This is a genomic window from Streptomyces sp. NPDC000348, from assembly GCF_042898795.1.
In the GTDB taxonomy this organism is placed as follows: domain Bacteria; phylum Actinomycetota; class Actinomycetes; order Streptomycetales; family Streptomycetaceae; genus Streptomyces.
The window spans coordinates 114,009-228,518 of the sequence record NZ_JBIAZD010000012.1 but is presented as its reverse complement, the minus strand read 5'-3'; the positions used below and the strand labels follow the sequence as shown (position 1 = coordinate 228,518).

The 114,510-nt window shown below is 72.6% G+C and carries 98 protein-coding genes, 1 pseudogene and 1 riboswitch (2 of these 100 running past the window's edge); of the genes and pseudogenes, 67 read left to right on the top strand and 32 right to left on the bottom strand.

The features are described 5' to 3' along the window. The 8 genes from ACFY3N_RS24155 to ACFY3N_RS24120 form a co-directional block, all read left to right on the top strand. Positions 1–1,112: the 3' portion of a DNA translocase FtsK gene (locus ACFY3N_RS24155; RefSeq protein ID WP_390818780.1), read on the top strand. It extends 1,636 nt beyond the left edge of the window; the window shows 1,112 of its 2,748 coding nt (coding positions 1,637–2,748); the start codon falls outside the window, past its left edge; the stop codon is at positions 1,110–1,112. A 252-nt stretch (positions 1,113–1,364) separates the two neighbouring features. Further along, the gene (locus ACFY3N_RS24150) at positions 1,365–2,201 is read left to right on the top strand and encodes a helix-turn-helix domain-containing protein (RefSeq protein WP_390818779.1); all 837 of its coding nucleotides are present in this window, start codon (positions 1,365–1,367) and stop codon (positions 2,199–2,201) included. A gap of 93 nt (positions 2,202–2,294) precedes the next feature. Continuing rightward, entirely contained in the window at positions 2,295–3,770 is a 1,476-nt protein-coding gene (gene rimO / locus ACFY3N_RS24145) for a 30S ribosomal protein S12 methylthiotransferase RimO (RefSeq protein WP_390818778.1), read from the top strand. Continuing rightward, entirely contained in the window at positions 3,767–4,648 is an 882-nt protein-coding gene (gene pgsA / locus ACFY3N_RS24140) for a CDP-diacylglycerol--glycerol-3-phosphate 3-phosphatidyltransferase (protein WP_390818777.1), read from the top strand. The genes rimO and pgsA overlap by 4 nt, the downstream gene beginning before the upstream one ends. Then, positions 4,645–5,190, top strand: a complete 546-nt coding sequence (locus ACFY3N_RS24135) for a CinA family protein (RefSeq protein ID WP_390818776.1) — start codon at positions 4,645–4,647, stop codon at positions 5,188–5,190. Before pgsA ends, ACFY3N_RS24135 begins: the two co-directional genes overlap by 4 nt. Positions 5,191–5,299: 109 nt before the next feature. After that, on the top strand, positions 5,300–5,680 hold the full coding sequence (locus ACFY3N_RS24130; RefSeq protein WP_003993396.1) for a helix-turn-helix domain-containing protein: 381 nt from the start codon (positions 5,300–5,302) through the stop codon (positions 5,678–5,680). A gap of 194 nt (positions 5,681–5,874) precedes the next feature. After that, the gene (locus ACFY3N_RS24125) at positions 5,875–6,345 is read left to right on the top strand and encodes a Dps family protein (protein WP_390818775.1); all 471 of its coding nucleotides are present in this window, start codon (positions 5,875–5,877) and stop codon (positions 6,343–6,345) included. A gap of 126 nt (positions 6,346–6,471) precedes the next feature. Further along, positions 6,472–6,747 (top strand): hypothetical protein, encoded by a 276-nt coding sequence (locus tag ACFY3N_RS24120; RefSeq protein ID WP_390818774.1) that lies wholly within the window; start codon positions 6,472–6,474, stop codon positions 6,745–6,747. On the opposite strand, the gene ACFY3N_RS24115 is transcribed toward ACFY3N_RS24120, so the two are convergent. Continuing rightward, positions 6,715–7,545 (bottom strand): Fpg/Nei family DNA glycosylase, encoded by an 831-nt coding sequence (locus ACFY3N_RS24115; protein ID WP_390818773.1) that lies wholly within the window; start codon positions 7,543–7,545, stop codon positions 6,715–6,717. The genes ACFY3N_RS24120 and ACFY3N_RS24115 overlap by 33 nt on opposite strands. Before the next feature lie 61 nt (positions 7,546–7,606). Next, complete coding sequence (locus ACFY3N_RS24110; RefSeq protein WP_390818772.1) at positions 7,607–12,469, bottom strand: ATP-dependent helicase; 4,863 nt, start codon at positions 12,467–12,469, stop codon at positions 7,607–7,609. Between the two features lie 213 nt (positions 12,470–12,682). Here ACFY3N_RS24110 and ACFY3N_RS24105 point away from each other — a divergent pair, with 213 nt between their 5' ends. The 6 genes from ACFY3N_RS24105 (at position 12,683) to recX (ending at position 17,483) form a co-directional block, all read left to right on the top strand. Beyond that, the gene (locus tag ACFY3N_RS24105; RefSeq protein WP_390818771.1) at positions 12,683–13,432 is read left to right on the top strand and encodes an AzlC family ABC transporter permease; all 750 of its coding nucleotides are present in this window, start codon (positions 12,683–12,685) and stop codon (positions 13,430–13,432) included. Then, positions 13,429–13,737, top strand: coding sequence for an AzlD domain-containing protein (locus ACFY3N_RS24100; protein ID WP_390818770.1), 309 nt, complete (start codon positions 13,429–13,431; stop codon positions 13,735–13,737). The genes ACFY3N_RS24105 and ACFY3N_RS24100 overlap by 4 nt, the downstream gene beginning before the upstream one ends. A 67-nt stretch (positions 13,738–13,804) precedes the next feature. Beyond that, positions 13,805–13,999 carry a DUF3046 domain-containing protein gene (locus ACFY3N_RS24095; protein WP_390818769.1) on the top strand — a complete coding sequence of 65 codons (195 nt, stop codon included), beginning with the start codon at positions 13,805–13,807 and terminating at the stop codon, positions 13,997–13,999. Positions 14,000–14,057: 58 nt separating this feature from the next. Then, positions 14,058–15,317, top strand: a complete 1,260-nt coding sequence (locus ACFY3N_RS24090; RefSeq protein WP_390818768.1) for an AI-2E family transporter — start codon at positions 14,058–14,060, stop codon at positions 15,315–15,317. A 240-nt stretch (positions 15,318–15,557) separates the two neighbouring features. Continuing rightward, positions 15,558–16,676 (top strand): recombinase RecA, encoded by a 1,119-nt coding sequence (gene recA / locus ACFY3N_RS24085; RefSeq protein ID WP_390818767.1) that lies wholly within the window; start codon positions 15,558–15,560, stop codon positions 16,674–16,676. Between the two features lie 3 nt (positions 16,677–16,679). Continuing rightward, entirely contained in the window at positions 16,680–17,483 is an 804-nt protein-coding gene (recX, locus tag ACFY3N_RS24080; RefSeq protein WP_390818766.1) for a recombination regulator RecX, read from the top strand. A 41-nt stretch (positions 17,484–17,524) separates the two neighbouring features. On the opposite strand, the gene ACFY3N_RS24075 is transcribed toward recX, so the two are convergent. From ACFY3N_RS24075 to ACFY3N_RS24040, 8 genes are all read right to left on the bottom strand, one after another. Then, positions 17,525–17,947: a rhodanese-like domain-containing protein gene (locus ACFY3N_RS24075; RefSeq protein ID WP_390818765.1), complete on the bottom strand. Its 423-nt coding sequence runs from the start codon at positions 17,945–17,947 to the stop codon at positions 17,525–17,527. Further along, a complete protein-coding gene (locus tag ACFY3N_RS24070) occupies positions 17,944–18,471 on the bottom strand; it encodes a cysteine dioxygenase (RefSeq protein WP_390818764.1) in 528 nt (175 codons plus the stop codon). Before ACFY3N_RS24070 ends, ACFY3N_RS24075 begins: the two co-directional genes overlap by 4 nt. An 86-nt stretch (positions 18,472–18,557) precedes the next feature. Further along, positions 18,558–18,629: a putative leader peptide gene (locus ACFY3N_RS24065; RefSeq protein WP_309544753.1), complete on the bottom strand. Its 72-nt coding sequence runs from the start codon at positions 18,627–18,629 to the stop codon at positions 18,558–18,560. Between the two features lie 101 nt (positions 18,630–18,730). Beyond that, positions 18,731–20,344: an FAD-dependent monooxygenase gene (locus tag ACFY3N_RS24060; protein ID WP_390818763.1), complete on the bottom strand. Its 1,614-nt coding sequence runs from the start codon at positions 20,342–20,344 to the stop codon at positions 18,731–18,733. 294 nt (positions 20,345–20,638) lie between these two features. Next, entirely contained in the window at positions 20,639–21,547 is a 909-nt protein-coding gene (locus tag ACFY3N_RS24055) for an amino acid ABC transporter permease (RefSeq protein ID WP_390818762.1), read from the bottom strand. Next, positions 21,544–22,212, bottom strand: a complete 669-nt coding sequence (locus ACFY3N_RS24050) for an amino acid ABC transporter permease (protein ID WP_390818761.1) — start codon at positions 22,210–22,212, stop codon at positions 21,544–21,546. The genes ACFY3N_RS24055 and ACFY3N_RS24050 overlap by 4 nt, the downstream gene beginning before the upstream one ends. Positions 22,213–22,296: 84 nt before the next feature. After that, positions 22,297–23,139, bottom strand: a complete 843-nt coding sequence (locus tag ACFY3N_RS24045; protein WP_390818760.1) for a glutamate ABC transporter substrate-binding protein — start codon at positions 23,137–23,139, stop codon at positions 22,297–22,299. A gap of 82 nt (positions 23,140–23,221) precedes the next feature. Further along, on the bottom strand, positions 23,222–23,998 hold the full coding sequence (locus ACFY3N_RS24040; protein ID WP_390818759.1) for an amino acid ABC transporter ATP-binding protein: 777 nt from the start codon (positions 23,996–23,998) through the stop codon (positions 23,222–23,224). 286 nt (positions 23,999–24,284) lie between these two features. Between ACFY3N_RS24040 and ACFY3N_RS24035 the strand changes: the two genes are divergently transcribed. Next, entirely contained in the window at positions 24,285–24,971 is a 687-nt protein-coding gene (locus ACFY3N_RS24035; RefSeq protein WP_390818758.1) for a response regulator transcription factor, read from the top strand. 9 nt (positions 24,972–24,980) lie between these two features. Further along, positions 24,981–26,414, top strand: coding sequence for a sensor histidine kinase (locus ACFY3N_RS24030; RefSeq protein ID WP_390818757.1), 1,434 nt, complete (start codon positions 24,981–24,983; stop codon positions 26,412–26,414). On the opposite strand, the gene ACFY3N_RS24025 is transcribed toward ACFY3N_RS24030, so the two are convergent. Next, positions 26,393–27,388 carry a TAXI family TRAP transporter solute-binding subunit gene (locus tag ACFY3N_RS24025; protein WP_390818756.1) on the bottom strand — a complete coding sequence of 332 codons (996 nt, stop codon included), beginning with the start codon at positions 27,386–27,388 and terminating at the stop codon, positions 26,393–26,395. The two genes, ACFY3N_RS24030 and ACFY3N_RS24025, sit on opposite strands and share 22 nt — an antisense overlap. 85 nt (positions 27,389–27,473) lie before the next feature. On the opposite strand from ACFY3N_RS24025, the gene ACFY3N_RS24020 reads away from it, so the two are divergent. The 3 genes from ACFY3N_RS24020 (at position 27,474) to ACFY3N_RS24010 (ending at position 30,391) form a co-directional block, all read left to right on the top strand. Next, the gene (locus ACFY3N_RS24020) at positions 27,474–27,881 is read left to right on the top strand and encodes a MazG nucleotide pyrophosphohydrolase domain-containing protein (RefSeq protein WP_390818755.1); all 408 of its coding nucleotides are present in this window, start codon (positions 27,474–27,476) and stop codon (positions 27,879–27,881) included. A gap of 162 nt (positions 27,882–28,043) precedes the next feature. Next, a complete protein-coding gene (gene miaB / locus ACFY3N_RS24015; protein WP_390818754.1) occupies positions 28,044–29,561 on the top strand; it encodes a tRNA (N6-isopentenyl adenosine(37)-C2)-methylthiotransferase MiaB in 1,518 nt (505 codons plus the stop codon). Positions 29,562–29,674: 113 nt separating this feature from the next. Continuing rightward, positions 29,675–30,391: a class III extradiol dioxygenase subunit B-like domain-containing protein gene (locus ACFY3N_RS24010; protein WP_390818753.1), complete on the top strand. Its 717-nt coding sequence runs from the start codon at positions 29,675–29,677 to the stop codon at positions 30,389–30,391. A gap of 76 nt (positions 30,392–30,467) precedes the next feature. Here the strand turns inward: ACFY3N_RS24010 and ACFY3N_RS24005 are convergent, their stop codons facing one another. Next, positions 30,468–30,734: an antitoxin gene (locus ACFY3N_RS24005; protein ID WP_390818752.1), complete on the bottom strand. Its 267-nt coding sequence runs from the start codon at positions 30,732–30,734 to the stop codon at positions 30,468–30,470. Positions 30,735–30,757: 23 nt separating this feature from the next. Then, positions 30,758–31,027 carry a hypothetical protein gene (locus tag ACFY3N_RS24000; RefSeq protein WP_390818751.1) on the bottom strand — a complete coding sequence of 90 codons (270 nt, stop codon included), beginning with the start codon at positions 31,025–31,027 and terminating at the stop codon, positions 30,758–30,760. A 182-nt stretch (positions 31,028–31,209) separates the two neighbouring features. Between ACFY3N_RS24000 and miaA the strand changes: the two genes are divergently transcribed. From miaA to hflX, 6 genes are all read left to right on the top strand, one after another. Beyond that, positions 31,210–32,148 carry a tRNA (adenosine(37)-N6)-dimethylallyltransferase MiaA gene (gene miaA / locus ACFY3N_RS23995; protein WP_390818750.1) on the top strand — a complete coding sequence of 313 codons (939 nt, stop codon included), beginning with the start codon at positions 31,210–31,212 and terminating at the stop codon, positions 32,146–32,148. Between the two features lie 108 nt (positions 32,149–32,256). After that, positions 32,257–32,763, top strand: coding sequence for a hypothetical protein (locus tag ACFY3N_RS23990; protein WP_390818791.1), 507 nt, complete (start codon positions 32,257–32,259; stop codon positions 32,761–32,763). Positions 32,764–32,830: 67 nt separating this feature from the next. Beyond that, positions 32,831–33,700 (top strand): diaminopimelate epimerase, encoded by an 870-nt coding sequence (dapF, locus tag ACFY3N_RS23985; protein ID WP_390818749.1) that lies wholly within the window; start codon positions 32,831–32,833, stop codon positions 33,698–33,700. A gap of 298 nt (positions 33,701–33,998) precedes the next feature. After that, positions 33,999–36,161: a RelA/SpoT family protein gene (locus tag ACFY3N_RS23980; protein WP_390818748.1), complete on the top strand. Its 2,163-nt coding sequence runs from the start codon at positions 33,999–34,001 to the stop codon at positions 36,159–36,161. A gap of 100 nt (positions 36,162–36,261) precedes the next feature. Next, the gene (locus tag ACFY3N_RS23975; protein ID WP_390818747.1) at positions 36,262–37,809 is read left to right on the top strand and encodes a M1 family metallopeptidase; all 1,548 of its coding nucleotides are present in this window, start codon (positions 36,262–36,264) and stop codon (positions 37,807–37,809) included. Positions 37,810–37,968: 159 nt separating this feature from the next. Further along, on the top strand, positions 37,969–39,462 hold the full coding sequence (gene hflX, locus ACFY3N_RS23970; protein ID WP_390818746.1) for a GTPase HflX: 1,494 nt from the start codon (positions 37,969–37,971) through the stop codon (positions 39,460–39,462). A 68-nt stretch (positions 39,463–39,530) separates the two neighbouring features. On the opposite strand, the gene ACFY3N_RS23965 is transcribed toward hflX, so the two are convergent. After that, positions 39,531–39,800 carry a hypothetical protein gene (locus tag ACFY3N_RS23965; RefSeq protein WP_390818745.1) on the bottom strand — a complete coding sequence of 90 codons (270 nt, stop codon included), beginning with the start codon at positions 39,798–39,800 and terminating at the stop codon, positions 39,531–39,533. Between the two features lie 162 nt (positions 39,801–39,962). Beyond that, entirely contained in the window at positions 39,963–41,180 is a 1,218-nt protein-coding gene (locus ACFY3N_RS23960) for a trypsin-like serine peptidase (RefSeq protein ID WP_390818744.1), read from the bottom strand. A gap of 504 nt (positions 41,181–41,684) precedes the next feature. Between ACFY3N_RS23960 and ACFY3N_RS23955 the strand changes: the two genes are divergently transcribed. The 3 genes from ACFY3N_RS23955 to ACFY3N_RS23945 all read left to right on the top strand — a co-directional run bounded on the left by ACFY3N_RS23955 (position 41,685) and on the right by ACFY3N_RS23945 (position 46,235). Beyond that, a complete protein-coding gene (locus ACFY3N_RS23955) occupies positions 41,685–43,532 on the top strand; it encodes an IucA/IucC family protein (protein WP_390818743.1) in 1,848 nt (615 codons plus the stop codon). Next, complete coding sequence (locus ACFY3N_RS23950) at positions 43,427–44,158, top strand: GNAT family N-acetyltransferase (RefSeq protein WP_390818790.1); 732 nt, start codon at positions 43,427–43,429, stop codon at positions 44,156–44,158. Before ACFY3N_RS23955 ends, ACFY3N_RS23950 begins: the two co-directional genes overlap by 106 nt. A gap of 64 nt (positions 44,159–44,222) precedes the next feature. Continuing rightward, complete coding sequence (locus ACFY3N_RS23945) at positions 44,223–46,235, top strand: ATP-dependent DNA helicase (RefSeq protein ID WP_390818742.1); 2,013 nt, start codon at positions 44,223–44,225, stop codon at positions 46,233–46,235. A 154-nt stretch (positions 46,236–46,389) separates the two neighbouring features. On the opposite strand, the gene lexA is transcribed toward ACFY3N_RS23945, so the two are convergent. After that, the gene (lexA, locus tag ACFY3N_RS23940) at positions 46,390–47,169 is read right to left on the bottom strand and encodes a transcriptional repressor LexA (RefSeq protein WP_030227721.1); all 780 of its coding nucleotides are present in this window, start codon (positions 47,167–47,169) and stop codon (positions 46,390–46,392) included. A 527-nt stretch (positions 47,170–47,696) separates the two neighbouring features. On the opposite strand from lexA, the gene nrdR reads away from it, so the two are divergent. Then, positions 47,697–48,260, top strand: coding sequence for a transcriptional regulator NrdR (nrdR, locus tag ACFY3N_RS23935; protein ID WP_390818741.1), 564 nt, complete (start codon positions 47,697–47,699; stop codon positions 48,258–48,260). Between the two features lie 164 nt (positions 48,261–48,424). After that, positions 48,425–51,319: a vitamin B12-dependent ribonucleotide reductase gene (locus tag ACFY3N_RS23930; protein ID WP_390818740.1), complete on the top strand. Its 2,895-nt coding sequence runs from the start codon at positions 48,425–48,427 to the stop codon at positions 51,317–51,319. 89 nt (positions 51,320–51,408) lie between these two features. Here ACFY3N_RS23930 and ACFY3N_RS23925 read toward each other — a convergent pair whose 3' ends face one another. After that, positions 51,409–51,942, bottom strand: a complete 534-nt coding sequence (locus ACFY3N_RS23925; protein ID WP_390818739.1) for a TerD family protein — start codon at positions 51,940–51,942, stop codon at positions 51,409–51,411. Positions 51,943–52,099: 157 nt separating this feature from the next. On the opposite strand from ACFY3N_RS23925, the gene ACFY3N_RS23920 reads away from it, so the two are divergent. The 3 genes from ACFY3N_RS23920 (at position 52,100) to ACFY3N_RS23910 (ending at position 54,423) form a co-directional block, all read left to right on the top strand. Continuing rightward, positions 52,100–52,705 carry a YdbC family protein gene (locus tag ACFY3N_RS23920; RefSeq protein WP_390818738.1) on the top strand — a complete coding sequence of 202 codons (606 nt, stop codon included), beginning with the start codon at positions 52,100–52,102 and terminating at the stop codon, positions 52,703–52,705. 118 nt (positions 52,706–52,823) lie between these two features. Beyond that, positions 52,824–53,483: a histidine phosphatase family protein gene (locus ACFY3N_RS23915; RefSeq protein WP_390818737.1), complete on the top strand. Its 660-nt coding sequence runs from the start codon at positions 52,824–52,826 to the stop codon at positions 53,481–53,483. 31 nt (positions 53,484–53,514) lie between these two features. Then, positions 53,515–54,423, top strand: coding sequence for an ADP-ribosylglycohydrolase family protein (locus ACFY3N_RS23910; RefSeq protein WP_390818736.1), 909 nt, complete (start codon positions 53,515–53,517; stop codon positions 54,421–54,423). A 297-nt stretch (positions 54,424–54,720) separates the two neighbouring features. On the opposite strand, the gene ACFY3N_RS23905 is transcribed toward ACFY3N_RS23910, so the two are convergent. Next, complete coding sequence (locus ACFY3N_RS23905) at positions 54,721–56,268, bottom strand: MFS transporter (protein WP_390818735.1); 1,548 nt, start codon at positions 56,266–56,268, stop codon at positions 54,721–54,723. A 182-nt stretch (positions 56,269–56,450) separates the two neighbouring features. Between ACFY3N_RS23905 and ACFY3N_RS23900 the strand changes: the two genes are divergently transcribed. From ACFY3N_RS23900 to ACFY3N_RS23890, 3 genes are all read left to right on the top strand, one after another. Further along, a complete protein-coding gene (locus ACFY3N_RS23900; RefSeq protein WP_390818734.1) occupies positions 56,451–57,074 on the top strand; it encodes a TetR/AcrR family transcriptional regulator in 624 nt (207 codons plus the stop codon). An 81-nt stretch (positions 57,075–57,155) separates the two neighbouring features. Next, entirely contained in the window at positions 57,156–57,857 is a 702-nt protein-coding gene (locus tag ACFY3N_RS23895; RefSeq protein ID WP_390818733.1) for a ribonuclease HII, read from the top strand. A 67-nt stretch (positions 57,858–57,924) separates the two neighbouring features. After that, positions 57,925–58,518: a hypothetical protein gene (locus tag ACFY3N_RS23890; protein WP_390818732.1), complete on the top strand. Its 594-nt coding sequence runs from the start codon at positions 57,925–57,927 to the stop codon at positions 58,516–58,518. A 210-nt stretch (positions 58,519–58,728) separates the two neighbouring features. Here ACFY3N_RS23890 and ACFY3N_RS23885 read toward each other — a convergent pair whose 3' ends face one another. Both ACFY3N_RS23885 and ACFY3N_RS23880 read right to left on the bottom strand, forming a co-directional pair. Continuing rightward, positions 58,729–59,343, bottom strand: a complete 615-nt coding sequence (locus tag ACFY3N_RS23885; RefSeq protein ID WP_390818731.1) for a hypothetical protein — start codon at positions 59,341–59,343, stop codon at positions 58,729–58,731. Between the two features lie 213 nt (positions 59,344–59,556). Continuing rightward, positions 59,557–61,722 carry a RecQ family ATP-dependent DNA helicase gene (locus ACFY3N_RS23880; RefSeq protein ID WP_390818730.1) on the bottom strand — a complete coding sequence of 722 codons (2,166 nt, stop codon included), beginning with the start codon at positions 61,720–61,722 and terminating at the stop codon, positions 59,557–59,559. A 139-nt stretch (positions 61,723–61,861) separates the two neighbouring features. Between ACFY3N_RS23880 and ACFY3N_RS23875 the strand changes: the two genes are divergently transcribed. The 6 genes from ACFY3N_RS23875 to ACFY3N_RS23850 all read left to right on the top strand — a co-directional run bounded on the left by ACFY3N_RS23875 (position 61,862) and on the right by ACFY3N_RS23850 (position 70,996). Beyond that, positions 61,862–63,520 carry a DUF4192 family protein gene (locus ACFY3N_RS23875; protein WP_390818729.1) on the top strand — a complete coding sequence of 553 codons (1,659 nt, stop codon included), beginning with the start codon at positions 61,862–61,864 and terminating at the stop codon, positions 63,518–63,520. Between the two features lie 638 nt (positions 63,521–64,158). Then, entirely contained in the window at positions 64,159–64,917 is a 759-nt protein-coding gene (locus tag ACFY3N_RS23870; RefSeq protein WP_390818728.1) for an NUDIX domain-containing protein, read from the top strand. Between the two features lie 121 nt (positions 64,918–65,038). Beyond that, on the top strand, positions 65,039–66,979 hold the full coding sequence (locus ACFY3N_RS23865; protein WP_390818727.1) for an ATP-binding cassette domain-containing protein: 1,941 nt from the start codon (positions 65,039–65,041) through the stop codon (positions 66,977–66,979). A 163-nt stretch (positions 66,980–67,142) separates the two neighbouring features. Next, positions 67,143–68,024 (top strand): FadR/GntR family transcriptional regulator, encoded by an 882-nt coding sequence (locus ACFY3N_RS23860; RefSeq protein WP_390818726.1) that lies wholly within the window; start codon positions 67,143–67,145, stop codon positions 68,022–68,024. A gap of 427 nt (positions 68,025–68,451) precedes the next feature. Beyond that, entirely contained in the window at positions 68,452–69,975 is a 1,524-nt protein-coding gene (locus ACFY3N_RS23855; RefSeq protein WP_390818725.1) for an RNA polymerase sigma factor, read from the top strand. Between the two features lie 154 nt (positions 69,976–70,129). Next, on the top strand, positions 70,130–70,996 hold the full coding sequence (locus ACFY3N_RS23850; RefSeq protein ID WP_390818724.1) for a S1 family peptidase: 867 nt from the start codon (positions 70,130–70,132) through the stop codon (positions 70,994–70,996). Positions 70,997–71,106: 110 nt separating this feature from the next. Here ACFY3N_RS23850 and ACFY3N_RS23845 read toward each other — a convergent pair whose 3' ends face one another. Beyond that, complete coding sequence (locus tag ACFY3N_RS23845; protein ID WP_390818723.1) at positions 71,107–71,337, bottom strand: hypothetical protein; 231 nt, start codon at positions 71,335–71,337, stop codon at positions 71,107–71,109. A gap of 440 nt (positions 71,338–71,777) precedes the next feature. Between ACFY3N_RS23845 and ACFY3N_RS23840 the strand changes: the two genes are divergently transcribed. The 3 genes from ACFY3N_RS23840 to ACFY3N_RS23830 all read left to right on the top strand — a co-directional run bounded on the left by ACFY3N_RS23840 (position 71,778) and on the right by ACFY3N_RS23830 (position 76,037). Continuing rightward, complete coding sequence (locus ACFY3N_RS23840) at positions 71,778–73,901, top strand: type IIA DNA topoisomerase subunit B (RefSeq protein ID WP_390818722.1); 2,124 nt, start codon at positions 71,778–71,780, stop codon at positions 73,899–73,901. Between the two features lie 97 nt (positions 73,902–73,998). Then, complete coding sequence (locus ACFY3N_RS23835; RefSeq protein ID WP_390818721.1) at positions 73,999–74,448, top strand: DUF485 domain-containing protein; 450 nt, start codon at positions 73,999–74,001, stop codon at positions 74,446–74,448. Then, entirely contained in the window at positions 74,445–76,037 is a 1,593-nt protein-coding gene (locus ACFY3N_RS23830) for a cation acetate symporter (RefSeq protein WP_390818720.1), read from the top strand. Before ACFY3N_RS23835 ends, ACFY3N_RS23830 begins: the two co-directional genes overlap by 4 nt. Positions 76,038–76,166: 129 nt before the next feature. Here the strand turns inward: ACFY3N_RS23830 and ACFY3N_RS23825 are convergent, their stop codons facing one another. The 3 genes from ACFY3N_RS23825 to ACFY3N_RS23815 all read right to left on the bottom strand — a co-directional run bounded on the left by ACFY3N_RS23825 (position 76,167) and on the right by ACFY3N_RS23815 (position 79,539). Next, a complete protein-coding gene (locus ACFY3N_RS23825; protein WP_390818719.1) occupies positions 76,167–76,847 on the bottom strand; it encodes a response regulator in 681 nt (226 codons plus the stop codon). Next, positions 76,844–78,517 (bottom strand): ATP-binding protein, encoded by a 1,674-nt coding sequence (locus tag ACFY3N_RS23820; RefSeq protein WP_390818718.1) that lies wholly within the window; start codon positions 78,515–78,517, stop codon positions 76,844–76,846. Before ACFY3N_RS23820 ends, ACFY3N_RS23825 begins: the two co-directional genes overlap by 4 nt. Before the next feature lie 77 nt (positions 78,518–78,594). Continuing rightward, a complete protein-coding gene (locus tag ACFY3N_RS23815) occupies positions 78,595–79,539 on the bottom strand; it encodes a sucrase ferredoxin (protein WP_390818717.1) in 945 nt (314 codons plus the stop codon). A 354-nt stretch (positions 79,540–79,893) separates the two neighbouring features. Between ACFY3N_RS23815 and ACFY3N_RS23810 the strand changes: the two genes are divergently transcribed. Then, positions 79,894–80,133, top strand: coding sequence for a hypothetical protein (locus tag ACFY3N_RS23810; RefSeq protein WP_390818716.1), 240 nt, complete (start codon positions 79,894–79,896; stop codon positions 80,131–80,133). Positions 80,134–80,191: 58 nt separating this feature from the next. Here the strand turns inward: ACFY3N_RS23810 and ACFY3N_RS23805 are convergent, their stop codons facing one another. Then, the gene (locus ACFY3N_RS23805; protein WP_390818715.1) at positions 80,192–80,749 is read right to left on the bottom strand and encodes a DUF6082 family protein; all 558 of its coding nucleotides are present in this window, start codon (positions 80,747–80,749) and stop codon (positions 80,192–80,194) included. Between the two features lie 319 nt (positions 80,750–81,068). On the opposite strand from ACFY3N_RS23805, the gene ACFY3N_RS23800 reads away from it, so the two are divergent. Next, positions 81,069–82,124 (top strand): CobW family GTP-binding protein, encoded by a 1,056-nt coding sequence (locus ACFY3N_RS23800; protein WP_390818714.1) that lies wholly within the window; start codon positions 81,069–81,071, stop codon positions 82,122–82,124. Here ACFY3N_RS23800 and ACFY3N_RS23795 read toward each other — a convergent pair. Further along, entirely contained in the window at positions 82,121–84,577 is a 2,457-nt protein-coding gene (locus ACFY3N_RS23795; RefSeq protein WP_390818713.1) for a DNA topoisomerase (ATP-hydrolyzing) subunit A, read from the bottom strand. The two genes, ACFY3N_RS23800 and ACFY3N_RS23795, sit on opposite strands and share 4 nt — an antisense overlap. Positions 84,578–85,312: 735 nt before the next feature. On the opposite strand from ACFY3N_RS23795, the gene ACFY3N_RS23790 reads away from it, so the two are divergent. The 4 genes from ACFY3N_RS23790 (at position 85,313) to ACFY3N_RS23775 (ending at position 90,104) form a co-directional block, all read left to right on the top strand. Next, entirely contained in the window at positions 85,313–86,686 is a 1,374-nt protein-coding gene (locus tag ACFY3N_RS23790; protein ID WP_390818712.1) for a M16 family metallopeptidase, read from the top strand. After that, entirely contained in the window at positions 86,683–88,071 is a 1,389-nt protein-coding gene (locus tag ACFY3N_RS23785) for a M16 family metallopeptidase (protein WP_390818711.1), read from the top strand. The genes ACFY3N_RS23790 and ACFY3N_RS23785 overlap by 4 nt, the downstream gene beginning before the upstream one ends. Before the next feature lie 197 nt (positions 88,072–88,268). After that, a riboswitch (cyclic di-AMP (ydaO/yuaA leader) is annotated at positions 88,269–88,433 on the top strand. A 12-nt stretch (positions 88,434–88,445) separates the two neighbouring features. Next, positions 88,446–89,219, top strand: a complete 774-nt coding sequence (locus ACFY3N_RS23780) for a M23 family metallopeptidase (protein WP_390818710.1) — start codon at positions 88,446–88,448, stop codon at positions 89,217–89,219. Between the two features lie 189 nt (positions 89,220–89,408). Then, the gene (locus ACFY3N_RS23775; protein ID WP_390818709.1) at positions 89,409–90,104 is read left to right on the top strand and encodes a GntR family transcriptional regulator; all 696 of its coding nucleotides are present in this window, start codon (positions 89,409–89,411) and stop codon (positions 90,102–90,104) included. A gap of 150 nt (positions 90,105–90,254) precedes the next feature. Here ACFY3N_RS23775 and ACFY3N_RS23770 read toward each other — a convergent pair whose 3' ends face one another. Continuing rightward, entirely contained in the window at positions 90,255–90,536 is a 282-nt protein-coding gene (locus ACFY3N_RS23770; protein ID WP_390818708.1) for an HPr family phosphocarrier protein, read from the bottom strand. Positions 90,537–90,713: 177 nt separating this feature from the next. Here ACFY3N_RS23770 and ACFY3N_RS23765 point away from each other — a divergent pair, with 177 nt between their 5' ends. The 5 genes from ACFY3N_RS23765 (at position 90,714) to ACFY3N_RS23745 (ending at position 98,385) form a co-directional block, all read left to right on the top strand. Then, positions 90,714–93,644 carry a GNAT family N-acetyltransferase gene (locus ACFY3N_RS23765; protein WP_390818707.1) on the top strand — a complete coding sequence of 977 codons (2,931 nt, stop codon included), beginning with the start codon at positions 90,714–90,716 and terminating at the stop codon, positions 93,642–93,644. A gap of 60 nt (positions 93,645–93,704) precedes the next feature. Continuing rightward, positions 93,705–94,301, top strand: a complete 597-nt coding sequence (locus ACFY3N_RS23760; protein WP_390818789.1) for a DUF5998 family protein — start codon at positions 93,705–93,707, stop codon at positions 94,299–94,301. Then, on the top strand, positions 94,301–95,749 hold the full coding sequence (locus ACFY3N_RS23755) for an alkaline phosphatase family protein (protein ID WP_390818706.1): 1,449 nt from the start codon (positions 94,301–94,303) through the stop codon (positions 95,747–95,749). Before ACFY3N_RS23760 ends, ACFY3N_RS23755 begins: the two co-directional genes overlap by 1 nt. Positions 95,750–95,790: 41 nt before the next feature. Next, positions 95,791–96,441, top strand: a complete 651-nt coding sequence (locus ACFY3N_RS23750) for a thymidine kinase (protein WP_390818705.1) — start codon at positions 95,791–95,793, stop codon at positions 96,439–96,441. 267 nt (positions 96,442–96,708) lie between these two features. After that, positions 96,709–98,385 carry an SWIM zinc finger domain-containing protein gene (locus ACFY3N_RS23745; protein WP_390818704.1) on the top strand — a complete coding sequence of 559 codons (1,677 nt, stop codon included), beginning with the start codon at positions 96,709–96,711 and terminating at the stop codon, positions 98,383–98,385. A gap of 204 nt (positions 98,386–98,589) precedes the next feature. Here ACFY3N_RS23745 and ACFY3N_RS23740 read toward each other — a convergent pair whose 3' ends face one another. Beyond that, on the bottom strand, positions 98,590–98,976 hold the full coding sequence (locus tag ACFY3N_RS23740) for a hypothetical protein (RefSeq protein ID WP_390818703.1): 387 nt from the start codon (positions 98,974–98,976) through the stop codon (positions 98,590–98,592). Here ACFY3N_RS23740 and ACFY3N_RS23735 point away from each other — a divergent pair. The 7 genes and pseudogenes from ACFY3N_RS23735 to ACFY3N_RS23705 form a co-directional block, all read left to right on the top strand. After that, positions 98,861–100,018 (top strand): annotated as a pseudogene (locus ACFY3N_RS23735) (DUF4132 domain-containing protein); the annotation flags it as partial. The gene ACFY3N_RS23740 and the pseudogene ACFY3N_RS23735 sit on opposite strands and share 116 nt — an antisense overlap. Positions 100,019–100,080: 62 nt before the next feature. After that, positions 100,081–100,749 (top strand): DUF4132 domain-containing protein, encoded by a 669-nt coding sequence (locus ACFY3N_RS23730; protein WP_390818702.1) that lies wholly within the window; start codon positions 100,081–100,083, stop codon positions 100,747–100,749. A 3-nt stretch (positions 100,750–100,752) separates the two neighbouring features. Beyond that, positions 100,753–100,974, top strand: coding sequence for a hypothetical protein (locus ACFY3N_RS23725; RefSeq protein ID WP_390818701.1), 222 nt, complete (start codon positions 100,753–100,755; stop codon positions 100,972–100,974). A 344-nt stretch (positions 100,975–101,318) separates the two neighbouring features. Further along, the gene (locus ACFY3N_RS23720; protein ID WP_390818700.1) at positions 101,319–102,455 is read left to right on the top strand and encodes a gala protein; all 1,137 of its coding nucleotides are present in this window, start codon (positions 101,319–101,321) and stop codon (positions 102,453–102,455) included. 83 nt (positions 102,456–102,538) lie between these two features. After that, complete coding sequence (locus tag ACFY3N_RS23715) at positions 102,539–104,344, top strand: ankyrin repeat domain-containing protein (protein ID WP_390818699.1); 1,806 nt, start codon at positions 102,539–102,541, stop codon at positions 104,342–104,344. Then, entirely contained in the window at positions 104,341–105,546 is a 1,206-nt protein-coding gene (locus tag ACFY3N_RS23710) for an AAA family ATPase (RefSeq protein ID WP_390818698.1), read from the top strand. The genes ACFY3N_RS23715 and ACFY3N_RS23710 overlap by 4 nt, the downstream gene beginning before the upstream one ends. Positions 105,547–105,556: 10 nt before the next feature. After that, positions 105,557–106,741 (top strand): VWA-like domain-containing protein, encoded by a 1,185-nt coding sequence (locus tag ACFY3N_RS23705; protein ID WP_390818697.1) that lies wholly within the window; start codon positions 105,557–105,559, stop codon positions 106,739–106,741. A gap of 163 nt (positions 106,742–106,904) precedes the next feature. Here ACFY3N_RS23705 and ACFY3N_RS23700 read toward each other — a convergent pair whose 3' ends face one another. Further along, entirely contained in the window at positions 106,905–107,573 is a 669-nt protein-coding gene (locus ACFY3N_RS23700; protein ID WP_390818696.1) for a TetR/AcrR family transcriptional regulator, read from the bottom strand. A 58-nt stretch (positions 107,574–107,631) separates the two neighbouring features. Between ACFY3N_RS23700 and ACFY3N_RS23695 the strand changes: the two genes are divergently transcribed. Beyond that, positions 107,632–109,080 carry an MFS transporter gene (locus ACFY3N_RS23695; protein WP_390818695.1) on the top strand — a complete coding sequence of 483 codons (1,449 nt, stop codon included), beginning with the start codon at positions 107,632–107,634 and terminating at the stop codon, positions 109,078–109,080. Further along, the gene (locus ACFY3N_RS23690; RefSeq protein ID WP_390818694.1) at positions 109,077–109,472 is read left to right on the top strand and encodes a cupin; all 396 of its coding nucleotides are present in this window, start codon (positions 109,077–109,079) and stop codon (positions 109,470–109,472) included. The genes ACFY3N_RS23695 and ACFY3N_RS23690 overlap by 4 nt, the downstream gene beginning before the upstream one ends. 311 nt (positions 109,473–109,783) lie before the next feature. Here the strand turns inward: ACFY3N_RS23690 and ACFY3N_RS23685 are convergent, their stop codons facing one another. Both ACFY3N_RS23685 and ACFY3N_RS23680 read right to left on the bottom strand, forming a co-directional pair. Then, positions 109,784–110,395, bottom strand: a complete 612-nt coding sequence (locus tag ACFY3N_RS23685) for a DUF6879 family protein (RefSeq protein ID WP_390818693.1) — start codon at positions 110,393–110,395, stop codon at positions 109,784–109,786. Then, a complete protein-coding gene (locus tag ACFY3N_RS23680; RefSeq protein ID WP_390818692.1) occupies positions 110,388–110,657 on the bottom strand; it encodes a hypothetical protein in 270 nt (89 codons plus the stop codon). Before ACFY3N_RS23680 ends, ACFY3N_RS23685 begins: the two co-directional genes overlap by 8 nt. A gap of 499 nt (positions 110,658–111,156) precedes the next feature. Between ACFY3N_RS23680 and ACFY3N_RS23675 the strand changes: the two genes are divergently transcribed. Then, a complete protein-coding gene (locus ACFY3N_RS23675) occupies positions 111,157–113,301 on the top strand; it encodes a tetratricopeptide repeat protein (protein ID WP_390818691.1) in 2,145 nt (714 codons plus the stop codon). Positions 113,302–113,372: 71 nt separating this feature from the next. Here the strand turns inward: ACFY3N_RS23675 and ACFY3N_RS23670 are convergent, their stop codons facing one another. Continuing rightward, on the bottom strand, positions 113,373–114,176 hold the full coding sequence (locus tag ACFY3N_RS23670; RefSeq protein WP_390818690.1) for a VOC family protein: 804 nt from the start codon (positions 114,174–114,176) through the stop codon (positions 113,373–113,375). A 321-nt stretch (positions 114,177–114,497) separates the two neighbouring features. Here ACFY3N_RS23670 and ACFY3N_RS23665 point away from each other — a divergent pair, with 321 nt between their 5' ends. Continuing rightward, positions 114,498–114,510: the start of a sulfurtransferase gene (locus ACFY3N_RS23665; RefSeq protein WP_390818689.1), read on the top strand. The gene runs 839 nt beyond the window's last position; only the first 13 of its 852 coding nucleotides appear in the window; it begins with the start codon at positions 114,498–114,500; its stop codon lies beyond the right edge, outside the window.

Below are 114,510 nucleotides of genomic sequence, written 5' to 3'. Positions count from 1 at the left end.
CCGAGGACGACGACCCGATGCTGGTCGCCTTCGGCAAGGACGTCGAGGGCGGCTACGTCATGGACTCGCTGGCGAAGATGCCGCACATGCTGGTCGCCGGCGCCACCGGCTCCGGAAAGTCGTCCTGCATCAACTGCCTGATCACCTCGATCATGATGCGGGCGACCCCGGAGGACGTCCGGATGATCCTGGTCGACCCCAAGCGCGTGGAGCTGACGGCGTACGAGGGCATCCCGCACCTGATCACGCCGATCATCACCAACCCCAAGCGGGCCGCCGAGGCGCTGCAGTGGGTCGTGCGCGAGATGGACCTGCGCTACGACGACCTCGCGGCCTACGGCTACCGGCACATCGACGACTTCAACCGCGCGGTGCGCGAGGGCAAGGCCAAGCCGCCCGAGGGCAGCGAGCGGGAGCTGCAGCCGTACCCGTACCTGCTGGTGATCGTCGACGAGCTGGCCGATCTGATGATGGTCGCCCCGCGCGACGTCGAGGACGCCATCGTGCGCATCACGCAGCTCGCGCGGGCGGCCGGCATCCACCTGGTGCTCGCCACGCAGCGGCCGTCCGTCGACGTGGTCACCGGTCTGATCAAGGCGAACGTGCCGTCCCGGCTGGCGTTCGCCACGTCCTCGCTCGCGGACTCGCGGGTCATCCTCGACCAGCCCGGCGCCGAGAAGCTGATCGGCAAGGGCGACGGGCTGTTCCTGCCGATGGGCGCGAACAAACCGACCCGTCTGCAGGGCGCGTTCGTGACCGAGGAGGAGGTCGCGGCCGTCGTCCGGCACTGCAAGGAGCAGATGGCGCCCGTCTTCCGGGACGACGTCACCGTCGGGAGCAAGCAGAAGAAGGAGATCGACGAGGACATCGGCGACGACCTGGACCTGCTGTGCCAGGCCGCCGAGCTGGTCGTCTCCACCCAGTTCGGGTCGACGTCCATGCTCCAGCGCAAGCTGCGCGTCGGCTTCGCCAAGGCGGGCCGGCTGATGGACCTCATGGAGTCGAGGAACATCGTCGGACCGAGCGAGGGTTCGAAGGCGCGTGACGTTCTTGTGAAACCTGATGAGCTGGATGGCGTGCTCGCGCTGATCCGGGGGGAGTCTGAAGGGTAGGCGAACGGGAGGCGGTCGTCGCCTCCGGGCACCCGGGTGGTCGATCGTGACCCACCCGTGAGCGATCATTGGGCAACCGTTTCCCCTCGGTGTACGTCACACCGGGGGAAGCGACAAACTGCAGGCCCACCATCGGGATGTCGGGCCATTCCGATGGCGGACAAAGACCGACCGCCCGGTTGCCCCACCCTCTCGTACCCCTCCTAGACTGAACCTCCAGCACAGGCGGCTACACGCTCGAAAGGCGCCCCCGTGTCCAACGGCAACTCCCCTGAAGACGAGCGTCCGTTCGAAGACGTTTCCGAGGAAGTCCGCCCTTCCGTCTCCGTCGGCCGGGCGCTGCAGCAGGCGCGCATCGCCGCCGGGCTCACCGTCGACGACGTCAGTACCGCCACCCGGGTCCGTATCGCCATCGTGCATGCCATCGAGGCGGACGACTTCGCCCCCTGCGGCGGCGACGTCTACGCGCGCGGGCACATCCGGACCCTGGCCAAGGCCGTGGACCTCGACCCGGCCCCGCTGATCGCCCAGTACGAGGCCGAGCACGGCGGCGGCCGTCCGGCCCCGACGCCGGCCGCCCCGCTGTTCGAGGCGGAACGCATCCGCCCGGAGCGGCGCGGACCCAACTGGACCGCGGCCATGGTCGCCGCGATCGTCGTCGTGATCGGCTTCGTCGGTTTCACGATGGTCAAGGGCGACGACGGCGGCAAGGCGAACGTCGCCGAGGGCACCGAGCCCCCCGAGCCGGCCTCGCCCACCCCCACGTCCGAGAAGCCCGCCGCACCCGAGCCGGAACCGTCGGACAGCGCCATCGCCGCCGCGCCGCAGGACAAGGTGACGGTCCAGGTCAGCGCCCCCGACGGACGCAGCTGGATCTCCGCCAAGGACCACAACGGCCGGCTGCTGTTCGACGGACTGCTCAAGCAGGGCGAGTCCAAGACCTTCCAGGACAGCACCAAGGTCAACCTGGTCCTCGGTGACGCCGGCGCGATCGACCTGTTCGTGAACGGCAAGAAGATCGAGGACGACTGGCAGCCGGGCGCCGTCGAGCGCCTGACCTACACCAAGGGCGACCCGCAGGCGGGATGAGCCGGCGCAAGGGACGCTTCGACGACGGGGTTGGCCGTGATCGGCCAACCCCGTCGACGTGGGGCCTCAGCGGGACGAAGTAGTCTTGAGCCCATGCCTGAACGCCGTACCGTCGCACTCGTCACCCTTGGCTGCGCCCGTAACGAGGTGGACTCGGAGGAGCTCGCAGGCCGTTTGGAGGCGGACGGCTGGCAGCTCGTGGAGGACGCCGAGGAAGCGGACGTCGCCGTCGTCAACACCTGTGGCTTCGTCGAGGCCGCCAAGAAGGACTCCGTCGACGCCCTCCTGGAGGCCAACGACCTCAAGGGGCACGGGAGAACCCAGGCCGTCGTGGCGGTGGGCTGCATGGCCGAGCGGTACGGGAAGGAACTCGCCGAGGCCCTTCCCGAGGCCGACGGCGTGCTCGGCTTCGACGACTACGCCGACATCTCCGACCGCCTCCAGACCATCCTGAACGGTGGCATCCACGCCTCCCACACCCCGCGCGACCGGCGCAAGCTGCTGCCGATCAGCCCGGCCGAGCGGCAGGACTCCGCCGCCGCCGTCGCCCTACCGGGACACGGCCCGGTGGACCTGCCGGAGGGCCTCGCCCCGGCGTCCGGCCCCCGCGCGCCGCTGCGCCGCCGGCTGGACGGCTCCCCGGTCGCCTCGGTGAAGCTCGCCTCCGGCTGCGACCGGCGCTGCTCCTTCTGCGCCATCCCGTCGTTCCGCGGCTCCTTCATCTCCCGCCGCCCCAGCGACGTGCTGAACGAGACGCGGTGGCTGGCCGAACAGGGCGTGAAGGAGGTCATGCTGGTCTCCGAGAACAACACCTCCTACGGCAAGGACCTCGGCGACATCCGCCTGCTGGAGTCCCTGCTGCCCGAGCTGGCGGAGGTCGACGGCCTCGAGCGGGTCCGCGTCAGCTACCTCCAGCCGGCCGAGATGCGGCCCGGCCTGATCGATGTGCTGGCCTCCACCCCGAAGGTCGCCCCCTACTTCGACCTGTCCTTCCAGCACTCCGCGCCCGACGTGCTGCGCGCGATGCGCCGCTTCGGCGACACCGACCGGTTCCTGGAGCTGCTCGACACGATCCGGAGCAAGGCGCCCCAGGCCGGTGTGCGTTCCAACTTCATCGTCGGCTTCCCCGGCGAGTCCGAGGCCGACCTCGCCGAACTGGAGCGGTTCCTGAACCACGCGCGGCTGGACGCCATCGGTGTCTTCGGCTACTCCGACGAGGAGGGCACCGAGGCGGCGACGTACGACCGCAAGCTGGACGAGGAGGTCGTCGCCGAGCGGCTGGCCCGCGTCTCCCGGCTGGCCGAGGAACTGGTCTCGCAGCGCGCCGAGGAGCGGGTCGGCGAGACCGTGCACGTGCTGGTGGAGTCCGTCGACGAGGCCGAGGGCGTGTACGGCCGGGCGGCGCACCAGGCTCCCGAGACGGACGGGCAGGTGCTGCTCACGAGCGGCGAGGGTCTGGACGTCGGCCGTATGGTCGAGGCGAAGGTGGTCGGCACGGAGGGTGTCGACCTGGTGGCCGAGCCGCTGTTCCAGGGTTCGCCCGCGTGCAGTGAGGAGGCGGGCAGATGACGGGTGTCCCGGCACCGGCGGCGGGAGGCCCCTCCGGCGCGGGGAGGACGGCGGGCGCCGCATCCGCAGGCATGCCGGCGTCCGGCCGCGCGGTCGCGCGGGAGGCGCGGGGCACGGCTCCGGGACCGTCCGGCGGCGCACCGCGGCGCGGCGCGTCCGGCAGTGGCCCGGGCGGCGCCCGGGGGCACGGCGACGAGGCGGCGCCGGCCACCGCGCCCCGCGACGGCGTCGACGCCGGGGACGGCACCAGGCCCGCGCGCGGCGCGAAGATCGCGGCGGCGGCCGTCAACCAGGCCAGCGTCTGGAACATCGCCAACCTGCTGACCATGCTCCGGCTGCTCCTGGTGCCGGCGTTCGTCATGCTGATGCTCGCCGACGGCGGTTACGACCCGGCGTGGCGGTCGTTCGCCTGGGCGGCCTTCGCCATTGCCATGATCACCGACCTGTTCGACGGCCATCTGGCGCGCACGTACAACCTCGTCACCGACTTCGGGAAGATCGCCGACCCCATCGCCGACAAGGCGATCATGGGAGCGGCGCTGATCTGCCTCTCCTCGTTGGGCGATCTGCCGTGGTGGGTCACCGGAGTCATCCTCGGCCGTGAACTCGGCATTACCCTGCTGCGTTTCCTGGTCATCCGCTACGGCGTGATCCCGGCCAGCCGAGGGGGCAAGCTCAAGACCCTCACCCAGGGCATCGCCGTCGGTATGTACGTACTGGCGCTGACGGGGTGGCTGGCCACACTGCGGTGGTGGGTGATGGCTGCGGCGGTCGTGCTGACCGTGGCGACCGGACTCGACTATGTGAAACAGGCCATTGTGCTGCGCAGGCGGGGAATCGCCGAGCGCAAGGCGGCGTTGGAGGAGACGGAAGCGTGAGTTCCGAGGCCACCGAAGTGGTGCGACTACTCACCGTGAACGGCGGAACGCTCGCCGTCGCCGAGTCGCTGACCGGTGGCCTGGTGGCGGCGGAGATCACCTCGGTCCCCGGGGCGTCCAAGGTCTTCCGGGGTTCGGTGACGGCGTACGCCACCGAACTCAAGCAGCGGCTGCTCGGTGTGGACGCCACCCTGCTGGCCCAGCGCGGAGCGGTGGATCCGCAGGTGGCGGCTCAGATGGCGGCCGGTGTCCGCAAGGCGCTCGGCGCCGACTGGGGCATCGCCACCACCGGCGTCGCCGGTCCGGAGCCTCAGGACGGCCAGGCCGTCGGCACGGTCTTCGTGGCCGTGGACGGCCCCTCGGGGACGGGAACGGGTTCTGCCCGCGGCGGAAAAGTGGGGCATCTGCGGTTGAACGGCGACCGCGCGGAAATTCGTATGGAGAGTGTACGGAGCGTACTCGCACTGCTTCTGACGGAGCTTGCGGGCGAACAGACCGGGAATGAGCGGGCACAGGATACGGAACGGAACGGGGGGTTTTGATGTTTGCAGCCCTGAGTGAACACGACATCGCTCCCCGCACGGCCGCGGCGCAAGGCGGTACGGTGGGGCGAGAAGGATGCGGCTACGCGGTCCGAGGAGGGAGCCACCGATGATTCTGCTCCGTCGCCTGCTGGGTGACGTGCTGCGTCGGCAGCGCCAACGCCAGGGCCGTACTCTGCGCGAAGTCTCCTCGTCCGCCCGAGTCTCACTCGGCTATCTCTCCGAGGTGGAGCGGGGGCAGAAGGAGGCTTCCTCCGAGCTGCTCTCCGCCATCTGCGACGCGCTGGACGTACGGATGTCCGAGCTCATGCGGGAAGTGAGCGACGAGCTCGCTCTCGCCGAACTGGCCCAGTCTGCTGCAGCGACCCCCAGCGAGCCCGTGCCCACGCCGGTTCGTCCGATGCTGGGTTCCGTTTCGGTGACCGGTGTGCCACCGGAACGGGTGACCATCAAGGCGCCCGCCGAGGCGGTGGACGTCGTCGCCGCGTGAGCGTGGTGTTCCGTGCACGCGCGGTGTGCTGAAGGTGTGAGAGGCCCCGGTGGGGGCCCTTCCGGGAGATCCGGAGGGGTGCCGCCGGGGTTTTCGCATGCGTGGGGGCCTTCCCTTCCCCCGTGCGTTTGCCGGTGCGGCGCATGGCGGTCATCGTGGAGGGACGAGGCGGGGGGCCAGCCACGGAGGTGCGGATGTACGTCGTGAAGAGCCCGTTGTCCGACGCGAACCTGAAGACCGTGTCCGAGGCGCTGCAGGGCGCCCTGGTCGACCTGGTGGATCTCGCCCTGGTGGCCAAACAGATCCACTGGAACGTGGTCGGGCCGCGCTTCCGCTCCGTGCACCTCCAGCTCGACGAGGTCGTGACCCTGGCGCGTACGCACTCCGACACCGTGGCGGAGCGCGCCGCGGCCCTGGGGGTCTCGCCCGACGGGCGTGCCGCGACGGTGGCCGTCGGCAGCGGCATCGGGGTGACGCCCGAGGGCTGGGTCGACGACACGGCCGCGGTGGGCGCGCTCGTGGAGGCCCTGGGCGCGGTGATCGCCCGCATGCGGGAGCGGGTCACGGCGACCGACGAACCGGACCCGGTGAGCCAGGACATCCTGATCACGATCACCGCGGACCTGGAGAAGCAGCACTGGATGTTCCAGGCCGAGAACGGATGACGTGGCCCCCGGGGGCCGTCGCGCCGTCGCGCAGTGGCCCGAGGGCCGCCATGCGCCCGTGTGCCCTCGGTGCGCCCTGCGCGCGGGGGCGAGCGGTCTCATGGCGTCGGCACGGGGGTGGGGGCCGTGACGACGGGGCGGGCGCTGCGCCGGGGGGCCGTTCTGGGGTTCGGGGCGCTGTGGTGGTGGGCGGTGGCGCGACTGCTGCTGGTGCCCGACGCCGGGGTGGTGGAAGGGGCGGTCGCGGCCGGCGGGTGGGGGCTCAGCCTGCTGCCGGTGCACTGCGTGCCCAAGGCGCGGGCGGAGGGAGCGCTCGCGGCGGGGCGGTGGCGGCGGGTCCTGCGGTCGGGCCGACGGGGCCGTGCGCGATCAGCGGGGGGTTCGGGGGAGACCGCCGGGTGACCGCGCGGGGGCCGGGCCCGGCTGGCAGACGGGGCACCAGTAGGTGGGGCGCTCACGGGAGCCGTCGCCCTGGTCGGCGAGGCGGACGGGGGTGCGGCAGCGCAGGCAGGGGCGGCGGGCGCGGCCGTACACGAACAGGTCCTGGCCGCGGCGGCCCGTGGTGTTGCGGACCGGGCGCTCGCGGTTGGACTCCAGCAGTCTCCTGGCGAGCTCCGGCAGCTTCACGGACCGGTCGGCGGGCAGCTCGCCCACGGGGAGCCAGGGGGTGACACCGAGCAGGAAACAGAGCTCGCTCTTGAAGACGTTGCCGATGCCGGCGAGGTTGCGCTGGTCCAGCAGGGCCTCCCCGAGGGGGCGGGCCGGGTCCTTCAGGAGGTTGGCCAGCGCCAGGCCGGGGTCCCAGTCCGGGCCGAGGAGGTCGGGGCCGAGATGGCCGACCGCGCGGTCCTCGTCGGTGGTGCGCATCAGTTCCAGGACGGGGAGCCGGTAGCCGACGGCCGTGCGGTCGGCATTGCCGAGGACGGCGCGGATCTGGTGGGCGGGGCCGCCGTTCCAGCGCTGCCCGGGCGCGTACACCCGCCAGGAGCCGTCCATCCTCAGGTGCGAGTGCAGCGTCAGGCCGCCTTCGACGCGGGTCAGCAGGTGCTTGCCGCGCGGGGTGACGTCCAGCACGGTGCGGCCGGTGAGGTCGGCCGTGGCGAACCTCGGCACCCGGAGGTCGCTGCGGGTCAGCACCTTGCCGGCCAGGGCGTCGTGCAGGCGCCGCGCCGCCTGCCAGACCGTGTCTCCTTCGGGCATGCGTCAAGGGTGGCATGTCGGAGGACTCGGCGGGCGTGGGCGGGCGTGGGCCGGAGTCGGGTCAGGCGCGCAGGCGCAGGCCCCTGGGCGTGGCGACGAAGCCGGCGGTCTCCAGGAGGGCGCCCAGCGGGGACGTCAGTGCCGAGGCGCCGTTGACGCGCTCCACCGTGACCGTGCCGAGGGAGCCCGCGCGGGCGGCCGCGGCGAGGGCCTCGGCGGCGGCCGGGAGACGCGGGTCGTCGGCGGGTTCGCCGCCGGGGTCGGCGGGCCAGGCCAGCAGCGTCTTGCCTCCGCGCTCCATGTAGAGCGTCAGCTCGCCGTCCACCAGCACCACCAGGGAGCCCGCCTTGCGGCCGGGTTTGTGCCCGGCACCGGCCGGCGGCTCGGGCCAGCCCAGGGCGGCACCGTAGGCGTTCGCCGGGTCGGCGGCGGCCAGCACCACGGCGCGCTGCGCGCCGGTACGGCGGCCGGCGAAGGGGTCGTACGCGGGACGCCCGCCGTTCTGCCGGGGCGGGGAGGACCGCGGGGCCAGGTCGTGCGGGGAGACGTAGTCGCCCGGGACGGGACGGGGGTACGGCGGGCCGTCCGGGCCGGGGAGGCCGTCGTGACCCGGCGCGCTCCCGAAGGGGCCGGGTCCGCCGCCGAAGGGGTCGGGTGCGCCCGGCGCCGGGAGGCCGTCGTCGCGCTCACGGGCGTTGGCCGCCGCGCGGAGGCGGTCCACGGCCCCGTCCATCGCGAACTGGGCGGCGCCCAGCCCCTCCACCACATAGCCGCGACGCGCCCGACCCGTCTCCTCGAAGGCGGACAGAACGCGGTACACCGCCGAGAAACCGCCCTCGACGCCCTCCGCGGAGACGGCGCCCCGGGTCACCACACCGTGCCGGTCGAGCAGGGTGCGGGCCAGCGCGTGGGCGCGGACCGTGGCATCGGCGTCCGCGTCCGGGAGCAGGGACCAGCGGCCCGCGACGGTCGGCGGGCCGGTGCGGGAGGCGCTGCGGGCGGCCGCCGTGAGCGAGCCGTAGCGCCCGCGCGGGACGGAGCGCTTCGCGCGGTGGGCCGTGGCGCCCGCGGTACGGCCCGAGCCCAGCAGGGAGCGCATGGGGGCGAGTGTGTCGTTGGTCAGCCGCCCCGACCAGGCGAGGTCCCACAGGGCGTCGGCCAGCTGGGGATCGGTGGCCTCGGGATGGCCGGCGGCGCGGACCCGGTCGGCGATCTGGCGGAAGAACAGGCCGTAGCCGCCGGAGAGTGCGTCCAGGACGGACCGGTGGAGGGCGGTCGGTTCCAGGGGGTGCGGCGGCGGAAGCAGCATCGGGGCCGCGTCCGCGAGGTAGAGGGAGACCCAGCCGTCCTTCCCGGGCAGCGAACCGGCGCCCGCCCACACCACCTCCCCGGCGGCCGTCAGCTCGTCCAGCATCGCCGGGACGTAGTCCGTCACCCGGGACGGCAGGACCAGCTTCTCCAGGGCGGACGCGGGCACCGAGGAGCCCTGCAACTGCTCGACGGCGCGCACCAGGCCGTCGATGCCCCGCAGGGAGTGCCCCTTGCCGATGTGCTGCCACTGGGGGAGGAACTGGGCGAGCGCGGGCGGCGGCACCGGCTCCAGCTCGTGCCGCAGCGCGGCCAAGGAGCGGCGGCGCAGCCGGCGCAGTACGGCCGCGTCGCACCACTCCTGCCCGATCCCGGCCGGGTGGAACTCGCCCTGGACGACCCTGCCCGCCGCCGAGAGCCGCTGCAGGGCGCCCTCGGTGACCGCCACCCCCAGACCGAAGCGGGCCGCCGCCGTCGCCGACGTGAACGGGCCGTGAGTGCGCGCGTACCGCGCGAGGAGATCGCCGAGGGGGTCCTTGACGGGTTCGGTGAACGCCTCCGGCACGCCGACCGGCAGGGCCGTGCCCAGCGCGTCGCGCAGTCGGCCGGCGTCCTCGATCGCCGCCCAGTGGTCGGCGCCGGCCACCCGTACCCGGATGGCGCGCCGCGCGGAGGCGAGCTCCCGCGCCCACTGCGGCTCGGCGCCCCGCTCGGCGAGTTCGGTGTCGGTGAGCGGGCCCAGCAGCCGCAGCAGGTCGGCCACGCCCTCCGTGTCCTTGACCCGCCGGTCCTCGGTGAGCCACTGCAGCTCGCGCTCCAGCTCGGTCAGCACCTCGGCGTCGAGCAGTTCGCGCAGCTCCGCCCGGCCGAGGAGCTCGGCCAGCAGCCGCGAGTCCAGCGACAGGGCGGCGGCGCGGCGCTCGGCGAGCGGGGAGTCGCCCTCGTACAGGAACTGGGCGACGTATCCGAAGAGGAGGGAGCGGGCGAAGGGGGACGGCTCGGGGGTGGTGACCTCGACCAGGCGCACCCTGCGGGCCTCCAGGTCGCCCATCAGCTCGACGAGTCCGGGCACGTCGAAGACGTCCTGGAGGCACTCGCGGACGGCCTCGAGGACGATCGGGAACGAGCCGAACTCGCCGGCCACCTGGAGCAGTTGCGAGGCGCGCTGACGCTGCTGCCACAGCGGCGTGCGCCGGCCGGGGGTGCGGCGCGGCAGCAGCAGCGCGCGGGCGGCGCACTCGCGGAACCGGGACGCGAACAGCGCCGAGCCGCCCACCTGGTCGGTGACGACCTGGTCGACCTCGCCCTTGTCGAAGACGACGTCGGCCGCGCCCACGGGCGCCCGGTCCGCGTCGTACTCCGTGTCGGCCCTCGTCGGCTCCTGGTCGAGGAGGTCGAAGCCCATCAGACCGGCGTCCGGCAGGCGCAGCACGATGCCGTCGTCGGCGTGCATCACCTGGGCGTCCATGCCGTACCGCTCGGAGAGGCGGGCGCCGAGCGCGAGCGCCCACGGTGCGTGCACCTGGGCGCCGAACGGGGAGTGCACCACGATCCGCCAGTCGCCCAGTTCGTCGCGGAAGCGCTCCACGACGATCGTGCGGTCGTCGGGGACGTGGCCGCAGGCCTCGCGCTGTTCGCGGAGGTAGGACAGGACGTTGTCCGCGGCCCACGCGTCGAGTCCCGCCGCAAGGAGCCGCAGCCGGGCGTCGTCCTCGGAGAGCGAGCCCACTTCGCGCAGGAAGGCGCCCACCGCGCGGCCGAGCTCCAGCGGGCGGCCCAGCTGGTCGCCCTTCCAGAACGGCAGCCGGCCCGGCACGCCCGGCGCGGGGGAGACCAGCACCCGGTCGCGCGTGATGTCCTCGATGCGCCAGGAACTGGTGCCGAGCGTGAAGACGTCGCCCACGCGGGACTCGTAGACCATCTCCTCGTCCAGCTCGCCGACCCGTCCGCCGCCCTTCTTGGGGTCGGCGCCCGCCAGGAACACCCCGAAGAGGCCACGGTCGGGGATCGTGCCCCCGGAGGTGACGGCCAGGCGCTGGGCGCCGGGGCGGCCGGTGATCTCGCCCGTGATCCGGTCCCACACCACGCGCGGGCGCAGCTCCGCGAACGCGTCGGACGGATAGCGGCCGGCGAGCATGTCCAGGACGCCCGTGAAGGCGGACTCGGGCAGGGAGGCGAAGGGCGCCGCGCGGCGGACCACGGCGAGCAGGTCGTCGAGCCGCCAGGTGTCCATGGCCGTCATGGCGACGAGCTGCTGGGCCAGGACGTCGAGGGGGTTGGCGGGGACCTTCAGGGACTCGATCGCCCCGGTGCGCATCCGCTCGGTGACCACGGCCGCCTGCACCAGGTCGCCCCGGTACTTTGGGAACACCACGCCCGTGGAGACCGCGCCGACCTGGTGCCCCGCGCGGCCGACGCGCTGGAGCCCGGAGGCGACGGACGGCGGCGACTCGACCTGGACCACCAGGTCGACGGCTCCCATGTCGATGCCCAGCTCCAGGCTGGAGGTGGCGACCACCGCGGGCAGCCGGCCCGCCTTGAGGTCCTCCTCGACCAGGGCGCGCTGCTCCTTGGACACCGAACCGTGGTGGGCACGCGCGATGACCACGGGCGCGCCCCGGGCGGCCCCGGAACCGCCCATCAGCTCGGCGGGGGAGTGGTGCTCGTCCAGGGGCTCGCCGGTGGCCCGCTCGTGGGCGATCTCGTTGAGCCGGTTGCACAGCCGCTCCGCGAGGCGGCGGGAGTTCGCGAACACGATCGTCGAGCGGTGCGCCTGCACCAGGTCGGTGATCCGCTCCTCGACGTGCGGCCAGATCGACGGGCGCTCGGCGCCCTCCGAGCCGTCGGCGACCGGGGAGCCGCCCAGCTCGCCCAGGTCCTCGACCGGTACCACCACGGACAGGTCGAACTCCTTGCCCGACTCCGGCTGGACGATCTCCACCTTCCGGCGTGGGGAGAGGAACCGGGCGACCTCGTCCACCGGACGCACCGTGGCCGAGAGGCCGATACGGCGGGCCGGGCGGGGCAGCAGCTCGTCCAGCCGCTCCAGGGAGAGCGCGAGATGCGCGCCGCGCTTGGTGCCGGCGACCGCGTGCACCTCGTCCAGAATCACCGTCTCCACGCCCGTCAGCGCGTCGCGCGTGGCGGACGTCAGCATCAGGAACAGGGACTCGGGCGTGGTGATCAGGATGTCCGGCGGCCGGGTGGCCAGAGCGCGGCGCTCGGCGGGCGGGGTGTCGCCGGAGCGGATGCCCACCTTCACCTCGGGCTCGGGCAGCCCCAGGCGCACGGACTCCTGGCGGATTCCGGTCAGCGGGCTGCGGAGGTTGCGCTCGACGTCGACGGCCAGGGCCTTCAGCGGCGAGACGTACAGGACGCGGCAGCGCTTCCCGGGATCGGCGGGCGGCGGCGCCGAGGCCAGCTGGTCCAGGGCCGCGAGGAAGGCGGCCAGGGTCTTCCCGGAACCGGTGGGGGCGACCACCAGCACGTCCGAGCCCTCCCCGATGGCCCGCCACGCGCCGGCCTGGGCGGCGGTGGGCGCGGGGAACGCCCCCGTGAACCAGCCGCGGGTCGCGGGGGAGAAGCCGTCCAGGGCTCGGTGCGGATCGCTGACCATGCGTCCATCGTGCACCCGGCCACTGACAACCGGGCCGAGCCGGGGGACGGGGCGGGGCCGTCGGAGGCGGCTGTCGTGGCCGGGGTCACCGGCCGGCCGCACCCGGACCGGCGCTTCGGCCGGATCGTCGGCGTGCCCCTCCCGGGGGCGTACCGGCGCGGGCGCGAGGACGTGGCGAGACGCGCGCGGCGGTCCGCCCGTACCATCCGGGGCGTGGCAGTGGAACAGACAGAAGCGCTCGCAGACATACGGGACGACGGAGGAGGAAAGCCGGACGGTGCCGTCGTACGGGACGCCCTCGGCGTCGGGATCGCCGTCGGACTCTCCGGGTTCGCCTTCGGCGTGACCTCGGCGGGCAGCGGGCTCACCCTGCTCCAGACCTGTGCGCTCAGCCTCCTGGTGTTCACCGGCGCCTCCCAGTTCGCGCTGGTGGGGGCGTTGGCGGCGGGTGGAGGGCCGTTCACGGCCGCCGCGGGCGCCTTCTTCCTGGGGGTGCGCAACGCCTTCTACGGGCTGCGGCTGTCGCAGCTGCTCGCGCTGCCCCGCGCGGTGCGGCCGTTCGCCGCCCAGTGGGTGATCGACGAGACGGCCGCCGTCTCGCTCGCCCAGCCCGGCCGGCGCGGCGCGCGCATCGGGTTCCTGGTGACCGGGCTCAGCCTGTACCTCCTGTGGAACCTCACCACCCTGCTCGGCGCCCTGGGCGCCGAGGCCATCGGGGACACCGACGCGTGGGGGCTGGACGCGGCCGGTCCCGCGGTTTTCCTGGCGCTCCTCGCGCCGATGCTGCGCACCGGCGCCGAGCGGACCGTCGCCGGGCTCGCCGTTCTGCTGGGGCTGGGCCTGCTGCCCGTGCTGCCGGCCGGCGTGCCGGTCCTGGTGGCCGCGCTGGCGGCACCGGCCGTCCTGTGGGCGCAGGGCCGGAAGAGCGCCCCGCGCGGTGACGCGGCGGAGGGGGACCGGTGAACATCTGGATCGCGATCGGTGTGACCGCCCTCGGCTGCTACGCCGTCAAGCTCGCGGGGCTGCTGGTGCCCGCCGGGGCTCTCGAACGGCCCCTCGTCCGGCGTCTCGCCGCGCTCCTTCCGGTCGCCCTGCTCGCCGCGCTGACCGCCCAGCAGACCTTCTCCGACGGCCGGGTCCTGGTCTTCGACGCACGGGCGGCCGGTCTGACGGCCGCCGCCGTGGCGCTGATCCTGCGCGCCCCGTTCCTGCTCGTCGTCGGAGCGGCCGTCGTGGTGACGGCTGGGGTGCGCGCTCTGGGCGGGTGAGGCGGCGGGCGCGGTGCCGGCGGGCGGCCCGGCTCGGGGCCACCTCCGCGGGCGGGATACTGGGCGCATGCGGTTGACGGTTTTCTGGGAGCGGATGGCGGAGCACTTCGGTGCGGGTTACGCCGACACCTTCGCGCGCGACCATGTCATGTCCGAGCTCGGCGGGCGCACCGTGCACGAGGCGCTGGCGGCCGGCTGGAACGCCAAGGACGTCTGGCAGGTGGTCTGCGCCGTCATGGGCGTCCCCGCGGAAAAGCGCTGATCGTCACAGAGACCGCAGGGGGCGCACGACTGCCGTCTGCGTGGGCGAGACTTGGTCCGTGGCATCCACTGACGAGACCGGGCGGGCAGCCCGGCACCCCAACACGCCCGGCGCGCCGCCGCCCGCCGGGCCTCCGGCGGCCCCCATATCCGGGCCGGGCGCCCGCATGCCGCGCTGGCTGCCGCGCGCCATGGTGCTCGCCCTCGCGCTGTTCGCCGTGTTCCAGCTGGGCAGCTGGGCCTTCCACCAGCTCATCGGCCTGCTGATCAACATCCTCATCGCGTTCTTCCTGGCGCTCGCCGTCGAGCCCGCGGTGAGCTGGATGGCCGCGCGCGGGGTGCGCCGGGGCCTGGGCACCTTCCTCGTCTTCCTGGGCGTGCTGATCGCGGCGGCGGGCTTCGTCACACTGCTCGGGTCCATGCTGGCGGGGCAGATCATCAAGATCGTCGAGGACTTCCCGGACTACCTCGACTCCGTGATCAACTGGATCAACGCGCACTTCCACACCGAGCTGCGGCGCGTGGACATCCAGGAGGGCCTGCTGCGCTCCGACTGGCTGCGCAACTACGTCCAGAACAGCGCCACCGGTGTCCTGGACGTCTCCGCGCAGGTCCTCGGCGGTCTCTTCCAGCTGCTGACCGTCGGTCTGTTCTCGTTCTACTTCGCCGCCGACGGGCCGCGGCTGCGGCGCACCGTCTGCTCCCTGCTGCCGCCCGCCCGGCAGGCCGAGGTGCTGCGCGCGTGGGAGATCGCCGTGAACAAGACGGGCGGCTACCTCTACTCGCGCGGACTGATGGCACTGGCCTCCGGCCTGGCCCACTACGTCCTGCTGGAGTTCCTCGAGGTGCCCTACGCGCCCGTCCTCGCCGTGTGGGTGGGCCTGGTGTCGCAGTTCATCCCCACCATCGGCACCTATCTCGCGGGCGCCCTGCCCATGCTGATCGCCTTCACGGTCGACCCCTGGTACGCGCTGTGGGTGCTCGTCTTCGTGGTGATCTACCAGCAGTTCGAGAACTACGTGCTGCAGCCCAAGCTGACCTCCAAGACCGTCGACATCCACCCGGCGGTCGCCTTCGGCTCGGTCGTCGCGGGCACCGCCCTGCTCGGCGCCGTGGGCGCGCTGATCGCCATCCCCGCCATCGCCACCCTCCAGGCGTTCCTGGGCGCGTACGTGCGGCGGTACGACGTCACGGACGACCCCCGTGTGCTCGGGCACCGCGGCCCCGGCGGGCCGGGCGCCCTCGCCCGCGTCCGTCATCTGTGGGCCCGCCGACCGGACGCGGCGCGGCCCCGCGGCGGGGACGCCGGAGCCTCCTGAGGGCGGGCGCCCCGCGCGGCGCGCAGGGCGCCGGTGCCGCGTGGTGCGCTTGACATGAAAATCGAACATCCATTCTCATGGAAGCGCCGGTGAGGCTCAACGACAGGTGTTATGTCCTGATTTGGCGAGGGATGTACCCGCGTTATCCACAGGCCGGAGATGCGTCGGGGCGCGTTGTCAGTGGCAGGCGTTAGCGTTTTTGACGTGAAGCGAACGACTCAAGCAAATCGGGTGGAACCCATGGCAGGAACCGACCGCGAGAAGGCGCTCGACGCCGCGCTCGCACAGATTGAACGGCAATTCGGCAAGGGCGCGGTCATGCGCATGGGTGACCGGACGAACGAGCCCATCGAGGTCATCCCGACCGGGTCGACCGCGCTCGACGTGGCCCTCGGCGTCGGCGGCCTGCCGCGCGGCCGTGTGGTGGAGATCTACGGACCGGAGTCCTCCGGCAAGACGACCCTGACCCTGCACGCCGTGGCGAACGCGCAGAAGGCCGGCGGCCAGGTCGCCTTCGTGGACGCGGAGCACGCCCTCGACCCCGAGTACGCGAAGAAGCTCGGCGTCGACATCGACAACCTGATCCTGTCCCAGCCGGACAACGGCGAGCAGGCCCTGGAGATCGTGGACATGCTGGTCCGCTCCGGCGCCCTCGACCTCATCGTCATCGACTCCGTCGCCGCGCTCGTCCCGCGTGCGGAGATCGAGGGCGAGATGGGCGACAGCCACGTGGGTCTGCAGGCCCGACTGATGAGCCAGGCCCTGCGGAAGATCACCAGCGCCCTCAACCAGTCCAAGACCACCGCGATCTTCATCAACCAGCTCCGCGAGAAGATCGGCGTGATGTTCGGCTCCCCGGAGACCACGACCGGTGGCCGCGCGCTGAAGTTCTACGCCTCGGTGCGTATCGACATCCGCCGCATCGAGACCCTGAAGGACGGCACCGAGGCGGTCGGCAACCGCACCCGCTGCAAGGTCGTCAAGAACAAGGTGGCGCCGCCCTTCAAGCAGGCCGAGTTCGACATCCTCTACGGCCAGGGCATCAGCCGCGAGGGCGGTCTGATCGACATGGGCGTGGAGCACGGCTTCGTCCGCAAGGCCGGCGCCTGGTACACGTACGAGGGCGACCAGCTCGGCCAGGGCAAGGAGAACGCCCGCAACTTCCTGAAGGACAACCCCGACCTCGCCAACGAGATCGAGAAGAAGATCCTGACGAAGCTGGGCGTCGGCGTACGGCCCGAGGAGGCCGCCGCCGAGCCGGGCGCGGACGCCACGGGCACCGCTCCGGCCGAGCCGGCCGCGGTACCGGCCCCGGCTGCCAAGGCCACCAAGTCCAAGGCCGCGGCGGCCAAGAGCTGACCCGTGACGCGACGAACCGACTGGGCCGAGTACGAGTTCGCCGCCTCCGGTGCCCCACGGGGGAGGGGCACCGGGGGTGGCGACGGCTCAGCCGCGGACGGTGACGCGGCGTACGACGACACCACCGGCGGAGGCGGCCCCAGCGACGGGGGCGGCCCCCGCGACGGGGGTGGGGCACGGGCGGGCGGCTCGCGTGACGGCGGGCCGCGCGGTGGACGCGGGCGCAGACGCCGGACCTTCGGCGAGGCGGCCGCGGAGGACGGGGGCGCCTCCTCCTCGTCGAGGGCCGAACGGGAGGAACCTCCGGCGGACCCGGTCGAGCGGGCGCGGGCGATCTGTCTGCGCCTGCTCACCGGCACCCCGCGCACCCGGAAACAGCTCGCCGACGCCCTCCGCAAGCGGGAGATCCCGGACGAGGCCGCCGAGGAGGTGCTGTCCCGGTTCGAAGAGGTCGGACTGATCGACGACAGCGCCTTCGCGGACGCCTGGGTGGAGTCCCGGCACCACGGCCGGGGGCTCGCCCGCCGCGCGCTCGCCCGGGAGCTGCGCACCAAGGGGGTCGACCCCACACTGATCGACGAGGCCGTCTCCCGGCTCGACTCCGAGCAGGAGGAGGCCACCGCCCGGGAGCTGGTCGCCCGCAAGCTGCGGGCCACCCGCGGACTCGACCGCGACAAGCGGCTCCGCCGCCTCGCCGGCATGCTGGCCCGCAAGGGCTACCCCGAGGGCCTCGCCCTGCGCGTCGTCCGGCAGGCGCTGGAGGAGGAGGGCGAGGACACCGAGTTCCTCGGTGACGAGGAGTTCTGAGACGGCGCGGAGCGCGGCACCGCCCGCTCCCCGCGCGACACCTACGCGGGCGGTGCGGGGACCACCGGCAGGCCCGCCGTCCGCCAGGCCTGGAAGCCGCCCACCAGATCCGTGGCCCGGTGGAGGCCCAGGCGGTGGAGGGACTCCGCGGCGAGGCTGGAGGCATAGCCCTCGTTGCAGACCACCACGACACGCAGGTCGTGGCTCGTGGCTTCCGGGAGGCGGTGGCTGCCCCGCGGGTCCAGGCGCCACTCCAGTTCGTTGCGTTCGACGACCAGGGCCCCGGGAATGAGCCCGTCCCGTTCCCGCAGCGCGGCGTAGCGGATGTCCACCAGCACCGCCCCACCGGTCCGTGCTGCCTCGTACGCGTCCCGGGGAGCGACGCGCTCGTAACCGGCGCGCACCCGCTCCAGCAGCTCGTCGATGCCCACGGTCCCGCCGGCCGGTTCGTTCGTCCCGCTCACTGCCAGTCCTCCGGGCGTTCGACCTGCTCCAGGCGGAGAACCGGGCCGCTGCGGCTGTAGCGGCGGATCCGCGGCAACGGCGGATGGTAGGCGTGCACGGAGATCGCGTGCCGGTCCGGGGACTCGTTGAGCACCTCATGGACGTGATGCCGCCCGAAGGCACGCCCCTGCCCCGCCCCCAGCCGCCGTTCCCGGTCCACGTCGTCCGTCAGTTCCAGGGTCTTCCAGCCGTCGGTGGGCAGCCGCGCGGCGAGCGAGTTCTCCTTCAGCTCGCCCGACGCGGTCATGAAGGCGCCGACGGAGTCGGCGTGGTCGTGCCAGCCGGTACCGGTGCCGGGGGGCCAGCCGATCAGCCAGGCCTCGCTGCCATCGGGCCCGTCGAGCCGCACCCAGGTACGGCCCTCGGGGTCGAGCGGAAGGGAGGCGATGAGGTCGGTGTCGGCGGCGATACGCCGTACGAAGTCGAGGAGGTCCGCCTGCGTGGGTGCGGAGACAGGAGCCGGAACGGGGGAGGAGACAGACATGTGCACCGTCCTGGAGAAGGTTCGCGGAGGCGCGCGGCCACGCGTACGGGACGGCGGGCGGCGCGCGGGGAAGGGGGAGACGCGAATCAGCAGGACGGGCGACACACGCAGCCCGCATAGCGGACGAGGTCCATGTGGACCCTCCGCCACAGGCGCACGCAGGTGTCGGTCACGAGCGGAGTACACCACGAGGCCGCACACCGGTTCAACTCGTCGTCACCCTGTGGACCACGGAATGACGACGACTGGGCCGGGACTCTCAGCGGGACCCGGCCCCCGCATCGGCCCTGGCCCCCGACTCCGCCGCGACGGACCCGCCGACCGCCGCTTCCGCCGCCGCGTACAGATCCGCCGGGCGGACTCCGCTCAGCGCCGTCACCAGGTGACCGTCGGGGCGTACAAGGAGCACGGTGTGGGCGGCCGCTCCCGGGTAGCTCTCGGCGACCAGCAGCTCGGCCCGGTGCGGCAGCGCCGAGACGGCCGCTGCCAGCCGGGGCATGATCCCGGCGGACATCCAGTGCCGGCGCTCCCACACCCCCGTACCGGGCGCGATCAGCACCACCAGCAGCGCGCCCCGCCCGAACCGGTCCCGCAGCCGGACGAAGGTGCCGTCCTCCGCCGTGACCCGTACGTCCGTCACCGCCGAACCGGGAGCCGTTCCGACGGGCGCCTCGCCCTCGAGGCGGCCGGGAACGAGCGGCGAGCCGGCGTACGTCCCCGGCGCGCCCAGCGCGCCCCGCCCCAGGTGACCGTCCATCAGCAGTGTGTCGTGCCCGCGCGCGGCCCCGGGGACGTAGGAGCGCAGTCCGCCGCCGCCGCGCACCAGCGGCAGCGCCTGGTCGGCGGCGCGCAGCCGGGCGGCGACGATCGCCCGTCGCTCGGTCTGGTAGCTGTCGAGCAGCGCCTCGTGCGGACCGTGGTGCCAGGCCAGCGCCAGCTTCCAGGCGAGGTTGTCGGCGTCGCGGAGCCCTTCCTCCAGCCCGTGCGTGCCCAGTGCGCCGAGCAGGTGGGCCGCGTCCCCGGCGAGGAACACCCGGTCGGCCCGCCAGCGCCGGGCCAGCCGGTGGTGGACGGTGTGCACCCCGGTGTCCAGCAGTTCGTACGGCGGGGTCGGGCCGCCTGTCCAGCCGGCCAGGGTCTCCCGGATCCGGTCCAGCAGCAGTTCGGGCGTGACCAGGTCCTTGCCCGGCGGCAGCAGCCAGTCCAGGCGCCACACCCCCTCCGGCAGCGGACGCGCGGTGATCTCCCCGGCCGAGGGGCCGGACGTGCGCCACGGCGGTGTCCGGTGCAGCAGCGCCTCGTCGTGCCAGGGGAGTTCGGTGCGCAGGGCGGCCACGGCGTGACGTTCCACCGCGGTGCGGCCGGGGAAGCGGATGTCCTGGAGCTTGCGCACGGTCGAGCGCGGACCGTCGCAGCCGACCAGGTAACTGCCGCGCCACCAGGTGCCCGTCGCGCCCCGGGTGTGGGCGGTGACGCCCGAGGGCTCCTGCTCCATGGTGTCCAGCCGGCTGTTCACGACGACCTTGACGAGCCGTTCGCCGGCGAGGGCCGCACGCAGGGCACCCGTCAGGACGTGCTGGGCGAGGTGCAGGGGGGCGGACTCGGTGTCGTCGAAGGCGACCTCCGCCGTCACCTGCTTGCGCCGCACGGACCGCCATCCGGCCCAACGGACACCGGCCTGCGCGAGCGGCATTCCGGTCAGCCGCTCCATGAGCGCGGTGGTCTCCTCGCGCAGGACGACGGTGCGCGCCGGACGGGGTTCGTCCTTGCCCGGTCCTTCGTCGAGGACCACGCACGGCACTTCCTGGCGTGCCAGCGCCAGCGCGAGCGTGAGCCCGACGGGCCCCGCTCCGACGATGATCACCGGGTCCACGGCGCGGCGCCCCCTGCTCGAAGTGACGTCCGAAGGGACATGGAGGAACAGGAAGATGGAGCAGGGTGCACGATCACAGAACGTATGCAACCTATTGCCGGTGCTTGCGTCAAGTGACCGAAGGCCAGTTGCGATCATGAAGCGTTCCGGGACCCGTCACATCGCTTGGCCGTTCGTCACGGGAGTCCGGCGAGCACCGTCCTTCCGCACCCCCGGGACCGGCCGGCGACGCGACGTGACCGTGGCCCGCCGGAACTCCGGCGGGCCACGGTCACGTCGTACGGCAGATGAGCGTTACTGGCCTGCGCCGGTCTTGTAGGTGCCGCCGACTTCCGCGGCGTTGAGGTCGGTGACTTCCTCTGCGCCCACGACCGCGCCTGTGCTCTTCTTACTGAGCCTGAGTCGTGCCTCCAGCCAGCTGGCAAAGCTGGTCAGCACGAAGTTGAGCGCGATGAAGATCACGGCCACGACGGTGAAACTGGCGATGGTGTTGGCGCCGTAGTAGGCGCTCATCGTGTTCGCGGAGGCGAGCAGCTCGGAGAAGGTGAGGACGGCGCCGCCGAGGGCGGTGTCCTTCACGATCACGACGAGCTGGCTGACGATGGCCGGCAGCATCGCGGTGACAGCCTGCGGCAGCAGGATCAGCCGCATGATCTGGCCCTTGCGTAGGCCGATCGCCATCGCGCTCTCGGCCTGGCCCTTGGGCAGCGCCAGGATGCCGGCCCGCACGATCTCCGCGAGTACCGACGCGTTGTACAGCACCAGTCCCGTGACGACCGCGTACAGCGGACGGTCGTCCGAGCTGACGTTGGTGTACTCGGAGAAGAGGGCGAGTCCGAAAATCATCAGGACCAGCACGGGGATGGACCGGAAGAACTCGACCACGAGCGAGGCCGGGACACGGACCCAGGCGTGGTCCGAGAGCCGGGCGATGCCCAGGACGGCACCGAGCGGCAGTGCAATGATCACCGCGAGAGCCGCAGCCTTCAGGGTGTTCTCCAGGCCCGGCCAGATGTACGTCGACCAGGCCTCGGTGCCGGTGAAGAACATTTCCCACTTGGCCCACTCGAGCTGGCCCTTGTCGGCGAGCGTGCCGATGACCCACCACAGCAGGGCTGCCAGAGCGACCAGGAAGAGAACCGTGAAGATGACGTTGCGCCGCTTGGCGCGGGGGCCCTGGGCGTCGTACAGAACGGAGCTCATCGCTTCACCGCCACCTTCTTGCCCACCCAGCCGAGGAACAGTCCGGTCGGCAGGGTCAGGACCACGAACACCAAGGCGACAACTGCGGAGATCAGCAACAGCTGTGCCTCGTTCTCGATCATCTCCTTCATCAGCAGCGCAGTCTCCGCGACACCGATGGCAGCGGCCACCGTGGTGTTCTTGATCAGCGCGATCAGTACGTTCGCCAGGGGAACGACGGAGGACCGGAACGCCTGGGGCAGCACCACGTTGCTCAGCACCTGGCCGAAGCTGAGACCGATCGCCCGGGCAGCCTCGGCCTGACCGACGGGCACCGTGTTGATACCGGACCGCAGCGCCTCGCACACGAAGGCCGAGGTGTAGAGGATCAGACCGAGGACAGCGAGCCGGAAGTTAATCGTCTCGAAGTCGCCCTCGGCACCGAGAGTGACCTGCAGGGTCTGGTTCAGGCCCAGTGACGCGAAGAGGATGATCACGGTCAGCGGGATGTTCCGCACGATGTTCACGTACGCGGTTCCGAAGCCGCGCATCAACGGGACGGGGCCGACGCGCATGGCCGCCAGTGCGGTGCCCCAAATCAGGGAGCCGACGGCCGAGAGCACAGCGAGCTGCACTGTCGTCCAGACGGCTCCCGCCAAGTCGTAATCCTGAAGAAAGTCGAACACAATCTCCCGCGCTTCTGCGTGTAGGGATGCCCGCCCCGGCTCGCCGCCCCTTCCGGAGAGCGGCGCGCCCGGTCAGGCCCAGCCTCAGCTCTTGATGTCGCCGATCTTCGGCGCCGGCTCGTTCTTGTAGTTGGCCGGACCGAAGTTGTCCTTGACCGCCTTGTCCCAAGCGCCGTCGGCAACCATGGCTTCGAGGGCGTCGTTGATCTTGGCCTTGAGGTCGCTGCCCTTCTTGACGCCGATGCCGTAGTTCTCGTTGGTCATCTTGAAGCCGCCCAGCTTGAACTTGCCCTTGAACTGCGACTGCGAGGCGTAACCGGCGAGGATCGAGTCGTCCGTGGTCAGCGCGTCGATGGCGCCGTTCTGGAGCCCGGTCAGGCAGGCGGAGTACGTCGGGTAGTTCTGCAGCTGTGCCTTGGGGGCCAGCTTGTCCTTGACGTTCTGCGCCGAGGTGGATCCGGTGACCGAGCAGAGCTTCGCGTCGTTCAGGTCCTCCGGCGACTTGATCTTGTCGTCGTCGGCGCGGAGCAACACGTCCTGGTGGGCGAGCAGGTAGGGGCCGGCGAAGTCGACCTTCTCCTGGCGCTCCGGAGTGATCGAGTAGGTGGCGGTGATGAAGTCGACATCACCTCGCTGCAGCATGGTCTCGCGGTCGGCGCTCTTCGACTCCTTCCACTCGATCTGGTCCTCGTTGTAGCCGAGCTTCTTCGCGACGTACGTGGCGACGTCCACGTCGAAGCCCGCATAGCCCTGCGGGGTCTTCTGGCCGAGACCCGGCTGGTCGAACTTGATACCGATGGTGATCTTGTCGCCGCCCCCGGACCCGGAGTCGCCGTTGTCGTTGCTGTCGTCGCCACCGCAGGCGGTCGCGGTCAGGGCGAGGGCGAACACGGCGGCCGAGGCGGCGGTGACCTTGCGGAGCTTCATGGTGCACATCCTTTGACTCTGGTGAAGTGATGCGGCCCGGGCGGTGTCCGGTGACGCAGGTCGTCGGGGCGCGGGCTGCGCCTCAGTGGTGAAGGATCTTCGACAGGAAGTCCTTGGCGCGGTCGCTGCGCGGGTTGCTGAAGAACTGGTCCGGCGAAGCCTGTTCGACGATGCGACCGTCTGCCATGAACACCACACGATTGGCCGCCGAACGGGCGAATCCCATCTCATGGGTGACGACGATCATGGTCATGCCGTCCCGGGCGAGCTGCTGCATGACCTCCAGCACCTCGTTGATCATCTCCGGGTCGAGAGCCGACGTCGGCTCGTCGAAGAGCATGACCTTGGGTTCCATCGCCAGGGCCCGGGCGATGGCGACACGCTGCTGCTGGCCACCGGAGAGCTGTGCGGGGTACTTCTCGGCCTGCGCGCCCACACCGACCCGGTCGAGCAGGGCACGGGCCCGCTCCTCGGCCGCCTTCTTGTCCTTCTTACGGACCTTGACCTGGCCCAGCGTCACGTTCTCGAGCACGGTCTTGTGCGCGAAGAGGTTGAAGGACTGGAAGACCATGCCCACGTCGGCCCGCAGCCGGGCGAGCTCCTTGCCCTCGTGGGGCAGGGCCTTGCCGTCGATGGTGATCGAACCGGAGTCGATCGTCTCCAGACGGTTGATGGTGCGGCACAGGGTGGACTTCCCGGACCCGGAGGGTCCGATGACCACGACGACTTCGCCGCGGGCGATCGTCAGGTCGATGTCCTGGAGTACGTGCAACGCGCCGAAGTGCTTGTTGACGCTCTTCAGGACGACCAGATCGCCGGTCGCGGCCACATCTTCCTTGGCCACCGATACTTCGGTCATCGCTCTCAGGCTCCGTCCTCCTCGGTTTCGGAGGACAGTAGTAACCCGTCAGACCTGCGTCATTACATCTGAGGGGAATCTGAGCATCACGATCCGATAGCAATCGGACACCTGTCGTAGCACTTGTGAGCAGGGGTGATTTCAGCCGGGTAACGGTACGAAAGAGCAACCGGAACCCCCTTGACGCCGTCCTCGTCCATCGGCGTCACTGCAAGGTGCACGCACGCGTGCGCGCGTTTTTTGTACACATGGAGAGCGTACGGCCGATGAACCGAAGGGGGCCCTGGTGAGACTGCTTCTCGTCGAGGACGACAACCACGTCGCCGCCGCCCTGTCGGCGGTCCTGGCGCGGCACGGGTTCGACGTCACCCACGCGCGCAGCGGCGAGGAGGCGCTCCAGGCGCTCGTCCCCGAGGGCAACGGCTTCGGTGTCGTCCTGCTCGACCTGGGGCTGCCCGACCAGGACGGCTACGAGGTCTGCGGCAAGATCCGCAAGCGCACCAGCACGCCGGTGATCATGGTCACCGCGCGGTCCGACGTGCGTTCGCGCATCCACGGCCTCAATCTCGGCGCCGACGACTACGTGGTCAAGCCGTACGACACGGGGGAGCTGCTCGCGCGGATCCACGCGGTCAGCCGGCGCACCGTCCACGAGGAGGCCATGGGCGCCGCGGAGACCGAGCTGCGGATCGGCCCGGTCCGCATCGAGCTGCCGACCCGCCAGGTCAGCGTCCACGGTGCGGTCGTCCCCCTGACCCGCAAGGAGTTCGATCTGCTCGCCCTGCTCGCCCAGCGGCCAGGAGTCGTCTTCCGCCGGGAACAGATCATCAGCGAGGTGTGGCGCACCAGCTGGGAGGGGACCGGGCGCACGCTGGAGGTGCACGTCGCCTCCCTGCGCGCCAAGCTCCGCATGCCCGCCCTCATCGAGACCGTGCGCGGCGTCGGCTACCGGCTCGTCGCGCCCGCCGCGTAGCGGGGCCTGGTGCACACGCGTCTGCTTCCGCTGCTCATCGTCCTGATGGCGGCCGTCCTGCTCGCCCTCGGCATCCCGCTGGCCGTCAGCCTGGCAGGCGCGGAGCAGCAGCGGGTCGTCGTCGACCGGATCGACGACACCGCGCGCTTCGCGGCCCTCGCCCAGTTCGTCACCGAACCCACCGACCCGGTCGGCACGGACATCAACGAGCGCCGCGAGACGCTCCGCAGCGAGCTCCGCAGCTACCACACGGTCTACGGCATCCGCGCGGGCGTCTTCTACCGCAACGACTCGCCCATGGCGCACGCGCCGGACGACTGGTTCCTGCCCCGCACGGGCGAGGTGCGCGACGCCTTCGAGGAGGCGTTGCTCAGCCGCCGCAGCCACGACCCCGAGCAGGTGTGGCCGTGGCAGCGGAGCAGCCTGGTGGTGGCCTCGCCGGTCATCCGGGACGGCGACGTCGTCGCGGTCGTGGTCACCGACTCGCCGACCGGACAGATGCGCTCCCGCATCCTCCGGGGCTGGCTGGTCATCGCCGCGGGCGAGGGGGCCGCGATGCTGCTCGCGGTCGGCGCGGCCCTGCGGCTGACCGGCTGGGTGCTCAAGCCCGTGCGCATCCTGGACGCCACCACCCACGACATCGCCACCGGACGGCTGAAGTCCCGGGTCGCGGCGGCCGGCGGACCGCCGGAGCTCAGACGGCTCGCCCGGTCGTTCAACGAGATGGCCGACAACGTCGAGAGCGTGCTGGAGCAGCAGCGCGCCTTCGTCGCCGACGCCTCGCACCAGCTGCGCAATCCGCTCTCGGCGCTGCTGCTGCGCATCGAGCTGCTCGCCCTGGAGCTGCCCGAGGACAACGAGGAGATCGCCTCCGTGCAGGCCGAGGGCAAGCGCCTGGCGCAGGTCCTGGACGACCTGCTCGACCTGGCGCTCGCCGAGCACAGCGAGGCCAACCTCCAGGTCGCCGACATCGGAGCCCTGGCCGCCGAACGCGTGGCGGCCTGGTCGCCCACCGCCGAGGCCAAGGGGGTCCGCCTCACCGGCACCTGTCCGCCGACCACCGCGTGGGCCGACCCCGTGGCGCTGTCCAGCGCCCTGGACGCGGTCATCGACAACGCGGTGAAGTTCACGCCCGAGGACGAGACCGTCGAGGTCACCGTCGCCTCCAACGGCGACATGTCCACCGTCGTCGTCACCGACAACGGTCCGGGTCTGACCGAGGAGGAGCTGACCCGCGTCGGCGACCGCTTCTGGCGCAGCGGCCGACACCAGAACATCAAGGGCTCGGGCCTGGGCCTGTCCATCTCCCGGGCGCTGCTCGCGGCGGGCGGCGGCTCGATCGCGTACGAGCGTCACGAGCCGCACGGGCTGCGGGTGACCGTGACGGTGCCGAGGAACGCCCCCGCGGGCGGGGCGACGGATCAGGGCTTGACGGACCGGTAGTACCGGCGGGCGCCCTCGTGCAGCCGCAGCGGGTCGGTGTAGATCGCGGTGCGTACGTCGACCAGCTGCGCGGAGTGGACGTGCGCGCCGATGCCGTCGCGGCTCTTGAGCACGATGCGGGTCAGCCACTCGGTGAGGCGGGGGTCGGCGTCCGCCCGGGTGATCAGGAGGTTGGACACCGCCATCGTCGGGACGGCCGAGCCGAGCTGGCTGCCCGGGTAGGCCGACTCCGGCATGTTGGTGGCGCGGTAGTAACGCGTGGCGCCGCCCTCCTCGTGCAGCTCGGAGACGAGGTCGGCGCCGATCGGCACGAACCGCAGCGCGGACTGCTCGGCGAGCGTCTTCAGGCCGTCCGTGGGCAGTCCGCCCGACCAGAAGAAGGCGTCCAGACCGCGTCCGAGCCGCTCCGGGCCGGTGTCGATGCCGTCGGGGGAGGGCCTGATGTCCGTCTCCGGGTCGATGCCGGCCGCCCGGAGCAGCCGGTCGGCGATGAGCCGGACGCCCGATTTGGGCGGTCCTATGGCGACCCGCTTGCCCCGCAGGTCCGCGACGGAGCGGATGCCCGAGTCGGGTGCGACGGCGAGCTGCACGTAGTCGTCGTACAGGCGCGCCACCCCGCGCAGCCGGTCGGCGCCCGGCCGGCCGCTCAGCCGGTACGTCTCCACCGCGTCGGCCGCGGCGATCGCGAAGTCGGCCTCCCCGGTGGCCACGCGCCGCACGTTCTCCTGCGATCCGGCACTCGTCTTCAGGTGTACGTCGAGGTCGGGCATGTGCTTGCCGAGAGAGCTGCGCAGGAGCACGCCGTACTTCTGGTAGACCCCCGCGTGGGTGCCCGTGCTCAGCGTGATCGCCCCGCCCGGCGGCTCCTCCTCCCAGGGCGCCAGCCACCACAGCAGGAGTCCGAGCACCACGACACCGGCGGTCGCGCCCCGCAGGGCCCGTCGCCTGCCGATCCGGGACAGCACATGGGACATGCGCGCGATCCTGCCAGCCGGGGTGCCCGCTGACCAGGGCGGAGCTCACAGCGGGTGCGCCGGCGGCGGCCGCTACAGTCGCGGCATGAGTTCTTCGCCCGCCGATCTGGTCCGTGACTTCCACCGTGCCTTCGGGCTGGACGTCCGGGACACACCGTCCGAGGTCGCGCCGGAGCTCGCCGCGCACCGCGGTGAGCTGCTCGCCGAGGAGGCTCAGGAGGTTGCCGAGGTGTCGGTGACGGGGCCGCTCGACCGGCTGGCGCACGAGCTGGCCGACGTGGTGTACGTCGCGTACGGGACGGCGCTGGTCCACGGGATCGACCTCGACGCGGTGATCGCCGAGATCCACCGTTCCAACATGACGAAGCTGGGGCCCGACGGGCAGGTCAGTCGTCGAGCCGACGGCAAGGTGCTCAAGGGGGAGCACTACGAGGCGCCGGACGTGCCGGCGGTGCTGCGGCGGCAGGGGTGGGTGCCGCGGGGGGAATCCTGAGCGGCGTCCCGTGCGTGTGTGCCGCCCGGGGCCCCGCCCCGCAGGAGCGCGAACCGCTCCGGCTCCCGGCCCCCTTCCGCATCCGGCCAGGCCAGGAAGTCGCCCGGCGGGAAGTCGTCCGCACGACGGAGGCTGTCCGCGGCACCGCCTACCCTTATGGGCATGAGCAGCATCGACCGGAGCCAGTCAGTGGGCGGTACGCGCACCTATGAAGTACGCACCTACGGGTGCCAGATGAACGTCCACGACTCCGAGCGATTGTCCGGGCTGCTGGAGGACGCGGGCTACGTCCGCGCCCCCGAGGGCTCCGACGGCGACGCGGACGTCGTCGTCTTCAACACCTGCGCCGTCCGGGAGAACGCCGACAACAAGCTGTACGGCAATCTCGGCCACCTCGCCCCGAAGAAGGCGAGCCGTCCCGGCATGCAGATCGCGGTCGGCGGCTGCCTCGCGCAGAAGGACCGCGACACCATCGTGAAGCGGGCGCCCTGGGTCGACGTCGTCTTCGGCACGCACAACATCGGCAAGCTGCCCGTCCTCCTGGAGCGCGCCCGCGTGCAGGAGGAGGCGCAGGTCGAGATCGCCGAGTCGCTGGAGGCGTTCCCCTCCACGCTGCCGACCCGGCGCGAGAGCGCCTACGCGGCCTGGGTCTCGATCTCCGTCGGCTGCAACAACACCTGTACCTTCTGCATCGTCCCCGCGCTGCGCGGCAAGGAGAAGGACCGCCGCCCCGGCGACATCCTCGCCGAGATCGAGGCCCTGGTCGCCGAGGGCGTCTCCGAGATCACCCTGCTCGGCCAGAACGTCAACGCGTACGGGTCCGACATCGGCGACCGCGAGGCGTTCAGCAAGCTGCTGCGCGCCTGCGGCACCATCGACGGCCTGGAGCGCGTCCGCTTCACCTCGCCGCACCCGCGCGACTTCACCGACGACGTCATCGCCGCCATGGCCGAGACGCCGAACGTCATGCCGCAGCTGCACATGCCCCTGCAGTCCGGCTCCGACCCGGTGCTGAAGGCGATGCGCCGCTCCTACCGTCAGGAGCGCTACCTCGGCATCATCGAGAAGGTCCGTGCCGCCATCCCGCACGCGGCGATCAGCACCGACATCATCGTGGGCTTCCCCGGGGAGACCGAGGAGGACTTCGAGCAGACCCTGCACGTCGTCCGCGAGGCCCGCTTCGCGCAGGCGTTCACCTTCCAGTACTCCAAGCGTCCCGGCACCCCGGCCGCCGAGATGGACGGCCAGATCCCCAAGAAGGTCGTCCAGGAGCGCTACGAGCGGCTGGTCGCCCTCCAGGAGGAGATCTCCTGGGAGGAGAACAAGAAGCAGGTCGGCCGCACCCTGGAGCTGATGGTCGCCGAGGGCGAGGGCCGCAAGGACGGCACCACCCACCGCCTCTCCGGCCGCGCCCCCGACAACCGCCTGGTGCACTTCACCAAGCCGGAGCAGGAGGTGCGTCCCGGCGACGTGGTCACCGTCGGGATCACCTACGCCGCCCCGCACCACCTCCTCGCCGAGGGCGCGGTGCTCGGCGTGCGCCGCACCCGAGCGGGGGACGCCTGGGAGAAGCGGAACGCCGAGAAGGCGGCGCGACCCGCGGGCGTGCTGCTCGGCCTGCCCAAGGTGGGCGTGCCCGAGCCGCTGCCGGTGGTCACCGGGGGCTGCGCCGTCGACTGACCGGACCGGTCCCGTGCCGCCCGCGGCGGTACCGCCGCGCGGAGCCCGTCCGGGTTCCGGACGGTCCGTGCGGCGGCGGTACCGCCGCGGGCCGCCGCAGTAGGCTGTCGATCATGCTTGTCGCCGCCGCAGTCTGCCCGTGCCCGCCGCTGCTCGTGCCGGAGATCGCCACAGGGGCCGCCCCCGAGCTGGACACCGCGCGGGCCGCGTGCACGGACGCGCTGGGCGTGCTCGCCGCCGCCCGGCCCGATCTGCTCGTGGTCGTCGGGCCGGGGAACGGTGCCGGGCCCGAGACCTACCCGGAGGGCGCCTCGGGATCCTTCCGGGGCTTCGGCGTCGGCCTGGACGTACGGCTGGGACCGGACAGGGGCGTGCCGGCCGGGCGGGAACTCCCGTACGGGCTGGCCGTGGGCGCCTGGCTGCTGGGCCGCACCGGATGGGCGGACGCCCCCGTGGAGGGCCTGGCCGTGGGGGATTCCCTCGCGGCCGAGCGGTGCGCCGAGGAGGGAGCGGCCGTCGCCGGCCGGGCGGAGCGGGTCGCGCTGCTGGTGATGGGCGACGCCAGCGCGTGCCGCACGCTCAAGGCGCCCGGCTACCTCGACGGTCGCGCGGCCCCCTTCGACGCGGAACTCGCGCGCGCGTTGGGCGCGGCCGACACCGGGGCCCTGCGTGCGCTGGACACCGGACTGGCGCGCGAGCTGAAGGTGTCCGGCCGGGCCCCCTGGCAGGTACTCGCCGGCGCGGCGGCCGGGAACCCGGACCTGGAGGGCACGCTGCTCTACGAGGACGCCCCCTACGGGGTCGGCTACCTCGTGGCCACCTGGGCGTAGGCGGCCACCGCCGGGAGAACGCGGCGGACGGCCGGGAGCCCTCGGTGTGCTCCGCGGCCGTCCGCCGGCGTGCCGCTCAGGAAGCGGGCGGCGACCCGGCCGGCGGCGTGGTCGTGCCGCCCGCGCCGGGGTCGTGCCGGTGCGCGAGTCGGTCCACGGCGCCCTTGGCCTTGCCCGTACCCGTCTGGATCCGGTCGCTGTACTTGCCCTTGGTCCGCTCGTCGACGGTTCGCGCGGCCCTGTCCAGGCCGTGCTGGATCCTGTCCTCGTGCTGGTGCGCGAGGTCGGAGACCTTGTCCTTGGCCGGGCCGAGCCTGGCCTTCAGATTGTCCAGGAGCCCCATGATGCACCTTCCCTCGCGGCCGTCTACGTGCGGGCGCCCTCACCGGTCTCGCTGCCGGCCGCCTCGGCGGACTGCTGCTTCGGGATCTCGACGGTGTCGGTGCCGGTGACCTCGTCGGCCTCCTTCTCCGCCGGCCCGGCGGCCTCCGGCGCCTCGGCCGGCCCCTTCGGCTCCGCGGCCCCGGCCGCACTCTCCGGGTCGGCCCCGGCGGCCGCTTCGCCGGACCGGGCCTCGGCGGTCCGCGTCTCCTCCGTGGCCTTCGACCTCCGAAAAAGCCGTGCAAAAACGCCCATATCCACTCCATACGTTACTCGTGCGGGCGAAATCCCGCGTTGCCCGGTGCGTCCGTTCGTGTGACCCGGGCCGCCGCCCCTGTGATCCGGCGGCAGGAACCTCGCAACGGGCAACGAACCGGCGGCCGTCGCGTCACGTAACCCGTTCGAGAGCCGGACGGAAGGTTTGCGAGACTGGATCGGTGAGCAGCGCACCCCTCGCCCCCCGCGTCATCGCCGTCGTCGGCCCCACTGCGGCCGGAAAGTCCGATCTGGGGGTATTCCTGGCCCAGCGGCTCGGCGGCGAAGTCGTCAACGCCGACTCCATGCAGCTCTACCGGGGGATGGACATCGGCACCGCCAAGCTGACGCCCGAGGAGCGCGGCGGCGTCCCGCACCACCTGCTCGACATCTGGGACGTCACCGTCACCGCGTCCGTCGCCGAGTACCAGCGGCTGGCCCGGGAGCGGATCGACGCGCTGCTCGCCGAGGGGCGCTGGCCCGTCCTCGTCGGCGGTTCCGGCCTCTACGTCCGCGGCGCCGTCGACAACCTGGAGTTCCCGGGCACCGACCCCGGGGTGAGGGCCCGTCTGGAGGAGGAGCTCACGCTGCGCGGCCCGGGGGCGCTGCACGCCCGCCTCGTCGTGGCGGACCCCGAGGCCGCGCGGGCGATCCTGCCGAGCAACGGCCGCCGCATCGTCCGCGCGCTCGAGGTCATCGAGATCACCGGAAGACCTTTCACGGCCAACCTCCCGGGGCACGACTCGGTCTACGACACCCTCCAGATCGGCGTCGACGTGGCCCGCCCCGAGCTGGACGAGCGGATCGCCCGCCGGGTCGACCGGATGTGGGATGCCGGCCTGGTGGAGGAAGTGCGCGCACTCCAGGCGCAGGGGTTGCGCCAGGGGCGTACGGCGTCGCGCGCGCTCGGCTACCAGCAGGTGCTCGCGGCGCTCGCCGGGGAGTGCACCCTGGAGGAGGCGCGGTCCGAGACGGTCCGTGCCACCAAGCGCTTCGCGCGCCGTCAGGATTCATGGTTCAGGCGCGATCCCCGGGTGCACTGGTTGAGTGGGGCCGCGGCGGACCTGACGGAACTTCCGCGGCTCGCGTTGTCGTTGGTCGAACGACCGGTTACAGCCTGATCACGTCATGGCATCGGGACGCCCAGGCCGTCATCCGGGCCTGTGACGCCGTGCCATCATCGAGCTTCGATCGACCAAGTGGAGTCCTAGTTGGGAGGGCGCGTGGCGATGGAGGCCGGCCCTCGTGACACCGCACACGGCACCGAACACCTCACCACCGAGCGGGGTGCACCGGAGCAGGAGACGACCGACCGCCTCAGTCCGGACGGACCGGACGAGACGCAGGGCGGCGTGACCGACGACGGCCCCGAGCCGGACGAGATGTTCGCGGGCGGTGACGAGGTCGAGGTCGAGCTGCGCCCGCAGCGCCGGCTGCGCATCTGGCAGCTCGCGCCCATCGTCGGGCTGGCCGCGCTCGGCTCCCTGATGTTCGCCTTCCCGCTCGCCTTCGACTTCGGCGACAGCGGCGCAGTGATCGCCATGCTGGGGCTGCTGATCTGCTCCTGCGCGGCCGGCTGGGGCATGATGGCCGCCCGCAGGGTGGGCTCCACCTGGCCGGGCCTGCCGCCCCGGGGCTCCGGGCGCAGACCCGACTGGCGGGTCGTGACCGCCTACGCCGTGATGGTCGCCGCGGTGGTGGCCCTGGCGGTCTGGCGGGTGGCGCGGCTCCGCTGACGCCTCCCCGCGCGTACCGGTCCACCGGCGGCGGCGTGCTGTCAGGGGCACCCCTTACGATCGAGGGATGAGCACGCGGATCGCCTTCCTCAAGGGGCACGGCACGGAGAACGACTTCGTGATCGTCCCGGACCCCGAGAACGCCATCGACCTGGCCCCGGCCGCCGTCGCCGCCCTGTGCGACCGCCGCGCGGGCATCGGCGGCGACGGACTGCTGCACGTGGTGCGGTCCGCGGCGCACCCCGAGGCGCGGGCCATGGCGGCGCGGGCCGAGTGGTTCATGGACTACCGCAACGGCGACGGCTCGATCGCGGAGATGTGCGGCAACGGAGTGCGGGTGTTCGCGCGCTACCTCCAGCGCGCCGGGCACGTGTCCGAGGGCGACATCGCGGTCGCCACGCGCGGGGGCGTGAAGACCGTGCACATCGCCAAGGACGGTGACATCACCGTCGGCATGGGCCGGGCGCTGCTCCCCGAGGGCGACGTCACCGTGAGCGTCGGCGGGCGCAGCTGGCCGGCGCGGAACGTGAACATGGGCAACCCGCACGCCGTGGCCTTCGTGGACGACCTCGCCCACGCGGGCGATCTCCTCACCCCGCCCCCGTTCGGCCCGGCATCCGCCTACCCGGACGGCGTGAACGTGGAGTTCGTCGCCGACCGCGGCCCGCGGCACGTGGCGCTGCGGGTGCACGAACGCGGATCCGGCGAGACCCGCTCCTGCGGCACGGGCGCGTGCGCGGTCGCCGTGGCCGCCGCCCGCCGCGACGGCGCCGACCCGAGCGTCACCGGCACCCCGGTGACGTACACCGTGGACGTGCCCGGCGGCACCCTCGTGATCACCGAACGGCCCGACGGCGAGATCGAGATGACCGGTCCGGCGGTGATCGTCGCCGAGGGCGTGATCGAGCCCGAGTGGCTGGAGAACGCCCTGCGCTGACCGGGGCGTCGGCTCGGTATGACAGCCTCCTGCCTGGCTGGCGGGCGCATCCGCAGGGCCGGAAGGGTGCTCGCCTTCAAGATCATGGAGAACCCCCGGCCCGGTGGCGTGAAAAAGCCCCTGGTCGACCTTCGCTCGAAGGGGTGATCCGTTTCACGCTCGGCCGGAGGCGGTCGGTCCGAGGGGGTCCGGCTCGGTAGCATCAAGCACCGGCCCGGACGGGGGGCGAACGCCGTTCCCTGAGCCCGAGTCCGCCCTGGGGCGCGTCGTCCGCCGGTCCACGCAGCCGGAGGTGCCCATGAACGCGGAGGCCGCGAATCCTGCGACCCCAGGCCCTGTGACATCTGGTCACGTCACGCCCGCGGGGTCGCGCAGGAAGGCCCGCCCCCGGCTCGACCTGCGCCGACTGGGCCGTGCCGCGCTGCTCGGCCCCGCCGCCCGCGACCGGCTCCCCGACGCCATCGGACACGTGGTCGACGCCCACCGCGCCCACCACCCCGACGCCGACCTCGAACCCCTGCGCCGCGCCTACCTCCTGGCCGAGTCCTCCCACCGCGGCCAGATGCGCAAGAGCGGTGAGCCGTACATCACGCACCCGCTCGCGGTGACCCTGATCCTCGCCGAACTCGGCGCCGAGACCACGACGTTGACCGCCTCCCTGCTCCACGACACCGTCGAGGACACGGAGGTGACGCTGGATCAGGTGGGCGAGCAGTTCGGCGAGGAGGTCCGCTATCTCGTCGACGGCGTCACCAAGCTGGAGAAGGTCGACTACGGCGCCGCCGCCGAGCCCGAGACCTTCCGCAAGATGCTCGTCGCCACCGGCAACGACGTCCGTGTGATGTCGATCAAACTCGCCGACCGGCTGCACAACATGCGCACCCTCGGCGTGATGCGCCCCGAGAAACAGGAACGCATCGCCAAGGTGACACGTGACGTCCTGATCCCGCTCGCCGAACGGCTCGGCGTCCAGGCGCTCAAGACGGAACTGGAGGACCTGGTCTTCGCGATCCTCCACCCCGAGGAGTACGAGCACACGCGCGAGCTGATCGTCCGCAACGCCGCCCGCGCGGACGACCCGCTCGCCGACGTCGCCGACGACGTGCGCAAGGTGCTCCGCGAGGCCGACATCACCGCCGAAGTCCTCATCCGTCCGCGCCACTTCGTCTCCGTGCACCGCGTGTCCCGCAGACGCGGGGCACTGCGCGGCGCCGACTTCGGCCGGCTGCTGGTGCTGGTGAACGAGGACGCCGACTGCTACGGCGTCCTGGGCGAGCTGCACACCTGCATGACGCCCGTGGTCTCGGAGTTCAAGGACTTCATCGCCGTACCGAAGTTCAACCTGTACCAGTCGCTGCACACCGCCGTGGCCGGTGCGGACGGACAGGTCGTCGAGGTCCTCATCCGCACCCACCAGATGCACAAGGTCGCCGAGGCCGGGGTCGTCGCCCTCGGCAACCCCTACGCCGCACCGCCGGAGGAGCAGTCCGCGAGCGACGGCGAACGCGTCGACCCCACCCGGCCCGGCTGGCTCTCCCGGCTGCTGGAATGGCAGCGGGCCGCGCCCGACCCCGACACCTTCTGGTCCACCCTGCGCGAGGACCTCGCCCAGGACCGTGAGATCACCGTCTTCCGCCCCGACGGGGGCACCCTGGGCCTGCCCGAGGGGGCGACCTGTGTGGACGCCGCCTACGCGCAGTACGGCGAGGACGCCCATGCCTGCATCGGGGCCCGGGTCAACGGCCGGCTGGCGACCCTGAGCACCGTCCTCAAGGACGGCGACACCGTTCAGTTGCTGATGGGCCAGGACGCGGCCTCCGAGCCCTCCCGGGAGTGGCTGGAGCACGCCCACACCCCCGCCGCGCGGATCGCCATCCAGCGGTGGCTGACCGCCCACCCCGCACCGGACGAGGCGCCCGGGACCGAACCGGAGGAGGTCGCCCGGCCGCTCGCCGACGACCCCGCGCCGTCACCGGCCCCGGCCGCTCCGGCCCCCGGCCGTCCCACCGCCGCCCAGGTCCTGGCCGACCGGGCCGGCGCGACCGTACGGCTCGCCGGCTGCTGTACGCCCGTACCGCCCGACGAGGTGACCGGCTTCGCCGTGCGCGGGGGAGCGGTCACCGTGCACCGGACCGGGTGCGCCGTGGTGGCGCGCATGAGGAGCGCGGGGCGCGCGGAGGTCGGCGTGCGCTGGGGGGAGGGCGCCGAGTGCCGGGTCACGCTGGTCGCGGAGTCCTTCGTCCGCCCGCATCTGCTCGCGGACCTCACCGAGGCCATGGCCCTCGAAGGCGCCGAGATCGTCTCCGCGACCGTCGAACCCCCGGACCGGCAGCAGGTGCGGCACACCTACACCGTGCAGCTGCCGGACGCCGCCCACCTGCCCGCCCTCATGCGCGCGATGCGCGAGGTGGCCGGCGTGTACGACGTGAGCCGGGCCCAGCCGCAGGCCCCCGGCGCCTGACCGGAGCGCGGAGCGTCCGAGCGGCGGTGTGATTACCCGATCGGGTGGGCCGGAAGCGCGCCGTCACCGCGGCACACGCGCGCGCTGATAGCCGTGGGGAATGCTGCTCATCCCCCACAGACGAACCCTCCGCACCGGGACCGGTCGCACACGTCACCGCCGGACGGCCACGGCGCTGCTCGCCTCCGCCGGCTCCGTCTGCCTGCTCGCCGCGAGCGCCCCCGCCGTCCCGCTCGGCATCGGTGACCGGCTCTTCCCGCACCTCGGCAACCCCGGATACGACGTGCTGGCGTACGACATCGCCCTCGACTACCCCGGCCGCAACGACCGGCCGCTCGAAGCCGTCACCACGATCGACGCCCGTCTCACCGCCGACCTGGACCGGATCAACCTCGACTTCGCGCACGGCACGGTCCGCTCCGTCGAGGTCGACGGCGGTCCGGCCGGCTTCACGGGTGCCGGAGAGGACCTGGTGATCACGCCCGAGGACGGCCTGGACGAGGGCGAGCGGACCAGGATCACCATCCGGCACACCAGCGACCCCGTGGCCGCCGAGGGCCGCGAGGGCGGCTGGGTGCGCACCGCGGACGGCCTCGCCATGGCCAACCAGGCCGACGCCGCCCACCTGGTGTTCCCGTGCAACGACCACCCCTCGGACAAGGCGCTGTTCACCTTCCGGATCACCGCCCCCGACGGCCACACGGCCGTCGCGAACGGGCTGCCCGCCGGCGTCGACCGCACGCGCGGGGCCGCCACCTGGACGTACCGGACCCGCCACCCCATGGCCACCGAACTCGCCCAGGTCTCCCTCGGCCGTTCCACCGTCCTGCGCCGCACCGGCCCGCACGGGCTGCCCCTGCGGGACGTCGTGCCCACCGCGCACCGCGCGGAGCTCGAACCGTGGACGGCGAAGACCCCCGCCCAGATCTCCTGGATGGAGGAGCGGGTGGGCCGCTACCCGTTCGAGACCTACGGCCTGCTCCTCGCCGACGCGTCCACCGGCTTCGCGCTGGAGACCCAGACCCTCTCCCTCTTCGAACGGGACCTGTTCACCGATCCGGCCCTCCCCGCCTGGTACGTCGAGTCGATCATGGTGCACGAGCTGGCCCACCAGTGGTTCGGCAACAGCGTCGGCCCCCGCACCTGGTCCGACCTGTGGCTCAACGAGGGCCACGCCACCTGGTACGAGGCGCTGTACGCCGAGGAGCGGGGCGGCAGAACCCTCGAGGCCCGGATGAAGGCCGCCTACGAGGCGTCCGACGGCTGGCGAGCGGCCGGCGGACCCCCCGCCGCGCCGAAGCCCCCGGAGCCGGGCCGGAAGATCGGCATCTTCCGGCCGAACGTCTACTCCGGCGCCGCGCTCGTCCTGTACGCCCTGCGCGAGGAGATCGGCCGCGCCGCCTTCGAGCGCCTGGAACGCGACTGGGTCACCCGCCACCGCAACGGAACCGCCTCCACCTCCGACTTCGTCCGGCTGGCGTCCCACGTCGCCGGACGCGACCTGACCGGCTTCCTGCGCCCCTGGCTGTACGGAGCCACGACCCCGCCGATGCCGGGCCACCCGGAATGGACGTCCGCGGCCCGGTCCGCGCCGCCCGCCCGGCGGCCGGTCGCCCCCGCGCATCGACCGGGCGGAAGCCGGGAATAACACGGTGACGAGACGAGCCGTACCGTGCGACCATCGTCAGGTCCGCACAGCACGGGAGCCGGGAATCTCCCGGACGTCCCGGACGTTGTGGACAGTGACGGAGGGTCCCGCGGACCGGCTCCGTCGCCGCAGAAGGTTCACCGACGACGTAAGGACCCAATGACCTCCTCTTCTTCCCCTTCCCAGGACACCAAGCGCCTCGCGCACACCCATCCCGAGGGTCTTCGGGCCGATGCCCTGATGGAAGAGGACGTCGCCTGGAGCCTCGACATCGACGGAGAGCGGGACGGCGACCAGTTCGACCGCTCCGAGCGCGCGGCCCTGCGCCGTGTCGCCGGCCTCTCCACCGAGCTCGAGGACGTCACCGAGGTCGAGTACCGGCAGCTCCGCCTGGAGCGGGTCGTGCTCGTCGGGGTGTGGACCTCGGGAACCGTGCAGGACGCGGAGAACTCCCTGGCGGAGCTCGCCGCCCTCGCGGAGACGGCGGGCGCCCTCGTGCTCGACGGCGTGATCCAGCGCCGCGACAAGCCCGACGCCGCCACCTACATCGGCTCCGGCAAGGCCGAGGAACTGCGCGACATCGTGCTCGACACGGGCGCGGACACCGTCATCTGCGACGGTGAGCTCAGCCCCGGCCAGCTCATCCACCTCGAGGACGTCGTCAAGGTCAAGGTCATCGACCGCACGGCCCTGATCCTCGACATCTTCGCCCAGCACGCCAAGTCCCGAGAGGGCAAGGCGCAGGTCGCGCTCGCGCAGATGCAGTACATGCTGCCGCGGCTGCGCGGCTGGGGTCAGTCGCTGTCCCGTCAGATGGGCGGCGGCAAGGGCGGCGGCCTCGCCACCCGTGGTCCCGGTGAGACCAAGATCGAGACGGACCGGCGTCGGATCCGCGAGAAGATGGCGAAGATGCGCCGGGAGATCGCGGAGATGAAGACCGGCCGCGAGATCAAGCGCCAGGAGCGCAAGCGCCACAAGGTGCCGTCCGTGGCCATCGCGGGCTACACCAACGCCGGCAAGTCCTCGCTGCTCAACCGCCTCACGGGCGCGGGCGTGCTGGTCGAGAACGCCCTGTTCGCGACCCTCGACCCGACCGTGCGCCGGGCCGAGACCCCGAGCGGGCGGCTGTACACACTGGCCGACACGGTCGGCTTCGTCCGGCACCTGCCGCACCACCTGGTCGAGGCGTTCCGCTCCACGATGGAGGAGGTCGGCGACGCCGACCTGATCCTGCACGTGGTGGACGGTTCGCACCCGGTCCCGGAGGAGCAGCTGGCCGCCGTGCGCGAGGTGATCAGGGACGTCGGCGCCACCGACGTACCCGAGATCGTGGTGATCAACAAGGCCGACGCGGCCGATCCGCTGACGCTCCAGCGGCTGCTGCGGGTGGAGAAGCGCTCCATCGCGGTCTCGGCCCGCACCGGCCGGGGCATCCCGGAGCTGCTGGCGCTGATCGACAGCGAGCTGCCCCGCCCGTCCGTGGAGATCGAGGCGCTCGTGCCCTACACCCACGGCAAGCTGGTCGCCCGCGCCCATGACGAGGGTGAGGTGATCTCCGAGGAGCACACCCCGGAGGGCACCCTGCTCAAGGTGCGGGTGCACGAGGAGCTGGCGGCGGAACTCACGCCGTACGTTCCCGCCCCGGCCGGCTGAGCCGCTCACGGCAGAGTGAAGGCCCGCCCCCTGCTCACGGCAGGGGGCGGGCCCTCGTCATGCGCGGATCACCGGCCGCCGTAGGTCTCGCTCATGTTCCGGTACAGCGCCTCGGCGTCCTCGCCGAGCCGTGGGCCCGCCGGCCAGGTGTTGTCCATCGGACCGATCGAGGTGTCGGACGGGATCTTCACCTCGCCGCCGTCGCCGTCGGCGGCCCGGGAGGCGGTGGCGCCGGGCTTGCCGTCCGCCTCGTCCCTTCCCGGAACCGCCGCAGGTGGTCGCGGTGAGCGCCGGGACGGCGACGAGTCCGGCGGCGGTGAGGACGGTGCGACGGCCACGCCCGAACGGCGCGGACGCAGGTGTGGACCCCATGGTGCGACGACCGCCGTGAAAGCGAACGGATGCGCCGCCGCGCGTGCGTGCTCGGCCCGGGCTCCGGCGCCGGGTGCCGTCACCCGTCCGGTCCCGCGCGCGGCGGCACGCGGGACCGGACGTGCCGGTCACCGGCCGGCGAACTTCTCGCTGACCGCGTCGTACACGCCCCTGGCCTCGTCGCCCAGCCGCGGACCGGCCAGCCAGCCCGACGTCACCGGGCCGATGGAGGTGTTGGACACCAGCGCCGGCTTCCCGTCCGAACCCGTCGCGACCCAGCCGCCGCCGGACGAACCGGCGGTCATGCTGCACCCGATGCGGTACATCGTCGGGTCCGACGCGCTGAGCGACAGCCGACCGGGCTCGTCCTGGCAGCGGTACAGCGTCTGGCCGTCGTACGGCGGGGCGGCCGGGTAACCGATCGCCGTGATCTCCTCCACCTCCGGCACCGCGGGAGCGCCGAAGTCCACCGGGAGGGCCGAACCGACCGTCTCCTCCAGCGACTTGCCGCCACTGCCCTTCTCCGGCGTCACATGGATGACCGCGAAGTCGTACGAGGCGCCGTCCCCGCCCGTGGAACCGCCCTGCTCGATCCACTGGTCCGAGGTCTGCGCCCAGTCGCCCCACCAGACGCCGTGCGGAGCGATCTCCTCCTTCGTGGCGGTCTCCAGCTCCTTCGCCGACCTGCCCGCATCGTTGTACGACGGCACGAAGGCGATGTTGCGGTACCAGCCGCCCTTCTTGCCCGCGTGCACACAATGGCCCGCCGTCCACACCATGTTGGACTTGCCCGGGTTGGCCGGGTCCTGCACCACCGTGGCCGAGCAGACCATCGTGCCCTCGGGCGAGTCGAAGAACACCTTGCCCGCCGTGGGGGCGTTGGCGTGGTACGACGGCGCGACGGCCTCCGCCCGCACCGGCTCCGGAGTCGGGTCCGTCACGCCCTGGTCACCGGAGATGTCGCTCTCGTCGACCTCCTGGTCCGGTTCCTCGGCGTCCCGCATGCGGTCCGGGTCCCACAGGTCCTCGATGATCGGGTTGATGAAGTCGTTGGCCTCGCGGAGCCAGTCGTCCTTGCTCCAGTCCTTCCAGGCGCCGTTCCTCCACTTGTCGACGTCGATCCCGTGCTCCTTGAGCCGGTCCTTGATGTCGTCCGGGATCTTGAGCTTGCCGTCGTCGGCAGCGGCCGTCGTGGAGCCCTCGGCGTCGGCGTCGGTGTCCCCCGAACCGCAGGCGGTGGCGGTGAGGGCGAGCGCCGAGGCGAGTGCGACAGCGGCCAGGACGGGGGAGGTCCGGCGTGCCCGCCCCCCTCGGCGAGCGGTGGACGACGGCCGTATGGATCGCATGATCTGACTCCCCCTGGAACGAACGGACTTGGTGCTTCGGCCGTGATCCCGCCCCGGCCCGCGCGGAGTTCGGGGGCGCTCCCACGGCCTTCGGGAACGGCACCACACACTATGCGCTCGCTGCGGGGGACGTCCGACGGAACGGCAACGGTTCGGCTACAAGCCGCCTGACCTGGCCGATCGTCCGGAGATACGCCGATGTGAGGGCGGTGGGAACCGGGTTGCCGGACCAGGGGGCCGGGGATCCCGGAGCGACCCGTTCCGAGGCCGGCGGTCCCCGGGTTGCCGGACCGGGGGGCCGGGGATCCCGGAGCGACCCGTAACCCGGTGGGTGGTCCACGGTTGGTAGCGGTGGGGGTCCGCCGCCCGCACGCGGACGCCCCCCACACACGGCGGCCCGCGACCGCCCGCGGGGAGCCCCGCCCTCCGGCCGCCGCCCCGTACGGACGGGCTGACGGCACGCAACCCCGCTCCCGTCACCGCACCATTTCCCGAGGACCCGCCTTGCACACGACCCCCGCACCGGCCGACCGCACGAACCCCGTGGTTCCCCACCAGGAGAGGACCCCGTCCCCCACCGAGTGGTCCGGAAGCACCGGCACGAGCCCCCTGGACCACCCCGACCCGCACCGGGCGGCCCAGGCGGCGGCCACGGAGAACCTCCTGCGCTGCTGGGTACGCGAGACCCGCCCGTCCGCTCCGGAGGGTGACACCCTGCGCCTCCCCCTGCCGGCCAGCGGCACGTCCCTGCTCGTCCCCGTTCTCCACTGGTCCCCGACCGGCTGGCACCGCTTCGGACCTCCCCGCCTGGCCGACGCCCCGGCCTCCGCCCCGCCGGCCGACGCCGGCCTGCTCGCCGCCCTCCTCGGCAGGGAGGACGCCGGCCTCCCGGAACCGGCACGTCCGCCGGCGGGCGACGGCACCGACCTGGTCGCGCGCGTCGCCGACTCCGTACGGCGTGTCACCGCCTTCCTCAGCGACCGGCGGGCGAACACGGCCGACCATCCCGACCTCTTCCTCGCCGCCGAGCAGTCCCTCGTCCTCGGCCATCCGCTGCACCCGGACCCGAAGAGCCGCGAGGGCCTCTCCGACGCCGAGGCCCAGCGGTACTCGCCCGAGGTGCGCGGCTGCTTCCCGCTGCACTGGATGGCTGTCGCCCCGTCCCTGCTCGCCACCGACTCCGCGTGGACCGAGCGTGGACGCCCCGTCGCCGCGGCCCGTCTCACCGCGCGTCTCGCGGGCCCCGGGCTGCCGCTGCCCGACGGCTACGCGGCCCTCCCCGTGCACCCCTGGCAACTGCGCCAGGTCCACCACCGCCCCGACGTCAGCGCCCTGCTGGAGGCCGGACTGCTCCGTGACCTCGGCGGCCACGGCGCCCCCTGGCACCCCACCTCCTCCGTACGCACCGTCCACCGGACCGGCGCCCCGGCCATGCTCAAGCTGTCGCTGGGCCTGCGCATCACCAACTCCCGCCGGGAGAACCTCCGCAAGGAACTCCACCGGGGGGTCGAGGTCCACCGTCTGCTGCGCACCGGACTGTCCCAGCGGTGGCGGGCCGCGCACCCCGGCTTCGACATCGTCCGGGACCCGGCCTGGATCGCCGTGGACACACCGGCCGGCGACCCCGTGCCCGGACTCGACGCGGTGATCCGGCACAACCCGTTCCGGCCGCACGACGACGTCGCCTGCGTCGCCGGGCTGCTCTCGCCGCGGCCCCGTCCCGGTGGCCGTACGGCGTCCCGGCTGGCCGAGATCGTCACCCGCCTCGCCGCCCGCACGGGGCGGCCGCCCGGGGCCGTCGCCGCCGAGTGGTTCCTGCGGTACCTGGAACACGTGGTGCGGCCCGTGCTGTGGCTGGACGGAGAGGCCGGCATCGCCCTCGAGGCGCACCAGCAGAACACCCTGCTGCTCCTGGACGCCGACGGATGGCCCGCGGGCGGACGCCACCGGGACAACCAGGGCTACTACTTCCGCGCGTCGCGACGCGCGGAACTCGACGCCCGGCTGCCCGGCATCGGCGAGCACAGCGACACCTTCGTCTCCGACGAGGTCACCGACGAACGCTTCGCCTACTACGTGGGCGTCAACAACGTCCTCGGTCTCATCGGCGCCTTCGGCTCCCAGCGCCTGGCCGACGAACGGCTGCTGCTCGCCGCCCTCCGCCGGTTCCTCACCGAAGTGTCCGCCGGACCGGCCCGGACGCGCAGCACGCTGCCCGCCCATCTGCTGGACTCGCCCGTCCTGCGCTGCAAGGCGAACCTGCTGACCCGGCTGCACGGACTCGACGAGCTCGTCGGCCCGGTCGACACCCAGTCCGTCTACGTCACCATCGCCAACCCCCTGCACGCGTGAGCTCCGACCACATCGACGACTGGGGCCCGGTCCGCACTCCCGCGGGCCTGTTCCGGCTCGTCCCCGTCCGGGTCGAACGGGACCTGCCCCTCCTGTCGCGGTGGATGAACGACCCGGCCGTCGCCGCGTACTGGGAACTCTCCGGACCGCCGGCCGTGACCGCCCGCCACCTGCGGGCCCAGCTCGCCGGGGACGGACACGGAGTTCCGTGCGTCGGCGTCCTGGACGGTACGCCGATGAGCTACTGGGAGGTCTACCGCGCGGACCTCGACCCCTTGGCCCGCCACTACCCGGCCCGGCCCCACGACACCGGGATCCACGTCCTCATCGGCGCCGCCGGCGACCGGGGGAGGGGCCTGGGCAGCGTCCTGCTCGGAGCGGTCGCCGACCTCGCCCTTGCCCGAAGGCCCGCCTCGACGCGCGTCGTCGCGGAACCCGACCTGCGCAACACCGCCTCCGTCACCGCCTTCCTCAACGCCGGCTTCCGCTTCTCGGCCGAGGTCGAGCTGCCCGCCAAACGGGCCGCCCTCATGGTCCGGGACCGCTCCCTGCGCCATCTGACGCAGCGCTCCGTCCCCGCACCGTCCGCCACCCCCCTCCGCCCCGGCCAGGAGTCCCCGCCGTGATCCTGTCTCCCGCCCCCGCCGTGATCGCACGAATGTCAGCGACGGGCCGTAGGGTGGTCGCGCTATGACGAAGCCCTCACTCCACGAACTCCTGCACGCCGCCGTCACCGCCGTCGGCGGCACGGAGCGCCCCGGCCAGGTGGCCATGGCCGAAGCCGTCGCCGAGGCGATCGACGACGGAGCCCATCTGCTGGTCCAGGCCGGCACCGGCACCGGAAAGTCGCTGGGCTACCTGGTGCCCGCGCTCGCGCAGGGGGAGCGGGTGGTGGTGGCGACGGCCACCCTGGCCCTGCAGCGCCAGCTGGTGGAGCGGGACCTGCCGCGCACGGTGGAGTCACTGCACCCGCTGCTGCGCCGCCGCCCGGAGTTCGCGATGCTCAAGGGCCGCTCCAACTACCTGTGCCTGCACCGGCTGCACGAGGGCGTGCCGCAGGACGAGGAAGAGGGCCTCTTCGACCAGTTCGAGGCGGCCGCGCCCACCAGCAGACTGGGCCAGGACCTGCTGCGCCTGCGCGACTGGTCCGACGAGACGGAGACCGGCGACCGGGACGACCTCACGCCGGGGGTGTCCGACCGGGCCTGGTCCCAGGTGTCGGTGTCGTCGCGGGAGTGCCTGGGCGCCACGAAGTGCGCCTACGGCGCCGAGTGCTTCGCCGAGGCGGCCCGCGAGCGCGCCAAGCTGGCCGAGGTGGTCGTCACCAACCACGCCCTGCTCGCGATCGACGCCATCGAGGGGGCGCCGGTGCTTCCGCAGCACGAGGTGCTGATCGTCGACGAGGCCCACGAGCTGGTCTCCCGGGTCACCGGGGTCGCCACCGGGGAGCTCACCCCCGGGCAGGTCAACCGCGCGGTGCGGCGCGCCGCGAAGCTCGTCGACGAGAAGGCCGCCGACCAGCTCCAGACCGCCTCCGAAGGGTTCGAACGGCTGATGGAGCTGGCCCTTCCGGGCCGGCTGGAGGAGATCCCGGAGGATCTCGGCTACGCGCTCATGGCGCTGCGCGACGCCTGCCGCACGGTCATCTCCGCCCTCGGCAACACCCGCGACAAGTCCGTCCAGGACGAGGACGCGGTCCGCAAACAGGCGCTGGCCTCCGTGGAGAGCGTCCACGACGTGGCGGAGCGGATCACGAACGGCTCCGAGTGGGACGTCGTCTGGTACGAGCGCCACGAGCCCCGCGGCGGAGCCGCTCATCGATGGAGCGGGGCCTCCCTGCGCGTCGCCCCGATGTCCGTCTCGGGCCTGCTGCGGGAGAAGCTCTTCACCGACCGTTCCGTGATCCTGACCTCGGCGACGCTGAAGCTGGGCGGCGACTTCAACGGTGTGGGAGCCTCACTGGGGCTCGGTCCCGAGGGCGCCGAGGGCGATGACCTCCCCCAGTGGAAGGGCGTCGACGTCGGTTCGCCGTTCGACTACCCCAGGCAGGGCATCCTCTACGTCGCCAAGCATCTGGCGCGCCCGGCCCGTGACGGTGATCGCGGGGACATGCTGGACGAGCTCACCGAGCTGATCCAGGCGGCGGGCGGCCGCACCCTGGGGCTGTTCTCCTCGATGCGGGCCGCCCAGCTCGCCGCCGAGGAGCTGCGCTCCCGCATCCCGGAGTTCCCGATCCTGCTCCAGGGCGAGGAGACGCTCGGCGAGCTGATCAAGAACTTCGCGGCCGACCCGAAGACCTGCCTTTTCGGCACGCTGTCGCTGTGGCAGGGGGTCGACGTACCGGGTCCGAGCTGCCAGCTGGTGGTCATGGACAAGATTCCCTTCCCGCGCCCGGACGACCCCTTGATGAGCGCCCGCCAGAAGGCCGTGGAGGAAGCCGGCGGCAACGGCTTCATGGCGGTCGCCGCCACCCACGCGGCGCTGCTGATGGCGCAGGGCGCCGGCCGTCTGGTACGCGCCTCGGGCGACCGGGGCGTGGTGGCCGTACTGGACCAGCGGCTGGCCACTGCCCGGTACGGCAGCTATCTGAAGGCCTCACTGCCCGACTTCTGGTACACCACGGACCGCAACCAGGTCAGGAAGTCGCTGGCCGCCATCGACGCGGCGGCGCAGGAGGCGGAGGCCGGGTCGGCGGCGCAGTGAGGGAAGTGGCGTGTTGCGGCACGCCACTCACCGAAGCGGAAACTGCGGTCGGGTCGGTCCGTCCGTCCGGACAGCGCAGGACCCCGGAACCGGCGCAGAGGTCCCGGGGCCCGGTCAGGGGGCGGGGCGGCGTCAGGGCCGGCCCGCGCCGTGCTCAGACGCGTCGCAGAACGGCCACCACCTTGCCCAGAATGGTCGCGTCGTCGCCCGGGATCGGCTCGTAGGCCGCGTTGTGCGGGAGCAGCCAGACATGGCCGTCCTCGCGCTTGAAGCGCTTGACGGTCGCCTCGCCGTCGAGCATGGCCGCCACGATGTCCCCGTTCTCGGCGACCGGCTGGCGGCGGACCGTGACCCAGTCGCCGTCACAGATCGCCGCCTCGATCATGGAGTCACCCACGACCTTCAGCACGAACAGCTCACCGTCACCGACGAGCTGCCGGGGCAGCGGGAAGACGTCCTCGACGGACTCCTCGGCGAGGATCGGCCCACCGGCGGCGATACGGCCGACCAGCGGCACGTAGGACGCGGCCGGCTTGCCCGCGGTGTCCGTGGGCTGCACGGAGGCGGCCTGGTCGGAGCCGCGCACCTCGTAGGCGCGCGGGCGGTGCGGGTCGCGGCGCAGGAAGCCCTTGCGCTCCAGGGCCATCAGCTGGTGGGCCACGGAGGACGTGCTGGAGAGGCCGACCGCCTGGCCGATCTCGCGCATCGACGGCGGGTAGCCGCGGCGCTGCACGGAGTCCCTGATGACCTCGATCACCCGGCGCTGGCGGTCGGTGAGTCCGGAGCTGTCCGCCCGGATGCCGGGAGGTCGGCCCGGCAGGGAGCGCTTGTGCCCCTCGGGATTCGTGGCTTCGTTCATCGCGTGCACCGGCTCGATCCGGCCCTGGGGGCGGTCCTGGGCAGTGATGGCGGCACTGTCTGCGGTGGTGGTCACGTCGGCCCCTCTCGATGGTCTCCCTGCAGCACAACGGTAGTTGCTTTCGAAAGGTTGCGCCAAACACACGTTCGAGTGAAAAAACGCGAATCGCCGTACGCAATCTCTCGCCGAGGTGTATTGGTCGCCACGTTTCCTGCCGGACAAACGGGCCAATTGTTGTATTGTTCACCGCCGGGGTGATGACCTCGCGGCCGCGGACCTCAGTCTGCCATCGGGTGCCTCCAGGGGTGTGGAGCGGCCCCCGCTCTCCCCGGGAGTCGCACATCCCCTCCCCGTCTCCGGCGCGGCCTCCCCCGTCCCGCGGTGTCCGGCGTACCCTGCCCGCCCTGACGCGTGCGACACGCGTGCAGTCATGGATGTATGAGCCAATCCCCACATCTAGTGGTTGGATTGCGGCAGCAGCCCAGAAGTTGTGGTCCCCCCGGTCTTCGGGCCTTCCGCGATCGCCTATGCTGGTGCTGCTTCGTGAGGCCCAAGAGATCTCGTGAGGCCATTGAGTCTGCTGTGAGGAGGGTTGGGAGTTCATGCACTGCCCCTTCTGCAGGCACCCCGACAGCCGTGTCGTCGACAGCCGTACGACCGACGACGGCACGTCGATCCGCAGGCGCCGCCAGTGTCCGGACTGCTCCCGTCGTTTCACGACCGTGGAGACGTGTTCGCTCATGGTGGTCAAGCGGTCCGGAGTCACCGAGCCCTTCAGCCGCACCAAGGTCATCAACGGCGTGCGCAAGGCGTGCCAGGGGCGGCCCGTCACCGAGGACGCCCTCGCCCAGCTCGGGCAGCGTGTCGAGGAGGCGGTGCGGGCCACCGGGAGCGCCGAGCTGACCACCCACGACGTGGGGCTGGCCATTCTCGGCCCGTTGCAGGAACTCGACCTCGTCGCCTATCTGCGGTTCGCGTCCGTCTACCGGGCGTTCGGCTCGCTGGAGGACTTCGAGGCCGCGATCGCGGAACTCAGGCGGGCGGAGCGGCCCGCCGCGGGCGACGGCGGCGGGGACGGCGAGGGTGCCGGCCCGGGGGGCCGGGAGGACGACAGCGGGTCCGGCGGGGCCGTCCAGGTCCCCGAACCCGCTTCCGCCGCCGACTGACCGGCGGGCCGGCCCGGCACGCCGATGCGGGGACCGGCCGGGCGGCGGCGATGAGAAGACCTGTTGCGGGCAGATGAGTGGGTGCCCGCAGCACCAGACAGAACACCGTGCCACGGGAACATTCGGGGCACTTCAGGGCGTTTTCGCCCGTACAGGGAGGCGGCATGACAGAGACGGCGAGCGGTCCGGCGCGGAGTCCCCGAGCCAAGAGCAACAAGGCCGGCAAGGGACTGCGTGTCGAGCGCATCCACACCACTCCCGGAGTCCACCCGTACGACGAGGTGGCCTGGGAGCGCCGTGACGTCGTCATGACCAACTGGCGCGACGGCTCGGTCAACTTCGAGCAGCGCGGCGTCGAGTTCCCCGACTTCTGGTCGGTGAACGCGGTCAACATCGTCACCAGCAAGTACTTCCGGGGCGCCGTGGGCACCCCGCAGCGCGAGACCGGCCTCAAGCAGCTGATCGACCGCATCGTGAAGACGTACCGGAAGGCCGGTGAGGAGTACAAGTACTTCGCCTCGCCCGCCGACGCCGAGATCTTCGAGCACGAGCTGGCGTACGCCCTCCTGCACCAGATCTTCAGCTTCAACAGCCCCGTGTGGTTCAACGTGGGCACGCCCCAGCCGCAGCAGGTCTCCGCCTGCTTCATCCTGTCCGTCGACGACTCCATGGAGTCGATCCTCGACTGGTACAAGGAAGAGGGCATGATCTTCAAGGGCGGTTCCGGCGCCGGCCTGAACCTCTCCCGCATCCGCTCCTCCAAGGAGCTGCTGTCCTCCGGCGGCAACGCCTCCGGCCCGGTCTCCTTCATGCGCGGAGCCGACGCCTCCGCCGGAACGATCAAGTCCGGTGGCGCCACCCGCCGCGCGGCCAAGATGGTCGTCCTCGACGTGGACCACCCGGACATCGAGGACTTCATCGAGACCAAGGTCAAGGAAGAGGAGAAGATCCGCGTCCTGCGCGACGCGGGCTTCGACATGGACCTGGGCGGCGACGACATCACGTCCGTCCAGTACCAGAACGCCAACAACTCGGTCCGCGTCAACGACGAGTTCATGCAGGCGGTCGAGCAGGGCGGCAAGTTCGGCCTGCGTGCCCGGATGACCGGCGAGGTCATCGAGGAGGTCGACGCCAAGGCGCTCTTCCGCAAGCTCGCCGAGGCCGCGTGGGCCTGTGCCGACCCGGGCATCCAGTACGACGGTGTCATCAACAACTGGCACACCTGCCCCGAGTCCGGCCGGATCACCGCGTCGAACCCGTGCAGCGAGTACATGCACCTGGACAACACGTCCTGCAACCTGGCCTCGCTGAACCTGATGAAGTTCCTCAAGGACGACGGCCAGGGCAACCAGTCGTTCGAGACCGAGCGCTTCCAGAAGGTCGTCGAGCTGGTCATCACCGCGATGGACATCTCGATCTGCTTCGCGGACTTCCCGACCCAGAAGATCGGCGAGAACACCCGCGCCTTCCGCCAGCTCGGCATCGGCTACGCCAACCTCGGCGCCCTGCTGATGGCGACCGGCCACGCCTACGACTCCGACGGCGGCCGCGCCCTCGCCGGCGCCATCACCTCCCTGATGACGGGCACGGCGTACCGGCGCTCCGCCGAACTCGCCGCGATCGTCGGCCCGTACGACGGCTACGCCCGCAACGCCGACGCCCACAAGCGCGTCATGAAGCAGCACGCCGACGCCAACGGCACGGCCGTACGCATGGACGACCTGGACGGCCCGGTGTGGGCCGCCGCCACCGAGGCCTGGCAGGACGTGGTCCACCTCGGCGAGAAGAACGGCTTCCGCAACGCCCAGGCGTCCGTGCTCGCCCCGACCGGCACCATCGGTCTGGCGATGTCCTGCGACACCACCGGTGTCGAACCGGACCTGGCGCTGGTGAAGTTCAAGAAGCTGGTCGGCGGCGGCTCGATGCAGATCGTCAACGGCACCGTCCCGCAGGCCCTGCGCCGCCTGGGCTACCAGGAGGAGCAGATCGAGGCGATCGTCGCCCACATCGCCGACCACGGCAATGTGATCGACGCCCCCGGCCTCAAGCAGGAGCACTACGAGGTGTTCGACTGCGCCATGGGCGAGCGCGCCATCTCCCCGATGGGCCACGTCCGCATGATGGCCGCCATCCAGCCCTGGATCTCCGGCGCCATCTCCAAGACGGTCAACATGCCGGAGACGGCGACCGTCGAGGAGGTCGAGGAGATCTACTTCGAGGCCTGGAAGCTCGGCGTCAAGGCGCTCGCCATCTACCGCGACAACTGCAAGGTCGGCCAGCCGCTCTCCGCGAAGACCAAGGAGAAGGAGAAGGCCGAGGTCACCGAGAAGGCCGAGGAGACGATCCGTGCCGCGGTCGAGAAGGTGGTCGAGTACCGCCCGGTCCGCAAGCGCCTCCCGAAGGGCCGCCCCGGCATCACCACCTCCTTCACGGTCGGCGGCGCCGAGGGCTACATGACCGCCAACTCCTACCCGGACGACGGTCTCGGCGAGGTCTTCCTGAAGATGTCGAAGCAGGGTTCGACGCTCGCGGGCATGATGGACGCCTTCTCCATCGCCGTCTCGGTGGGCCTCCAGTACGGCGTGCCGCTGGAGACGTACGTCTCGAAGTTCACCAACATGCGCTTCGAGCCGGCCGGTATGACGGACGACCCGGACGTGCGGATGGCGCAGTCGATCGTCGACTACATCTTCCGCCGCCTGGCGCTGGACTTCCTGCCCTTCGAGACCCGCTCCGCGCTCGGCATCCACTCCGCCGAGGAGCGTCAGCGCCACCTGGAGACCGGTTCGTACGAGCCGTCCGACGACGAGGTCGACGTCGAGGGCCTGGCCCAGTCGGCGCCGCGGGCCCAAGAGCTGAAGGCGGTCGCCACGCCGAAGGCCGAGGCCGAGGTGGCCAAGCCGGCCCCGAAGCAGGCGCACACCAGCGCCGAGCTGGTCGAGATGCAGCTGGGCATCCAGGCCGACGCCCCGCTGTGCTTCTCCTGCGGTACGAAGATGCAGCGGGCCGGTTCCTGCTACATCTGCGAGGGCTGCGGCTCGACCAGCGGCTGCAGCTGACGCGTTCGGGCACTGCCCGGGTGCGAAGTAACGGCTGAGGGCGGTGGTGCCGGTGTTCCGGCGCCACCGCCCTCAGCCGTTCCCGTGGATCAGGCCCGGCGCGACGCCCCCATCGCACGGGTGAAGGTCGCCGGGTCGCCCTCGAACCCCTGGACGCCGGCGCGGAACTCCCAGGGCCCCGACCCGTCCCGGACGAACTCCGCGACCGTCGCCGCCGTGGCCCCGAGGACACCGCCGAAGTCGTCCTCGGCCAGCACGGTGTACCCCTCGCGGATGCGCAGACCGGGGTTGCCCACCCCGGAGAACGTCCGCCGCCCCTGGTGCTGCTGTATGACGACGCCGACCACCACGCGCGCGTACCGCTGGTCGAGCCGGTCCAGTTCCAGCGTCATGACCTCGTCGTAGCCGAAGCCCTGACCGTCCTGGCTGTCCCGGTTGAGCGTGATGGTGCCGTCGGGGGAGCGACTGTCGAAGTGCACCACGTAGGCGGGAGCGCCGTGCGGTTCACCCGCCGGATAGGGCGCGGCGACGAGATCCAGGTCGGTGGAGGGCCGCCCCGACGGACTCGGGTCCCACCTCAGCGCGATCTCGACCTTGCGGATGCCCTTGTTGAGCCCGTTCACCAGTCTTCCCCTTCCCCGTGACAGTCCTGCCCGCTCACCCCAACTGCCGGATCCTCCCGACAGGTTGTCCATCCTGCCACGCGCGTGGTGGCGGACGCCGGTAAGCAGTCACTCCGGGAGTGACCGGTGCCGTGCTCCCTGGCCTTACGATGGCGCGGTGCTGGTCAAGTGGATTCGCTGCACCGTGGTGGACCGCCGCGGGTTCGAGCGGGGGCAGCGGAAATGGGCGGGGCTTCTGGGGGAGCCGGGGTTTCGCGGGCAGGGCGGGGGATGGAGCCGGGGGCGGCCGGACGTGGCGCACGTCTTCTCCTTCTGGGAGAGCCGCGCCTTCTACGACTCGTTCATGGCCCGCTCCCACGACCGGCTCGCCTCGGCCCAGTCGGGCACCTTCAAGGACGCCCAGGTCAGGCTCTTCGACCACCGCTTCGACGTGAAGACCGGATTCGAACCGCGTTTCACGGACGCCGACCTGCTCAGGGTGGCGCTGTGCCGCGTGCACGAGGAGCGGTCGGAGCACTTCGTGCTGATGCAGGAGAAGGTCTGGAACCCGGCCATGGCCGGCTCGCCCGGCATGGTCCGGGGACTGTTCGGAGAGGCGCCCGGGCACGAGTTCCTGGTGCTGTCGATGTGGCGGTCGGCCGCCGAGCACGGCAAGTACCGCACCGAGCGGGTGGAGCGCCTCGCGCTGAGGGCGCAGACGGAGGCCGACGTCGCGGCCCTCGCGGGGGACATCGTGGAGATGGAATCGGCCTGGACGGTGTGACGTTCGGACGCGGAACGGTGCGCGCGGGCGTGACGTGGGGTGCGGGATGTGTGTGACCTACGCCGTACGGGGCCCGCACGAGTGCTCGTCCGGCCGTCACCCGATCTAGGGTTTCGGCATGGCACGACCACGGCGCATCGTCCTTGTCCGGCACGGCGAGTCAACGGGCAACGTCGACGACTCCGTCTATGAGCGCGAACCCGATCACGCCCTGTCCCTGACCGAGCGGGGCAGACTGCAGGCGGAGGAGACGGGCGAGCGGCTGCGGGAGCTCTTCGGCCGTGAGCGCGTCAGCGTCTACGTCTCTCCCTACCGCCGCACGCACCAGACGCTGAGCGCCTTCCGGCTCGACCCGGAGCGGATACGCGTGCGCGAGGAGCCGAGGCTGCGCGAGCAGGACTGGGGCAACTGGCAGGACCGTGAGGACGTGCGGCTGCAGAAGGCCTACCGGGACGCCTACGGGCACTTCTTCTACCGGTTCGCCCAGGGGGAGTCCGGAGCCGACGTCTACGACCGGGTCGGCGGCTTCCTGGAGAGCCTGTTCCGCAGCTTCGAGGACCCCGACCACCCCCCGAACGTCCTGATCGTCACCCACGGTCTGGCCATGCGGCTGTTCTGCATGCGGTGGTTCCACTGGACCGTGGCGGAGTTCGAGTCGCTGTCGAACCCGGGGAACGCCGAGATGCGGATGCTCGTTCTGGGGGAGAACGGCAAGTACACCCTCGACCGGCCCTTCCGACGCTGGCGGGACCCGGAACCCTACGGGATCACCGGGTAGAGAGAGGGGCACCGGATAGAGTGGCAGGGCGATGACCGCTGATTCCTCTCCCGCCGGGCGCCTGGACCGCGCCCTGGCCAGCCTGCGCGGTGTGTCCGTGGGGGACGCGCTCGGCTCCCAGTTCTTCGTGCCGGTGAACTACCCGCTGCTCAAGCGCCGGGAACTGCCGCCGGGCCCCTGGCAGTGGACGGACGACACGGAGATGGCGTGCTCCGTCGTCTCCGTCCTGGCCACGCACCACCGGATCGACCAGGACGCCCTCGCCCGGTCCTTCGCCACGCACCACGACTTCGACCGGGGCTACGGTCCGGCGGTCAACCGGCTGCTGCGGCTGGTCCGAGAGGGCGGTGACTGGCGGGAACTCGCCGCCGCGCTCTTCGACGGGCAGGGGTCGTGGGGCAACGGCGCCGCGATGCGGATCGCCCCGCTGGGCGCCTGGTACGCGGGCGACCCGGAACAGGCCACCCACCAGGCCGAGATCTCCGCCTACCCCACGCATCAGCACCGCGAGGCCGTGGTCGGCGCCATGGCCGTCGCGGCGGCGGCCGCGCTGGTCGCCGCGCCCGGCGGGCCGCCCGGCCCGGAAGCCCTCCTCGACGGGGTCGTCGCGCTGGTGCCCGCGAGGAGCGCGGTCGGCGCGGGGCTGCGCCGGGCCCGCGACATGCTCGACTACGCCGACGCGGCCACCGTCGCCGCCGTGCTCGGCTGCGGACGGCGTACGACGGCGCATGACACCGTCCCCTTCGCGCTCTGGTCGGCGGCCCGGGCGCTGGGCGACTACGAGCGGGCGTTCTGGACGACCGCGCAGGTGGGCGGGGACGTCGACACGACCTGTGCGATCGTGGGCGGCGTGGTCGCCGCCGAGAAGGCGGGGGCGCCGCCCGCCGAGTGGGCCGATCGGGTCGAGCCCCTGCCGGACTGGATGCGGACCGAGGTCTGAGGGCGGGACCGGATGCCGCCCGGCCCGGGGGCGGAGTTCAGAACTCTCCGTGCGTGCCGGGAACTCTCCGTGACGGATCGTCCGTTGTCGGGACGTCCGCTGTGTGAGGCATGGGGCCTGACACGTGTAGATGTGTCCGTCGTGCGGGAGTGGTGTGGGGGAGGGGCCGTGGTGGTCATGGGAGCGTTGTCCGGGGTCCCGCTCGCCCGGATGGGTACGGGCCGGCCCGGCGTTCGCCGGCCGAGTCCGAAGACGTCGGCCGGCGGGTCGCCGGGCCGGCCCCGCGCTGTCCCGTTCTCAGCCCATGCCCGGTCCGGCCGAGCCGGACAGTGCCTCCAGGTCGCTCTTGCGGACCCGGATGACGAACCATGCGGTGGCCAGCGCGAGTACGGCCATCGCGGCAGCGGGGACGAAGGCCGTGGAGATGCCCTCGGTGAGCACCTCGTGGCCCCAGGGAGCGGGCAGCTGGTGCGTCTGGGCGAACTCCGCCTTCTGCTCCGGCGTCCCTTCGGCGAGGAAGCCCGGGATCTGCTTCTCCGCCTCGTCCTTGCTGGCCGTGCCGAACACCGTCGTCAGGAGGGCCAGTCCCACCGACCCGCCCACCTGCTGGGTCGCGTTGAGCAGTCCGGACGCGGCGCCGGCCTCGTGCTGGGCCACCCCGGAGACCGCGGTGAGCGTCAGCGTCACGAAGTTCAGGCCCATGCCGAAGCCGAAGACCAGCATGGGGCCGAGGATGCCGCTGACGTACGAGCTGTCGGAGCTGATCAGCGTCTGCCAGGCCAGTCCGATCGCGGCGAGCGCCGACCCGACGAGCATGAACGGCTTGGGGCCGAACACGGGAAGGAACCGCTGCGACAGACCGGCCCCGAGTGCGATCACGACCGTCACCGGCAGGAAGGCGAGGCCGGCCTCGATCGGGCTGTAGCCGAGTACGTTCTGCACGAAGAGGACGATGTAGAAGAACATGCCGAACATCGCCGCGGCCAGGCTGAGCATGATCACATACGTGCCCGAGCGGTTGCGGTCGGCGAACATCCGCAGCGGGGTGATCGGCTCCTTGGCCCGGGACTCGATCAGCGCGAAGGCGACCAGCAGGACCGCGGCGGCCACGAAGGAGCCGATGGTCAGACCGTCCCGCCAGCCTTCCTCGGCCGCGCGGATGAAGCCGTAGACGAGCGAGGCCATACCGGCCGTCGAGGTCACCGCGCCCGCGATGTCGAAACGGCCGGTGTGCCGCTCGGACTCGTTGATGTACATCGGTGTGAGGACGGCTATCAGCAGACCGATCGGCACGTTGACGAAGAGCACCCACCGCCAGTCGAGCCACTCGGTGAGCATGCCGCCCGCGAGCAGGCCGATGGCGCCGCCGCCCGCGGAGACCGCGGCGAAGATGCCGAAGGCGCGATTGCGCTCGGGTCCCTCCGGGAACGTGGTGGTGATGAGCGCCAGCGAGGTGGGCGAGGCGATGGCGCCGCCCACACCCTGCAGGACGCGCGCGGCCAGCAGTTGCCACGGTTCCTGGGCGAATCCGCCGAGCAGCGAGGCGAGGGTGAACAGCAGGATGCCGGTCATGAAGACACGGCGGCGGCCGAGGATGTCGCCGGCCCGGCCACCGAGGAGCAGCAGGCCGCCGAAGGTCAGGGTGTAGGCGCTGATCACCCAGGTGAGGTCGGTGGTGCTGAACTCGAGAGCGTTCTGGATGTGCGGCAGCGCGATGTTCACAATCGTCGAGTCGAGTACCACCATGAGCTGGCAGGCCGCGATGACGGTGAGCGCGATGCCGGGACGGCCGTCCCGACGGGCCGCACCTGGCTTCTGGTTCTGGATCAAAGGAGAGGTTGTCACTATGGGTCCCCCACGAGTGCGTCAGTGAACGCTCGCGTTCACTGTTGCGCCAACGGTATGAGTCCCCGACAGTGAACGCAAGCGTTCCTTAACGCGTTGTCGCTCGGCGTGTCCCCCTCAGTCGCCGCGCGGCATGCGCTTCATCCCTGAATGTCCGCTTCCTCTGCTCGCTGGAGAGTCAGATGGTTTCTTCGAGCTGGGTGGCCGCCCAGGACCGGACGGCCGCGTCCCGCCGCCGCGGTGCCGTGCTGGAACGTGCGATCCTCGATGCCGCCCTGGAGCAGCTCAGTACGGTCGGCTGGAACGGCCTGACCATGGAGGGCGTCGCCGCGGGCGCCCAGACCGGGAAGGCCGCCGTCTACCGGCGCTGGCCTTCCAAGGAGGATCTGGTCGCGGACGCGTTGCGGGCCGGGCTGCCGCGTCTCGACACGGCACCGGATCTGGGCAGCGTCCGCGAGGACCTGCTGCACCTGTGCCTGCGGGCGCGCGACGCGATGTTCTCCCAGCCGGGGTGCGCTCTGCGCTCGGTCATTCACGAATGTGACACGCTCCAGGCCGAACGCTTCCACGCCGTCATCCTCGACGGAGTCGTGGAGCCCACCATCACGATGCTGCGTGCCGTGATCGAGCGTGGAATCGAGCGGGGGGAGGTGCGGGCCGACGCGGCGAACGGATATGTCTTCGACGCCATTCCGGCGATGATGATGTATCGCTCGAAGATGTGCGGCAGTGAATGGTCGGACGCCGATCTGGAGGAGATGATCGACCAGTTGATGGTTCCGCTGCTGCGGCCGGCCGGCTCCTGACCGGGGTTTCCGCGAGCCGCCGGCGCCGCTCGGGGACCGGGGTGTCGTGGGCCGTCGCGGGCGGCGTACGCTAAGGGCGCCATGCCGTACGAACCACCTACTCACACCGTCGAGCGCTCTCTGCGCGCCACGACCGGGGCGAAGATCGTTGCAGGTGTCGACGAGGTGGGGCGCGGCGCGTGGGCCGGCCCTGTCACCGTCTGCGCGGCGGTCACCGGACTGCGCCGGCCCCCGGAGGGCCTCACCGACTCCAAGCTCCTCACCGTCAGGCGGCGCACCGAGCTCGCCGAGACGTTGCGGAGCTGGGTGACCTCGTACGCCCTGGGGCACGCCTCCCCCGAGGAGATCGACGCCTTGGGGATGACGGCCGCGCTGCGGCTGGCGGCGGAGCGTGCGCTGGGGGAGCTGCCGGTCCGGCCGGACGCGGTGATCCTCGACGGCAAGCACGACTATCTCGGCACGCCCTGGAAGGTCCGTACGGTCATCAAGGGCGACCGGTCGTGCGTGGCCGTCGCGGCGGCCTCGGTGATCGCCAAGGTTCAGCGCGACAAAATGATGGCCGAACTGGGCGTCGACCATGCAGACTTCGGTTTTGCGGACAACGCCGGGTATCCGTCGCCCGTGCACAAGGCCGCACTGGAGGTTCGGGGACCCACTCCGTACCACCGGTTGTCGTGGGCGTATCTTGATGCGCTGCCCCAGTGGCGGCACCTCAAGAAGGTCCGCAGCTGGACAGAAGGGCGCGTTCCGGAAATCGAGGGTCAGCTCGGCTTCGACTTCTGACGGACCGCTCGCACTCATGTGCCACCCGGCGGCGCGAGCCGTACGAACGTTTGATAAAAATCAGCTCATGCCTCTCATTCCCGAGGAGCCTCAGATTCACGAGAGTGCCCAGGGTCCCCGCATCGCGCCGACCCCTCGCCCCGTACCCGGTCCCCGCCCCGCGGCTCCGTCACGTCCCGGCCGTCCCGGCCCGCCGCGGCCCGCGCCGCCGGTGCAGCGCGCGTCGCGCGAGGCGGCCAAGCCCGTTCCTCCGGGCCCGCCCGCGGCGGCCACCCCGCAGCTCCAGCTGATCCCGTCCTCGGCCCAGGGGGCGCTCGACGCCGCCGAAGAGGCCGTGGACCTGCTGCTGGACTCGGGCCGCGCCCCCGGCGACGTGCTGGTGATCACCACCGGTGACCCGCACCCGTGGGCCACCCACGAACTGTCCTTCGGCGAAGCCTCCTACTGGGCCCAGCACGACGCCGGCGACGACGTCTTCTACACGGACGCCAAGGTCGCCGAGCGCGCCGGTGCGCGGCCCGTCGTCGTGGTCGCCGTCAACGGAGGCCCGGAATCCGTGGCCGCCTCCGCCCTGTCGGTGGCACACGCCCGGGCCGGCGCCCTGCTGATCGTCTGCGGCGACCCGCAGCGCGTCAACTCGCTGCTGGGCGCGGGAGTCTGAGCCGCTGCCGCGGCGTCCGGCCGGACGCCGCGGTCGCCGCGTCCGCACCACGATCGGGGACCTGGTGCGCCCGGTACCGGAGGGGCCGGTGCTCTTGCGCCGTCGCCGCTTCGGCACCGGGCCGAGTCCGGCGTCGTGCGGACGCGCCGTGGTGCGGTCTGCCCCCGTCACCGGGTGACGCCCGGGTGTCCGGGCGGTGTCTCCGTGGTGTCAGCGTGCCGCCGCGCGGCGCAGAATCTCCGACGCGGCGCCACCCGTGCGCGGTATCCGGGGCGGTGCCGCGGACGTGGCGAACGGTTCCGGTGCCGAGCCGGCGCTGGGGTGGCGGCCGCCGCGCCCCTCGCCGAGGACCTGCCACCCGTCGCGGGTCAGCGTGATGTAGGCCCCGCAGCGCAGCCCGTGCAGGGTGCAGGCGTCCCGCAGCCCCCACATCCACGCGCCGTCCTCCTCCGTCCAGCGCGCGTCGCCGTCGCGGCAGTAGAGCAGCACGGCGGTGCGCACCGGGGTACGACGGCGCAGGTCGTGCGGGATCACCCGGCGCAACTGGTCCAGCAGCACATTGCGGAGCAACCAGCCGTCCGCGGAGGTGGTGCGCCGGGTGAACGACGCGCTCGCCCGCACACGTTCGTCCGGATCGAGCACGGCGACGACCGCGGTCGCCGGACCGGGACGGTGCCGGGCGTGCAGTCCGCTGACGACCTCCCGCGGGCTGCCCAGCAGCGGGATTCCCGCGGCGGCCCACTCCGCGGGTTCGAGCACACGGTTGGCGGAAGCGGCGGACGTCGACAGCGATGCCGCCGAGGACGGAGCGAATCCGAAGGTCACGGTCCTCCCTTCGGCTACGCCCGGACTGCGGGCGGGGTCGGATTCGGGGGAACGCGCACGCAACAGAGCCCTACCTGATCGGCGGGCGAGCCGTGCGGGTGCGTCCTTCAATTCTTCCTGTCGAACTTGGATGCGGCAACGAGCAATTGAGGCGGCGGTCCGGTATCGGGTGTTCCACGGCTAATATCCCCACCCGTTGGGTGGGTCGAACCATCAGCCCTGTACGGCCAGCACCAGCGGCAGTACGCCCTGTGCACCGGCCCGCCGGAGCAGGCGTGCCGCGACCGCGAGGGTCCAGCCCGTCTCCGTGTAGTCGTCCACGAGGAGGACCGGGCCCCGTGCCCCGGCCAGCGCGGCGGCGAGGTCGGCGGGCACGGCCAGCGCCCCGTCGAGGGCCTTGAGGCGCTGGGCGCTGTTGCTCCGGGTGACGGCGTGCGCCTCGCCCGTGTAGGCCACCGACCCCAGCAGCGGCAGCCGTCCGATCTCCGCGATGCGCGCCCCGAGCGACTGGATCAGCCGGGGCCGGCTGCGGGAGGCGAGGGTGACCACCCCCACCGGCCGGGGCTGGGGGTCCGCCACCCCCGGGGCCCAACCGCCGGGTCCCTTGGCCCAGTCGGCCAGCACACCCACCACGGCCCGGGCGACATCGTCCGGCACCGGCCCGTCCGGCGCCTGCGGCGCGAACATCGGACGCAGCCGGTTGCCCCAGCCGATGTCCGACAGACGCCCCAGCGCCATGCCCTGAGCGGCCTGTTCCCCCGCCGGGATGCGCCCCTTGAGGTCCATGCCGATCGACGGAAGCCCGGTGGGCCACATCCGCCGGGGCTCCACCTCGACGCCCGCCCGGCCGAGATCCACGCGGGCCGCTTCCAGGGCGGTCGAGGAGGCCTCGGGGGTGTACCGCGCGCCCGCGCAGTTGTCGCAGCGTCCGCAGGGCTTGGCGCCCTCGTCGTCCAACTGGCGCTGCAGGAACTCCATCCGGCACTCCGTGCTCGCCGCGTACTCGCGCATCGCCTGCTGCTCGGCCTTGCGCTGGCGCGCCACCCACGCGTACCGCTCGGCGTCGTACGTCCACGGCCGCCCGGTCGCGATCCAGCCGCCCTTGACCCGCTGCACCGCCCCGTCCACGTCGAGCACCTTGAGCATGGTCTCCAGGCGGGAGCGGCGCAGTTCCACCAGCGGCTCCAGGGCCGGCAGCGACACGGGCCGGTCGGAGCGCGCGAGGACGTCGAGCGTACGGCGCACCAGGTCCTCCGAGGGGAAGGCGAGCGACGCGAAGTACTCCCAGATCGCCTCGTCCTCCTTCCCCGGCAGCAGCAGCACCTCGGCGTGCCGGACACCGCGCCCGGCGCGGCCGACCTGCTGGTAGTAGGAGATGGGGGAGGACGGTGAGCCGAGGTGCACCACGAAGCCCAGGTCGGGCTTGTCGAAGCCCATGCCGAGCGCGGAGGTGGCGACCAGGGCCTTCACCTTGTTGGCGAGCAGGTCCTCCTCGGCCTGCTGCCGGTCGGCGTTCTCCGTCCTGCCGGTGTACGAGGCGACGGCGTGCCCGCGCTGCCGCAGGAAGGCGGCGACCTCCTCGGCGGCGGCCACGGTGAGGGTGTAGACGATCCCGGAGCCCGGGAGTTCGTCCAGGTGGTCGGCGAGCCAGGCCATCCGGTGCGCGGCGTCCGGCAGGCGCAGCACGCTCAGGCTCAGGCTCTCCCGGTCCAGCGGGCCCCGCAGCACCAGCGCGTCCGACGAGCCTCCCGTGCCCAGCTGTTCCGCGACGTCGGCGGTGACACGGGCGTTGGCCGTGGCGGTGGTGGCGAGGACGGGCACGCCGTCCGGGAGGTCGGTGAGCATGGTGCGCAGCCGGCGGTAGTCCGGGCGAAAGTCGTGCCCCCAGTCGGAGATGCAGTGCGCCTCGTCGACCACCAGGAGCCCGGTCGCGGCGGAGAGCCTGGGCAGCACCTGGTCGCGGAAGTCCGGATTGTTCAGCCGCTCGGGACTCACCAGCAGCACATCGACGTCGCCCGCGGCGATCTCCGCCTGGACGGAGTCCCATTCCTCGCTGTTGGAGGAGTTGATGGTCCGGGCGCGGATCCCGGCTCTGGCCGCGGCCTCCACCTGGTTCCGCATGAGCGCGAGCAGCGGGGAGACGATCACGGTGGGACCGCTGCCCCGGGCCCGCAGCAGCGAGGTGGCCACGAAGTAGACCGCGGACTTGCCCCAGCCCGTGCGCTGCACGACCAGGGCCCGGCGCTTGTCGGCGACCAGTGCCTCGATCGCCCGCCACTGGTCCTCGCGCAGCCGGGCCTCGCCCGAGGCGTCCCCGACGAGACGGGCGAGAACCGCGTCGGCGGCCGTGCGGAGATCCGCGTTGCTCGTGTGCTCCATGGGTCCATACAACAGGACGCCACTGACATGCGGGCGGACCGCGGGGGCAACCCCCGTGGTCCGAAGCCGGTGACATGTCTCTGACCGGACTTATCCACAGGGCGAAGCGGAAGACTGTAATCCGCGAGATCGTCTTCGCATGACGAACCACGGCGAAACCACTGGATCCCCCGAAAACGGTGACATCTCCGGGCGTGACACCGGTTCCCGGACACCCGGCGGCGACGAGGACCGCGCACCGCGTCCGGCGGACATCACCTGCACCGCGTACGACAGCCCTGGCGACGGACAGCAGGTCACCCTGCGCTCACCGGCCGAGCTCGCCGATGCCCTGCCCTATCTGCTCGGCTACCGCCCCGAGGAGAGCATCGTGCTGGTCGCTCTGCACGACAAGGACGGACGGGGCCGGTTCGGCGGCCGCGCCCGCCTCGGTATCCCCGCCAACCCCGACGACTGGCCCTCCGCCGCCCGTCAGCTGGCCCACGGCCTGGTGACGGGCAGCGAGCGCCGGGGCGCCCGGCCCGAGCAGATGGTCGTCTTCCTCTGCCACGAACCGGGCCGGGGCGAATCCGGCCGACAGGTCAAGGAGCGGCTGGGGCCGCTCGCCCGCACCCTGCGCCTGGAGTGCGGCGCCCTGGACATCCCGGTGGTGGAGGCCCTGTGCGTCTCGGACGGCCGCTTCTGGTCGTACTGCTGCGACGACGAGGGCTGCTGCCCGCCCGAGGGGACACCGATGGGCCTGCCCGGCACCTCGGTGCTGGCCGCTGCCGCCACCTACGCCGGGCTCCAGGTCCGCGGCACCCTGCGCGAACTGCGCGCCAGGCTCCAGCCGTGGGAGCACCCCGCCGCCCGGGAACAGGAGGCCGCCCTGGACGCCGCCGGCTCGGCGCTGGTCCCCAGGATCCTCGACGCGGAGGGCCGGCACGAAGTCGCCGAGGAGACACTGGGGCTGGCCGGGCGGATCCTGGCCCGTCTCGCCGACGCCCCGCCCGTGTCCGGCACGCTCCCGGCGGACCTGCGGGACGACGAACTGCTCGGGCACGACGAGGCCGCGTCGCTGATCCTCGGCCTGCAGGACCGCACGACCCGTGACCGCGCGGCCGAGTGGATGGAGGACGACGAGGCGGGCCCGGCCCTTCGCCTGTGGCGCGCCCTGGCCCGCCGCTGCGTCGGAGCGTACGGCGAACACGCCGCGGCACCCCTCACCCTCGCCGGGTGGGTCGCCTGGTCCGCCGGTGACGAACTGGAAGCCAGGGAGGCACTCGCCATGGCCCTGGGCGCCGACCCCGACTACCTCTTCGCCCGGCTCCTGCACCAGGCCTGCAACGAGGGACTCGACCCGGAGTCGATCCGCCGCTGCCTGCGGTCCGGGCGTGAGGACCGTGGGCGGGCGACGTCGGACGAGCCGTCGGACGAGCCCCCGGTCGTGGCCACGGAACCGCGGCAGCGGGGTGGCTGCGAGCCGCCGACCGCCGAACCCGCGGGTGCGGGCCCCGGAGCGGCTCTCCCGCCCCGCCGACGTCGCACCCGTGCGTCCGGCACCGGCGGCGCCCTTCCCCGCCGGGTCCGCGCGCAGGGCGGCCGACCGGGACAGCGGGTTCCGCATCCGCGGGCGTCGGTGGCGACGAGCGCCCGCCCCGCGGCGGGCGGCGGCACGCGCCCGGGCGGCGCGGACGGGAGCGGAACACGTCCCGGTGGCGCGCGCCCCGGTACGGCGGGCCGGAGCGCGGGGCGTCACCGCAGTACTCCGCAGCCGGACACGCAGGCCGGTCGCCGGGGCGGCGACGGGGAGGAGTGAGCCATGGGCGGAGCTGCGCCCCTCGGGCCCGCGGCCCTTGCGGAGGCGTGGCGGACAGGCGGCAGGGGCACTTTCCGTGCGGTCCCCCGCTCACCCCGGACCGCCGTCACCGTGAGGGCTCCCGCCCGGGGTGTGCCCCTGAGACGGGCGGCTCCGTCCACCTGAGCGGTGGGACGCCCGAGCGGGGGGTGCCGCCGTGTCCCACCGGCCTGACCGGAGCCCGCCGGTGACGGGTCCGCGCGGGGCGCACCGAGCAGGGAGAAGGCCTTCCCGCGCACCGCCGTCGCGGGACCCGCGGCCACCGGAGTCCTGTCGCCGACCACGTTCGTGGGATCCGCCCCGGCGCACCGGCCCGGACGGTCACGCTGCGACCGGTGCGCGGCGCCCCGCCGGCCGGGACGGCCCGACGAGGCCGCGCGGGACGGGCGCCCCCTCGCCGTACGGATCGGCCGGCTCGGTCCCGTCCGGGTCGAGGAGGCGGCCGACGGACTCCGGCCGGGAGTCCGACCCGGTGGGAAACGCCCTCATCGGGCGACGGGGAGAGCAGGACGAGGGATCCGCCGGACCGAAGTGGATCAGTTGGCGTCACGGCCGGCGAAGGGAGTGTTTATCGTCAGGCAGACGACTATGATCGCCGCATGCCCTACGACCCGTCAGCCTTTCCGCCCTTCGCCGTCACCGTGGACCTGGTCGTGTTGACCGTACGCCAACATGCCCTGTGTGCGCTGGCGGTACGCCGGGGCGAAGCGCCGTTCCAGGGGCGCTGGGCACTCCCCGGCGGTTTTGTGCGGGCCGACGAGGACCTGGCGCAGGCGGCGGCCCGGGAACTGGCCGAGGAGACGGGGCTGCGGGTGCACGACCCCGCCGCCCCCGCCCAGGACAACGGCGCTCACCTGGAACAGCTCGCCACGTACGGCGATCCCGGGCGCGACCCCCGGATGCGGGTCGTCAGCGTCGCCCACCTCGCCCTCGCCCCCGACCTGCCCGCGCCCCGGGCGGGCGGTGACGCCAGCAACGCCCGCTGGGCGCCCGTCGAGGAGTTGCTCCAGCAGGGCGGTCACGGCCGGGACGGTGAGCCGGTGGCGCCGCTCGCCTTCGACCACGCACAGATCCTGTCGGACGGGGTGGAACGCGCCCGCTCGAAGATCGAGTACTCGTCGCTGGCGACGGCCTTCTGCCCGCCCGAGTTCACCGTCGGCGAGCTGCGCCGGGTCTACGAGGCGGTCTGGGGCGTGGCGCTCGACCCACGCAACTTCCACCGCAAGGTCACGGGCACGCCGGGCTTCCTGGTGCCCACCGGCGGCACGACCACCCGGCAGGGCGGTCGTCCCGCCCAGCTCTTCCGGGCCGGCGGAGCAACCCTGCTCAACCCCCCGATGCTGCGCCCCGAGGTCTGACGCGGGACCACCGGACCGGACCGGACCGGACCGACGGGCCCGGCGGGGTGGTGCCGTTCCCCTGTGCCGACGGGCCGCGAGATGCCCGGAAAACCCGATATGGCGCGCTATCTTGCATCGGGTGATCCAGGCCACCGGACTGACCAGCAGCCCTCGCAAAGAGCTTCCGCCCGCCGTCGACGACGTCTCCTTCGAGGCCCCCGCGGGCCGCGTCACCGCGCTGCTCGGAGCACCGGGCGCCGGCAAGACGACGGCGCTCCGGCTCATGCTCGAACTCCAACGCGGCCGTGGCATCACCTACTTCAGGGGCCGCCCGCTGCACCGCATCCCCCATCCCTCCCGCGAAGTCGGCGTGCTGCTCGGCGATGTGCCGGGCCACCCCGCCCGCACCGTCCGCGGGCACCTGCGCATGCTGTGCGCCGCCGCGGGCGTCCCGGTCCGCCGGGCCGACGAAGTCCTCGAGGCGGCAGGGCTCGTGGGCCTGCGCGACGAACGCCTGGGCACCCTGTCGCGCGGCATGGACCGCCGCCTGGGACTGGCCTGCGCACTGCTGCCGGACCCGCACACACTCGTGCTCGACGAGCCCGCGCGAGGACTGTCGGCTGCCGAGAACCGCTGGCTGTACAGCACGCTCCGGGCTTACGCGGCCCAGGGCGGCACGGTGCTGTGCACGACGGCCGACCCGAAGGAGGCCGCGCGGTTCGCGGACCACGTGGTCACCCTGGAGCGGGGAAGGGTCGTCGCGGACCAGGAGGCGGCGGACTTCTCGCGGACCCGGCTGCGTCCCCGCGTCGCCGTCCGCAGCCCGCACGCCGCCCGCCTCGCCGCCCTGCTCGCACAGGAGGCCCGTGCCACCCGGCGGTCCGTCGAGGCCGTGCACGAGGGCGGCAACCGGCTCCGCGTCTACGGCAGTACCTGCGCGGACGTCGGCGAGATCGCGTTCCGGCACGGCATCGTCGTACACCAACTCGCGGATGAGGTGGGGGACATGGGCCCCGGCGCCGGAACGGGCGAACCGGCGGAGGGTACGAAGGCGGCGTCGGCCGGCGCCGCCGGGGAACCCGTGCGGCCGGAACCCGGCGTGCCCCCGCCCGCGGACGACACGGCACGCGCTCCCGGCCACCGCCCCGGTGCCCCGGACGGGGAAGGTTCCCCCGAGCCCCCGCCCCCGGCGGCCCCGGACGGAACCGCCGCCGAGGACGCCCGGCCGGCCCCCGGAGCCCGCTCGCGCCGGGCCGCTCGCACGCGCGAAGCCGGTGCCGGGCTTCCGCCTCCCGTCTCCGTCCGTCCCGCCCCGAGCCCCCTCCGCCCGCTGCGCTACGAGATCCGCCGCGCCACGGGTGTCGGCACGGGGTTCCTCGTGGGGGCGGCCGTGCTCGTCGTCTCCGCGTTCACCGCCGTACTGCTGGCGCGGGCCGGGCACACCCCGCAGCCGCGCCTGCTGGCCGCGTGGCCGCGGGAGCTGCCGCTGCCGCCCGCGGCGCTCGGCGCGGGACTGCTCGGCGCGCTGGCCTTCGGCGACGAGTTCCGCCACCCCGCGCTGGCGGCGGACCGCGGCACCGTGCCCCGGCGGCTGGGGCTGCTGACCGCCAAACTCCTCGTGGCCTCGGCCACCGCGGTGGTGCTGGCCGTCCTGACCGTCGGGTGCGACGCCGAGCTGCTCCACCTCGTCTACGGGCGGGAGGTCGTCGAGGTTCCCGCCGACTGGCTGCCGCTGAGTACGGGTTGGCTCGGCCTCATGATCGGGTGCGCCTGCGCCGGCGTACTGGCCGCCGGCGTGTTCCGGTCCACCACCGCCGGTCTCGCCGTCGTCGTCGCCGTCCCCCTTCTCGTCGTTCCGCTCGTGCACAAGGTGACGGAAGGCCCGGCGGCGCGCACCCCCGTCCCGCTCGCGTCGCGGCTGCGGGACGGCGTGCCGCTCCGGTGGCCCTTCGGGGGCGAACACCAGCTGGACGCGGTCCTGCGTCTGATCGCCCAACCCGTCGGCGGCGCGCTGGGGTTGTCGCTGGCGGCGCTGCTGTGCGCGTACGTGCTCACCGGTCTGCGAAGCAGAGTTCGATAGTGACCGTCCGCGAACATGTCGGCCCGTCGCTGCTCACAACTCCCCGCAAAAAGCCCATTTCTTTCCGATAAGGCGTCAATTGCGACGAGGTGAGCGATCACCCTTTCGTGTGCTTTTCACCAAAGACCTCAAGGGAGTTGGAAGCGGAGCCGACAAAGGATGCGTGAGTACCCTTGCGCACACCATGATGACCGCCGCCCGCTCCGCAGACTCCGGCCTCGCGAGCCCGGGCGAACGCTACCCCTATGCCGAGGCGCCCGCCGTCGACCGCGTCGGGGCCCCCGCCTGGGACGGCGCGGATCCGGAGCTGGGTCGTGTGGGCCGGCGGGCCGCGGGCAGCCGCGGCCGCGGGCTGCACGGCCAACTCGTCCAGCAGTTGGGTCAGATGATCGTTTCCGGGGACCTGGGCGCCGACCGCCCGCTGGTGCCGGAGGAGATCGGCCAGCGCTTCGAGGTCTCCCGCACCGTCGTCCGCGAGTCGCTCCGCGTCCTGGAGGCCAAGGGCCTGGTCAGCGCCCGGCCGAACGTCGGCACGCGCGTGCGCCCCGTCAGCGACTGGAACCTCCTCGACCCGGACATCATCGAGTGGCGGGCCTTCGGGCCGCAGCGCGACGACCAGCGCCGCGAGCTCAGCGAGCTGCGCTGGACGATCGAGCCGCTCGCCGCCTGCCTGGCGGCCGGCCACGGGCGGGAGGACGTCCAGCAGCGGCTGACCGACATGGTCGAGATCATGGGCCACGCCATGGGGCAGGGAGACGCCTTGACCTTCGCCCGTGCCGACGCCGAGTTCCACTCCCTGCTCATCCAGATCGCCGGCAACCGGATGCTGGAGCACCTCTCCGGGATCGTGTCCGCCGCGCTGCAGGTCTCGGGCGGCCCGGTCACGGGCTGTGAGCGGCCGAACGAGGCGTCCCTGGCGCAGCACGGCCGGATCGTCGACGCCCTCGCCGACGGCGACGGCGCGGCGGCCGAGGCGGCCATGCGCCAACTGCTCACGGTCCACCCAGAGGTGGAACGCGTGGTGCCCGCCCCGCGCGAGCACTGACCGCGTTCCGCGGACGGCGCGGTCCGGCATGCCATCCCCCTCCTATGGCAGTGCCCCGCCGATGAGCCGTCCCCGTCGGACCCCGTGGGATCGTCGACGATCCCACGGGGTCCGACGCCCGGAACGGCGTGGCAGACTCGGAGAGGTGACCTCCTCGCCCCTGAGTGAACGCTTTCGTGATCATTTGAACGATTCCGTGCGCTTCTGGGGTGTGACTCGGGCCACGCGGATTGGACGTAACGCTCCTGGGAAGAACGCGATGACCTAAGAGGTGACAGCCGCGGAGGGAATACGGACGCCGTTCATGGCGCTGTGCATCCTCCCCGGTCCGCGCCCGCGCCGTCGGCCCATCCCCAAGCCGGTGGTCGGCTCCTGCCCCCCGTGGGCGGGGCCGGAAGCCGTTTTCCAACGTTCCGAGAGGTTGTTCGTGTCGGCCAGCACATCCCGTACGCTCCCGCCGGAGATCGCCGAGTCCGTCTCTGTCATGGCGCTCATTGAGCGGGGAAAGGCTGAGGGGCAGATCGCCGGCGACGACGTGCGTCGGGCCTTCGAAGCTGACCAGATTCCGGCCACTCAGTGGAAGAACGTACTGCGCAGCCTCAATCAGATCCTCGAGGAAGAGGGTGTGACGCTGATGGTCAGTGCCGCAGAGCCCAAGCGCACCCGCAAGAGCGTCGCAGCGAAGAGTCCCGCCAAGCGGACCGCCACCAAGACGGTCGCCGCCAAGACGGTGACCGCCCGGAAGGCCACCGCGACTCCGGCGGCGCCCGCCGCCGACCCCGCCGTCGAGGAGGAGGCACCCGCCAGGAAGGCGGCTGCCAAGAAGACGACCGCGAAGAAGGCGGCCGTCAAGAAGACCACGGCCAAGAAGGCGACCGCCAAGAAGGCCACGGCCAAGAAGGACGACGCCGAGCTGGGCGACGAGGAGGTCCTCGAGGACACCAAGGTCGCGGACGAGCCCGAGGGCGCCGAGAACGCCGGCTTCGTGCTCTCCGACGAGGACGAGGACGACGCGCCCGCCCAGCAGGTCGCCGCCGCCGGAGCCACCGCCGACCCGGTCAAGGACTACCTCAAGCAGATCGGCAAGGTCCCCCTGCTCAACGCCGAGCAGGAGGTCGAGCTCGCCAAGCGCATCGAGGCGGGCCTGTTCGCCGAGGACAAGCTGGCCAACTCCGACAAGCTGGCGCCCAAGCTCAAGCGCGAGCTGGAGATCATCGCCGAGGACGGCCGCCGCGCCAAGAACCACCTGCTGGAGGCCAACCTCCGTCTGGTGGTCTCCCTGGCCAAGCGTTACACCGGCCGCGGCATGCTCTTCCTGGACCTCATCCAGGAGGGCAACCTCGGTCTGATCCGCGCGGTGGAGAAGTTCGACTACACCAAGGGCTACAAGTTCTCCACGTATGCCACCTGGTGGATCCGCCAGGCGATCACCCGCGCGATGGCCGACCAGGCGCGCACCATCCGTATCCCGGTGCACATGGTCGAGGTCATCAACAAGCTCGCGCGCGTGCAGCGCCAGATGCTCCAGGACCTGGGCCGCGAGCCCACCCCGGAGGAGCTGGCCAAGGAGCTCGACATGACCCCGGAGAAGGTCATCGAGGTCCAGAAGTACGGCCGTGAGCCCATCTCCCTGCACACCCCGCTGGGCGAGGACGGGGACAGCGAGTTCGGTGACCTCATCGAGGACTCCGAGGCCGTCGTCCCGGCCGACGCCGTCAGCTTCACGCTGCTGCAGGAGCAGCTGCACTCCGTCCTGGACACCCTGTCCGAGCGCGAGGCGGGCGTCGTCTCCATGCGCTTCGGTCTCACCGACGGTCAGCCGAAGACCCTCGACGAGATCGGCAAGGTGTACGGCGTGACGCGTGAGCGCATCCGCCAGATCGAGTCCAAGACCATGTCGAAGCTGCGCCACCCGTCGCGCTCCCAGGTGCTGCGCGACTACCTCGACTAGGCCGGTCCGCCACGACGCACCGTCGTGCGCCACGTCCGCGAAGGCCCGGCTCCCGTCCTCGGGAGCCGGGCCTTCGCGCTGCCGCGCGGGTGCGGGCGCGGAGGGGGTCCCTCACTGTGGGTGTCTCAGGATCACCCCAGTGTGAGGAGCGTACATGCGACGTCGTCTTGCCCGGGCCCTGGCCCGGCCGCTGGCCCTCGCGGCCGCCGTGTCCGTCGTGCCGCTGGCCTCGGCCGTTCCGGCGGCCGCCGACAGCATCGTCGTCGGTGGCTTCCCCGTCGACGTCTCGGAGGGGCCGTGGACGGTGGCGCTGTCCAGCCGTGACCGGTTCGGAGGTACGCGAGCGGGGCAGTTCTGCGGGGGTGTGGCGGTCGGCCGGACCACCGTGCTCACCGCGGCCCACTGCATGGACGAGGAGGTACTGGGGGCGCCCTCGGAACGCGTGGGCGATCTCAGGGTGATCACGGGGCGTACGGAACTGCTCTCGGAGCGGGGCCGGGAGATCGCCGTACGTGACATCTGGGTAAACCCGGGCTATGACGGCGTCACCAACTCCGGCGACTACGCCGTGCTCAGTCTGGCCGAGCCGCTGCCCTCGAGCTCGGTGATAGCCATGGCCGGAGCCGGTGATCCCGCCTACCGGGCGGGCACCGCGGCCACCGTTTACGGGTGGGGGGACACCACGGGGTCCGGGGCCTACGCCGGCAGCCTGCACGCGGCACGTGTGCGGGTGCAGCCCGACGCGCTGTGCGAGAAGGCGTATCCGGGCGGTTCCGAGGGCACCTACCGCGCCGGGACGATGCTGTGCGCGGGAGAGGTGCGGGGCGGCCGGGACGCCTGTCAGGGGGACAGTGGAGGGCCGCTGGTGGCTCAGGGACGGCTGATAGGCCTCGTGTCCTGGGGGACGGGGTGCGGCCGGGCGGGCAGTCCGGGGGTGTACACGCGCGTCTCCGACATTCTGCGGACCCTCGGGTGGCCCGCAGGGCCGAGAACGGCCGACAGGTCACAGGCGGGCCGCTGAGCGGTCCCCGGCGGGTGCGGGCACGAGACGGGCGGCTGCCTCCTGGGTGGAGGCAGCCGCCCGCTCACCGGCCTGTGCCGGGCTGCTCGTCGTCGGATGCGAGGTGTCCGTCAGCGCTCTTCGTCGGGAGCGGTCACCGCAGGGGCGGTCAGCCGCTCCGTCTCGTCCTGTATCTCAGCGGCGATCTTCTTGAGTTCCGGCTCGAACTTGCGGCCGTGGTGGGCGCAGAAGAGCAGTTCTCCGCCGCTCAGCAGGACGACGCGCAGGTATGCCTGGGCGCCGCAGCGGTCGCAGCGATCGGCGGCCGTCAGCGGGCTCGCGGGGGTCAGAACAGTAGTCACGTCGCCTCTTCTCTAGCTCGACGAGCTGTCGTACCAGGGTCAACATCCAACCAGCCCCAAAACGTTCCCGCTCGTGGCTTTTCCTCGAAAAAATTTTCCGAGGTGGGTGGCTGTTGCCGGTTGGCGGCGAATGTGCCGTAGTGCGTGTCTGATGTGTCGTACGGATTCGCGTTCGTATCGGTGGTCGGTCCTCCCGGCTGGCTTGCCGGTTGTTCATGAGGACGTGCCCGGAGCCTAAATGGTTCATGCCTCGAAGGGAACGTGATGTGTGCTTCACTCCATCGAGGGATCGAACAGGCATGCGACCCTCGACTAGGGTGGGGGTGAGCGAGGGTGGCGTTACAACGGCTCTACCAGGCCTCGGTACCCTCTCACCGGTGACTGAAGCCGCGCCCTTACCCAAGAGGGCCGCATCTGAAATTCAGCGAGGAGCGAACCGCGTGACCGCCGAGACGTCCGTGCCGTCCACAGCGCTGCTGGCAGGAGCAGACCGGGACGGTTCCAACTACACCGCGCGGCACCTGCTCGTCCTCGAGGGGCTCGAGGCCGTGCGGAAGCGCCCCGGAATGTACATCGGGTCGACCGACAGCCGCGGTCTGATGCACTGCCTCTGGGAGATCATCGACAACTCCGTGGACGAGGCCCTCGGAGGCTACTGCGACCACATCGACGTGATCCTCCACGACGACGGCTCGGTGGAGGTCCGGGACAACGGCCGGGGCATCCCGGTCGACGTCGAGCCCAAGACCGGCCTCTCCGGCGTCGAGGTCGTCATGACCAAGCTGCACGCCGGCGGCAAGTTCGGCGGCGGCTCGTACGCCGCCTCCGGCGGTCTGCACGGCGTCGGCGCCTCCGTCGTCAACGCGCTGTCCGCGCGGCTGGACGTCGAGGTGGACCGCGGCGGGCACACCCATGCGATCAGCTTCCGGCGCGGTGTCCCCGGCGCCTTCGCCGCCCTGGGGCCGGACGCGAAGTTCGAGGCCGGGAGCGGGCTGCGCAGGGCCAAGAAGATCCCGAAGACCCGCAGCGGCACCCGCGTGCGCTACTGGGCCGACCGCCAGATCTTCCTCAAGGACGCCAAGCTCGCCCTGGACACCCTGCACCAGCGCGCCCGCCAGACCGCGTTCCTGGTCCCCGGCCTGACCATCGTCGTCCGTGACGAGTACGGGCTCGGCGAGGGCGGCAGCAAGGGCGAGGAGTCGTTCCGCTTCGACGGCGGCATCAGCGAGTTCTGCGAGTTCCTGGCCTCCGACCGGCCCGTCTGCGACACCCTCCGCTTCACCGGACAGGGCACCTTCAAGGAGACCGTCCCGGTCCTCGACGAGCACGGCCAGATGACGCCCACCGAGGTCACCCGCGAGCTCGGCGTCGATGTCGCGATGCGCTGGGGGACCGGTTACGACACCACGCTCAGGTCGTTCGTCAACATCATCGCCACCCCCAAGGGCGGCACCCACGTCGCCGGCTTCGAACAGGCCGTCGCCAAGACGATGAACGAGGTGCTGCGCGCCAAGAAGATGCTGCGTGTGGCCGAGGACGACATCGTCAAGGACGACGCCCTCGAGGGCCTCACCGCGGTGGTCACGGTCCGCCTGGCCGAGCCGCAGTTCGAGGGACAGACCAAGGAGGTCCTCGGCACCTCGGCGGCCCGCCGCATCGTGAACAACGTGATCTCCAGGGAACTCAAGGCGTTCCTGACCTCCACCAAGCGCGACGCCGCCCAGCAGGCCCGCGTCGTCATGGAGAAGGCCGTCGCCGCGGCCCGGACCCGCATCGCGGCCCGTCAGCACAAGGACGCGCAGCGTCGCAAGACGGCCCTGGAGTCCTCCTCGCTGCCCGCCAAGCTCGCCGACTGCCGCAGCGACGACGTCGACCGCAGCGAGCTGTTCATCGTCGAGGGGGACTCCGCGCTCGGCACGGCCAAGCTCGCCAGGAACTCCGAGTTCCAGGCGCTCCTGCCGATCCGCGGCAAGATCCTCAACGTCCAGAAGTCGTCCGTGACGGACATGCTGAAGAACGCCGAGTGCGGCGCGATCATCCAGGTCATAGGGGCGGGGTCGGGGCGGACCTTCGACATCGACACGGCCCGCTACGGCAAGATCATCATGATGACCGACGCCGATGTCGACGGCTCCCACATCCGCACCCTGCTGCTGACCCTGTTCCACCGCTACATGCGGCCCATGGTCGAGGCCGGCCGGGTGTTCGCCGCGGTGCCGCCGCTGCACCGCATCGAGCTGATCCAGCCCAAGAGGGGCCAGGACAAGTACGTCTACACGTACTCGGACCGGGAACTGCGCGACAAGCTCATGGAGTTCCAGAGCAAGAACATCCGCTACAAGGACTCGATCCAGCGCTACAAGGGCCTCGGCGAGATGGACGCCGACCAGCTGGCCGAGACCACCATGGACCCGCGGCACCGCACCCTGCGCCGGATCAACCTCACCGACCTGGAGGCCGCCGAGCAGGTCTTCGACCTCCTCATGGGCAACGACGTCGCCCCGCGCAAGGAGTTCATCTCCAGCTCCGCGGCGACCCTGGACCGCTCGCGCATCGACGCCTAGCGACTGCGCGGGGCGCACGCACGGCCCAGTCACCTGATGGAGTGAAGCAGAACGGGAAGAAGAGTCGGGGATCTTCCCGTTCTGTCCATCCTTGGGCATGCAGCGAAGCAACTCGGGGGACGTGAGGTACGACGATCCCTGGTACGACGCCCTCGCCTCGGGCTGGGGCGAGTCCGCCGCCCCGGCGGAGGCGGTGCCGCCCGCCCGCCGTGCGGACGGGGGCGACGTCTACCTCGAAGTACAGCGCAGCGCGGCCTTCCAGGAGGTGCGCAGCCGGTACCGGCGGTTCGTGGTGCCGGCGGTCGCCGCCTTCCTCACCTGGTACGTGGCGTACGTCGTGACCGCCACGACCGCGCCGGGACTGATGGCACGGCCCGTCGCGGGCGCCGTGAACCTGGGCATGCTCGCCGGCCTCGGCCAGTTCCTGACCACCTTCCTGCTCACCTGGGCCTACGTCCGTCATGCGCGGCTGCGCCGGGACCGGGTGGCGCTGGAACTGCGCTGGGACGCCCAGGAACTGGCGCGCGGGAGAGGCGGCGCGGCATGACGGGCGACCACCGGATCCCGGCGCTGCTGCTGTTCGGCGCGTTCGTCGCGGTGACCCTGGGCATCACGACCTGGGTGAGCCGCCACCGGCGGGGCTCCGCGGAGGAGTTCTACGCGGGCGGCCGGCTCTTCTCCCCGATGGAGAACGGTTTCGCCCTCGCGGGCGACTACATGTCGGCCGCGTCCTTCCTCGGCATCTCCGGACTCATCGCACTCGTCGGCTACGACGGGATGCTCTACTCGGTGGGCTTCCTGGTGGCCTGGCTGGTCGTCCTGTTCCTGGTCGCGGAACTGGTGCGCAACTGCGGCCGGTTCACGCTCGCCGACGTGGTGGCCGCGCGCATGCGGGAACGGCCGGTGCGGATCGCGGCGGGGACCTCGTCGGTCACCGTGTCCGTCCTGTACCTGGTGGCGCAGATGGTGGGCGCGGGCAGCCTGGTCGCGCTGCTGCTCGGCGGCACGGGCGAGGCGGCCCGGGCCTGGACCGTCGTCGGCGTCGGCGTGCTCATGGTGATCTATGTGTCGCTGGGAGGGATGCGGGCCACCACCTGGATCCAGATCGTCAAAGCGGTCCTGCTGCTCGGCGGCACCGTCGCGCTGACCGTCCTCGTCCTGCTGCGGTTCCACGGCGACTTCAACCGGCTGCTCCTCACCGCGGCCGAACGCAGCGGTCACGGAGAGGCGTTCCTGGCGCCCGGTCTCGCCTACGGCGCGGACTGGACCGCGCGGTTCGACTTCATCAGTCTGGGCCTCGCGCTGGTGCTGGGCACGGCGGGGCTGCCGCACATCCTGTCCCGCTTCTACACCGTCCCCACCGCGCGGGCGGCACGGCGGTCGGCGGTGTGGGCGATCGGGCTCATCGGCGGCTTCTACCTGATGACGATCGTGCTCGGCTTCGGCGCCGCCGCCCTCGTCGGCCCGGACGCCGTACGCGCCTCGAACGCGTCCGGGAACACGGCGGTGCCGCTGCTGGCGCTCGACCTGGGCGGCGGCGCCGGCTCCACCGGCGGAACGATCCTGTTCGCGATCGTCGCCGCGGTCGCCTTCGCCACGATCCTCGCCGTGGTCGCCGGGATCACACTGGCCTCCTCGGCGTCCGTCGCGCACGACCTGTACGCCTCCCTGCGGCGCCGGCGCGGGAAGCCGCGCGGCGAGGTGGCGGTGGCCCGGGTCGCAGCGGTCGGCGTCGGTCTGCTCGCGATCGGCCTCGGTCTGCTGGCCCGCGACCTCAACGTCGCGTTCCTGGTGGGCCTCGCCTTCGCCGTGGCCGCGTCCGCGAACCTGCCCGTGCTGCTGTACTCGCTGTTCTGGCGCGGCTTCACCACCCGCGGCGCCGTGTGGGCCGTGTACGGGGGTCTGGTCCCGGCCGTGGTGCTGGTGCTGCTCTCCCCCGTGGTGTCGGGCAGCCCCGCGTCCCTCTTCCCGGGCGCCGACTTCCAGCTCTTCCCGCTGCAGAACCCCGGTCTGGTCTCCATCCCGCTGGGCTTCCTCGCGGGCTGGCTCGGCACGCTCACCTCGCGCGAGGTCCCCGACGAGGCCAGGCACGCGGAGACCGAGGTGCGCTCACTGACCGGCGCGGGGGCGGTGTAGGGCGTCCGGCGCCGCCGTCCGAGAGGGGGAAGGGCGCGATTCCTCCCCCGCCCCCGCGGGCCGTGTGGAGTCTCCGCGCTTGAAGCGGATGACGGTCGCATTCCTCCCCCGCCCCCGCGGGCCGTGTCCTCAGGCGCGGGTCGCCCACGCGTATCGGTGTTCCGGGCGGCCCGCGTCGCCGTACTTCAGGGTCAGTGTGGCCCGCCCTGTGCGCTCCAGGAGCTTCAGGTAGCGCTGGGCGGTCTGGCGGCTCACCCCCGTGCGTTCGGCGATCTCCTGGGCCGACAGCGGACCGTCGGCGTTCATCAGGGACTGCCGTACGAGTTCGGCGGTGGTGGGGGAGTGCCCCTTGGGCAGCTGGGGCTCGGACGACGCCGACAACGCGCCGAAGATGCGGTCCACCTCCGCCTGCTCCGCCTCGCCACCGCCGTCGAGGGTGCGGCGCAGTTCCGCGTACGCCTCCAGTTTGGCGCGCAGCCCGGCGAAGGCGAACGGTTTCACCAGGTACTGCAGGGCGCCCTGGCGCATCGCCGCCTGCACCGTGGAGACGTCACGGGCCGCCGTCACCATGATCACGTCGGTCTGGTGCCCGCGCCGGCGCATCTCCTGCACCACCTCGAGCCCCGTCTCGTCGGGCAGGTAGTGGTCCAGGAGGACGAGATCCGGCCGGGGCAGTGCCTCCAGCCGGCCGAGCGCCTCGGCCGCGCTGTGCGCCTGACCGGCGACATGGAAGCCGGGCACCTTCTCGACGTACGCGGCGTTGACCCGCGCGACCCGGACGTCGTCGTCCACGACCAGGACCTCGATCATCGCGACTCCTCCTCGGCGGTCACCGGGACGGACGCCCCGGTGGGAGCGGGTTCCGCGCCCGGCTCGGTCAGGGCCTCGGGCAGGACGACGGTGAACTCCGCGCCCCCGCCGTGCGCCTCGCCCACATGCGCGCTGCCCCCCTGCCGCTCGGCGAGCCGGCGCACCAGCGGCAGCCCGATGCCCCGCTCGCGGTGGGCCGGCGGTTCCTTGGTGGACCAGCCCTCGGTGAAGATCAACTCGCGGTGCTCCGGCGGAATTCCGGGACCGGTGTCGCGCACCACGAGCACCGCCGTACGCCCCTCGGCACGCAGTTCGACCTCCACGCGCGCCTGCGGCGTGCCGGCGACGGCGTCCAGGGCGTTGTCCACCAGATTGCCGACGACGGTGACGAGCCCCCGGGGATCGATCAGCCGGTCCGGCAGCCGGGTCCCGTCCGTCACCCACAGCGCCACCCCGCGCTCGGCCGCGACCGTCGCCTTGCCCACCAGCAGCGCCGCGAGCAGCGGATCCCGGATCCTCTCGGTGACCTGCTCCGAGGTGGCCCGGTGATCGCCGACGACCTCGCCGACGAACTCCACCGCGTCGTCGTACATCTCGAGCTCCAGCAGCCCCAGCAGGGTGTGCATGCGGTTGGCGTGCTCGTGGTCCTGGGCACGCAGCGCGTCGATGAGGCCCCGCGTGGAGTCCAGCTCCCGGCCGAGCCGGTCCAGCTCCGTGCGGTCGCGCAGGGTGGCCACGGCGCCGCCGTCGTCCGTCGGCATCCGGTTGGCGACCAGCACCCGCCGGCCCCGGACGGTGAGCAGATCGGTGCCGATCACCCGTCCGGCCAGCACATCGGCGGTGCGTCCCGCGCCGAGCGCCAGGTCGGGGGAGCGGCCGACGGCCTCCTCGCCGATCCCCAGCAGACGCTGCGCCTCGTCGTTCAGCAGGCGGACACGGCCGGTGCGGTCCAGGGCGACGACGCCCTCCCGGATGCCGTGCAGCATCGCCTCGCGTTCCGCGAGCAGCGCCGCGATGTCCGAGAAGGCCAGGTCGCGGGTCTGTCGCTGCACCCGCCGGGAGATGAACCAGGCCGCGAGCGCGCCCACGGCCAGGGCGCCGCCGGCGTACGCGAACAGTCCCGGGATGGCGTGGATCAGCCGGGCCCGGACGCTGTCGTAGGCGATGCCGACCGAGACCGCCCCGACGATCTCGCCGTCGTCGTCCCGCAGCGGCACCTTGCCCCGCGCGGAGCGCCCCAGGGTGCCCTCGTCGATCTCCATGACGTCGTGCCCGGCCAGCGCCTCACCGGGGTCGGTCGACACCAGGCCGCCGATCCGCTCCGGATCGGTGTGCGACCAGCGCACGCCCCGCAGATCCAGCACCACGACGTACTCGGCGCCGGTGGCCCTCCGGATCCGTTCGGCCTCCCGCTGCACCGGCCCGTCCGGGGACGGTGCCGTCCCGCGCAGGTCCCGCGCCAGCTGCGGCTGCTGGGCGGTGGTCTGCGCGATCGCGAGCGCGCGGCGCATCGCCTGGTCGTCCAGCTGGTCGCCGAGCGGCGCGAGGAACAGCCCGGTGGCCAGCACCGCGACTCCCGCGGCGATCGCCAGCTGCATCAGCAGGACCTGCGAGAACACCCGCCGCGGCAGGCCGAGGCGCAGGCGGCGTGCGGGGGGAGTGGAGCTCATACCCATGACGGTACGTGGGTGGGCGCGGGGTGCCGCGGGGGTGTGGCGGGGATCTCCTGAGCCCGTGAAAGGGGTGATCAGCCCGCCAGCGCTGTCAGGGCCACTTCGCGGACGCCCACGACGTCCATCCGCGCGGGCGCGCCGAGCACCGACCCGCAGCTCTCCGGACGGGGCGGCAGTGACGCGCCCTGGGCGACCTCCACCAGCCACCGGCGCCCGTCCGTGTGGGCGACGGTCACCTCCCAGCGGGGCGCCGCGCCGTCCGTCCGCACGACGCTCAGGGCCTGCGCGGCGTACTCGCCCACCGCCTGCCGGACGGCCAGCTCGGCCGCCTGACCGGGCCGCCCCCAGGCGGAACACCCCCGGCACCCCTCGGCGACGATCCGGCCCTCCTCCACGCCGTGCAGCACCTCCTTGACGGTGTGCGCCTCGGCCCGCCCGTACGCGTAGCCGTACGGCAGACAGAGGACCGTGGGGGAGAAGCGGTGACCGCCCAGGTGGGTGACCTCCCAGACGCCCTCGACCCCGGAGGCGGTGAGTTCGGCCGCCAGGGGCCGCCCGAGGAGGGCGCAACAGCGGTCGCGCCTGCCGTTGGTGCAGACGAGGGCGAGGGGGCCGCCCTCGTGGGGCCGCCCGCCGAGCGCGGTCGCGAAGGAGGCCGGCTCGCCCCTGCCGAGCGCGGCGAAGTCGAGGCCGAGCAGGCGTTCGGGATCCGTGGTGTCGGCGGTGTGCAGCCACGCGTTTCCGGGAACGGTGTGGGCCGCGTACACCCGGCGCGTGGCGGGCACCCGGCGGTCCGCGTGCCGCCCGGGCCGCCGGATGAGGGCGATGCGCACCCCGCTGCCCTCCGCCGCGGCCTCCAGGGCGCGGCCCAGCGCGGGGTCGAGGTGGCTGGAGGTGAGCGCCTTGGCACCCCAGGGGCCGGACTGCTCCAGCAGCAGCCAGGTCCGCGCGGTGGCCGCGGTCCCCGCGACCGGCTCGTCGAGTTCGCGGGAGGCGTTCGAGCACGTGCTGCTACTCACGGAGGTAAGCCTAACCTGACTTTTTCCGAGTGGCTCGGCGGGTCGCCCGCGCGGCGCGGGCCGACCGCGTTCGCGGGCGGGCGTGACGTCGATGGCGACAATTGCCCTATACGAGGCCGATCATCGATTCTTCGCTTACTCGTCACTCTTCCGGAGGTTTCCTCGGAGCCCGAGTGTTTTCACTCCTCCGGGTGGTAGGAATGCCGCATGCGCTGCGTCCGTGAGGTGTGACCCGGCGGCGGTCGCCTGCGCGCCTCGCTCACCAGGGGCTCGGGTGTGGGGGAGACTGCCCTCGCGCATCGCGCGGCAGCGGGCGCAGGCGCGTTTGCGCCTTGAGACAAAGGAAATTGAACAGTGAGTCAGATCATCCGCCGCCTCGGCGTCGCTCCGCGTTACCGAGGCAGCACGAATGGTGGGACGTGTCCCGACATTTTCGAGTTGGCCGACGGGAATTTCGCCGTCATCGGCACGGACATGACTGACTCCCTGGACGCGGGCCTTCCCGCCGACGCGGCCCGTGCGGACTACGAGCGCATCGTCGTGATCACGCGCGAGACCTTGGTCAGGGCGAAGGCCGACATCCCCGACGCGTGACCGCGTTCCCGACGGACCTGGGTCCGGACGCTCCGGCGCGCCGCCCGGACCCCTGCCGTCAGTCCCCGGCGGGAGGCTCGCCGACCACCCACCACTCGTCGGTCTCCGCCTCCTCCAACTGCCTGAGCAGGTCGTCGACGAGCAGTCCCATTTCCGCCTCTTCGGTGTCCACGATGCTCGCCCGCTGCTGCTGAGTGGCGTACCAGTACTCCCTGACGATCGGATTCTGGAAAGTGCCCCGGGCGCGTTTGTAGAACTCGTCCTTGGTCAGGTTGCCGATGCGGTAATAGAACAGCAGGTTGGTGTACAAGGCGTTGGCGTACAGGTACTGCCGACGCCTCGCGGGAGAAGCGGGCACCTCGAAGATGTCCAGGACCTCGGCGAGCTCGGGGTCGTCGATGGCCTTGCTCAGCAATTCCCAGTGCTGGCGCTGCTGGCTCGCCAGATCGGCGTTCCGCCGGGTGCGGGACTGCTTCTCCAGGATCTCGAGACGCGCGTGCAGCGACTCGAACGTGTGGCGCTGGGCCGCCACGGTGACGAGGACGCCCGCCGCCATGCCGAGACCGGCCAGGGCGACGGCGCCCATTCCCCGTATCCCACTGTTCTGTGTGGCCATGTCAAATACCCCCGATCGGGCCGCCGTCCGCCGGTCGTCGGGTTGCGGGTCGACTGTAGGGAACCGGCGAGCGGTGGGCGGCGCTTGCCGCCTTCCAGGGTGCCGAGCGGCTCTGATCGGCGGGAAGGCGGCCAAGAGGCGCACGGAGGGAAGCGAGGGTCGCACAAACCGGCGCCTTGCCCAACGTCTGCCCCGCGGACGCTGCTAACAATCGTTCACTTCGCTGTCGTCGCGGGCACTCGTATCCTGGGCCGTCAGTCGGTCTTCGGGGCGCGCGCCGTGAGCGAGCCGGTGTGCGCACAGGTGTGAGAGGGGTCGTGTGTCGGAGCGGAGCAGCGGGCGGCAGATTCCGGTGGTCGTACTGGCCGGATTTCTCGGCTCGGGGAAGACGACCCTGCTCAACCACCTTCTCCACCGCAGCGGCGGCAGCCGCATCGGTGCCGTCGTCAACGACTTCGGGGCCATCGAGATCGACGCGATGGCCGTCGCCGGGGCGCTCGGGGACTCGACCGTGTCCCTGGGCAACGGGTGTCTGTGCTGCGCCGTGGACGGCAGCGAGCTCGACGTGTACCTCGAGCGGCTCGCCCGTCCCTCCGCCGGGATCGACGTCATCGTCATCGAGGCCAGCGGCCTCGCCGAACCGCAGGAACTCGTGCGGATGGTGCTCGCCAGCGAGCATCCGGGCATCGTGTACGGCGGACTCGTCGAGGTCGTGGACGCCGCCGAGTTCGACGACACCCGCGCCAGGCACCCGGAGATCGACCGGCACCTCGGCCTCGCGGACCTCGTGGTCGTCAACAAGGTGGACCGGGCCCCGGACGTCGCGCGGGTCCTGGCCCTGGTCCGGTCCCTCGTCGACCGTGCGGCCGTGGTGCCCGCCACGCACGGCCGTGTCGACCCCGAGTTCCTCTTCGACTGCAGGCCCGGCGAGGAGCGCGTCGGGCAGCTGTCGTTCGACGACCTGCACCGGCACGACGACGCCGAGGAGCACTCCGGGCATCTGCACGCCGCCTACGACAGCCTCTCCTTCGTGTCCGAGCGCCCGCTGGACCCACGCCGGCTGATCCGGTTCCTGGACAGCCGGCCCGAAGGGCTCTACCGGATCAAGGGGTACGTCGACTTCGGTCCCCACGACGTCGGCAACCGGTACGCCGTGCATGCCGTGGGGCGGTTCCTGCGGTTCTACCCCGAGCCCTGGCCCGCGGGCGAGGAGCGGCTCACGCAGCTCGTCCTCATCGGGACGGACCTCGACGCCACCGCCCTCGGCGGGGAGCTGGAGGCGTGCGGGAGCGACGGCGCCCCACACGCCGACGATCACGGCATGTGGGGCGTTCTCCGCTATGTGCAGGGGGCGGCGGAGGACCCGGCGGCCTAGACCGGGCCCGCCACCACCGACACCGTCTTCGGCAGGGACACGCCGGAGCCGTCACGGCGCGGGTCGGGCTCCGGGAGGCTCACCGCGGTGCCGTTCTTCTGCGCGGCCCGGGCCGGGACCGGGCCCGCCCAGGCCAGGGCCAGGCAGTCCTCGCCCTTCAGGAACCGCTGGCAGCGCACGCCGCCGGTGGCCCGGCCCTTGCGCGGGTACTGGTCGAACGGAGTCAGCTTGGCCGTGGTCTGGACCGAGTCGTCCAGCGTGCCCCGTGAACCCGCGACCGTGAACACCATCGCGTCCGCGGCCGGATCGACCGCCGTGAAGGAGATGACCTTCGCCCCCTCGGTGAGCTTGATGCCCGCCATACCGCCCGCGGGACGGCCCTGCGGCCGGACCTGCGCGGCGGGGTAGCGCAGCAGCTGGGCGTCGTCGCTGATGAAGACCAGGTCCTCCTCGCCCGTGCGCAGCTCGACCGCGCCGACGATCCGGTCGCCCTCCTTGAGCGTGATGACCTCCAGCTCCTCCTTGTTGGAGGGGTAGTCGGGCACCACGCGCTTGACGACACCCTGTTCCGTGCCGAGCGCCAGGCCCGGCGACGACTCGTCGAGCGTGGTCAGGCACACCACCTGCTCGTCGTCCTCCAGGGACACGAACTCGGCCAGGGGCGCCCCGCCCGAGAGGTTCGGCACCGGCATCGCCTCCGGGAGCTGCGGCAGGTCGACGACGTTCAGCCGGAGCAGCCGGCCGGCCGAGGTGACCACGCCGATCTCGCCGCGGGCCGTCGCCGGCACCGCCGAGACGATCACGTCGTGCTTGACCCGCTTGGCGGAGCCGTCCCGCGCCAACGGCTCGTTGTCCGCCGTACGGGCCAGCAGGCCCGTGGAGGACAGCAGCACGCGGCACGGGTCGTCCGCCACCTGCAGCGGTACCGCGGCGGCCGGGGTGCCGGCCGACTCCAGCAGCAGCGTACGGCGGTCGTCGCCGAACTTCTTGGCGACCGCGGCCAGTTCGGTGGAGACCAGCTTGCGCAGCTCCGCGTCCGACTCCAGGATCCGGGTCAGCTCCTCGATCTCCGCGTTCAGCCGGTCCTTCTCGGCCTCCAGCTCGATCCGGTCGTACTTGGTCAGGCGGCGCAGCGGCGTGTCCAGGATGTACTGGGTCTGGATGTCGCTGAGGGAGAACCGCTCCATCAGGCGCTGCTTGGCCTGCGCGGAGTTCTCGCTGGAACGGATGAGGCGGATGACCTCGTCGATGTCCACCAGGGCCGTGAGCAGGCCCTCGACCAGGTGGAGGCGGTCGCGCCGCTTGCCGCGGCGGAACTCCGAACGCCTGCGGACGACGTTGAAGCGGTGGTCGAGGTAGACCTCCAGGAGTTCCTTGAGGCCCAGGGTGAGCGGCTGGCCGTCCACCAGCGCCACGTTGTTGATGCCGAAGGACTCCTCCATCGGCGTCAGCTTGTACAGCTGCTCCAGGACCGCTTCCGGCACGAAGCCGTTCTTGATCTCGATGACCAGGCGCAGGCCGTGCTCGCGGTCGGTGAGGTCCTTGACGTCGGCGATGCCCTGGAGCTTCTTCGACCCGACCAGGTCCTTGATCTTGCCGATCACCTTCTCCGGGCCGACCGTGAAGGGCAGCTCGGTGACGACGAGACCCTTGCGGCGGGCCGTCACGTCCTCCACGGTGACCGTCGCGCGGATCTTGAACGTGCCGCGGCCCGTCTCGTACGCGTCCCGGACGCCGGACAGGCCGACGATCCGGCCGCCGGTGGGCAGGTCGGGACCCGGGACGTGCTTCATCAGGGCGTCGAGATCGGCGTTCGGGTACCTGATCAGGTGCCGCGCGGCCGCGACGACCTCGCGCAGGTTGTGCGGCGGCATGTTGGTGGCCATACCGACGGCGATGCCCGACGCGCCGTTCACCAGGAGGTTCGGGAACGCGGCGGGCAGCGCCACCGGTTCCTGCTCCTGGCCGTCGTAGTTGGGCGCGAAGTCGACCGTGTCCTCGTCGATGGACTCGGTCATCAGGCCGGTGGCCTCGGCCATCCGGCACTCGGTGTACCGCATGGCGGCGGGCGGGTCGTCGTTGCCCAGCGAGCCGAAGTTGCCGTGGCCGTCGACCAGGGGCACGCGCATCGAGAACGGCTGGGCCATGCGGACCAGGGCGTCGTAGATCGACGCGTCGCCGTGGGGGTGCAGCTTGCCCATGACCTCGCCGACGACGCGGGCGCACTTCACGTAGCCGCGCTCGGGCCGCAGGCCCATCTCGTTCATCTGGTAGACGATGCGGCGGTGCACCGGCTTGAGGCCGTCGCGCGCGTCCGGCAGGGCGCGGGAGTAGATGACCGAGTACGCGTACTCGAGGAAGGAGCCCTGCATCTCGTCGACGACGTCGATGTCGAGGATCTTCTCCTCGTACGACTCGTCGGGCGGCGGGGTCTTCGTGCTGCGGCGGGCCATCGCTGCCGGCTCCTTGCTGAAGCGTGGGACGGGATCTGATGCGGACCATTGTGGACCGTCGCACTGACAGGCGGGACCAGGGTCCGGTTGTGGATGCCTCCGGGGAGGGCAGGGTACGCGGCGTGTGCGGCCCGCTTCCGCGCGGGGTTCCCGGTGATCGGGACGCACCGGACCGGGGCGGGTTCCGCCCGCGCTCGCGGCGTGCCTCCCCCGTTCCCGGCCGCGCCCGGGCGGGAGGTGCCCCCGGCCCCCCGTGCGGCGGGGCCGGTCGGGGGTTCGCCGCGCGGCCCGGCGCCGGCGGGGTGCCTCCCCGCTCCCGGGCGGGAGGTGTCCCTACCCGCCCGTGCGGCGGGGTCGGCAGGTGGCTGGTACGGGGCCGGTCGGGGGTTCGCCGCGCGGTCCGGCGCCGGCGGGGTGCCTCCCCGCTCCCGGGCGGGAGGTGTCCCTACCCGCCCGTGCGGCGGGGTCGGCAGGTGGCCGGTACGGGGCCGGTCGGGGGTTCGCCGCGCGGTCCGGCGCCGGCGGAGTGCCTCCCCCGCTCCCGGGCGGGAGGTGCCCCCACCCGCCCGTGCCGCCCTGCGGCACGGGCGCCCGCGGCCCGGCGTCGGCATTCTCGCTCTCGGCGTAGCCCGCCCCCGCCGGGAACTTCGCCGGGGGTTCGCGCGCTTGCATACAGTGGCAGGACCGGCAGAAACGGCGGTTTCGACGACCGCCTCCGCGATCGAAGGGACGTACATGCCCATGGGTCACACGGCCACAGCCCAGGCAGGCTCCGGCGGCCTGACAGCGACCGAGCACCGCCTGGCCAACGGCCTGCGCGTGGTGCTCTCCGAGGACCACCTGACCCCGGTCGCCGCGGTCTGCCTCTGGTACGACGTGGGTTCGCGGCACGAAGTCAAGGGACGTACGGGTCTGGCTCACCTTTTCGAGCACCTCATGTTCCAGGGCTCCGCCCAGGTGAAGGGCAACGGTCACTTCGAGCTGGTCCAGGGCGCCGGCGGCTCCCTCAACGGCACCACCAGCTTCGAGCGCACCAACTACTTCGAGACCATGCCCGCCCACCAGCTGGAGCTCGCGCTCTGGCTGGAGGCCGACCGCATGGGCTCCCTGCTGACCGCCCTGGACGACGAGTCCATGGAGAACCAGCGGGACGTCGTCAAGAACGAGCGCCGCCAGCGCTACGACAACGTCCCCTACGGCACGGCCTTCGAGAAGCTGACCGCCCTCGCCTACCCGGAGGGCCACCCGTACCACCACACGCCCATCGGCTCGATGGCGGACCTGGACGCGGCCACCCTGGAGGACGCCCGCCAGTTCTTCCGCACGTACTACGCGCCGAACAACGCCGTGCTCTCCGTGGTCGGCGACATCGACCCGGAGCGGACGCTCGCCTGGATCGAGAAGTACTTCGGCTCCATCCCGGGCCACGACGGCAAGCCCGCGCCCCGCGACGGCGCGCTGCCCGAGGTCATCGGCGAGCAGCTGCGCGAGGTCGTGGAGGAGGAGGTCCCCGCGCGTGCGCTGATGGCCGCCTACCGGCTGCCCGAGGACGGCACGCGCGCGTGCGACGCCGCCGACCTGGCGCTCACCGTCCTCGGCGGCGGCGAGTCCTCCCGGCTCTACAACCGCCTCGTACGGCGCGACCGCACGGCCGTGGCCGCCGGCTTCGGCCTGCTGCGGCTGGCCGGGGCGCCCTCCCTGGGCTGGCTGGACGTGAAGACCTCCGGCGACGTGGAGGTGCCGGTCATCGAGGCCGCCATCGACGAGGAGCTCGCCCGGTTCGCCGAGCAGGGCCCCACGGCGGAGGAGATGGAACGCGCGCAGGCCCAGCTGGAGCGCGAGTGGCTCGACCGGCTCGGCACGGTCGCGGGCCGCGCCGACGAACTGTGCCGGTACGCCGTCCTGTTCGGCGACCCGCAGCTCGCCCTGACCGCCGTCCAGCGCGTCCTGGAGGTGACGGCGGAGGAGGTGCGGGAGGTCGCCCAGGCCCGCCTGCGCCCCGACAACCGCGCGGTGCTCGTCTACGAGCCGGTCGCCGCCGAGGCAGAGGACACCGAGGAGGCCGCCGCGGCCGCCGGCACCGACGAGAACGAGGAGGCGGCGAAGTGACCGAGCTCGCCACGATGGACTTCCACCCGCAGCCGCAGGCGGGCGACGCCAAGCCCTGGGCCTTCCCGGCCCCCGAGCGCGGCACGCTCGACAACGGCCTGACCGTGCTGCGCTGCCACCGCCCCGGCCAGCAGGTCGTCGCCGTCGAGGTGATCCTCGACGCTCCCCTGGAGGCCGAGCCGGCCGGTCTCGACGGTGTCGCCACGATCATGGCGCGGGCCTTCTCCGAGGGCACCGACAAGCACACCGCCGAGGAGTTCGCCGCCGAGCTGGAGCGCTGCGGCGCCACCCTGGACGCGCACGCCGACCACCCCGGCGTCCGCCTCAGCCTGGAGGTCCCGGCCTCGCGGCTCACCAAGGGGCTCGGGCTGGTCGCCGACGCCCTCAGGGCGCCCGCGTTCGCCGACAGCGAGGTCGAGCGGCTGGTCCGCAACCGCCTCGACGAGATCCCGCACGAGCTGGCCAACCCCTCCCGCCGCGCCGCCAAGGAGCTCTCCAAGGAGCTGTTCCCGGCGGATTCGCGCATGTCGCGTCCGCGCCAGGGCACCGAGGAGACGGTCACCGGCATCGACTCCGCGGCCGTACGCGCCTTCTACGAGAAGCACGTCCGCCCCGCCACCGCCACCGCCGTGGTCGTCGGCGACCTCACCGGCATCGACCTGGACGCGCTGCTCGGCGACACGCTCGGCTCCTGGACCGGCTCCTCGGCACAGCCGCGGCCCGTTCCGCCGGTGGCTGCGGACGATACCGGCCGGGTCGTGATCGTGGACCGTCCCGGCGCCGTCCAGACGCAGCTGCTGATCGGCCGTGTCGGCCCCGACCGGCACGACCGCGTGTGGCCCGCGCAGGTGCTCGGCACGTACTGCCTGGGCGGCACCCTCACCTCCCGCCTGGACCGCGTGCTGCGCGAGGAGAAGGGATACACCTACGGCGTACGGGCGTTCGGGCAGGTCCTCAGGTCCGCCCCGGACGGTACCGGCGCGGCGATGCTGGCCATCAGCGGCTCCGTCGACACCCCGAACACCGGCCCCGCCCTCGACGACCTGTGGACCGTGCTGCGCACGCTCGCCGCGGAGGGGCTCACCGACGACGAGCGCGACGTCGCCGTGCAGAACCTCGTGGGTGTGGCGCCGCTCAAGTACGAGACCGCCGCGGCCGTCGCGAGCACCCTGGCCGACCAGGTCGAGCAGCACCTGCCCGACCACTACCAGGCCGACCTGTACCGGCAGTTGGCCGCGACCGGCACCGTGGAGGCCACCGCGGCCGTGGTGAACGCCTTCCCGGTGGACCGCCTGGTGACGATCCTCGTCGGCGACGCGGCGCAGATCAAGGCGCCCGTCGAGGCGCTCGGGATCGGTGAAGTCACCGTCGTGACGGCCGAGTAGCGAGCCGCGGAGGACGCGCGCGGGGCCCCGGTGACACGGAAGTCACCGGGGCCCTCTTATGCCCGAATCGGGGCGGAAGTTGCCTGTCTGCCCTGTGGGATGCGCTACAAAAACCGGGATTCGTTTGAGGATGGGGAGACGGCCCGCTTAGCGTCATGCGGGCTGTTCGTCGGGCAGTGCGCCGCACCCGCGGCACCGGACAGCCATCGCCGAGTCCCCGTACGGCGCGAGCCAGGGGAGCCGGGGACCCTCCGCAGTCCCTGGGGTGAATCGGGCGCCCGCGCGTGTCGCGAGGGGGTCCGTAGGAGACCTTCCTGCTCCGAACCCGTCAGCTAACCCGGTAGGCGAGAGGGAAGGAAAGGACCAGCCTGTACATGGCGTTCACCCGCGCCCCGGGCAAGCACCGTCGTCCCAGCCGGATGCAGCGCGGCACCGCCCGCGCGGCGGGCGTCGCGGCGCTCACCACCACCGGCGTCGTCGGCTCCCTCTCGGCCCCCGCGCTCGCCGCCGAGCCCGCCGCCGCACAGACCGGCCTCACGCCCGTCGTCACCCTGGGAGACGCGGTCGCCGACCGGATCGACGCCCAGGCGGCCGCCCAGCACGAGGCCGCCCGGGAGGCGGCCGAGGCCGCCGCGCGGAAGGCCGCGGAGGAGACCGCGCGCGAGAGGGCCGCGGAGGAGGCCGAGAAGGCCCGTGCGGAGCAGGAGCGCGCCGCGCGGGAGGCCGAGCGCAAGCGCCTCAACACCTTCGTCTCCCCGATCGCCGGCTCGTACGTCTCGACCGGTTACCAGGCCGGCAGCTCGCTGTGGTCCTCCGGCAGCCACACCGGTGTCGACTTCCACGCCGCGACCGGCACCCCCGTCCAGTCGGTCGGCATCGGCACCGTGGTCGAGGCCGGCTGGGGCGGCGCGTACGGCAACCAGGTCGTCATCAGGATGAACGACGGCACGTACACCCAGTACGGTCACCTCTCCTCCATCGGTGTCTCGGTGGGCCAGCAGGTCGCCGCCGGACAGCAGATCGGTCTCTCCGGCGCCACTGGCAACGTCACGGGCGCGCATCTGCACTTCGAGGCCCGTACGACCGCCGAGTACGGCTCCGACCTCGACCCGGTCGCCTACCTCCGCGCGCACGGCGTCAGCCTCTGACCGGACCGACCCGCCCACTTCCCGGTGCCCCGGCTCCCCGAGCCGGGGCACCGGTGTTTCCGGGCGGCGCTTGTCCAAAAAATACGCCTGGATTCCGGCCCGCCGTCGTGAATTCCCGCTGATTGCAATAGAGTCACGGAACACACGTCAATCGTCGACGTTTCACGGGGATTAAGCCGGAGGTCCGTCATGCGTATTCCCGCGCACTCGGTGTGCACGGCGATCCGGGACGACATCGTCGCGGGTGTCTACGAGCGCGGCGGCCGGCTCACCGAGGAAGTCCTCGCCCGCCGTTACGGCGTCTCCCGGGTGCCCGTCCGGGAGGCGCTGCGCACGCTGGAGGCCGAGGGGTTCGTGGTGACCCGGCGGCACGCGGGCGCGTGCGTCGCGGAACCCACCGAGCAGGAGGCCGCCGACCTGCTGGAGATGCGTATGCTCCTCGAGCCGCTCGGCGCCTCCCGCGCGGCCCAGCGCCGCACCGAGGCCCATCTGAAGGTGCTGCGCGGCCTGGTCCGGCTGGGGCAGGAACGCGCCCGCCAGGGCAACAGCGACGACCTGCGCTCCCTGAGCGGCTGGTTCCACGAGACGCTCGCCCAGGCCACCGGCAGCCCGGCGCTGACCTCGACGCTGACCCAGCTGCGGCACAAGATCGCCTGGATGTACGCCACCGAGGGGCCGTCCGACCCGGTCGCGTACTGGGCGGAGCACGGCGCGATCGTGGACGCCGTGGCGCGCGGCGACGGCGACCGCGCGCGGTCCGTCACGGCGCTGCACACCGAGCGCGCGAGTGCCGGACACCGCCTGCGTTTCGCCTCCGGCGCCGGCCGCGCGGACCGTGTGAGGAACTCGCAACATCCCGTAAACATGTCGAGCATTCGGCATTAACACGGGTGCCGTATACAAAGAGGATGCATTTCTCGGGGGCTATTCATGCTGCCCGGAAAAGGGAAAAGCGAAAGGCCCGCCCGATGGTCCGGGCGGGCCTTTCGATTGCGGTGCGCGTCGGTGAGGAGACGTTCCCGCGGCCGTGAGGAATCAGACGGTCTCGGGGAGCTCCTCGAGACCCTCGGCGACCAGCTTCGCCAGACGGTCCAGGGCGGCGTCCGCGCCCTCGGCGTCGGACGCGAGGACGATCTCCTCGCCGCCCTGGGCGCCCAGGCCCAGAACGGCCAGCATGGAGGCCGCGTTGACGGGGTTGCCCCCGGCCTTGGCGATCGTCACCGGGACGCCTGCGGCCGCGGCGGCTCGGACGAAGATGGAGGCGGGGCGGGCGTGGAGGCCCTCGGCCCAGCCGACGTTGACGCGGCGCTCAGCCATGTGTTGCTGCCCTTCGCTGTTCAGGGTTGTCTAGACCAGTTTCCCACATCGTGAAGCATGCCCGGAGCGGCATCCGCTCCCGCTCCCGGTGACAGCCGGACCGCGGCCTCGGCCCGGCTGTCGTCCACCACAGACTGCCTCGCGCCGTTGTCGTACGCGAGCCGTACTCTGGGGCCCATGCAGACCTCGTCGGACCGGCACGAGTACCCCGCCCACTGGGAGGCCGACGTGGTGCTGCGCGACGGCGGCACCGCGCGCATCCGCCCCATCACCGTTGATGACGCCGAGCGCCTGGTCAGCTTCTACGAGCAGGTGTCGGACGAGTCGAAGTACTACCGCTTCTTCGCGCCCTACCCTCGTCTGTCCGCCAAGGACGTCCACCGCTTCACGCACCACGACTTCGTGGACCGGGTGGGACTCGCGGCCACCGTGGGCGGCGAGTTCATCGCCACCGTACGCTACGACCGGATCGGCGCCGACGGCGCGCCCGCCTCTGCGCCGGCCGACGAGGCCGAGGTCGCCTTCCTCGTGCAGGACGCCCACCAGGGCCGGGGCGTCGCCTCCGCCCTCCTCGAGCACATCGGCGCCGTCGCGCGGGAGCGGGGCATCCGCCGGTTCGCGGCCGAGGTGCTGCCCGCCAACAACAAGATGATCAAGGTGTTCACCGACGCCGGGTACACCCAGAAGCGCAGCTTCGAGGACGGTGTCGTCCGCCTGGAGTTCGACCTCGAACCCACCGACCGCTCCATGGCCGTGCAGTACGCGCGCGAACAGCGCGCCGAGTCGCGTTCGGTGCGGCGGCTGCTCGCCCCCGGCTCGGTCGCCGTCGTCGGCGCCGGCCGCACACCCGGGGGCGTGGGCCGCAGCGTCCTCGACAACCTCCGGGACACCGGGTTCACCGGCCGGCTCTACGCCGTGAACAAGGCCCTGGGCGAGGGGGAGGAGGAGCTCGGCGGGGTGACCGCGTTCCGCTCGGTGCGGGACATCGACGGGCCCGTGGACCTCGCGGTCGTCGCGGTGCCCGCCGAGCGGGTCCCGGAGGTCGTCACCGAGTGCGGCGAGCACGGCGTGCAGGGGCTCGTCGTCCTCTCCGCCGGCTACGCCGAGTCCGGCCCCGACGGCCGCGAACGCCAGCGCGCCCTCGTGCGGCAGGCGCGCGCGTACGGCATGCGGATCATCGGCCCGAACGCCTTCGGCGTCATCAACACCTCCCCGGACGTCCGGCTGAACGCCTCGCTCGCCCCTCACATGCCGCGCCCGGGCCGGATCGGGCTGTTCGCCCAGTCCGGCGCCATCGGCGTCGCCCTGCTGTCCCGCCTGCACCGGCGCGGCGGCGGCGTCACCGGCGTCACCGGCGTCTCCACCTTCGTGTCGTCCGGCAACCGGGCCGACGTCTCCGGCAACGACCTCCTGCAGTACTGGTACGAGGACCCCGACACCGACGTCGTCCTGATGTACCTGGAGTCCATCGGCAACCCCCGCAAGTTCACCCGCCTCGCCCGCCGGACCGCGGCGGCGAAGCCACTGGTCGTGGTCCAGGGCGCACGCCACGGGGCGGGCCCCCGGGGACACGCCGTACGGGCGACCCGGCTGCCCCACGCGACGGTGTCCGCGCTGCTGCGGCAGGCCGGGGTGATCCGCGTGGACACCATCACCGAACTCGTCGACGCGGGCCTGCTGCTCGCCCGCCAGCCCCTGCCGGCCGGACCCCGGGTGGCGATCCTCGGCAACTCCGAGTCCCTGGGCCTGCTCACCTACGACGCCTGCCTCGCCGAGGGCCTGCGCCCGCATCCCCCGCAGGACCTCACCACCGCCGCCTCGGCGGCGGACTTCCACGCGGCGCTGTCCCGCGCGCTGGCCGACGACACGAGCGACGCGGTCGTCGTGACGGCGATCCCGGCGGTGGGGGAGGGCTCGGTCGGCGACGCGGCCCTGGCGCAGGCCCTGAGCTCGGCCGCCGCCGCGACCCCGTCCAAGTCCGTCCTGGTGGTCCACGTGGAACTCGGCGGCCTCGCGGAGGCCCTGTCCGCCGCGACGAGCACGGCGCCCCCTTCGGCGACCGGCGCCGCGCCACCGGCGGGGACGGGCACGGCGTCCCGGCCGTCCGGCGCCGCGCCGTCCTCGGCCGTCGCGGGCGTCCAGCCGCCCGCCGGCAGCGGTGCGCCGACCCGCGAGGGTGCCACGGACCGCGCCCGCGCGGCCGTCGACGGCGGCCCGCCGGCCCCCGCCGCGCCCCCCGAGGGCGCCCACCTCATCCCCGCCTACCCCGCCGCCGAGCGTGCCGTCCGGGCGCTCGCCCACGCCGTCGCGTACGCGCAGTGGCGGCGGGACGCCGCCGAGCCCCGGAAGGTGCCGGAGTACGAGGACATCGACGAGCGGGGCGCGGCGGCGCTCATCGGCGGGCTGCTCTCGCGCGGGCAGGGCCTCACCCTCGGCGCCGCCGAGACCTGCGACCTGCTCGGCACCTACGGCATCCACGTCCACCGCGCCCTGCCCGCACCGGACCCCGACACCGCCGTCGAGGCGGCGCGCACCCTCGGTCACCCCGTGGCCCTCAAGGCGACCGCCCCCCATCTGAGACACCGCGCCGACCTGGGCGGCGTCCGCCTCGACCTGGCGGACGAGGAACAACTGCGCCGGGCGTACGCCGAGTTGACGGAACTGTTCGGGGCCCCGGAGGAGCTGCGCCCCGTGGTGCAGCGGATGGCGCCGCGCGGTGTCGACACCGTCGTACGCGCGGTCATCGACCCGGCCGCCGGAGCCGTACTGTCCTTCGGGCTCGCCGGGCCCCCCTCGCAGCTGCTCGGGGACATGGCGCACCGGCTGATCCCGGTCACCGACCGGGACGCGACCTCGCTGGTGCGGTCGATCCGGACCGCCCCGCTCCTGTTCGGCTGGCGCGGCTCGGCGCCGGTCGACACCCCGGCGCTGGAGGAGCTGATGCTCAGGGTGTCGCGGCTGGTCCACGACCATCCGGAGGTGGTCGCGGTCACCCTGGAGCCGGTCGTCGTCGCCCCGCACGGCGTGAGTGTCCTCGGTGCCTCCGTACGCCTCGCCCCGCCCCCCGCCCGCGACGACCTCGGCCCGCGGACCCTCCCCGCGTACTGACCGGCGCCCGGGGAGCGGAGTGCGGTGAGCGGTGCCTCGCAGTCAGCGGTCCCCCGTAGGATGGGCGTCATGGCCAAGACCAGTACGACGACCCAGGGACTGCGGGCGGCGATCGAGCGCAGCGGTTACTACCCGGCCCTCGTGGCCGAGGCGGTGGAGGCCGCCGTGGGCGGCGAGCCCATCCGGTCGTATCTGGTCCACCAGGAGACGACGTTCGACCAGAACGAGGTGCGGCGGCACGTCACCGTGCTCGTCCTCACCGGCAACCGCTTCATCGTCAGCCACACCGACGAGCAGGCCGCCGACGACACCTCCCCGACGCCGTACGCCACCACGTCCACGGAGTCGGTCAAGCTCGGCCGGATCTCGTCCATCGTGGTCAGCCGTGTGGTCGCCAACCCGGAGTCGTACAAGCCGGGCACCTTGCCGCGCGAGATCGTGCTCACCATCGGCTGGGGTGCCGTCTCCCGCATCGACCTGGAGCCGGCCGCCTGCGGCGACCCCAACTGCGAGGCCGACCACGGTTACACGGGCAGCTCCACGGCCGACGACCTGAGCCTGCGCGTCAGCGAGGCCGGTGACGGGCCGGAGACGGTGCGCCAGGCGCTCACCTTCGCGCAGGCCCTGTCCGAGGCGACCGCGGACCAGACGCGCTGATGACCCAGCCCACACCCGGCGCGCGACGCGCACCGGGCGCGCAGCCCGTACCGGGCGCCCAGCCGGCACCCGGTGCGCAGCCGGTATCCGGTGCGCGGCCCGCCCCCGGCACGCAGCCCGCCCCCGGCGCGCGGCCCGTGCCCCGCCCGCAGCCGCCCCGCCCCGCGCCGCCCGCCCGCACCGCGCAGTCCACGTCCACGGCGCGGCCGACACCTCCCGCACGGCCCGCACCCCCCGCCCGGCCCGCGCCACCCCCGCACCCCACCGCCTGGGACGACGCGCATCCGCGCCCCCTCGCCCCCGGTTCCGCCCCCCTGCCCGAGTACGGCACCGGTTCGCTCGCCGACCTGCTGCCCACGCTCGCCGCCGGCATGGCCGTCCCCGGTACGACCGCCGCGATCCCCGAGCTGACCCCCGCCGACCGGAACTGCGTGTTCCTGATCGACGGGCTGGGCTGGGAGCAGCTGAGGGCGCACCCGGACGAGGCACCCTTCCTGACGTCCCTGCTGGCCTCCTCGCGCGGCGGCACCGGAAGCCCGATCACCGCCGGATACCCGGCGACGACCGCCACCTCCCTGGCCTCCGTCGGCACCGGCCTGCCGCCGGGCGCGCACGGCCTGCCCGGCTACACCGTGCGCAACCCCGACACCGGCGAGCTGATGAACCAGCTGCGCTGGCAGCCCTGGACCCCGCCCGCCGCCTGGCAGCCCCACCCCACGATCTTCGAGCTGGCCCACCGCGCGGGCGTGCACGCCGCCCAGGTGTCCTCCCCGACCTTCGCGAACACCCCGCTGACCAAGGTCGCGCTCAGCGGCGGCAGCTTCCACGGGCGGCTGTCCGGCGAGGAGCGCATGGACGCCGCGGCCGAGCAGCTGGCCGCCGCCGACCGCTCCCTGGTCTACACGTACTACGCCGAGGTCGACGGCGCGGGCCACCGCTTCGGCGTCGACTCCGACACCTGGCGCGGCCAGCTCATGTACGTCGACCGCCTGGTCCAGCGCCTGGCCGAACAGCTCCCCCCGCGCAGCGCGCTCTACGTCACCGCCGACCACGGCATGATCGACGTCCCCTTCGACGAGGACCACCGCATCGACTTCGACGAGGACTGGGAGCTGAAGGCGGGCGTCGCCCTGCTCGGCGGCGAGGGCCGCGCCCGGCACGTCTACGCCGTACCGGGCGCCGCGAACGACGTGCTGACCTGCTGGCGCGAGGTGCTCGGCGAGCAGTTCTGGGTGGCCTCGCGCGACGAGGCGATCGGGGCGGGCTGGTTCGGGCCGGCGGTCGACGAGCGCGTGTACCACCGGATCGGCGACGTGGTCGCCGCCGCGCGGGACGACGTCCTGCTGATCGCCTCCGAGCGGGAGCCCAGGGAGTCGGCGATGGTCGGCAACCACGGTTCGATGACCCCTGCCGAGCAGCTGGTCCCCCTGCTCGAAGTACGCTCCTGAGTCTCCGCCCGCAACCCCTGCCGAAAGGTGCCCGACCTCCCATGCCCGAGCTGGTGTTCTTCTCCGGAACGATGGACTGCGGGAAGTCGACGCTGGCTCTCCAGATCGAGCACAACCGTTCGGCGCGCGGCCTGACCGGAATGATCTTCACCCGCAACGACCGGGCCGGCGAGGGCAAGCTCTCCTCCCGCCTCGGCCTGGTCACGGACGCGGTGGAGGTCGGCGACGGCGCGGACCTGTACGCGCACCTCGTCGACCACCTCTCACAGGGCCGGCGCGCGGACTACGTGATCGCGGACGAGGCGCAGTTCCTGGCGCCGGAGCAGATAGACCAGCTCGCGCGCGTGGTGGACGACCTGGAGCTCGACGTCTACGCCTTCGGCATCACGACGGACTTCCGCTCCAAGCTGTTCCCCGGCTCCCAGCGGCTGGTGGAGCTGGCCGACCGGGTCGAGGTGCTCCAGGTGGAGGCCCTGTGCTGGTGCGGCGCCCGCGCCACGCACAACGCCCGCACGGTCGGCGGGGTCATGGTCGTCGAGGGCGCCCAGGTGGTCGTCGGCGACGTCACCGGCTCCGCGGACGAGGTCGGCTACGAGGTCCTGTGCCGCCGTCACCACCGCCGCCGCATGACGGCGGCGACGGCCCGCGCGGCGGTACTGTCGCCCGACGTGCTGCCGGTCACGTCGGGCTGACCGGGCGGCCGCGGGGCACCGGCGGGTTCGAGGCGCGGGGGAGACACGGGCGTGACCGGTTGTCGTGCACCGGCACGGCCACCGTCCCGGTGCGGCGGCCGAGGGCCGTGAACCCCGCGGGACCCGGAGAGGGGCGCGTGACCGGCCGAACACCCCGTGGCGCTGGATGAGGTGAGGCCGGATCAGGCGAAGCCGCCGACTCGCGGCCTCGGCCCCCCTAGGCTGAAAAGCCTCGATCGCACCATCACGGCAGGGCGGAAAAGAATCATGCGCGGCCTCACCGAGGCGAACCTCAAGAAGCTGGCCGGTGCCCGTTCCTTCGAACGCGCCCTCGGGTATCTCGACGCGGTGTCCGGGGTCGAGGTGGGCGACGGCCGGGTCACCGCGAGTGTCCGCGGGACGGAGCGGTACGAGGCGGAGCTGACCCTGGACGGGTCCGGCGGGCTGTCCGGCGCGTGCGACTGCCCATACGGTCTGGAGGGCAACTTCTGCAAGCACCTGGTCGCCCTCGGTCTGACCGTGCTCGCCCGGCGGGAGAGCCTGCCGCGGCAGCGGAAGGCGGCCCGGGAGCGCGCGCAGGACCTCGACGGGTGGCTGTCCGCCCTGTCCAAGGACGAACTGCTCGCCCTGCTGCGGGAACAGATCGACGAGGACCGGCAGCTGCGGCGACGCCTGGAACTGCGGGCCGCGAGCGCCCGCGGGGATCTCACCGCGGTCCGGTCCCGTATCCGCGACCTGCTCGACATCGGCCCCTTCGCGCAGTACGGCTACGTCGAGTACGCCGATGCCCGCGCCTACGCCGACCAGGCCCGGCAGGCGGTGTCCGCGATCGGCGCGCTGACCGGCTCGGGCCGGGCCGCCGACGCGATCACCCTGGCACGGGAGGCGATGCGGCTGCTGGCCGAGGCGGTGGAGAGCGTCGACGACTCCGACGGCAGGCTCGGCCCGATCGGCGCGGACCTCGCCGACGCCCACCTCGACGCGTGCCGCGCGGCACGCCCCGACCCCGAGGAGCTCGCACACTGGCTGGCCGGCCATGTGCTCGGCGGCACCGACGACGGCCTGACCGACATCGATCCGCTCGACTACGACGACGTCCTCGGAGAGGAGGGCATGGCCGTCCTGCGAAACCTGGCCGCCGAGGCGTGGCGGCGCAACCGCCGAGGCTGGGCGGAGAAGCACCTGATGGAGCGTCTGGCCAAGGCCGGGGGAAGCGTCGACGCGGTGATCGCCGTACACGCGGCCGATCTCGCACCGAACGGCCACACCCACCTGGTCATCGCCCGTGAGCTGGAGGCCGCCCGGCGTTTCGACGAGGCCCTGGACTGGGCGGAACGCGGGATCCGGGACGTCCGGGACCTCTCCGCCGTGGACACCGCCCTCGTCGACCACCTCAGCGACCGCTATACGCGGGCGGGCCGGATCGCCGACGCCGTCGCCGTGCGCCGCGCCCACTTCGGCGCCCGCCGCTCGCTGCTCGCGTACCAGCAGCTGCGCGCCGCCGCGCGGGCCGCGGACAGCTGGCCGGCCGAGCGCGAGGGAGCCCTCGCCCTGCTGCGCGCCGACGCGGAACGCCCGCAGCAGAGCCGGTACGGCGGCCCCGTCCTGGTCGACGCCCTGCTCGACGACGAGGACGTCGACGCCGCCTGGCAGGCCGCCGCCCGGACCGGCGCCGATGACCGGCAGTGGCGCACACTCGCCGACCAGGTGCGGGCCACCCGTCCCGCCGACGCGCTCGGCGTCTACCTGCGTCTGGCGGAGCCGCTGGCCGAGGAGACCGGCAACACGGTCTACGAGCAGCTCGTCGACCTGCTGCTGAGCATCCGCGACTGCCACCACCGCCTGGGCACGGAAGGCGAGTTCGCCGCTTACGTCACCGCCTTGCGCACCGCCCGGAAACGCAGGCGGAACCTGATGCGCCTGCTGGACGCACACGGTCTGTGAACCGGACGACGTCCCCGGCGTCCGCCCGGCCCGCGCCGCGGAGACCGAGGTCCTTCGGACCGATCGCGTTGTCAGTCCCCCCTGCCATCATCCCGCCATGCTGTACGACACGTTGGTGGCCGAATCCCGCAGGAACGACTCGCTCGACGACGTGAGGTCGGCCGCGCTCGACCGCGGCCGCCGGCTCGTCGGCCTCCTTGAGCGTCAGCGGACCGAGTTCCGGCAATCCATGGGGTACGAGCACCAGCGGTTCAGGGCGGCGGGCGCCGCGACCCGGGCCGAGATCGACGGAGGGCTCGCGGCCTGCACGGACGAGGAGGGCAGGGCCGCAGTGCTGTGCCTGATGCTGGCCGCCTGCTTCGACGACACGAGCTTGTGGCAGTACTGCGCCGAGATCGATTCCCTCGTCTCGCGGGTGCGGGGCTGGACGCCCGGCGAGGTCGCGGTGATGCTGCTCCGCGCCACCGAGTACGACATGGGCTTCTGGTTCGCCGATGGGCTGGGGTCGGCGCTGGACGCCGCCGACCGACTCGACGCCGACGGCCGCCGCGCGGTCATGCCCTGGCTGCGGTACGCACACGCGGAACTCATGAACACCACGGTCGGGGCGAGCGCGCGCGTGCCGCTCGCCCGGCGTCTGCGAGCGCTGCTCGCGAGCGTGGACCGGACGCACGTCCCCGAGGGACTGATCCCCGGCGACGCTCCCTGGGCCGCTCCGCTGAGCGATCGCGCGAAGACCTCTCCCACGCCGGAACTGGCGGACTTCGTAAGGCACTTGGCGGACCTGTCAGGCCCGCGCCCCACCCGGAAGTGGCGGCGTGCATGCCTCGAACTCGCGGACGCGGCGTCGGCGCGTGACCTCGTGGCCGAGGTCCTGCGGGCTCTGGCCGAGGACGACCCGCTGTGCAGCAGGTGCAGCGGTGCGCACACCGGCCGGCTCCATGGAGACCACCCCTACCGCTACGTCGTCCACCAGAACGACGGGGAGCTGGCGCGCGGCGTCGTCTGGGCGGCCGCGCTGACCGGGGGCCCGGCCACGGTGCGGCACCTCGGCGCGCTCGCTCTGCGGACCGGCGGCCCCGGAACCGGAATGACCGAGGACCTCAAGCTCGCGGGCGCGGCGGTCAACGCGCTGGCCGAGACCGGCGATCCGGCCTCCTTGGAGGCCCTGGGGCGACTGGGGTCCCGGATCAGGCACCGGGTTCTGCGCAAGCAGCTCGACACCGCGCTGGTGACGGCGGCCGGGAGACAGGGCATCACGGCGGAGCAGCTCATCGAGCGCAGCGTGCCGGACCACGGTCTCGCGCCGGACGGCTCAACGGAACGGACGTTGGGCGGACACCGGGTTCGGGTGGCGATCGAGGACGCGGCCACCGTGCGGCTCACCTTCACACGCCCCGGCGGGGGCACGTCCCGCACGGCTCCGGCGGCCATGAAGGACGGTTTTCCGGACGAGTTGCAGGAGCTGAAGGCCCTGGCCAAGGAGGTACGGGGGACTCTGTCGGGTGAGCGGGCCCGCCTCGAGGCGCTGATGTCGGCCGGGCGCGAGTGGCCGTACGAGGAGTGGTGCCGCCACTACCGCGACCATCCGGTCACCGGGGCTCTCGTCCGTCGCCTGATCCGGGAGTTCCGGGACGCGGACGGCGAGTGGCATGCGGTGGCGCCGATGAGGAGCCGTCCGGCCGGCCCGGACGCGTGCGGCTGTGGCACCCGATCCGGGCGTCGACGCACGACATCAGGGCGTGGCGGGAACGGCTCGTCACCGAGCGACTGCGACAGCCGTTCAAACAGGCCTTCCGGGAGACCCACCTGCTCACTCCGGCGGAGGAGGAGACCGGCGCCTACTCCAACCGGTTCGCCGCCCACATCGTCCACTACCGACAGCTTTACGCGCTGTTCAAGGAACGTGGCTGGCAGGCCAATTTCCTCGGCCGGTACGACGGCGGCCGCGACGGCGAGGCCCGGGCCGAGTTCGGGGACGGCGAGTGGCGGGCCTGCTTCCACCACGAAGCCGCCACCGACGCCGGTGACCACGCGCCCGAACACGCCGCCACGGACCGGGTCCGCTTCGAACGGCGGGACGGCCGGCGCTGGCGGGAGGCTCCGCCGGCGGAGGTGCCCCCGTTGGTGTTCAGCGAGGCGATGCGGGACGTCGATCTGTTCGTGGGCGTGACCTCGATCGCCGCCGATCCCGAGTGGACCGACCGGGGCGAGGACCGTCGTGCCGGGTACTGGCGGACGGCCGCGTTCGGGGCGCTGACGGCGAGCGCGGAGGTCCGCCGCGAGGCGCTGGAACGGATCCTGCCGCGGCTGAAGATCGCCGGCCGGTGCACGCTCGACGGCCGTTTCCTGGTCGTCCGCTGAGACGTGAGCACCTACAGGATCCATCTGGGCTCGGCCAACGTTTTGATGGAACCGCGCGATGCCTACCTGTGCATCGTCCCGTCCCGCGGCAAGGGCGCCGGGAAGGTCTTCCTGCCGTTCGAGGACGAACGGCTCTCCCTGATCCTCAGCAAGGCGTTCCTGCTCGCCGCCGACACCGAGATCACCGACGAGTCCATCCTCGCGCAGATCGAGCGAGGCGGCTGAGGGGCCGCCCTTTCCCCGTGGACGAGGCCGGCACCGTCGCCCGACGTGCAGCCCGTCTTCTCCGCCCGACGCGTCAGGGCGGTCTGCGGGGGGGGCGTACAGAAAACTCGAGTCAAACAAATGATCGACAACACGACGGGCCCCGCTATGATCGTCCACGGCAAGGCTGTAGCGCAGAGGTCGTCGCGCCCTAGCATCAAGCTGGAGGACGTCGGTTCGAATCCGACCGGCCTTGCCGCCCTTGTCGTGGAGGAACGTCGATTGGCGCCGGTCCGTCCTGGGCGGGCGGAGGGCGGTGCAGCCCCCGGCGGGCCGGGCACCGGCGATGGACCGGTGGAGTGGTGATGACGCAGCCGACACCCGTGCGCTGCCCGGCGATCGAGCACCCGGACATCCCGATCGGTGACCCCGTCGGCCTGGACCCGCTGCTGGCCCGGCTGAGGTCGGACCGGGCGGTGGGGACCGACGAGACGTTCCCGCTCGGCACCCTGCGCGCGGACGGCCGTGTCGACCTGTGCAAGCAGGGCCTCGGAGCGGCCGGCGCCGCCCGGCTGATGCCCGTCGCCGCCCGCTCGCCGCACGCCCGGCACGTCCTGCTCGGCACCAACGCCATCGGTGACGAGGGGGCGTCGACGGTCGCCCGCGCGCTCGTCGACGGCCACGGTCTGCACACGCTCTACCTCGGCTGCAACCGCATCGGCCCGGAAGGCGTCGCCGCGCTCGCGGACACGCTCTCGGCGGACGACACCGTCCGCGCCCTGTGGCTCAAGCGCAACCCGGTGGGCGACGACGGCGCCGTGGCGCTCGCCGCGATGCTCCGCCGCAACACCACGCTGCGCACCCTCGACCTGGTCAACACCGGTGTCACCATGGAAGGTCTGCGCGCGCTGCTCGACGCCCTCACCGGCCGCCCGCGCCCGGTGGACCGCCTCTTCCTCGGCGGGAACGGCCTGACCGCCGGCGTCGCCGGCCTGCTGGCGGCGCTGATCCGGGAGGCGGGCGTACGCGAGCTGTACCTGCCCGCCAACCACCTCGGCGACGAAGGCGCCGCCGCCCTCGCGGCCGCCGCCGCCGACTCCGGGCGGCCGGTGCGCCTGGGCCTGGGCGGCAACGGGATCGGCCCCGTTGGGGCGCGCGCCCTCGCCGGCGCGCTGGGCGCCATCGAGGCGCTCGACCTGGGGCGGCCGATGTCGGAGCGGAGCCTCGGCGCCCCCGCCAACGCCACCGGCGACGAAGGCGCCCGTGCCCTGGCCGCCGCGCTCGCGGGCAGCCCGCTGCGCCGGCTGGAGCTGTGCCACACCGGGCTCACCGGGCGCGGCGCGAAGTCCCTGCTGGCGGCGGTGCCGGACGACTCACCGCTGGAGTACGTCGGACTGGGGCCGGGACTGCCCCGGAAGGTGAAGCGGTCCTTCACCCGGCGCCTGCGGCCCGTGGCCGGGGCCCATCCCGACCTGCGCGCGATAGGAAGTGTCTACCGTTGAGCGGCCGCCCCGAACTCCCTTGCTTCCCACCGGAGGAGGCGGCGAGCTGGCGGCGGATCCGCCGCTACGCGGTGCCCCGGAGGATGATCGAGCGCGCGACCGAACGCCGTACGGCCGGTGACTGGCGGGGCGCGTGCGCGGCGGCCCACGTGGACGTCGACATCGACCTGCCCGAGGTGGCCGAGCACTGCGGCGACGACGTCGCCGCGGCGCTGGCGGACGACCTGCGCCACCTGGCCCCGGACCTGGTGCGCTGGCACCTGCCCCGGGTGCTGGGCGGATGGACCACCCTCGACACCGACCGGATCGTGGTCCTCGCCCGCTACCGGCCGGTGCGCGCGGGTGAGGGCCCCCGCTCCACGCCGTACCTGCACCTCACCACGCCCGCGATGCTGGCGGGCCCGCAGCGGATCACCCTGCGGTTCCGCACCGTCGCGGACGAGGGGGCCGCCGGAGTCTTCGGACGCCGGACCGAGGACTGGCGGTACGCCCGGCACCTGTGGGACGCCCGGCACACCGCCGGACTGCGCGAACGGTGCGGCGGCGGTCCCGGACGGCTCCCCTTCCTCCACGCGGACGGGCGGCCGCGCCGTACGGACGAACTGCCCACGGCCGATCCCGGCCCCGGCGACGCGGCGGCCCGCGCCGAGTGGGTCACCCTGCTGCACCAGAAGGGCGAGGTCGAGGCGGCCTTCGCCGCGGCCGGCATCGAGGTCGACCCCGCACCTCCGGAGGGACCCGGCTGGTACCGGGCGGATCCGGTGGCGCTCCTCGGCAGGCTCGCGCTCGACCACACCCGCCTGGAGCGGGAGGTCCGCCGGCTGGCGGACGAGGGCGTCGGGGACCGCTTCCTCGTCGCCGGCGACTGGCGCACGTCCATTCTGCTGGAGCCGACGGCCCCCGGCGGCCGCACCGGACTGCGGGTGAGGGCCGTCGGCCGCGAGGAGGCCAAGGGCGTGCCCTTCCTGGCCGAAGCGCTCTGGCGCAGGCTTCCCGACCTCGACCTGATGCGCGTCGGCGGGGTCGAGCCGGAACATCTGCATCCGCTGGTCCGCGAGGCGCTGTTCCCCGGTCTCCGGGTCGCCGACGGGACCGGCGGCCCGCCGGGCCCCGCCCTCCCCGAACCCGTCCGGGTGCGCTGCCGCGGCGAATGGCACGAGGTGGGCTTCCGCCCGGGCGGTCTGCTCCGCATGCCGCACAGCGACGAGGAGCAGCAACGCGAGCGGGCCCTGCGGGCGTTCGGCGGCGCCGTCGCCGGGTGCTTCGCCGTCGAGCAGACCTGGGCGTCGGGCGACGGCCGGCTGCCGAAGGCGCTGCGCGCCCAGCGGCAGGACCTGTTCCTGCGCGTCCAGCACGGCGACACCCACGGCGTGCTCCAGCTCCTGGACGCGGGCGTGGACCCCCGGGTACGCGACGCCTCCGGACGCTCGCTGCTCCACGTCCTGCATCTCCTCGACCACGAGCCGCTGCTGCCCCGGCTGCTCGCGGCGGGGCTCGACCTGGAGGCCCGGGACCAGCGGGACCGCACACCGCTGTTCGTGGCGGTCAACGACGGCGGTTCCAGGGCCCTCGTGGAGGACCTCCTCGCCGCCGGCGCCCGGATCGACGTGGAGGACCAGTCCGAACTGTCGCTGGCCCAGACCATCCGCCGGTACAAGCGTTCCGACCTGGCCTTCCTGCGGAAGCGCGTACGGGAGGAACACCCGGGCGTCGGCGCCGACTGGTGGGACGAGTGGATGGACGGCAGGGAGCAGGACGACGCGGACGACCACGAGCCCGACGAGCCCGACGAGCCCGAAGAGCCCGAAGAGCCCGAAGAGCCCGACGAGCCAGAAGAGCCCGACGAGCCGGTCGGCTTCGACCAGTACAGCAAGGAACCGCCGTTTTGAGCACCGACCCCGCCCCCCGTACCGCACCGGGCCCGCTGGCCGCCGCGGACGACCTCGTCGGCAGGCTGCGCACGCGGCGGACCGAACCCGCCGTCAACCCCCGACTGGAGGCTCTCGCCCTGGCCGTGACGGCCAACCAGCCGGTCCTGCTGTGGGGTGAACCGGGCATCGGCAAGTCCGCCGGCCTGGAACAGCTCGCCGCCGGGCTCGGCCTCCCGCTGGAGACGGTCATCGCCAGCGTGCACGAGCCCTCGGACTTCGCGGGCCTGCCGATCGTCGGGGACGACCCGGCCACCACCGGCGTGCCGATGGCCCCGCCCGACTGGGCGGTCCGGCTCACCCGCGCCGGACAGGGCCTGCTCTTCTTCGACGAACTCTCCTCCGCGCCCCCGGCCGTGCAGGCGGCGTTGCTGCGGGTCGTGCTCGAACGCCGGGTCGGCAGCCTCGTCCTGCCCGACGCGGTGCGCATCGTCGCCGCCGCCAACCCGCCGTCGAGCGCCGCGGACGGCTGGCACCTCAGCCCACCGCTCGCCAACCGCTTCGTCCACCTCGACTGGACCCACGACCCGGCCGTGGTCGCCCGCGGCATGGCCGGCACCTGGCCGGAGGTGGCCGTCCCCGCGGTCGATCCGGCCAAGGTGCCCGGTGCCGTCGCACGGGCCCGCGGCGCGGTCTCCGGTTTCCTCACGGCCCGCCCCGGCCTGGTTCACCACATACCCGCCGACGCCGAGAGCCGGGGCCGCTCCTGGCCGTCCCCGCGCACCTGGGAGATGGCGCTGCGACTGCTCGCGACCGGATACGCGACCGGCGCCGGCCGCGAGGCGACGGCAGCCGCGCTCACCGGCGCCGTCGGGGACGGCGCGGGCATCGAACTGCTGTCGTACCTGGAACACCTCGACCTGCCCGACCCCGAGCGGGTCCTCGCCGACCCCGACGCGTTCGCCCTGCCCGAGCGCGGCGACCGTCAACTCGCCTTCCTCATCGCGGTCGTCGCCGCCATCCAGGGCGATCTCACCCGGACCCGCTGGGAGGCCGGCTGGACGGTCCTGGCCAAGGCCGTGGACGCGGGCGTACCGGACGTGGCCGCCCGGGCCGCCACCGACCTCGCGTCGATGCGCCGGCTCGACTGGCCCGTGCCCCCGGGCATCGACGGGTTCCTGGACCTGCTGCGGATGTCCGGGGCCCTGCCCGGCAGCCGGTGAGGTCCCCGGCATGACGGATCCCCGCAGCCGCCTGGACACGACCAAACTGCTCGCCGCCCGCTACCGCGCGGCGCACGACCGCCCCTACCTGGCGTCGGCCCTGTACGCCCTCACCGTCGTGGCGAGCCACGAGGTGCCGACCATGGGCGTGGACCGCCACTGGCGCTGCTACGTCTCCCCCTCCTTCGTCGACGCGACGCCGGTGGAGGAACTCGCGGGCGTCTGGATCCACGAGGCGGCGCACCTGCTGCGCGACCACCACGGCCGCGCCGGCCGGCTCCCCGCCGCAGAGCAGCGCGACCGCCACCGCGTCAACGTCGCCCAGGACTGCGAGATCAACGACGACCTCCTCGCCGACGGCCTGCGCCTGCCCGCCGGACGCGTCGAACCCCGCCTCTTCGGCCTGCCCGACGGGCAGCTGTTCGAGGCGTACCTGCCCGGGCTGCCCCCTCACGTCCGGGAACACGACTGCGGATCGGGCGCCCACGGCCGCCCCACGCCCTGGGAACTTCCCGGATCCGCCGGCCCCGCCGCGCTCGGTGACGTCGAGGCCCAGGCCCTGCGCCGGCACACCGCCGACGCGATGCGCGCCCACCAGCGTTCCCGCGGCACCCTGCCCGCGGGCTGGCAGCGCTGGGCCGAGCAGGTCCTGGAACCCACGGTGGACTGGCGGCAGGCCCTGTCCGGCGCGGTCCGTGAGGCCGCCGCGTGGGCCGGTGGGGCCGTCGACTACACCTACCGCCGCCCGTCGCGCCGCACCCCGGCGCTGCGCGGCGTCGTCCTGCCCAGCCTGCGCCGTCCGCTGCCCCGGGTGGCCGTCGTCGTCGACACCTCGGGCTCGATGGGCGACGCGGAACTCGCCGCCGCCCTGGGCGAGGTCACGGGCGTGCTGCGCGAGGTCGGGGTGCGCGGCAACCGCGTCACCGTCCTCGCCTGCGACGCCGACGTGCACGCCGTGTCCCGGGTGACGGCCACCGAGCAGATCACCCTCGGCGGCGGAGGCGGCACGGACATGCGCGTCGGCATCGACGCCGCCCTCGCGGCGCGCGACCGCCCCTCGATCGTCATCGTCCTCACCGACGGCCACACCCCCTGGCCCGCCGAGACCCCGTCCTGCCGCCTCGTCGCGGCCTTGATCGGCGACGGCGCGCCCCAGCCCCCGAACTGGGTGGAGACGGTACGCGTCCCCGCCTGACGGCGTGGTCGGTCGAGGGCCGGCCGGTGCGGGGACTGCCGAACTCCTCGATCGGCACGGGGCTCGCCCGCAAGGGGACCAGGCCCCGCAGAGGCCGCATCACGGACCCGTCGGCCCCACTCACATGGCGCCGACGGCCGGGCACATCGTCGGTGGCGCGTCGTCAGCGGCTGACGAGGAGGCCGTCCACCAGGGCCCGGAGCCCGTCCTGGTAGGTGTCCTCGGCGGTCAGCGGCGCCCAGCAGTCCGCGGCCTGTGTCAGGCGGGGCAGTTCACTCGGGTCGAGACCGGCGAAGACCTGCTCCCGGTAGGTCGCGCGGTCGTCGTCCGCGCGCCGTCGGGCCGCTGTCGTCCTGACCACGATCTCTCCGGCGGTGTAGTACCAGATCGCACGGTAGCCGTGCACGGCCCGGTCGAGGGAGAGGCCGCATCCGACCAGGCCGTCGACGATCTGCTCGACGAACCACAGCGCGCTCGTGGACAGCAGGTCGTCGGCGGTCAGCACCTCCACGATCCAGGGGCAGGCGGCGAGCGCCTCGTGGATCGCGGTGGCGGCCACGACGACCCGTTCGCGGGGGGCGGCGGGCAGTTCCGGCCGGCGCAGGGTCCGGGCGGCGTAGTCGTCCAGCAGGAGGACGAGCAGTTCCTCCTTGTCGCGGACGTGGTGGTAGAGCGCCATCGGCGTACTGCCGACCTCCGTGGCCAGCCGCCGCATGGTCAGCCTGTCCACACCTCCCTCCTCCACGATCCGGCGGGCCGTCCCGATGATCTCCTCGCGGGAGATGCGGGGAGGCCGGCCCAGGGGTCTGCGCGGTGCGGACGGTTGCGGCATGCCCTCCATCATTCCCCAGGTGTCGACAACGGCGAACCTCGGCGCTAACTTTTCTTACATGTATAAAAACTCTGAGGGCAGGCCCGGAGTGGTGCTGGCGGCGGCGGCCGTCGCCCAGTTCGTCGTCGCCCTGGACATGTCCGTGGTCAACGTCGCGTTACCCGCGATCCGTACGGCGCTGGGATTCGCGCCGCTCGACCTGTCGTGGGTCGTGCACGTGTACGCGCTTGCGTTCGGCGGGTTCCTGCTGCTGGGGGGCCGCGCCTGCGACCTGTACGGCCGGCGCCGGATGTTCGTGCTGGGGCTGACCGTCTTCGGGCTGTGCTCGCTGGCGGGCGGGCTGGCCCAGGACCCCTGGCACCTGATCGCCGCACGCGCCGGGCAGGGCCTGGGCGCCGCCGCGGCCGCGCCGGCCGCACTGGCGATGCTCACCACCACCTTCACCGAGGGCCCCCGACGTGTCCGGGCGCTGGGGGTGTGGAGCGCGGTGAACGCCGCGGGCGGCGCGCTGGGCGTACTGGCGGGCGGACTGCTGACCGAGTACGCGGGCTGGCGCTGGATCATGCTGGTCAACCTGCCCATCGTCGCGGTGGCTCTCGCGCTGGTCCTCACGGGGGTTCCCGCCGAGACCCCGCCCGCCCGGCGCGAGCGGCTGGACGCAGCGGGCGCCGTCCTGGCGACAGGCGGAGTCGGGCTGTTGGTGCTCGGTGTCGTCCGAACCGACACCCTGGGCTGGGGCTCCCCGGTCACGTGGGCGACTCTCGCCGCCGCGGCCGTGCTGCTCGCCGCCTTCGTCCTCGCCGAGGCGAGGGTCGACGCACCCCTGCTGCGCCTCGGCCTGCTGCGCAGTCGCTGGGTCGCCGGCGCGAACGTGCTGGTGTTCCTGGCCGCGGCCGGGCAGTTCACGGCGTTCTACTTCGTGTCCCTGTACATGCAGCAGGTCCTGGGCATGGGTGCCGCGGCGACCGGCACCGCGTTCCTGCCCTTCTCCCTGGGCCTGGTCGCGGGAACCGTCGTCGCGACCCGCGTCACCGCGTCCCGCACCCCCCGCGCCTCCCTGGTGCCCGGCGCCCTGGTGGCCGCCGCGGGCCTGGCCTGGTTCGCCCTCATCAGCCCCGACGGCAGCTTCCTCGCCGACGTACTCGGCCCGTCCCTCGTCACCAGCGTCGGCGCCGGGCTGGTCCTGGCGCCGGTCGCCGCCGCCGCGACCACCGGCGTCGCCCCGCGCGAGGCAGGCATGGCCGGCGGCCTCATGAACAGCTCCCGCCAACTCGGCGGCTGCATCGGCCTGGCCGCCCTGGCCACCGTCGCCGCGCACCACACCGGCCCGACCACCGACCCCGCCGCACTCAACGGCGGCTACGCCCTGGGCCTGGCCCTCGCCGCCGCCGTCTTCGTGCTCGCGGCAGTCGTGGCCATCGGTGTACTGCCGCGCCGCCGAGCCGTCACTCCCGTCCCGCGCTCCACCACCCCCGCGCAGAACCGGCTGGAAGGAACTCCGTCATGACGACCACCACCATTGACCTGTTCACCTCGGCGCTGCACTTCCACCCCGACGGCGATGTCCGGGCCGCCGAACGGCAGATGACGAGCAGCGGCTCCGGCGCCTGGCAGATCGCCACGTTCCACGTGGAGACCGCCGCCGACGTTCACGCCGACCACTGGGAGATGCACCCGGAGGCAGAGGAAGCGGTGTGCTGTCTGACCGGCGGCATCCGCCTCTACTTCCGTCCTGACGCTCCCGGCGGGGCCGAGGACATGGTGCGTTTGCGGGCGGGCACCGCCGCGATCGTCCCCCGCGGCCGCTGGCACCGCCTGGAACTGGACGCCCCCAGCGACCTGATGTCGATCACCCTCCGCGACGGTACCCGCCTCGAGAAGCGCACCGGCACCCACTGACCGGCAGGCGGCCCGGCAAAAGGGCCACCGGGCCGCGCGTTCCGTTCGGGAAGCCCTGACCGGCTCCAGGACCGTGTCGCCTCTCCCGCGACCAGGGGGCGCAGCCCCGCGGAGGCGACGAGCTCGGAGACGGTCGTCTTCGTCGTCCTCCGCGACGAAGACGTGCAGCGGCCGTCCCCCTCACCGGTGGCCGGCGGCCCGGCGAGGGGGATGTTGAACGCCTTGACCACCCGGGCGTCCGGCGCGGTGGGGGCGATCTCCTCGGCGGCCGAGGTGCCGCCGGGCTCGCACCAGTGGGCCGGCGCCCCGCCTCAGTGGACCACCGCGGGTGGGGCGAGCGGGGCGATCTCCCGGTCGAAGAAGTCGTGGAAGTCGTCCCCCCGCTCGTACAGCGCGTCGAAGTCGGCCGAGGTCTCCCGGATCAGCGCCCGATCGGTGAAGCGGTTGGCTCCCGCCGCGTTCCCGTCCTCGTCGTAGAGCACCTCGTACAGGGCGACGTCCCCGAGGATCACCACTTCGGGAACCGGGCGGTTCCTCTCGATGTCCGTGATGTCGCGGGCGTCGAGCACCCTGATGTGGTCGCCCAGCTCCACCCGCAGGCGCAGGACGAAAAGCTCCCATTGCACGTACGGGGTCACCGGGAATTCCACGACGCGGAGGCGTCGCTCCAGAATTCCCAGCCGTGCGGCGGTGCGGAACTGCCGGGCGTAGACGTCGCGTTTCTCCTGGATGAGGGACAACGCGCGGTCCCATTCCCCGGCGGCGAAGGCCTCCCAGCTGGCGAATCCGCGTTCTTTGAAGTTCTGCCCCCGCTCGAGCTTGTTCAGGTGGCGGATTCCGCTTTCGTAGACGCGACGGAAGTCCGCATGGTATGCGGGGCGATCCATGCGTTCCGAAGTCCCGTGCGGGAAGGAGTCAAACATTCGGGATGTCCGGTTTCGCTGCGATCAACATGTTCCTGGGGACGACCACGATCCGTTCGTCCGCTCCGACGGAGACACCGATGGGAAGTCTCCCGCCGAGCGGTTCCGTGAGGTCACGTCCTATGACAGCGATGTCACCGTTCTCGAGTTCCCAGATGTCGGGGCAGTCGGGGTTGTCGGTCGTGTGCCCCAGTTCCTGCGGCGATTTCCCCAGGCGTCGCTTGAATGTCGTGGCGGGATCCGCTTCCCATGGCCTGCTCATGGCCATCGCCCCCTCGGATGGGTCGGATTCCCGCTACTTTAGCAGTGAACATACCGGCTTGGCCGCGCGAAAAGTGGACACGCCGAGGGAGTCGCGACCGTGCTCTTGTTGTCCCGTCCGGTGCGGGGTGGGACGATGAACATGCGCGAAAGGTGCCGTATTGAAGTAAGACAGATATGAGCTATTTAGCGTATAATCTGAAAATTAGAGTTTATCGGGCAGGGGGAACTGTGGACCCGGAGACGGCATTACTCGCGCAGAGCGCGGGAGTCACACCGGTCACACCAGTCACGTCGATGACGGCCGACGCCACCGAACGGCCGAGGCGGCCGCTCGCCGCCCGGCCCGGCACCGCCGCGGAACCGCGCGGACCGCTCGAAGAACCCGACCCGGGCGGCGCGACCGGACCGGCGGTGACCCGGCACGCCAGTGCCTCCGGTCATGCCCGCATCCACCGGGCCGGACGAGGCCGGCGCCACGCGCGGCGATGACGGGCGCGATGGACGGCCACGCCGAGGACCGGGGGCGGGTCTACCAGGCGTCGGGCGACCAGCACATCAGCGAGCACCACCACCACGGTGGACACGGCGACGGGGCGACCGCGCCGCCGGGTCCCGACTCGGTTCGCCGCCCGGCGGTCGGCCGGCCCCCGGTCGTCCTGCGCGACCGCACCGAGGTGCTGGACCGGCTGCGGGCGAGCGTGCGGGAGGAACACGGTGGCGAGGTTTACGTGCTGTACGGCATGGGCGGCTGCGGCAAGACCGCGGTCGCCTACACGTTCTTCCAGCTGGCCACCGGTGAGCACGGCAGGGTGGGACTGTGGGTCAGCGCCTCCGACCGCGCGAGCCTGCGTGCGGGCATGCTCGCCGTGGCCGCCGACCGAGGGGCGGCCGACGCCGAGTTGCTGGCGGCCCGCAACGGACTCCGTCCCGCCGCCGACCTGGTCTGGCAGCGTCTCGACCGCTCCACCGAGCCCTGGCTGCTGGTCCTCGACAACGCCGACCGGCCCGAGATCCTCCGGGACGGCAGCTGGCTGCGCACCAGCCCACGGGGCACGGTCGTGGTGACCACCCGCCGGCCGGCCGCCCGCTGGTGGCCGGGGGCGGAGTTGCAGCACATCGGCGTACTGCCGCGTGAGGACGCCGCGCGGGTGTTGCGGGACCTCGCCCCGCACAGCGGCACACAGCAGGAGGCGGCCCGGATCGCGGACCGGCTTGGCCGGCTGCCGCTCGCCCTCACGCTGGCAGGCGGCTTCCTCTCCCGGCAAGTGCTCGATCCCTGGAGGATGGAGACGTACGGGCGCCGTCTGGAGGAAGGCGAAGGGGTCGAGCTCATCGACCGGGGGGCCGATGCCCTGTCCGAGGAGGATCCCCGGCACCTGGTCGGCCTGACGTGGCAGCTGACGCTCGACGCGTTCGAGGCCCGCGGCCTGCCCGAGGCGACCGCGTTGTTGAGGCTCCTGTCGCGCTTCGCTCCTGAGCCACTGCCGCTGCCCCTGCTCAACCGCACCGAGATCAGCGGCGTTCTGCCACGTGCCCGTTGCGAGACGGCTCTGAGAGCACTGCTCGACCAGTCGCTGACCGAACTGGTCGACGTCGGTGAGCGGTGTGTGCAGAGCCACGCGGTGCTGCTCGACAGCGTCGCCGCGGCGACCCCGGCGAACATGGTTCCGACGCTCCACGCCACAGCGGTCCGACTGCTCGACGCGGCCGTACCGGGTGTGCCCGACGCCGGTCCGGACGATCCGCGGCTCCGGCTGCTGGTGCCCCACGGACTCGCCCTGCTGCGGCGCGCCGGTGACCCCCCGGCGTCGGCCGACGCCCTGGCCGTGCTGACCAGGCTGTCCACCGCCCTGCACCGCACGGGCGACTACCTGTCCGCCCGGGAGACCGCCCTGGCCGCCGCGGACCTCGGCGAGCGGCGGCTCGGCGCGGAGCACCGTCTCGTCCTGGCCGCCCGTTCCCGGGACGGACGGGCGCTCTTCCGGCTGGGCGGCTACACCGAGGCCGAACGGCTGCTCCGACGTGTCCACGCGGCTCAGGAACGGCTCTTCGGGGCCGACGACCCCGACACCCTGGACACCCGCCACGGCCTCCAGCTCGTACTCGGGAACCTCGGAAGACGCGACGAGGCCGTCTCGCTGCTCCGCTCCACGGTCACCGGCAGACGGAGGGCACTGGGTCCCGCCCACCCGCTGACCCTGCGCTCCCTCTCCAGCCTGCTGGTCCTGCTGTCCGCGTCCGAGCTGGTCGCCGAAGAGGAAGGCGCGCTGCTCTCCCTGCCCGCGGAGTGCGTACGGTGCCTCGGCCCCGACCACACGGTGACGCTGGGCGCCCACCACAACCACGCGTGGGCGCTGTACCTGCTGGGCCGTTTCGACGAGGCCGACCAGGAGATCCGGATGGTCACCGGGGCGTACCGGCGGCGCTTCGGCCCCGACCATCCGCTCGCGCTCTCGGCGCAGCAGTTGCTGTCCCGGACATGGGCCGCGCGAGGTCACGTGGCGGCGGCCGTCGAGATCATGACGGACGTCGTGGCCAGGCGGGAGCGCGGCCTGGGAGCCGACCACCCGTTCACCGTCGCAGGCCGGCGACTCCTCGGCGATCTCACGTCAGGGCGGTGGCGTCCGCCCGAAGGTGCCTGACGCGACGTGAAGAGGGCGAGCCGGAAACCCGCTTGGCTCCGGGGCGCAGGACGGCGGACGGGGCCCACGCGTCAGCGCGGGCCCTGCAGCAGCGCGAACCGCGCCCCCTCCGGGTCCGCCACCGTCGCGGCGCGGCCGCGGACGCCGTCGCGGGGCGGCGCCAGGACCCGGCCGCCCAGGCGGAGAACCCGCTCCGCCGCGTCGTCGGCGTCGGACACCGTGAAGTACGTCGTCCAGTGCGGGCCCCGGTCCCGGGGGAGGGCCCTGCCCACGCCGTGGACGCCGGCCACGGGACGGCCGTCCAGGCAGAGGGTGACGCGGGCGGGGTCGGCGGGGACCACCGGTTCCTCGTCGTAACCGAACACGGTCGCGTAGAACTTGGCGGTACGGGCCGACTCGAAGGTCGTCAGTTCGTTCCAGGCGGGGGTGCCGGGCCCACCGGTGACGGAGGTGCCCGCGCGCGCGGCCGCCTGCCGGACGCCGAAGACGGCGCCGCAGGGGTCGGAGCCGATCGCCAGCCGGCCGGCGTCGGCGGCGTCCAGCGGGCCCACCCCGACGGTGCCGCCGCACGACCGCACCACGTCGGCCGTCAGGTCCACGTCGTCCGAGGCGAAGTAGGGCGTCCAGGCGGCCGGCAGATCACGGGCCGGCGGCAGCACGCCGACGCCGGCCACCTCGCGCCCGTCGAGCACGGCCCGCACGTACGGGCCGGGCCGCCGGGGGCCGGGGCGGAACTCCCAGCCGAACAGCGCCCCGTAGAACTCCTCGGCCGCCTCAAGGCCGTGCACCGTCAGGCTCGCCCAGCAGGGTGTGCCGGGTGTGTGCCGAGCGGGCGCCTCGCCGTCCGGGCGGGCGTTCCCCCGTGCGTCGGTCATCGTCACTCTCTTCTCGGCCGCCGCGCGGTGGCCGTGCTCTCCTCGACCCGGTGGGGTCGCGTCGCGTGCGATCCCCGGGTGATCCCCGTGCCGACCGGGGCACCGGCCGCGGTCCGGGCCGGTGCGCGCTCCCGCGAGGGTCCTGGTCCCGGAGGATGCCCGACGCGCGGTCCCCCGTCCCCCTCGGCGCGCTCACCGACGGGTGTCGATCGCTTGTACAGCATGTGCCCGTTCCGGTACGCCTTGTGACCGGGGCCGTCCGGCCGAGCAGAGTAGCCGGACGGGGACGGATCGGCCACCCCGTGCGCGAGGATGGTGGCCATGAACGCCATCA

Bases quoted from the DNA above. Each gene is read 5' to 3' on its own strand.
- ACFY3N_RS23805 (WP_390818715.1), bottom strand. From the start codon at position 80,749: ATGGCCACACAGAACAGTGGGATACGGGGAATGGGCGCCGTCGCCCTG.
- ACFY3N_RS23675 (WP_390818691.1), top strand. From the start codon at position 111,157: ATGGACGGCCACGCCGAGGACCGGGGGCGGGTCTACCAGGCGTCGGGC.
- ACFY3N_RS23790 (WP_390818712.1), top strand. From the start codon at position 85,313: ATGCCCATGGGTCACACGGCCACAGCCCAGGCAGGCTCCGGCGGCCTG.
- ACFY3N_RS23980 (WP_390818748.1), top strand. From the start codon at position 33,999: ATGAACGCGGAGGCCGCGAATCCTGCGACCCCAGGCCCTGTGACATCT.
- ACFY3N_RS23765 (WP_390818707.1), top strand. From the start codon at position 90,714: ATGCAGACCTCGTCGGACCGGCACGAGTACCCCGCCCACTGGGAGGCC.
- ACFY3N_RS23835 (WP_390818721.1), top strand. From the start codon at position 73,999: ATGCAGCGAAGCAACTCGGGGGACGTGAGGTACGACGATCCCTGGTAC.
- ACFY3N_RS23680 (WP_390818692.1), bottom strand. From the start codon at position 110,657: ATGAGCAGGCCATGGGAAGCGGATCCCGCCACGACATTCAAGCGACGC.
- miaB (WP_390818754.1), top strand. From the start codon at position 28,044: ATGAGCAGCATCGACCGGAGCCAGTCAGTGGGCGGTACGCGCACCTAT.
- dapF (WP_390818749.1), top strand. From the start codon at position 32,831: ATGAGCACGCGGATCGCCTTCCTCAAGGGGCACGGCACGGAGAACGAC.
- ACFY3N_RS23700 (WP_390818696.1), bottom strand. From the start codon at position 107,573: ATGCCGCAACCGTCCGCACCGCGCAGACCCCTGGGCCGGCCTCCCCGC.
- ACFY3N_RS23685 (WP_390818693.1), bottom strand. From the start codon at position 110,395: ATGTTTGACTCCTTCCCGCACGGGACTTCGGAACGCATGGATCGCCCC.
- ACFY3N_RS23850 (WP_390818724.1), top strand. From the start codon at position 70,130: ATGCGACGTCGTCTTGCCCGGGCCCTGGCCCGGCCGCTGGCCCTCGCG.
- ACFY3N_RS23750 (WP_390818705.1), top strand. From the start codon at position 95,791: ATGCCCGAGCTGGTGTTCTTCTCCGGAACGATGGACTGCGGGAAGTCG.
- ACFY3N_RS23820 (WP_390818718.1), bottom strand. From the start codon at position 78,517: ATGAGCTCCACTCCCCCCGCACGCCGCCTGCGCCTCGGCCTGCCGCGG.
- ACFY3N_RS24000 (WP_390818751.1), bottom strand. From the start codon at position 31,027: ATGGGCGTTTTTGCACGGCTTTTTCGGAGGTCGAAGGCCACGGAGGAG.
- ACFY3N_RS24045 (WP_390818760.1), bottom strand. From the start codon at position 23,139: ATGAAGCTCCGCAAGGTCACCGCCGCCTCGGCCGCCGTGTTCGCCCTC.
- ACFY3N_RS23780 (WP_390818710.1), top strand. From the start codon at position 88,446: ATGGCGTTCACCCGCGCCCCGGGCAAGCACCGTCGTCCCAGCCGGATG.
- ACFY3N_RS24005 (WP_390818752.1), bottom strand. From the start codon at position 30,734: ATGGGGCTCCTGGACAATCTGAAGGCCAGGCTCGGCCCGGCCAAGGAC.
- hflX (WP_390818746.1), top strand. From the start codon at position 37,969: ATGACCTCCTCTTCTTCCCCTTCCCAGGACACCAAGCGCCTCGCGCAC.
- ACFY3N_RS23720 (WP_390818700.1), top strand. From the start codon at position 101,319: ATGACGCAGCCGACACCCGTGCGCTGCCCGGCGATCGAGCACCCGGAC.
- ACFY3N_RS23715 (WP_390818699.1), top strand. From the start codon at position 102,539: ATGATCGAGCGCGCGACCGAACGCCGTACGGCCGGTGACTGGCGGGGC.
- ACFY3N_RS23760 (WP_390818789.1), top strand. From the start codon at position 93,705: ATGGGCGTCATGGCCAAGACCAGTACGACGACCCAGGGACTGCGGGCG.
- ACFY3N_RS24010 (WP_390818753.1), top strand. From the start codon at position 29,675: ATGCTTGTCGCCGCCGCAGTCTGCCCGTGCCCGCCGCTGCTCGTGCCG.
- ACFY3N_RS24020 (WP_390818755.1), top strand. From the start codon at position 27,474: ATGAGTTCTTCGCCCGCCGATCTGGTCCGTGACTTCCACCGTGCCTTC.
- ACFY3N_RS24040 (WP_390818759.1), bottom strand. From the start codon at position 23,998: ATGACCGAAGTATCGGTGGCCAAGGAAGATGTGGCCGCGACCGGCGAT.
- ACFY3N_RS23930 (WP_390818740.1), top strand. From the start codon at position 48,425: ATGACAGAGACGGCGAGCGGTCCGGCGCGGAGTCCCCGAGCCAAGAGC.
- ACFY3N_RS23895 (WP_390818733.1), top strand. From the start codon at position 57,156: ATGCCGTACGAACCACCTACTCACACCGTCGAGCGCTCTCTGCGCGCC.
- ACFY3N_RS24110 (WP_390818772.1), bottom strand. From the start codon at position 12,469: ATGGTCAGCGATCCGCACCGAGCCCTGGACGGCTTCTCCCCCGCGACC.
- ACFY3N_RS23745 (WP_390818704.1), top strand. From the start codon at position 96,709: ATGCGCGGCCTCACCGAGGCGAACCTCAAGAAGCTGGCCGGTGCCCGT.
- ACFY3N_RS24025 (WP_390818756.1), bottom strand. From the start codon at position 27,388: ATGTCCCATGTGCTGTCCCGGATCGGCAGGCGACGGGCCCTGCGGGGC.
- ACFY3N_RS23990 (WP_390818791.1), top strand. From the start codon at position 32,257: ATGGAGGCCGGCCCTCGTGACACCGCACACGGCACCGAACACCTCACC.
- ACFY3N_RS23755 (WP_390818706.1), top strand. From the start codon at position 94,301: ATGACCCAGCCCACACCCGGCGCGCGACGCGCACCGGGCGCGCAGCCC.
- ACFY3N_RS24125 (WP_390818775.1), top strand. From the start codon at position 5,875: ATGTACGTCGTGAAGAGCCCGTTGTCCGACGCGAACCTGAAGACCGTG.
- pgsA (WP_390818777.1), top strand. From the start codon at position 3,767: ATGACGGGTGTCCCGGCACCGGCGGCGGGAGGCCCCTCCGGCGCGGGG.
- ACFY3N_RS23870 (WP_390818728.1), top strand. From the start codon at position 64,159: ATGCCCTACGACCCGTCAGCCTTTCCGCCCTTCGCCGTCACCGTGGAC.
- rimO (WP_390818778.1), top strand. From the start codon at position 2,295: ATGCCTGAACGCCGTACCGTCGCACTCGTCACCCTTGGCTGCGCCCGT.
- ACFY3N_RS24055 (WP_390818762.1), bottom strand. From the start codon at position 21,547: ATGAGCTCCGTTCTGTACGACGCCCAGGGCCCCCGCGCCAAGCGGCGC.
- nrdR (WP_390818741.1), top strand. From the start codon at position 47,697: ATGCACTGCCCCTTCTGCAGGCACCCCGACAGCCGTGTCGTCGACAGC.
- ACFY3N_RS24115 (WP_390818773.1), bottom strand. From the start codon at position 7,545: ATGCCCGAAGGAGACACGGTCTGGCAGGCGGCGCGGCGCCTGCACGAC.
- ACFY3N_RS23875 (WP_390818729.1), top strand. From the start codon at position 61,862: ATGACGAACCACGGCGAAACCACTGGATCCCCCGAAAACGGTGACATC.
- ACFY3N_RS23975 (WP_390818747.1), top strand. From the start codon at position 36,262: ATGCTGCTCATCCCCCACAGACGAACCCTCCGCACCGGGACCGGTCGC.
- ACFY3N_RS23705 (WP_390818697.1), top strand. From the start codon at position 105,557: ATGACGGATCCCCGCAGCCGCCTGGACACGACCAAACTGCTCGCCGCC.
- ACFY3N_RS23670 (WP_390818690.1), bottom strand. From the start codon at position 114,176: ATGACCGACGCACGGGGGAACGCCCGCCCGGACGGCGAGGCGCCCGCT.
- ACFY3N_RS23890 (WP_390818732.1), top strand. From the start codon at position 57,925: ATGCCTCTCATTCCCGAGGAGCCTCAGATTCACGAGAGTGCCCAGGGT.
- ACFY3N_RS24130 (WP_003993396.1), top strand. From the start codon at position 5,300: ATGATTCTGCTCCGTCGCCTGCTGGGTGACGTGCTGCGTCGGCAGCGC.
- ACFY3N_RS24095 (WP_390818769.1), top strand. From the start codon at position 13,805: ATGCGGTTGACGGTTTTCTGGGAGCGGATGGCGGAGCACTTCGGTGCG.
- ACFY3N_RS23830 (WP_390818720.1), top strand. From the start codon at position 74,445: ATGACGGGCGACCACCGGATCCCGGCGCTGCTGCTGTTCGGCGCGTTC.
- recA (WP_390818767.1), top strand. From the start codon at position 15,558: ATGGCAGGAACCGACCGCGAGAAGGCGCTCGACGCCGCGCTCGCACAG.
- ACFY3N_RS23690 (WP_390818694.1), top strand. From the start codon at position 109,077: ATGACGACCACCACCATTGACCTGTTCACCTCGGCGCTGCACTTCCAC.
- ACFY3N_RS23910 (WP_390818736.1), top strand. From the start codon at position 53,515: ATGACCGCTGATTCCTCTCCCGCCGGGCGCCTGGACCGCGCCCTGGCC.
- ACFY3N_RS23880 (WP_390818730.1), bottom strand. From the start codon at position 61,722: ATGGAGCACACGAGCAACGCGGATCTCCGCACGGCCGCCGACGCGGTT.
- ACFY3N_RS23960 (WP_390818744.1), bottom strand. From the start codon at position 41,180: ATGCGATCCATACGGCCGTCGTCCACCGCTCGCCGAGGGGGGCGGGCA.
- ACFY3N_RS23900 (WP_390818734.1), top strand. From the start codon at position 56,451: ATGGTTTCTTCGAGCTGGGTGGCCGCCCAGGACCGGACGGCCGCGTCC.
- ACFY3N_RS23740 (WP_390818703.1), bottom strand. From the start codon at position 98,976: ATGAGTTCCGCGTGTGCGTACCGCAGCCAGGGCATGACCGCGCGGCGG.
- ACFY3N_RS23775 (WP_390818709.1), top strand. From the start codon at position 89,409: ATGCGTATTCCCGCGCACTCGGTGTGCACGGCGATCCGGGACGACATC.
- ACFY3N_RS23795 (WP_390818713.1), bottom strand. From the start codon at position 84,577: ATGGCCCGCCGCAGCACGAAGACCCCGCCGCCCGACGAGTCGTACGAG.
- ACFY3N_RS23915 (WP_390818737.1), top strand. From the start codon at position 52,824: ATGGCACGACCACGGCGCATCGTCCTTGTCCGGCACGGCGAGTCAACG.
- ACFY3N_RS24070 (WP_390818764.1), bottom strand. From the start codon at position 18,471: ATGTCTGTCTCCTCCCCCGTTCCGGCTCCTGTCTCCGCACCCACGCAG.
- ACFY3N_RS23695 (WP_390818695.1), top strand. From the start codon at position 107,632: ATGTATAAAAACTCTGAGGGCAGGCCCGGAGTGGTGCTGGCGGCGGCG.
- ACFY3N_RS23945 (WP_390818742.1), top strand. From the start codon at position 44,223: ATGACGAAGCCCTCACTCCACGAACTCCTGCACGCCGCCGTCACCGCC.
- ACFY3N_RS23825 (WP_390818719.1), bottom strand. From the start codon at position 76,847: ATGATCGAGGTCCTGGTCGTGGACGACGACGTCCGGGTCGCGCGGGTC.
- ACFY3N_RS23770 (WP_390818708.1), bottom strand. From the start codon at position 90,536: ATGGCTGAGCGCCGCGTCAACGTCGGCTGGGCCGAGGGCCTCCACGCC.